Here is a 111,244-nt window from a genome sequence, read left to right as displayed (position 1 = left end):
AAGGCAAGAAGCGCCGCATCGCCCTCTTTATGCAGTTCGTAATAGATTTCAGATTCGCCGCCGATCCAGTAAAAACTGCAAACGTCTTTGACCTCATAGTGCCACGGCTGTCCCCTGTCCGCACCGTCAAAGAGCCTGTCGGTGTAGAGGTAGACTTTTCTGCCGTGGGCATAATAGATGGGGAAGCCGCAGGTGATGGAAGCTTTGAGAGATTCCGTAGGCCGTGACGATAGTGTAAGGGCGTATTTTACCGCTCCCGTTTCGGGCAGTTCCAGCGGGAAGGCTATATCGCTTGAAATTTCTGTTCCGTAGACGATCATTGAGGCCCCCATGCAAAAGAGGAGAGGACGGTAAAGCCGTCAAACCCTTCTCCTGTGACGACGAGATCGCCGCAGAGCAGCCAGGCATGCGCCCGCATGTTTCCGTCCTTCGTATTGTCGCGATGGACGCCGAGGTAAAAAACGCCTGGAATACCTTGACGCTGAAGCATGCGCTGTGCCGTCAGTGACTGGACGAGGCAGGCACTCTCCCAGGGTGTATTGTTTGCGGCCGAGATGACCGCTTTTGAAACAGCCTTTGCCCCGGACACCTGCTCTGCCGACAGCGACGGCGGAACCCTCTCCCCCTTCGACTGTTCGAGTTTGTGCACGAGTCGCTTGAATGGCATCGCCGTGATGGCAAAACGCATCATGCCCAGTCCGGCAAAAGCCTCCAAAAAGAGCCGTTTTTCCGGCCCGGAGAGTGCCAGAAACTTTCTGATTTTATCAGACACCGAAATGCTCGCGTACCAGCCCGAGCCGGTTCAGTTCGTCATACGTTCCTTCGAACATAATTTCCTGTCTTGAGAGCAGGTAGATATAGTCGGCCTGCCTCATCGTTGTAATGCGGTGGGCGATAATGATCACGGTACGCCCTTCCAGGAACGGCGCCAGGCTATCGTAAAGACGCATTTCCGTCTCGTTGTCCAGCGCAGAGGTCGCTTCGTCGAAGATGACGACCTGCGGATCGCTGAGGATCATCCGGGCGATCGCCAGGCGCTGGCGCTGGCCGCCGGAGAGTTTGATGCCGTTCTTGCCGATCATGGTATCGAGACCGTCCTCAAGCGAATCGATAAACGCTTCGAGCTGGGCAGACCGCAGGGCGTCACGGATCTTCGATTCCTCCGTGGCGTCGCCCAGGGTCAGGTTCATCCTGATCGTGTCGTTGAAGAAGAGCGAATCCTGCAGCATCAGCGCAACATGCTCCCGCACCACCGACAGTCCGATATCTGTAATGGGGACACCGTCGTAAGTGACAGTACCGCTTGCCACCGGGTAAAAGCCGACAAGCAGCTGCGCAATGGTACTTTTGCCCGAGCCGCTGGGACCTATCAGGGCGATCTTCTGCCCTTTTTGCGCCTGGAGGGTGATCGTTTTGAGGACGGGTTTCGTCTCGTCATACCCGAAGGTGACATCTTCCAGCGCTGCCGATACGGTCGGTTTCCCGTCAAAGGGGTTCTTTTTAGTCGGATAGTGCGGTTCGCGCTGCATCGAAAACAGCTCGTTCAGCCGCTCCATGGAGGGCTTGATGGACTGAAACGAAATGACAAGGCTCATAAACTGCTGCACCGGGGCGGCGACCGGGGAGAGGTAAAAGAGAAAAGCGAGCATCATCCCGATGCTGAGATCGGAGTAGACGACGACTGCGACGCCGAGAATCTTGAAAAGATCAATCACAATACTTGTAAGCAGGGTCGAGGAACTGATGGCAACCGACGAACGGTACCCGTAATCCATCGAAGCATTTTTAATGGTATCCGCTTTTGTTTTCAGCAGCCCGAAGAAATTGTGTTCCTGGTTGCTGGCCCGCACCTGCATGAAGAGCTCCAGGACTTCGCCGAGCATCTCCTGGTAAGACTCATACGCCTCATGCTGGCGCCGCAGCAGTACCCCGGCCCGACGTCCCAGGATCTTTGAAACGCCCAGGAAAACAGGATTGAGTATGACCAGCAGCAGCGTGAGCGGCCAGCTGATATAAAACATAATGCCCAGGATGCCGATGAACATCAGCACCGACGTCAGCGCCGTACTGGCCAACTGCCCCAGAAACGAGCTTATCTGCTCCACGTCGCGTATGGTTTTCGTGACGATCGCCCCGGTTTTGACCGACTCATACTCGGCGAGGCTGATCCGCTCCAAGTGATGCAACAGTCGGTGACGGATCGTATAGGCGCTTTTCTGCGCGATTTTCATTGCATAACGGGTTTTGAGGTTGTTGAGCAGAAAGACGGCCGCGCGCAGCAGCAGTACGACGGTCAGTGTACCGGCGATCATCGCACCCGTTTTTTCAATACCGAGCACGGAGAAATATTCGGTCAGTTTCCCCGGGTGCTGCAGCAGCACTTCGTCGATCAGCAGCGGGATCAGGATGGGAATGGGCAGGAAAAGCAGCGTGGCAAGAATGCCCGAAGCGTTGGCGCGCTCAAAATCCCGCCGCTGGGCATGGAGTGACTGAAAAAGGGAACCGAAGGTGATCTTGGTATTCAAATGTCTGCTTTTTACTGTAATACTACCAGAAAATCCCAAGAAACCCATCTTCACCCTCTGCTTTAGCAATGCTGAATCCCCCTTGCGATATAATCGCGAAAATTTTTGCCGTAGGCATTAGACCTTCCGGCACAAGGACCCTACGTTTTGAGAAGCCATTACTGTACCGATTTAAACGAAAACAACGTCGGCGAGCGCGTCGAACTCGCCGGGTGGGCGAACAGTTACCGTGACCACGGCGGCATCATCTTTATCGACCTGCGCGACAAGAGCGGCCTGATCCAGCTCGTCTGCGACCCGGCGGACAACGCCGAAGCGCACAAGATCGCCAATGACGTCCGCGACGAATTTGTCCTCATCGCCAAAGGGACCATCCGTCTGCGCGGTGAAGGCCTGATCAACCCGCGCCTCAAAACCGGGGCCATTGAAGTCGTTGTCGACGAGCTCGTTATCGAGAACCGCTCCGCCCCGATGCCCTTCGTCATCGGCGACGAGTCCGTCGGTGAAGAGACGAAGCTCAAATACCGCTACCTCGACCTGCGCTCCACCGCCTCTTTCGATACGTTCAGACTGCGCTCCAAAGCGGCCATCGCGGCGCGCAACGTACTCGACGAACTCGGTTTTCTCGAAGTGGAAACACCTATCCTGACAAAATCCACGCCGGAGGGTGCGCGCGACTACCTCGTGCCCAGCCGTGTCCACGAAGGCGAATTCTACGCCCTGCCCCAGTCCCCGCAGCTCTTCAAGCAGCTGCTGATGGTCGGCGGGTTCGACCGCTACTTCCAGATCGCCAAGTGTTTCCGTGACGAGGACCTCCGTGCCGACCGCCAGCCCGAATTTACCCAGATCGATGTCGAGATGAGCTTCTGTGACCAGGAAGAGGTTATCGCCGTCGCCGAAAAACTGATCGTCGGGATGTTCAAAGCCGCCGGCCACGACGTCCAGGCGCCTTTCCCGCGTATGCCGCACAGCGAAGCGATGGAAAAGTACGGTTCCGACAAGCCGGACATGCGCTACGGCCTGGAGATGGTCGACGTCATCGACATTTTCGAGCGCTGTGACAACGAGGTCTTTACCGCCATCGCCAAAAACCCGAAGATGAACCGCATCAAAGCGCTGCGCGTCCCGGGGGCCGACCTCGTCTTCTCCAAGCGCGAAATGAAGAGCTTCGAAGACTTCGTCCGCAAATTCGGTGCGAAGGGGCTCGGCTACTTCCAGATGAAAGAGGACGGTCTCAAGGGACCGCTGACGAAGTTCTTCTCAGACGAAGATATCCAGGCGATCATCGATCGCACCGAGCTTGAAGTCGGCGACGTCGTCTTCTTCGGTGCCGGTGACAAGCACACCGTCTGGGACTACATGGGCCGTTTCCGTATCTTCATCGCCGAGCACGAAAAGATGAACCTCGTCGACAAAGACCGCTTCGAGTTCCTCTGGGTCGTCGACTTCCCGATGTTCGAGATCGACGAGGGGCGTGTCAAAGCGCTTCACCACCCCTTTACAATGCCCAAAGACCTCAACAAAGAGCATGTCGAAGATATCGAATCCATCGCCTACGACATCGTCCTCAACGGTGTCGAGCTCGGCGGCGGTTCCATCCGTATCCACAAGCAGGATGTCCAGGAGGAGATCTTCAAACTTCTCGGCATCGAAGAGGAGGAAGCACAGGAGAAATTCGGCTTCCTGCTCGATGCCCTCAAGTTCGGTGCACCGCCGCACGGCGGTTTCGCGATCGGCTTCGACCGCCTTATCATGCTGCTCGCCAAAAAAGACAGCATCCGCGACGTCATCGCCTTCCCGAAAACGCAGAAGGCTTCCTGTCTGCTCACCCAGGCCCCGAGCAGCGTCGACAACGCGCAGCTGCGTGAGCTGCATATCCGCACCAGAGAATCCAAAAGCCAGTCATGAGTCGTAAAAAACTCTTTCTTATCATCGGTGCGCCCGGTTCGGGCAAAACCACCGATTGCGAAGTGATCGCTTCGCGCCATGACGGCATCACCCACTACTCCGCCGGTGATATGTTCCGTGCGGAGGTCGCCACCGGCAGCGAACGCGGTCAGCTCATTAAGTCCATCATCGACCGTGGCGAGATCGTCCCCATCGCTATTGCGATCGAGACAATCGTCGGGGCGATCAAGCAGGCGCCGACCGCGGAGGTCATTATTGACGGCTACCCCCGCTCTATTGAGCAGATGGAAGCGCTCGATGCATACCTCGCCGGTGAACCCGAGGTAGCCCTGGCAAACGTCATCGAGGTCGTTGTGAGCGAAGAGATCGCCCGTGACCGCGTCCTCGGACGTGCGCGCGGCGCGGATGACAACGAGGCGGTTTTTGCTCGCCGGATGAACGTCTATGTTGAACCGCTGGCCGATATCCAGCGCTTCTACACTGAAAAAGGGCTGCTGCACAAGATCAACGGCGAGCGCGAGCTTGCCCAGGTCGCAGACGAGATGCAGGCCCACATCGAAAGTTTAATTTAACAAGGAAAAGCATGAAAATCATTCTACTCGGCGCTCCGGGCGCAGGCAAAGGCACCCAGGCACAGTTTCTGACGAAGGCGTTCGACATCCCGCAGATCTCCACGGGCGACATGCTCCGCGCGGCGATCAAAGCGGGAACGGAACTGGGCAAGCTTGCGAAATCCTTCATGGATGCAGGCAAGCTCGTCACCGACGAGATCATCATCGGCCTTGTCAAAGAGCGCATTGCGGAAGATGACTGCAAAAACGGTTTCCTGCTTGACGGTTTCCCGCGTACTATCGCTCAGGCGGATGCCCTCAAAGAAGCCGGCGTCGCCATCGATGCCGTGATCGAGATCGATGTCCCCGATTCAGAAATCGTCAGCCGCATGTCCGGCCGCCGCGCGCACCTGGCATCTGGCCGTACCTACCACGTCATCTTCAACCCGCCGAAAGTCGAAGGCAAAGATGACATTACCGGCGAAGACCTTGTACAGCGTGACGACGACAAAGAAGAGGTCGTGCTCGACCGCCTGCGCGTCTACCACGAGCAGACGGCACCGCTGATCGGTTACTACACGGCGGAAGCCGAAAACAACAGCGCCGTCAAATACATCCGTATCGACGGTACCCAGCCGATCGACACGGTACAAACAACCATTCTCTCCGCGCTGAAATAAGCGCCGGGCGGCAGCCCCGCCCTTCCCCACTTAGACGCTATAATATCCCTATGAATACGCCACATTTTTATGCCGTCATCATCGGCACCGAGATCCTCAACGGACGTCGGAACGACAAACACTTCACCTTCCTCAAAGAAGCGCTGGCAGCGTACGGTCACACCCTTTTCGCCTCGATGGTGATCAAGGACGATGCCGTACTCATCGAAGCGGCCTACCGGATGGTTCTCGCCGACCCCGATGCCGTGCTCTTCAGCTTCGGGGGGATCGGCTCCACCCCGGACGATCTCACCCGTCCCATCGCCGCCAAGGTCTTTACCGGCCAACCGCTGCGGCGCCATTTCCAGTTCGAACAGGACATCATCGAACGCTTCGGCGACGAGGCACGTCCGCACCGTATCCATATGGCGGACCTGCCCGTCGGCGTGACCCTGCTCAAAAACCCCGTCAACAACATGTCCGGGTTCGCCCTGGAACACCGGTACTTTTTCGTCCCGGGCTTCCCGGAGATGGCGCACCCGATGATCGAAGCTGCCATCAATGGGCACTATTCCCAGCAAAAACATGTTTTCCGAAAGACACTGATTGCAGAGACGAGCGAGAATACGCTTATCGACGTGATGAAAAAGGTGCCTGAGGCGATTGAGTTCTCTTCGCTTCCGATGTTGCGGGATGGTGTTCCCCGTGTCGAGATCTCCGTCGCCGGCAGCGAAAGCCCTGCCGTTGATAATGCTTTTGCGCTCTTCACCGACTTCCTGCACAACGCAGAGATCGCCTACCAGATCTCATGATACGCTTTTTGCTTTTCGGCTTTGTCTTCACCGCCGTCATGGGTGCGCTGAACCTCTACGTCTACCGCCGTTTCTTCCGGCGGCTTCATTTCGGCAGGGCCGCAGCGTGGAAATCGATCGCGCTCACTCTTTTCGTCGTCGAGGTCTTTTTCGTCTTTCAGACACTGACCCACCTCCTTCCCGATTCGCCGATACTCTACTACCTGCTCAGCAGCAGCGTCGGCATCACCTTTATCCTCTTTTTCGTCGCCCTCGTCTACGACCTGATGCATTCGGCGGCCGAGCGTATCCCTTTTCAGCCCGAACGCCGACGCTTCATCAAGATCGGCTTTGATCTCACCATGATCATCGCTGCGGTCAGTTACCTTTTCGGGGGCCTGATCGGCGGGCTTCGCCGGCCCATGCTGCGCTTTGAACGCATCTCGCTCGGGGAAGCGGATGCCGAACCTTTCCGCATCGTCCAGCTCAGTGACGTCCACGTCGGATTGGCGATCCGCAGGGAGTTCATGGCATCGTGCGTGGAGCGTATCAATGCATTGCGCCCGGACATGGTCGTCATTACGGGCGATCTTGTCGACCGCAAGATCGAACATGTCGCCGAGATGCTGCAGCCGCTCACATCCCTGCAGTCGCGATTCGGGACCTACTTTATTACCGGCAATCACGAGTATTTTCACGGCGTGGAGGAGATTGTCGCCCACCTCCGCGATGTCCTCGGCATCGCGGTGCTCGACAACCAAAGCGTCCGCATTGCCGACCGCTTCAACCTCGTGGGCATCAACGACCTGATCTCCAAGCGCATGGGCGTCATGCCCTACGATGTCGAAGCGGCCTTTTCGGAGTGCGACCCCGCCCTCAAAACGGTCGTCCTCGCCCATCAGCCCAAAAGCACGCGGATCATGCAGCACAAGGCGTATGACCTGATGCTCAGCGGCCATACCCACGGCGGGCAGATCTTTCCCTTCGGCCTGCTGGTCATGATCGACCAGCCCTACCTTGCAGGACTCTACCGCGTCGATGAGAAAAAACAGATCTACGTCAGCCGGGGGACGGGCTACTGGGGACCGCCGCTGCGGGTACTTGCCCCCAGCGAGATCGGCGTACTCGATATCGTCTGATCAGCGTCCCGTATGGAGTCGGCAGCTCACCGAGGTTGCGCAGCTTTTGCCTTCGAGGACGTATTCGAGTTCATAGAGGTTCTCCATACTGTAGGCGATATCCTCGAATGACTCCCGGTCCCCGGCAAAGAGCAGCTGGTCGCCGATCTGAAGCGGCATGTCCGGGTCCGGGAGCAGGAAATCCTCCTCGCCGCGCCGAAGGTAAAGCGCAACCGCCTGGTTGCAGTGACGGTGATCCTTTCGGCTCCGCAGCAATATTTCCAGTGGCGCCGTGCGGCCCTTTTCCAGATGGCGGCAGAGCGCGTAGGCGTGTTCCTCGTCCACGGCCGTCTCCAGCTTGTCCGGATTATCCCCGATGATCTGTTTGAGGGTCATGATGAGACCGTCGCCCCACTCCGCCCCCTTGTTTTTGATGAGCTGCAGAAAACGCTCGCTGAGCGGCCGCGCAATGGCGATGTAGGTCTGGTTGATCAGCAGGTTCTTGACGATGGTGACCCGGTCGATGTCCGCGGCCTTGAAAACGCTGTCGTCGTGGATGTTGTTCTGGCGGGCGATGGTGAAGATGCCCGGATTGAGTTTCTTCGCCGCCATGACGATGCTGAGGTTGATAAAGTCGTCGTTCATGCCCGCGATGATGCAGGAAGCCTCTTTGACGCCTGCTTCAAGCAGCAGCCTCTTGTCCTGGCCTTCGCCGACCATGATATGGACGTCGTCCTTGCGCAGCTGGCGCACTTTTTTCGGGTTCGTCTCGATAAAGACATACTCGATGCCGGCGCGCTTGAGCGCGATGCGAAGCGCCTTGCCCATCCGGCCGTATCCGCAGACGATATACTTGCCCTCGGTCGGGAGCATGTCGCGGGGGTGCAGCTGCAGCGGTTCGCCGTAGATCCACTGCTCCAGCATCAGCAGGGATGGCGCACGCAAACCCATATAGAGGCGTTTGGCGACGATCTTGAAGGGGTTTTCGACGATCTCGATACCGATCGTGTTGAGGTTGTCCGCGTACTCCTCGTAGGTCGCCTCGACGATCACCTTCACCTTGGGGTTGAGCAGTTTTGCCGCCATCGCCGTGTGGAGGTTCATCGCGTCGTCGCTGGAGAGCGAGACGACCGCCTGGCACTGCGGCTTGTTGATACCTGCCATGCGCAGCACGTCGGGATCGTTGATGTCGCCGTGCAGCGCAGGTATCTCCAGGGTGTAGTTGGCCAGAACCATCTCATCGATCCGCATCGCGTCGTTCTCGATGACGACGGACTGTATCCCCTCGTCGCTCAGCTTTCGGATAATGCTTTTGGCTAGCAGGTTGTAGCCGACGAAAATAATGAACGGTTCGCGGATATTGTGGATCTTTCCTCTGAACTTCGCCAGGTCGATCTGCGAGGCAAGGACCTTGTCCTGCATCAATGCGACAATGGCACCGATGGCATAAAACCAGCCGATGACGGAGAGGTAGATGGAAAAGGAGACCCAGAGCCGCTGCGGGTAGGTGAAAGTATAGGGCGTCTCTCCGAAACCGATCGTCGAAGCGGTGTAGGTGACAAAATAGAAGGCGTCAAAAAAGGTCAGGTGGTACGCCTTCCCCTGCTCGTCCACGCCGGGGATGAGCACCATCCCCAGGATGGAGACGGCGAAGGTCGTAATGAGGACGAACATCGGCACCCGGAGGCGCCGGATGATCAGGAACAGTGCAGTATTGTCCACGGCCTCAGCGCTTCGATTTGATGGTTTCCGCCGTAAAGAGGATGACGGAAACGATATTGGCGATCATGGCCCCGCCCGAAAGGGAGATAATGGCAACGACCACCTCCGTATTCATGCCGACGACGTACTCGCCGAAAGCCCAGACCGATGCGGAGCTGATCAGCTGAATATCGGCGACGAGGCTGGTGGCCAGCAGTACGGCCCCGATCTGCGTCTTGTCCCCCAGTTTGTAGACGGTCGCGATCAGGTTGAAGATGATCGCCGCAAAAAGTTCATACCGGCTGTGCTCGGCAATGACCGTCGGTTCCCCGTAAAAGAAACCGAAGTTCGTCGTCAGCGCAAGGATGATAAAGAAGCCGGAAATAACGTTGGACAGGTTCATAGACACTCCTTGGCAACCATTCTATTCTCCCCTCTTTTAAAAAGGCTTTAACCGTCAGCCCCTGTTTGACGCATCTTTAAAATTACTATATAATTTTGTATATAATTAATATTGGATGATATCATGAAGCCGAAAAACGAGATAACCCGTTCGCTTATTGTCGATAAAGAGGTGTGGAACGAAAGCATGAAATATGCGCGTCAGCGCTATAAAATGAGCCTGAGCAAGGTCGTCGAGCACCTGCTCGAAGAGTGGCTGAGCAAGGAGAAGCGCAAGCCGCTCGAGAACGAACGCCAGGAGAAGCTTTTTTAGCGGTAGTGGCGTTCGAAATGCCGGGTCGTGCCCTCTGTTTTGAGCAGCTCCAGGCGGGCGATGCGCTGCTCCGTCGTCGGGTGGGTGCGGAACAGATCCCCGAAGGAGACCTGTTTCCCGCTGAAGGGGGAAACGATAAAAAGGTGTGCGTTTTCCGGGGTCGCGCCCTGGACGCTGCCGCGGGCATTGGAGGTTTCGAGTTTGCGCAGAGCGCGCTGCAGCCATTCGGGGTGCCCGGTGATCCGTGCGGCACCGGCATCCGCCATAAACTCGCGGGAACGGCTTATTGTCATCTGGATGACGCTGGCAGCCACCGGCAGCAGCAGTGAGAGCACGATCATAATGATGGGGTTGCGGTCACGGTTGTTGCCGAACATGGCGCCGAACTGCATCATGTTGGCGATCATCGCGATGGCCCCGGCGATGGAGGCCGCCACCGTGGCAATAAGCATATCACGGTGCTTGACATGGGAGAGTTCGTGGGCCATAACGGCCTCGACCTCTTCGTCGTCAAGCATCCGCAGCAGCCCCTCGGTGATAGCGACGGCCGCGTGCTCGGGGTCACGTCCCGTCGCAAAGGCGTTCGGGGTTGCCTCGTGAATGATGTAGATGGCCGGTACCGGAAGCCCGGCTTTATGCGCAAGAGAGCTGATGATCCGGTAGAGCCGCGGGTTCTGTTTCGGCGTGACCGGTTCGGCATGGTAGTGCCGCAGGAGCATCTTGTCCGAGTAGAAATAGGCATAAAAGTTCATGCCGCCGGCCAGGAGCAGCCCGATCAGTGCGCCGGTCACCCCGCCGAAATAGCCGCCGAGCATGACAAAGAGCACGGCCAGGAACGAAAGCAGTAAAACGGTCTTGGCCTGTTCCATTACGCGCCCTCCTCTTCTCCCAGGAGCCCTAGCATCTGCTTGCGGTGGGTTTTGCGGGCGTAATCGGCGCCGGTGAGTCCCAGCTTGTCTTTGATGGCGGTGTTCGCACCGTTCGACATCAGCATCTCGACGATCGCCTTACGGTTATAGCAGACCGCGGCCATCAGCGGGGTAAACCCGCTCGTACGCCGGGTTTCATTGACGTCGATCCCCTCGTCGATCATCTTCTGAACCATCATCGGGTTGTTGTAGGTGATGGCGACATCAAACACGCTCACCCCCTCGTCGTCGGCATCGAAGAGGTCCGCGCCTGATGCGACGAGCAGCTCGAGCAGTTCATCGCTGCAGCGCAGCCGAAGGGCCTGCGAGACGACGGATTCACCGTGCTCGCTCTTTTCGTTGACGTCGGCACCCTCTTTCAGATACTTTTTGACTCCCAGGTAATCATCCGACTGTAATAGCGTCGACCAGTTGCTCATTGCTTCAATCCTTTGCGAAAGTATAACACCGCAACTTCTAACCCACAGCTTCGGTTTTGCATCAACAATACGGCTTAATACGCGCCTTAGAAAATCCTCCCAACGGCACAGATGCAGGGTTATCAGAGCTGGTCTGTGTTAAAATTCCGAAAAAATTCAAGGAACCTGCTCTATGGAAATGATTGAAACTGCAGACGCATTCAAGGCCAAAGTGGCTGACATTCAAAACGGCGAAGGGTACAAGGCGCCGGTCGCCTTCGGTATCTGCCGGGTCGACTTCGGCCAGCTGAACACCGACAAGATCCTGCAGGCGACCTACCCGGTCGTCAACTGGAATGAAAACTTCGGCAGTGCAGCCATCTTCATGGAGGCGCTCGGCGAGAGCGGCTGCCCGGTAGATATCAACGGCGACGAGGCGATCTGTAAAGTGACCCTGCCGTTCCTCGAGAGCTGTCTGAACGCTTTCACGCCCTACGCGGATGAGGCTTACGGTGATGCACACAAGAACATCCAGGTGATCTCGGCGCTGTACAACCAGATCAAAGAGAGCGGCATGCGCGACGGCGAGTTCCGCGTCGTCTTCATCTTCAACGATGCGCCGTGCCAGAGCGTCGAGGCCACCTACCTGAAGCTCTACGCGATGTCCCTGGGCAAAGTCGCCCTGCGCAGCATCAACCTGGGCGGTGCCTTCGGTGCCCTGCCGAACGTCGCCTGGAGCGATGGTCAGCCGATCGAACTCGACTGGCTCCGTGAAAACGAGATCGAGCTGAAATTCTCCGGCCAGTACCCGCATATCGATTTCGTTGACAAGTTTCCGCGCTTCCTGCAGCACATTATCCCGGCGGACAACACCCGTATCCTTGAAACGTCCAAGGTCCGCTTCGGTGCCCAGCTGCATGCCGGTACGACCGTTATGCCGGGGGCAAGTTACATCAACTTCAATGCCGGTACGACGGGTGTCAGCATGGTCGAGGGGCGTATCTCCAGCTCCGCGGTCGTCGGTGACGGTTCCGACGTGGGCGGCGGGGCATCCATCCTCGGCGTCCTCAGCGGTACCGACGGCAACCCTATTTCCATTGGGAAAAACTGCCTCCTCGGCGCTAACTCCGTCTGCGGCATCCCGCTGGGTGACGCCTGTATCATCGATGCGGGCATCGCCATCCTCGAAGGGACGAAGTTCCTGATCGAATACGAAGAGCTCGAAAAGATCAAAGCCGCCAACCCGGGTGTCGAACTCGAAGGCGACTGGTTCAAAGGGAAGGATCTCGCAGGCCTCAACGGCATCCACTACCGCCAGGACTCTTTTACCGGCGAGATGGTCGCCCTGCGCTCCCGCCGCGAAGTCAAGCTCAACGCCGACCTTCACTAAGTACCGCCTCCGCGGTACCTACTCCTCCTCCTGTTCGAAAACGAAATTCATACTTTCCACTTTATGCAGCAGTGAATACTCGTCGCTGTACCCTTCCAGCTCGTGCCCGAGACGCAGGGATGAGATGACGGTTTTCCCGATGATGTGCCGGCCGAAATTCCCCTCGTCGTCAACGGTTTTGACACCCCAGACCGTATGCAGGACCGCCGGCTCGCCGTCGTAGATCCCCAGGTAGAGCAGGATATGCCCCTTGAGGTAGATCAGTGTTTCAAAGGGCTTGCCCTCGGCGGCGATCCTGGACAGTTTTGCAGCGTCGTCAAGGCCTTCGAAGGAGACGACCGTCCCCACCCGGGACTGCTTGTAGGAGTTGCGCGGCAGCCAGAGGCCGAAGGGTGCGAAGATGTCCCGCAGTGTCGAGGAGCAGTCCCGCTCGCCGTAGAGGCCGCCCCAACCGTAGGTTGTCTGCATCACCGGTGTGATAACCCGCCGCATATTTTCACGCGTAAACGTCATGGGGAGTGCGGCCGCCGCATGATGCGGGATCTCCGCCGTACCGGCATGGCCTGCCGGGTCGACACGCCACTGTGCCGCGCTTTTTTGCTGCAGCGGCAGGACCATGCCCACATACCCTTCGAACATATACTGTCCCCGGAGGGAGTGGATCGGCATCCGGTCTTCAAGCAGACCTACCAGCGGCTGTGCCTGCAGAACGTCCCGTTCTGCCCTGCCGACCGGGGCAATACGCTCGGAGGGGACCCAGCCCGTCGCGTAGGAGGTCAGGACGTAGGCCCACGCCCCGCTTTTGGAATAGTGCGAAAGGTAGAGCGGTTCGCCGGCAAAAACGGTGCTGTTCTGCAGGTAATCAAACGGGAACCCCTCACCCGCTACCGAGGGGTCGTGAAACAGCGGCTTGTGCGTCGGGAAGTTTCGCAGATCCAGGCGGTGCAGTGCCACGGCGCGTCCGGCAGTGCTGCCGTACGCCTGCCAGTCCGCTTCGCGCAGCATTGCATAGAACCACGCCTGCGAGAGGGGCTGGAGGTTCTGCCCGTAGGCGTTTTCCGGGCGGTAGACGTCAAAAGGCCACTTGGCGTCTTCCAGCGCTTCGGGGACATAATCGTCCTGCCACACCTTGTAGTATTCGGTTTTGTACATGTTTTGCAGCGGCAGGGTGGCGTTGCGTTCGTTGAGCCGGATAAGATAGGGATCGATCTGCTGGGGAAAGCGCTGAAGGTCCTCCACCCCCGCCGGAGGGGGCAACAGCGGGACGGAGGCCGTGTCTTGGAGCATTTTGGGGGTACAGCCGCCCAGGGAGAGCAGCAAAAGCGCTGCCGCAACGGCGGTCAAAGGGCGTTGGTGGGAAAACATTATGACTCCGGCTCCCGCCGCGGGGACGGTTAATCGACCTGACCGAACCGTCCGACAACACGCCCGATGATCTCGATGGCATCGGGTGAGGCGGTCTGGACGGGATACTCTTTGTTGTCAGAAATAATGTCGATTTTACCATCTATTCGCTTGTGGAGGCGTTTGATGAAGAGGCCGCCTTCGGTATTGATGGTAAAAATCCCGCCCCGGCCGATATCTTTTTTGCTCCGGTTGACGAAGATGATGTCGCCGTAGCTGAAGGTCGGTTCCATCGAATCGCCGCTGACATTGATCGCCTCGATGTAGCGCAACTCCTGCTCCCCGCCGAGCGTCTGCACGAAGTTCGCACTCAGCATCATCGGTTCGGACCCCTCGTCAAACACGTCCGCCCCGCCGCCGGCGGAAGCACTGATCTCGCTGAAATAACGGACCATATAGAACTTGTTGGTCGGTTCGATGAGGCTTTCTGGCGACTGCCCAAAGAGCAGCCAGTTAATCGCGATGGAACGCTTGGCGCAGAAATTGAGCAGCTCCTCATAGGGGATCTTGTTGCGTTTTTTCAGGGTGGCAAAGTTCATCTGAGAGATCCCGAGCAGTGACGCGACATCCTTGTCGAACACCTTTTTCCCCGGAAGCTCGCCGGAAACGATATCCTTGATCTCCTCAACGATGTCGGCAAACTCTTTCATTTTCGGCTCCTTGTTTCACGCGTTGTTTTCTACAGCATAATCGTATAACGATGAGAGATCGTAGCAAAATTATATGTCAAATTGCAATATTTTAAAAGAAAGATGTCGCCTGGACCTACAATGGGTCAAATCGAATGACAAAGGGAGCACCCATGGCACAGATGATCAGAAAAGCGGAATCATGGTTTGAGAAGTTCGAACATTCTCTGGAGAGACTGGCGGACAGGCTGCTCTGAGCCTAGGCCTTTGTATCGGAGGATGTGTCCGTATCCTCCGCCTCTTTGCGTTTCTCTTCCGCTTCGCGCTCTTCGAATTTCTGGCGATGGTAGCCGCTGAAAATCACAAACATGAAAAGCACGAAGAGGATCAGCATGATCGTATCGATTACTCCGTTCACATCATCTCCTTGTAGGTCTCAAAGTTCTGCTCAATCGCTTTGTAAAGGATAATCCCGCAGCTGATCGCCAGATTGAGGCTGCGCCCCTCCCGCGTCATGGGGATCGTCATGCAGGCTTCCGGGTGCGTACTGAGAACATCGGCCGGGATCCCGGCGGTCTCGCTGCCGAAAAAGAGGTAGTCCCCCGCCTTGAAGGTATGTTCAAAGTAGGGCTGCTCCGTTTTGGTCGTCGCCAGGTGGTAGCGCGTGGCATCGGGATGCGCTGCGCTGAAAGCCTCCAGGCTCTCCCAGACGTGCAAGTCGATCTTGTGCCAGTAATCCAGTCCCGCCCTTCTGACCGCCTTTTCGCTGATATCAAATCCCAGCGGTTCGATCAGGTGCAGCGTGGCGCCCGTGTTGACGCAGAGGCGCCCGATGGCGCCGGTATTATTGGGGATCTGAGGATGGACGAGAACGATGTTAAACATGAGTGCCTTTAAAAGCGCAAAGCGCGTGGGCCTACTGACGATGCAGCAAAGCGGAATTCCGCAGCAAAGCGAGGACAACGTGCCTTAGCGGCAGCGTAGACAAATGGACTTTCGAGGAAACATCGCTGCGCGAGCGGTATCCTTGTTTTGTTCATTTGGCGTTTAGTTAAAAAATAACGGTCCGGTTCCCGTAGACGAAGATGCGGTCCTCGAGGGCCAGGCGCAGGGCCCGGGAGAGGACGATCTTCTCGATATCGCGCCCGAGGCGCTGCATCTCCTGCCAGTTGTGGGCGTGGTCGACGTGCTTGACGTCCTGGGAGATGATCGGCCCCTCGTCGAGGTCGTTGTTGACGAAGTGTGCCGTCGCCCCGATGATCTTCACGCCGCGCTCATAGGCCTGCTTGTAGGGGTTCGCCCCGATAAATGCCGGCAGGAAGGAGTGGTGGATGTTCAGGATCTTGTTCGCGTACGCCTCGACGAAATTCGGGGTCAGGATACGCATATACTTCGCCAGGACGATATAGTCGATCTCGCCGAAACCGGCCAGGCATTCGAGTACCTTCTGCTCGTGCGCGTCGCGGCTGAGCCCCTCGTGCGACACCGTGTAAAAAGGGATGCCGAACTTCTCGATCAGCGGTTGGAGCAGATCGTAGTTGGAAACGACCCCGAGGATGTTGGCGTCGAGTTCACCGGCTTCGTAGCGAATCAGCAGGTCCCCCAGCGCGTGGGACTCCTTCGTGACCATCAGGACGATGTTCTTCTTCTCCGGGGCGATGATACGCAGGTTCGCCTTTTCGGGCAGCACGGCGCGCAGCTCCTTCTCCAAGTCGTTGCCGTCAATAAAACCGCTGACGACGCTGCGCATAAAGAAGAGGTTCGTTTCGCTGTCGACGAACTCGCTGTTGGAGAGGATGTTCAGGTCGTACTTGAAAAAGATGCTCGAGACTTTGTAGACGAGCCCTTTTTCGTCACGACAATCGATCAGTACCCGGTACTCTTTCATTCTTTGGCCGCGTAGTTGGCGATGATGTCGCCCATTTCACTGGTGGAACAGAGCTCTTTGGCGTCGTAGTTGGCGAGGTCGCGCGTACGGTAACCGTCTTTGAGGGCGTGCTTGATGGCCGCGTCGATACGGTCTGCCGCCTCGTTTTCGCCCAGGGCGAAGCGGAGCATCATGGATGCGCTGGCGATCGTCGCGATCGGGTTGGCGATCCCCTGCCCCGCGATGTCCGGTGCGGAGCCATGGATCGGCTCGTAAACGCCGATCTTCGCCCCGACGGATGCGGAGGGGAGCAGCCCGATGGAACCGGAAAGCATGCTCGCTTCGTCACTGAGGATGTCGCCGAAAATGTTGCCGGTCAGGATGACGTCGAACTGTTTCGGGTCACGGATGAGCTGCATCGCGGCATTGTCGACGTACATGTGCGACAGGGAGACTTCCGGATACTCCTTGGCAACCTCTTCGACGGTTTCGCGCCACATCTGGGAGACATCAAGCACGTTTGCCTTGTCGACGGAACAGACCTTCTTGTTACGCTCCATCGCGATCTTGAAGGCCGTATGGGCGATACGCACGACTTCGGGCTTGGTGTAGACCATCGTGTTGTAGGCCTTGTCCCCTTCCCAGCCCTTCGGTTCGCCGAAGTAGATCCCGCCGATCAGTTCGCGCACGACCATCAGGTCGACGCCTTTGACGATTTCAGGCTTGAGGGAGCTGGCGTTGACCAGTTCGTCGTAAACGACGGCCGGGCGCAGGTTGGCGAAGACGCCGAGCTCTTTGCGGAAACGGAGCAGACCGCTCTCCGGGCGCTTTTCGCGCGGCAGGTTGTCCCATTTTTCGCCGCCGATGGCGCCAAAAAGGACCGCGTCGGAGTTCAGGGAGACATTGATGGTCTCCTGCGGGAGCGGATCGCCGGTGACGTCGTAGGCGCTGCCGCCCATCAGGACCTCTTCATAACGCAGGGAAAAATCGAACCGCGCGGCGACGGCATCAAGGACTTTAACCGCCTCATCAACGATCTCCGGGCCGATCCCGTCCCCCTTGATCAGGGCAATGTTATAGGTTTTCATGCTTTACCTCCTGCTTTGACTTCTTCTTCGGCATAATTCATCAGGCCGCCGGCGGAGAGCAGCTCCTGCATAAACGGCGGGATCGGCGTAAAGGCGTAGCTTTTCCCGGTCGTTTTGTCCGTGACCGTCCCCTTGTCCATGTCGACGGAGACGATATCGCCTTCGGCAATCTCGGCGCTCTCTTCCAGTTCGAAGATCGGCAGGCCCATGTTAAAGGCGTTGCGGTAGAAGATACGTGCAAACGTCGGGGCGATCACGGCGGCGACGCCGGCAGCTTTCAGGGCGATCGGTGCATGCTCGCGGGAAGAACCGCAGCCGAAGTTGTTGCCGGCGACGATAATGTCGCCCGGGACCATTTTCGAAACGAAATCCGGATCGGCGTCCTCCATTACATGCTTCGCGAGTTCCTTGGGATCGGACGTATTAAGATAGCGTGCGGCAATAATCAGGTCCGTGTCGATATCCTGGCCGAACCGCCAGACTTTTCCTTCGAGTGTGCTCATAGAAGATCCTGCAATTTTTTGGTGCGATTATATCCAAAAACCCTCAAAGGGGGTTGAATGACAGGTAATATTAATTAATATACTCCCTTTGGGCGTCACTTCAATTTTGTAAGAAAGCAAAGACTAAGCCTCTATAAAGTATAATCCCCACTTAACTCAAAACCCACAGGCCCGGCCCTCCCGGAAGCGGGAGAGGCCGAAACGCCCTAATACACTATTCCAGGAGCTTTTCACCCGATGACCGCAAAAGAACTCAATAAAGCCCTCGAAACCCTTTTTGTCGATCACTCCTCCGAAAACTGTATCACCTACGAGGCAGTTTCGGAACTTTTTGAGAAAAACCCGACAGCGGCCCAGGCCAAAAGCGTCCTGAAGCTTGCCGAGAAAAACAAGCGCTGCCTCTACACGGCTTCGGAGCATGCCAAGCTCATGAACGAGCAGGAAGCAGAAGCACGCCGTGACGCGCAGCGCAAACTCATTGAGAACGCCAGCGGCGAAGAGTTCGACATCCTCAAACAGCACGAGCTGATGGAGTGGTCCCGCTCCGACTCCCCGGTACGGATGTACCTGCGCGAAATGGGACAGATCCCGCTTCTGACCAAGGAAGAGGAGATCGAGATCTCCAAAAAGATCGAGTTCGGTGAAAGCATCATTATCGATGCGATCTGTTCCGTTCCCTACCTGATCGATTTCATCCTCGACTACAAAGAACCGCTTATCAACCGCGAACGCCGTGTCAAAGAGCTCTTCAAAAGCTTTGAAGACGAAAAAGACGACAGTGACGATGATAACGACAACGACGATGACGAGGGTGCAGAGAAAAAAGTCAGCGCCAAGGACAAAAAGCGCGTCGAGCTTGTTGTCAGCAGCTTCAAAGCCCTCGAAAAAGCGAAAAAAGAGTGGCAGAAAGCCTCTGAGAAACTCCCCGAAGGCGCTGAAGACGGCGAACTCAACGAAGAGATTGTCCTCTTCTTCCTGACGGCCAGCTTCAAAAAGAAGATCCTGAAAGAGAAACTGCTCGATCTCGGACCGACCTCCAAGCTCATCAACGAACTCGTCAAATCGATGGAGACCTCCCTCAAAAGCGACGAAGGGTTTGAAAAAGAGCTCAAGCGCCTCGAGTACAAGCTCCCGCTCTTCAACGACCTGCTGCGCAAGAACCACAGAGAGATCCTCGACAACATCACCGATCTCACCAAAGAGGATATCGCCGCACGGGTCCCCGAAGCGACCATGGTCGGTACCTATATGGAGATCAAAAAACTGATCCAGACCAAAGAGGCCTCCAAAGGCGGCTTCAATATGGAACCCGAAAAGCTCTCGGACATCCTCGAGCAGATCAAACGCGGTAAAGCGATCTCCGAGACGGCAAAGACACGGATGGCGAAGTCCAACCTCCGTCTCGTCGTCTCCATTGCCAAGCGCTATACCAACCGCGGCCTCCCCTTCCTCGACCTGATCCAGGAAGGCAATATCGGTCTGATGAAAGCCGTCGACAAGTTCGAGTACCAGAAAGGGTACAAGTTCTCCACCTACGCCACCTGGTGGATCCGCCAGGCTATCAGCCGTGCTATCGCGGACCAGGCGCGGACGATCCGTATCCCGATCCACATGATCGAAACGATCAACCGTATCAACAAGATCATGCGCAAATACCTGCAGGAGAACGGGAAAGAGCCCGATGTCGAGACGATCGCCGAAGAGGTCGGCCTCTCCGTCGAGAAGGTCAAGAACGTCATCAAGATCACCAAAGAGCCGATCTCCCTCGAGGCACCGATCGGCAGCGAAGAGGACGGCCGTTTCGGCGACTTCATCGAAGACCGCACCTCGCTCTCCCCTTCCGATGCCATTCTCAAAGACGACCTCAAGGTGCAGATCGAGGGCGTCCTCGAACAGCTTAACGAGCGCGAAAAAGCCGTTATCAAGATGCGCTTCGGGATCATGGACGACGAAAGCGACCGTACCCTTGAAGAGATCGGCAAAGAGCTCAACGTCACCCGCGAACGCGTCCGCCAGATCGAGAGCAGTGCGATCAAAAAGCTCAAGCATCCCAAAGTCGGCCGTAAACTCAAGAACTATATCGAGGAATAATGACCTTCGAACAGCAGTGGATCGAATACGATTTCAACCCCTATATCCTCTTCAGCGCCGCGGGGAAGGTCCTCTCCGTCAACGCGGAGGGGCAGTACCTGCTCGGCGCCGTCGACCGCCACACCCTCTTTGAACTGGCCACCACCTACGCCAGCCCCTCCTTCGGTTTCAAAACGACCTTTATGGAGCTGGAGTACGGCCGCTTCAAGATCTTCGGGATCATGGTCGGGTACGTCAACGAAGAGGAGATCGGAATCCGCTTTTTCCAGACCCCCTCTTTCCAGTTCTCACGCCCGGAGATCGAAGGCGAGCTCGTCAACATCTACTCGCTCATCGACCTCTGTATCGCGACGAACTCCATCGGGAACAAATCGTCCTTCCAGAAAGACCTGGACCCGACGATGCCCGAAACGCGTCTCAACACCGACCAGTTCATCCGCCTGCTCAACAAAATGTACGAATCCTTCGGCGGCAGTGAAATGATCACGACGAAACTCGCTTTCCGTATCGGGGAGTACATCCTCTATGAAGAGAAAAAGTACACCTTCTTCTCCCTCAAGGTAAGCGGAAACGTTTTTGACGAAGTCTACAAGTCGGCGATTGAGCAGATGTGTAAGAAGAATCACCTCTTCTGCGAGGTGGGCAAGAAATCCGTCACGGTCAACATCCCCATCATCAACCAGTAAACGGCCGGATCAGCGGGAGGCGAACAGCGCCTTTCCGCTCAGGAACCCTGCCACGATCCCCGCTGCCAGTCCCGGCAGAAAATACCAGAGTAAAAGCATATTGTTGTTTTTAAGGGCGATAAACCCGAGGATCAGGATGCCGTACGGTACCAGGCGGTAGACGGAGAGCAGCGCCGGCGTCGACTTGGAAACGTTGCGCACGGTGGCCTTGTTCGCCTTTAGGCGCGCCTTCTCCTCCTTGATGACATCCTTGAGCGGCTTCTCCTCGTCGATACCCTCATCGCTCTCGCTATAAAGATCGTAAGGGTCGTCGATCTTCTCGACGAGATCGTCCTGGTGGATCGCTGTTTCGTTTTCGAGGTTGCGCTGCACGAGTTTGCGGTAGCTGTAAAGCGAACCCAGCAGGATCAAAAACGCGGAAACGAATGCGATCTGGGCATTGAGAAAGGCCGCTTTGGAGACGGCGAGCAGGCCGTACAACAGGATATGAACGGCGAGGAAGGGACTAATAGTGCTTCGCAGCGTCGTCATCGTCATCGTCGTCGTCACCTTCCAGGGTCTTGGGGTTGTAGCGCGGGTTTTTGGAGAGTTCCTCGAACTCTTTGTACTGTTTCGAATAGGCCTTGAAAACGTTCAGGAACGCCGCGGCGATCCCGATGACCACGCCGACCCAGAGCAGCCACGTGATGCCCGTCAGTTTCTTGAGACCGATCCCGAGCGCCACCCCGATCAGCACGGCCACGACCATCGAGATACCGAGTGAGAGCGTTTCCGCCCCCTCGACAATCGGCTTGAGGCGCGGCTTGCGCTCTTCGGGTTCTCCGTTCTCCGGGGTCAGGCCCGTCAGGTGCTTGTCCGCCATCAGAGCGCCCCCATCACTTCATCCGCCGCGCTGATCGTCGCTTCGATCATCGCGTCGGTGATCTGCGTACAGATAAAGCCCGTCTCGAACTGCGAGCAGGCAAAGTAGAAACCGCGCGACAGCATGCCGGCGTGGAAAGCGGCAAAACGCTCCAGGTCCGATGCCGCCGCATCGTCAAAGTTCTTGACCGGTTTGTCGTTAAAGAAGAAGCCGAACATCGAACCGCGCACATCCGTCTTCAGGGCAATGCCGTGCTTGTCCGCCGCTTCTGCAAACCCCTCCATGAGCCGCTTCGCCCGTGCTTCGAGCACGCTGTAGAGCTTGGCGTTGCTGCGGAGTTTGCGCACGGCGGTGATCCCCGCCGCCATCGCGACCGGGTTGCCGCTCAGCGTCCCCGCCTGGTACACCGGTCCTTCCGGGGAGAGCTTCGCCATAATCTCGGCTTTGCCGCCGAAGGCGCCGACCGGCATCCCGCCCCCGATAACCTTGCCCAGCGTCACCATATCCGGCGTCGTCCCGGTGATGGACTCGGCGCCGTGCAGGGTAGCGCGGAATCCGCTCATAACCTCGTCGAAGATCAGCAGTGCGCCGTGGGCGTCGCAGAGCAGGCGCAGTTCCGCCAGGAACTCCTTGTCCGCCGGGACGAGCCCCATGTTGCCGGCGATCGGCTCGATGATGATACAGGCGATATTATCGGAGTCTTCGAAACATTTGCGTACGCTCTCGATGTCGTTGTATTTGGCCAGGAGGGTATGCTTGGTGAAGTCCGCCGGGACCCCCGGGGAGCTCGGGTTGCCGAAGGTCGCAAGACCGGAACCGGCCTGCACCAGCAGGGAATCGCTGTGGCCGTGGTAGCACCCCTCGAATTTGACGATGTCGTCCTTGCCCGTATAGCCCCGCGCCAGGCGGATGGCGCTCATGACCGCTTCGGTACCGCTGGAGACGAAACGGACCTTGTCGATGCTGTCGAAGATCCCGATAACTTCCTTGGCCAGCTCGCTCTCGGAGAGGGTCGGCGCCCCGAAACTGAGCCCGTGGCGGACCGCGTCGCAGACCGCATTCTCGATCGCTTCGTCGCGGTGGCCGAAGATCAGCGGCCCCCAGCTCTGGACATAATCGACATAAGCGTTGCCGTCGATATCGTAAAGGTGCGCGCCTTCGCCCTTTTCAATAAAAAGCGGGGTCCCGCCGACGCTTTTAAAGGCGCGTACCGGCGAATCCACACCGCCGGGAATCAATGTCTGTGCTTCTTCAAATGCCTGAATCGAGGATGTAATATTCATTGACCGTCCGTAAGAAGGGGCATGCGGCACGGCGACGGCGCGCAAACTCCCCTGAATTTTCCCGCCATTATAGCAAATGGGTTATAATTCCCCCACTTTAAGTAACGGCCGGCAAAAGCGCATTTCGGCTGGAAGGAAACACCGACCCGATGAGCCGAAGTACCGCCGCCCTGATCATTGCCGTACTCTTCCACCTGCTCATCCTGATGCTTTTCCTCCTGCTGGGCTTCATTTTCGTCACCGAACCGGTCGAGCCGAAACTCCAGGAGCACCGGATCAAGGTCGCGCTCAAAGAGCGCCCGAAAGCCAAAGAGAACGCCGCGCTCCCGAACAAGCGCCCCCCGACGGAAAAAGTCCCGCCGATGCCGAAGGGCAAGCAGCTTGAAAAGCTTCCCAACTCCCAGCCGTTACCGCAGCCCCAGCAGCAGCTCCCCGTTGCCCAGCCGACGCCGGTCAAACCGCAGCAGAAGATCCCGACGCCGACAAAGATCGCCGAGCCGCAGGAACGGGTTGCCAAAACCGAACCACTCCCGCCGGAAAAGCCCTACATCCCTTTTATGAAAGCACCTGAGCCGAAAACGGTCGAGGACAATGCGACCACGGTGCCGACAAAGCATAAGAACCTCTTTGCCAAACTGTCGCAGAAACAGAAGAACGTCGAAAGCAAAGCCTCTGCCGCGTCCGCTTCCGCCAAACGCGAAAGCCGCATCCCGGACGATATCCGCGAGGCGTACGGCGATGCGTTCGGGAAACTGAGTGCAGGGGAACAGAAGTACCTGCTCGACAACCAGGAGATCATGCGCCGCCTCACCCAGACCCAGCTCAACGCTACCGGCAGCACGATGATCCCCAACAACATGCGCGTCAACGACTACAACATCGTCGAGTTCTATCTCCACCCTGACGGCCGTATGACCGATTTCCGCACCGTACGCAACAGCGGTTTCTTCCTGCTCGACGAAGTGACGAAGGAGACAATCGAATCGGTCTATTGGAAATACCCGCGCCCGGAGCAGAAGACCCTGGTACGCTATAAATTCGGCTACTACCTGCGCGGCTATTAAGCGTACACGCCTTCAGGCCGACGCTTCCAGTGCCGCTTTGCGCGTTGTGACATCGACGATCTTCGTCACCATCAGGTCCGAGGTGACATTGAGGGCAGTGCGGAACATGTCGAGCACCCGGTCGACGGCGACGATAAGGCCGATATAGTCCGCCGGAAGCCCGATCTGGTTTAATATGACGACCATCATCACCAGCGAGGCGCTCGGCAGCGCCGCGACGCCGACGGAGAGGGCCACGACGGTCACCCCTAGCAGCACCTGGTCGCCCAAAGAGAGCTCCACACCGGCCAGGGTCGCGATATAGAGCACGGCCACGACCAGGTAGGCCGCCGTCCCGTCCATAGAGACTGTCGCGCCCAGCGGCAGCACGAAACCGGCGCTTTCCCGCCGCACCCCGCCTTTATGCTCGCTCACCTCGATGGAGACCGGCAGCGTCGCCGCACTGGAGGCTGTGGAAAAGGCGAGCAGAATCGCCTCTTTCACCCTTCCCATATAATGGTAGGGGTTGATACGTGCAAAGAAAGCGACGAGGAACGGCAGGGTCAGCAGCCCGTGTAGCAGGATCACGCCGATTACGACAAGCATATATTTCCAAAGCCCGAGAATGACGTCCACCCCCTCGTCTGCGATCACGTAGGCGATGAGGCTGAAGACGCCGATGGGCGTCAACTTGATGACCCATTCGGCCATCTTGAGCATGGCATTGTTGACCCCGGTAAAGAAGTCGAGCATCAGTCCCTGGTGGTGGTCGCTGAGGTAGAGGCTGGCGATCGCGAAGAGGATGGAGAAGACGATCACCTGCATCATCGCCCCGTTCGTGAGCGATGCGAAGACGTTCGTCGGGATGAAGCCAAGCAGCATCGCCTCGAAAGAGAAAGGTTTGATCTCGTGCGCCTGCGCGAACGCGACCCCTTCTGCGGAGACCGCTTCCCCGATACCGACAATGTTCATGACGACGATCGCCAGCAGGACGGAAAGTGCTGTCGTAAGCAGGTAGAGCCCGATCGTGCGAAGCCCCATATGCTTAAGGTGATGCAGCGTCCCCAATCCGGCAATGGCGACGAAGATACTCGCAAAGACCAGGGGGACGACGAGCATCTTCAGCAGCGCGACGAACATCTGGCCGATCACCCGCTGTGCCAGGGCAAGTTCGGGTAAGAAAGCGCCGAAGAGCGCTCCGAGCACGATACCGGCCAGTATCTGTCCGTTCGTCGACGCAAACGCCGCACGAAGGCGGTTCACTCCGCGCCCCTCAGCAGGGCCAGCGCGCCTTTGTAGATCGGCTCATCAACAAAACCGTACACCTCGTGCGTGAAACCCGTCACCCCGTTGGCGCGCTCGGCCTCGAAGAGGGCCACGATCTCCCGCGCCCTCGCCAGTGCCGCCTCGTCCTGCCCGAAGGCCGCCATCACCTGCTCCGCCTGTTTTGGAGACAAACACCCTTTGGCATCAAAGCCCATCTCGCTTTCCAGAGCAAGCCAGGCGGCAAAACCCGCCTCGTTGCGGTAATCCTGGTAGACGAAAGAGACGGGTTTGACGCCGAGGGCGCGGCAGGTGACAAAAAAGTGCGACAGCAGATAGCGCATGGTCGGGTTCTCCGGGGCGATCAGCGCCTGGTCCAGCCCCAGGTCGGCGAAGAGGTCAAGGATGCCGAGGTAGAAGGTGCTTACCCGCGGATCGGCACGCAGCGTGCTCAACGCCAGCCACGCCTCTTTTGTCTCGATGGAGAGGTGGATCTCAATGGGCGCCGGTACCATCGCCGCAATGCGTTCGACCTCCTCCGCCGTGCGGACCTTCGGAACGCGGATGGCGTCGGGCATGAAGGGGGCAAGAAATGCGATTTCCTCCGCCCCGCCCTCGTCAAGGGAGTTCACCCGTACGATCAGCTTCTTGTCGGACTGCGGCAGCCGGGAGAGCGCAATGGCGCAGAGGCGCAGTGCCACGGGTTTTTGCGCTTCGGAGACCCCGTCTTCGAGGTTGAACATCACCGCGTCGGCAGCCAGCTGCGGGATCTTGGCGAGGTGCCTGACGCGGTGGGCGGAGAGCATCAGCGGCGCATGGAAAGTCGCCGAGGTGTTCAGGGAGCGGTGCTGAGACGAAAGAAACGCGTCCAGGGCACCGATATCAAGCGTCTCCGCGGCCCGCTCCAGCGCGGGAAGATCATTGTGAAACATTGGCATCCTTTGGGTGCAGGTAACTGTAAAGGGTGTGCCGCTCCTCCTCGGTCAGAAAGTAACGCGGCATCCCCTTGACCCGTCCGTTCAGGGCCCTGTCAAAGTCTTCGAAGGCGATGACGTTGATCGCCGGGGCGGTAAACGATTTGCGAACGCCCTTGTCGGTATAATTGGCGATCACCTTCCCCTCGCCGTGTTCGCCGTGGCAGAGATTGCAGCCGATCCCCCTCGGATTGTGGTAGAGCTGCGCGGCGTACTCCTGCGGGGTGATGAAGGACTCCTCCGCCGCAAGAAAGGTCGCCAAAAACAGGAGCCAACGGGCCATTAAAAGCACCTTTTTATTGAAGTAGGGGTATATTATCAAAAAAATAATTAGGTCAGTTGAAATGCAGATACTCGACGGAAAAGCGCTCTCCAAGAAGATAGAAGAAGGCGTCGCCACCGCAGCCTCCGAACTCAAGGAAAGGACCGGACGCGTCCCGGGTCTCGCCGTCATTCTTGTCGGAAACGACCCCGCTTCGCATGCCTACGTCGGTATGAAAAAAAAGGCCTGCGACCGTGCCGGTTTCTACTCGGTCACCCACGAGATGCCCGAAACGATCTCCCAGGAGGCGATCGAGCAGACGATCGAGATGATGAACGGCAACCCGAACATCGACGGTATCCTCGTCCAGCTTCCCCTCCCCGCGCACATCGACACGACACGCCTGCTCGAACTCGTCGCCCCGAGCAAGGATGTCGACGGCTTTCACCCCTACAACGCCGGGCGCCTGATGACGGGCCTGGACGGCTTTGTCCCCTGCACCCCGCTGGGCGTCATGGAGCTCTTCGCCGAATACGAGATCGACCTGACGGGCAAAGACGCCGTCGTCGTCGGTGCCTCCAACATCGTCGGCAAGCCGATGGCCGCCCTGCTGCTCAACGCCAATGCGACGGTCACCGTCACCCACATCCATACCAAGGACCTCAAAGCGCACACCCAAAACGCCGACATCGTCCTGGTCGGTGCCGGGGTCATCAACCTGATCAAAGAGGATATGGTCAAAGAGGGAGCCATTGTCATCGATATCGGTATCAACCGCGCCCCGGACGGCCGCCTCGTCGGCGACGTCGACTATGAGAACGTTGCGCCGAAATGCTCCTACATCACCCCGGTTCCCGGCGGCGTCGGTCCGATGACCATTGCCATGCTGCTGAAAAACACCCTCAAAGCGGCCGAAATGCACGCACAAGAGCGCCAATGAAGACGAAGGTCAAACACGCCGCCAAAGCGGCCTACCGTTTCTCCAACAGCTGGACGGGGACGGTCATCATCGTCCTCTTCGTCATCTTTTTCGTCGCGCAGGCCTTCCGCATCCCCAGCGGCTCCATGAAGGACTCTCTGCTCATCGGTGACCACCTCTTCGCCAAGAAGTTCGCCTACGGCATCTCGACCCCGCATGTCCCCTTCCTGGAGATCCCGCTTGTTCCCGGTACCGACGGGCATATCATCGACGGTGATACGCCGCAGCGCGGCGACATCGTCATCTTCCGCTACCCCAACAACACCTCGCTGCACTACGTCAAGCGCTGTGTCGCCACGCCGGGGGACGAACTTTTCGTCTACAACAAGGATCTCTTCCTTCACCCGGCAGAGGGGGACGACTATATCCGTCAGCACTACACCTTCACCCATGAGATCGAGGAGTTCGACGGGCGTCTGTGGATCAAGAACCCCTATATGAAAGAGCACCCGGGTATTCACCACGACCCGCATATCATCGATGACGGCCAGTTCCCGCAGCCCATCTTCAACTTCGGCCCTATCCAGGTGCCCGAAGGACGCTACTTCATGATGGGTGATAACCGCGACCACTCCAACGACAGCCGCTTCTGGGGTGCCGTCCCGTACGGCCTCGTCGAAGGGACGCCGTGGTTTATCTACTTCAGCATGGACGACAACTACGAGATCCGCTGGGACCGTATGTTCAAAACCCCTACCGATCTCGAGCAGTCCCCCTACCTGGACCGCGCGGTCGCCGAACGCCAGCGTGAAGAGGGCACGGACCGTGGACTCTATTGATCTGCTGAAAATCGCCGCGGCCGTCCTCGCACTGGCCATCGCCATCATCGGCCACGAAATCATGCACGGCTGGGTCGCCTACCGCTACGGCGACACGACGGCAAAGCATGCCGGGCGCCTCTCGATCAACCCGCTCATCCATATCGACCCCGTCGGGACGGTCCTTGTGCCGCTGATGATGTACTTCATCCCCGTGCTGCTCGGCATGGGCGGCGGCTTCCTCTTTGGCTGGGCCAAACCGGTCCCGGTCAATATGCGCACCGTTATCGCCAACGGCGGCTACAACGCCGCCATGCAGGTCAGCCTCGCCGGTATCGCCTACAACTTTGCCCTGGCATCCCTCTTCGCCGTCTTGCTGACGGGGATGCAGCAGCCGGTGCAGAGCGACGGGCTGGGCTATATTTTCCTCTACCTCGTCGTCTTGCAACTCGTCCTGATCAACGTCTTGCTCGCCGTCTTCAACCTGCTGCCGATTCCGCAGTTCGACGGCGCACATTTTTTGATGTTCCTCTCGCTCAAGTTCGGCCTGAACAACATCGCCATGTGGTTCCAGCGCCTGGAACCCTACGGCATCTTCATCGTCATCATCCTGCTGATCACGCCGCTGAGAGAGTATGTACTGTTCATGCCCGTCCAGTACGTGCTGCAACTGCTGTTATCTTAAAAACCGAAGGAGTACTCCATGAAATTCTACATTGCCACCGACCACGCCGGACTCGACCTCAAAGACTACACCGTCGAACTGCTCAAAGCCAAAGGCCACGAGGTCGTTGACCTGGGCCCTTTCTGCAAAGACCGCGTCGACTACCCCGACTTCGCCGTGAAGGTCTGCAACGCCGTGCTCACCGACGAAGAGGATGCCGACGGTATCCTGATCTGCGGTTCGGGCCTCGGGATGAGCATGACCGCCAACCGTTTCGCCGGTATCCGCGCGGCGCTGTGCCACGACGCCTACACGGCAACGATGGCCCGCGCGCACAATGATGCCAACGTGCTCTGCTTCGGCGAGCGCGTCGTCGGATGCGGCGTGGCCGAGTCCATCATCGACGCCTGGGTCGCCGGTGCCTTCGAAGGCGGACGCCACGCAGGACGCGTTGAAAAGATCGAAGCCGTCGGCGGCTGCTCTGCAGCGCTGTAAGGCCCCTCATGTCACTGTCCGTTGATCAAAAGGCCCTCGTAGAAGGTGCAATCCGTGACATCCCCGACTTTCCGAAGCCGGGGATCATCTTCAAAGATATCACGACCCTGCTCAATGATGCAGAGGCGTTCGGTACGCTGATGGCGCACCTCAAAGCGCGTTACGAGGGTTACGGACTCGACTACGTCGCGGGCATTGATGCCCGCGGCTTTATTTTCGGTGCGGCCCTGGCGCAGATGCTGGGCGTCGGTTTCGTCCCTATCCGCAAAAAAGGGAAACTGCCTTCGACGACCGTCTCGGAGAAATACTCCCTGGAGTACGGCTTTGACGAGGTCGAGGTCCATATCGATGCCTTCGGTCCCGAAAAGGGCGCCAAAGTGCTTCTGATCGACGACCTTATTGCGACGGGCGGGACGGCCAAAGCCGCCGCATCCCTGATCGAAAAGCTCGGCGCACACTGTGTCGAAGCCTGCTTTATCCTCGGGCTGGAGTTCCTGCCGGGCATTAACAGCCTGACCGAACTCACCCCCGTTTATACCGTTATAGGAGTGGATTGATGTACATCCCCGAACCCTCGACGTTCGATCCCGACAGCAACGGCCATTTCGGCATCTTCGGCGGCCGTTATGTCCCTGAAACCCTGATGCCGGCCCTGCTGGAGCTTGAAAAAGCCTACGCGCAGTACCGCTTTGACGAAACCTTCTGGAGCGAGGTGGACGGCTACCTCAAAGATTACGTCGGCCGCCCTTCCCCGCTCTATTATGCAGCGAACGTCTCCGAAGAGCTCGGCGCGAAGGTCTATATCAAACGCGAGGACCTGAACCACACCGGGGCGCACAAGGTCAACAACGTTATCGCCCAGGGCCTGCTGGCGAAAAAGCTCGGCAAGCAGAAGGTCATCGCCGAAACGGGCGCCGGCCAACACGGGGTCGCCACAGCGACCATCGCCGCCCTGCTGGGGCTGGAGTGCGAGATCTTCATGGGGGCCAAGGACGTTGCCCGCCAGGAGCTCAACGTCTTCCGGATGAAGCTGCTGGGCGCCAAGGTCCATGCCGTCGAAAGTGGGTCGCGCACCCTCAAAGACGCTATGAACGACGCCATCCGTCACTGGGTGACCCATGCCCGTGACACCTTTTACATCATCGGCACCGTTGCCGGGCCGCACCCCTACCCGATGATGGTCCGTGACTTCCAGGCGATCATTGGCTGGGAAGCACGAGCGCAGATCCTGGAAAAAGAGGGGCGCCTCCCCGATACCGTCGTTGCCTGTATCGGCGGCGGTTCCAACGCCATCGGCATGTTCCAGCACTTCCTTGAAGACAAAGCGGTACAGTGCGTCGGCATCGAGGCGGGCGGTCTGGGGACCGACACGGACAAGCACGGAGCCTCCCTGCTCAAAGGGCGCCCCGGGGTCCTGCACGGCCAGATGAGCTACCTCCTCCAGGACGACGACGGCCAGATCCTTGAAGCCCACTCCATCTCCGCCGGGCTCGACTACCCCGGCATCGGACCGGAACACGCGTTTCACAAGGAGAACGGGACGGTAACGTATGACAGCATCACCGATGCCGAAGCCCTCGACGCCTTTGTCTGGCTCAGCCGCAAAGAGGGGATCATCCCCGCGTTCGAGAGCTCTCACGCCGTCGCCTATCTGAGGAAAATGCCCGACATCGCCGGCAAACTGGTCATCGTCAACCTCTCCGGCCGCGGGGACAAAGACATGATCCAGGCCAAAGACATGCTACACTTCGACTAAGGAGCGCGCGTGGAAGAGTATTTACTGGAACTGCTGCAAGAGTACGGTTACATCATCCTGTTCGTCTGGAGCATCCTCGAAGGGGAGATGGGCCTGCTCATGGCCGGCATCATGGGCCACACAGGTCACATGAACGTTCCGGTAGCCGTCTTCGTCGCCGGCCTGGGCGGTTTTGCCGGCGACCAGATCTACTTCTACATCGGCCGTTTCAACAAGGGATTCATCCAGCGGAAACTGCACAGTCAGCGCCGGAAGTTTGCCATTGCCCACCTTCTGCTCAGAAAGTACGGCTGGCCCATTATCTTCGTACAACGTTACCTCTACGGGTTGAGGACCGTCATCCCGATGAGTATCGGCATCACGAAGTACTCCTCGCGAAAATTCGCCCTTATCAACCTGCTCAGTGCCTGGGTATGGGCGGCGCTCACCATCATCCCCGCCTACCTGCTGGGAGAACAGATCTTGCAGGTGCTCGAGTGGGCCAAAGCGCACTGGTACTATGCCCTGCCGATAGCCGCCCTCTTTTTGATCGGCATCACCACCCTGTTCAAAAAAATCGAAAACCAAATGCTGGAGAAACAACATGCTCGTCAAGCTCGAAACGCAAACTGTTGAGTCCATCGATGCGGCCCTGACCGTCACCCTTCTGACGCCGGAGACGCTGGCGTCACACCCGAAAAAATCTGTCCTCGAACAGGCCGGATTCGAGGCCAAAGAGGGGCAGACCTGTATGCTGCACGAAGGCGCCGAATACGTCGCCGCCGTCACCGCCTTTGAACCCGACGCCATCCGGGACGCGATGGCCGCCGCCGCAAAAAGCCTCAGCGGGTTTGCCTATGAGAGCGCCAAAATCGCGCAGTACGGCCTTGAAAATGCCGCCGCCCTTGTCGAGGGCATCGTGCTGGGAAGCTACAAATACACGCGCTACAAATCCGACGCCAAACCGTCGAAACTCAAAACGTTCTATGTCGCCGGCGCGAATTATGACGGGAGTGCTGTCGATGCCGATGCCCTCAAAGCCGCTGTTGACGGTGCCGTCATCCTTGCCACCGCTACCAACTTTGCCCGCGACCTTGTCAACACGACCCCCGACGACATGACACCGGGCCAGCTGGCCGTCGTGTCCCAGACGCTCGCAGATGACAACGGCCTGGGCTGCGATATCTTCGACGAGCATGCCCTTGAAGAGGAGCACATGCAGGCCATGCTGATGGTTGCCCGCGCTTCCGCGCACAAACCGCGCATGATCCACCTCTCCTATATGCCGGAAAACCCCGTCGCCACGGTCTCCCTTGTCGGCAAGGGCCTCACCTACGACAGCGGCGGGCTGAGTCTCAAGCCCGCGACCTCTATGGTCACGATGAAGATGGACAAAGCCGGTGCCTGTGCGGTCCTGGGGATCATGAAGGCCGTCAGCGAGCTGAAACTGCCCGTGGCCGTCCACGGCTTCGTCGGGGCGGTCGAAAATATGATCGGCGGCAACGCCTATAAGCCCGACGACGTCCTTTTCGCCCGTAACGGCAAGACGATCGAGGTGCGTAATACCGATGCCGAAGGGCGTCTCGTGCTCGCGGACGTCCTCTCCTATGCGCAGGACAAGGTGAAGGCGGACTACCTCTTCGACTATGCAACGCTCACCGGCGCCTGTGTCGTCGCACTCGGCCCTTACACCACGGGTATCATGGGACACAGCAGTACGCTGAAGCACTCCCTGTACAGCGCCGCAGACGCGGCAGGGGAGCTCGTCGGTGCACTGCCTTTCAACCCGCACCTGAAAAAAGCGCTCAAAAGCGAGATCGCCGATGTTTCCAACATCAGCAACATTCCTTACGGCGGCGCCATCACCGCGGCGATGTTCCTTGACCACTTCATCACCGACGAGATGAAAGAGAAGTGGATGCACTTCGACATCGCCGGTCCGGCCTATACGGAGTCCGGCTGGGGCGTCAACCCCCACGGCGGTACGGGTGCCGGCGTACGGACCACCGTCGCCTTCCTGCGGGCTATCTCAAAAAAGTAGTCCGCTACTCCTCGTAGGGTTCAAAGTCCGCTTTGCCGACACCGCATTGCGGACACTCCCACTCTTCCGGGATATCTTCGAACGCCGTTCCCGGCGCGATGCCGCCATCCTCATCTCCCACTTCGGGATCATAGATATAACCGCAGACGGTACAGACATACTTTTGCATCTTCGCTCCTTTTGATAGTACAAATTTGCGGATGTGCTCCGTTAAAAAATCATACCACCGTTTTGTCAACCGTACAGTATCCCGTCCCCTAACCCGCCCCTAACCCCTTAAAGAGTACAATGTCGGACTTATTTCTTATAGACAGGAAACCATTATGGGATTAGCCATCGGACTCGTCGGGCTGCCGAACGTCGGAAAATCAACTACTTTTAACGCGCTTACGAAGGCGCAGAACGCGGAAGCGGCCAACTACCCTTTCTGTACCATCGAACCGAACAAGGCGGTCGTTCCCGTCCCGGACCCGCGCCTGGATGCCCTGGCAAAGATCGTCAACCCCGAGCGTATTCAGCACTCCACCCTCGACTTCGTCGACATCGCCGGCCTCGTCAAGGGGGCAAGCAAGGGTGAAGGGCTTGGGAACAAGTTCCTCGCCAATATCCGCGAAACGGAAGTGATCCTGCAGATCGTGCGCTGTTTCGCCGACGATAACGTCGTGCACACCGAAGGGAGCATCGACCCGCTCCGTGACGTCGAGATCATCGAAACCGAACTGATCCTCGCGGACGTCGAAATGCTGCAAAACCGTATCGACCGCCTCAAGAAACAGGCCAAAGCCGACAAGAAAGCGCAGACAATGGTCGACTTCGCCCAGACCCTGCTCGACCACCTCGACCAGGGCAACCTTGCCCGCAGCTTCCCCGACATCGATGACGACCGCTTCGCCGAACTCAACAAAGACCTCCGCCTGCTGACAGCCAAGGAGATCATGTACGGCGCCAACACGGATGAAGACGGCCTGCTTGAAGACAATGAGTATGTCCAGCGTCTCACGGCCCATGCCGAAGCACAGAACTGCGAAGTTATCAAGCTCTGTGCAAAGATCGAGGAGGAGCTCGTCGGCCTGGAGGACGAAGAGCGCGACGAATTCCTGCGCGACCTTGGCGTCGAGGAGTCCGGTCTCGAGCAGATCATCCGCAAGGGCTTCGACAAACTGGGCCTGATGAGCTACTTTACGGCCGGTGTCAAGGAAGTACGCGCCTGGACGATTAGAAAGAACACGACGGCACCGAAAGCCGCTGCCGTCATCCACAACGACTTCGAAAAGGGCTTCATCCGCGCCGAGGTCATCGGTTACGAGGACTTCGTCGCCTGCAACGGCGAAGCCGGCGCCAAAGAGGCCGGCAAAATGCGCCTGGAAGGTAAAGAGTACATCGTCCAGGACGGCGATGTCATGCACTTCAGGTTTAACGTCTAACGCACCATTCAATCCCTATGGCATATTCCGCCCGCCATCCCGTTCCGGGTGGCTTCCCTTCCCTGCAAATCCGCTAACACAATATAATATTTCACAATCTTTACATCTCGAAATTTATAATGCTATAATCAACGCCGACAATGAAAGTGTAAAACTGTTTTCACCAGCGAAAGGCAATTATAATGGGGCCATCGACGACAGAACAGATTCAACGTGCACTGAACGAATGGCTGTCCGCGTTGGACGTCCTGAAAGAACCCATCTTCTTGCATGACAGCGATTTCCGTGTCATCCGCTGCAATAAAGCCTACAGCGTCCTGGCCAACCTCCCCTACGAAAAAATAATCGGGAGTTACTATTATGATGTCTTCCCGAAACTGGATGGTCCCTTGCCAAACTGCAAAGGGGCGATTGAGGAGCATGTCACCTATTCCGTCCATGATGAGATCACTATTGACGGCAGGATATACTATTCACGATCCTCAGTCGTCAATGACGCTAACGGTAATTACCGATACTCCATCCATATCCTTGAGGATATTACCGAACGCCGAAGTGCAGAGATAAAGCTTTGTAGTGAAAAACATTTTTCCGATAAACTGGTCGAGAGCCTGCCAGGCATCTTTTTCCTCCTTGACGCCAAAGGCTGCCTGCTGCGATGGAACGGCAGACTCGAAGAGATATTCGGCCTCGATCATGAGACATTGAAAGGTTACGACGCCCTCACCTTGGTCCATCCCGACGATCAAGCGTATATCAATCAGCGGATCGGTGAGACTTTTACAAAAGGTGCAACAACGTCTGAAGCGCGCCTGCTGACACAGAATGGTGCCAAATATTATGCGCTTACGGGACAGCGTATCGCCTCGCCTGAAGGCGATGTGCTTATCGGTGTGGGAATAGACATGACGGAGCACAGGCGCATCGAGCAGGAGGTGCGCCGCGAGCGTGATTTTAACCGGAAGCTCGTCGATACGGCACAAGTCATCATCCTCGTCCTGGATACCCGTGGGTGTATTCTCCGTTTCAACCGCTATATGGAGCTGTTGTCGGGCTATTCCCTCGACGAAGTAAAGGGAAAGGACTGGTTTGAGACGTTCCTGCCGGCACCTAGCAGGGAGGTGACCAAAGAGCGGTTTCTTGAAGCCATCAACGACCTAGATAGCAACGGTCAGCTTGACAGCATCGTCACCCGCCAGGGCAGAACCCTGCAGATAGAGTGGTACAGTAAAACCCTGCGCGACGGCGAAGGGAATGCTGAAGGACTCTTAGCCATAGGAATGGACGTCACCAAAAAAAGGGAGACCGAAAAGCGCCTCGAACTGTTCCACAGTCTCTTCGACCAGTCCATGGACGCTGTGCATATCGTGGACCCCGTCACGATGTGCTTTATCGATGTCAACGAAACGGCGTGCCGTGACCTTGGCTACACGCGCGAAGAGATGCTGCAGATGTCCGTTTACGATATCGACCCTACGGTCACAGATGAGAAGATCAAAATGGTAAACGCCAATATGAACCAGGAAGACAATATCCGTTTCGAGAGCCTCAACCGGCGCAAAGACGGTACGACCTTTCCCGTTGAGATCAGTGCATCGCTCATCACCGTCGATAAACCCTACTTTCTCTCCATCGTCCGGAATACCAGCGAGCGTGTGGCGTCAAGGGAAGCACTCAACCGGGCAAACCGTGCCCTCAGAACACTCTCAGAGGGGAACCTGGTCCTCATCCATGCACCGGATGAAGAGACGCTGCTGCACAATGCGACGAATGTCATCGTCGAGCATGGCGGCTACAGCCTTGCCGTCGTCGATTTTGTCGGTGAAAGCGGAACCAAAAGCCTTAATCCAATCGCCTGGGCAGGCTTAAATGTACCTGTTTACTGGATCGGGGAGCTTTCATGGGACAACTCCACCCACGGCGACTTTCCCGCCGGGCACGCCGTCAAGCAGAAAACCACGCAGATCTGCCGCGATATCGCTTCCGAATACGCAGACACGCCCTGGGGAGAAGCCGCCGTTAGCCATGGCTACAACGCGAACATCTCCATGCCATTGCTACAGAACGGAAACGTATTCGGTGTGCTCAGCATCTATTCGAATGTGCCGGAGCCCTTCGACAAAGATGAAGTCGAACTGCTCGAAGAGCTGGCCGAGGATCTTGCCTACGGCATCCTTAACCTGCGTACGCGTGCGTCGCACGAGCGGCACGAAACCCTCCTGCGTGAAAGCCTGGAGCAGTCCATCCAGGCGATCGCCGCGACGGTCGAATCGCGCGACCCCTATACCGCCGGCCACCAGAAGCGCGTCGCAGAGCTTGCGACGGCAATTGGCCGGGAGATGGGTCTGGATGACGATCGGGTTCAGGGGATCGGTTTTGCCGGCATCATTCATGACCTCGGCAAGGTCCACATCCCGGCGGAAATCCTCTCGAAACCGGGCAGACTGAGCGCCATCGAATACCAGCTGATCCAGACCCACCCGGAAGCCGGATACGACATCGTCAAAGACGTCCGCTTTCCCTGGCCCATTGCGCAGATCATCCTTCAGCACCACGAACGCGTTGACGGCAGCGGCTACCCGCATGGGCTTAAGGGTGAAGCCATTTTGCTTGAAGCGAAGATCATCGCCATCGCGGATACGGTCGATGCCATCTCGTCGCACCGCCCCTACCGCTCGGCACGGGGTATCGACACGGCGTTACGGGAAATCCAGAATGGAAAGGGAAGCGCTTTCGACCCTGATGCGGTCGATGCCTGTGTTCGCCTCTTTACGGAAAAGGGGTTCGAGTTCTCAACGGAATCGCCGCTGATTACTTTAAACTAACACTATCTTACGAAAGTTTCGCGATCGTATCGCCGAAGCGGACCTTCTGCCCCGCTTCCACACCCAGTTCCACCCCCGCTTTTTCCGTAATCATGACGATGGTTGAACCCATCTCAAAGCAGCCGAAGTCATCCCCCTTTTGCAGGTAGAGATCCTCAAAGCTGTACGCCGTCGGCTGCTGCGCGTTCGCATTGGTCTGGATGCGCGGTTCGAAACTGACCTGCATCTTGCCGACATTGAGCGCCCCGACAAGGACGAGGTAGATGAGTCTTCCCTGCTGGCTCTCGCACTCCAGGACCACCCGCTCGTTCTCGATAAAAAGGTCGGCCCGCTTGTTGAGCGAAGGCATGTTGACCGGGTAGAGCTTGCCGGGGATATGCACCGCCTTGCGCACTTTCATGTTCGTCGGCACGTGGTAGCGGTGGTAGTCGCGCGGAGAGAGGTAAAAATTCATAAACTGCCCGTGCTCGATGCGGTCCTTGTTCCCGTCATCGATCTCTGACCCCAGCAGCTCACGGACGCAGTAGGACATCCCCTTGATCTGCAGTGCCCGCGTCGCATCGAGATCGCCGCACTCGGTGATGAGGCTGTCGCACGGCGAGATGAGGTCGTCGGCGTCGTTGGAGAAGTGACGCGACGCTTTCAGGCTGCGGGTGAAGAGTGCATTGAGCGAACGGTAGGTGGAAGGCGCGTAGAACTCGCCCATGTCCAGCCCCATGATGCTGACGTACCCCTGGTTGACGATTTTTTGGAACCAGCGGGGGAACTCCTTGGACGCGAACCGTCCGAACTGCTGCGAAATAGTGTTGGTGATATGGCGTGTCATGCTTCCTCGTCGTTGTCGATTTTTCGTTTGGCGATCTCTTCGATCAGTACCGTAGCATAGGAGCCTTTCGGCAGCGAAAAGTGCAGCTCGTACCAGGCTTCTTCCTCCCGGTATTTGCCTTCCACATCTTCGGGAAAGATCCAGGCATAGCGGCGCTGTCCATCGATCTCGTGGACGGCGTCATACTCTTTTTCGATGACCCTGGAGAGGCCGGTGGAACGCATGGCCCGCTTACCGACAAGCAGGCCTGTCGGGACGATATCACGCTCCATATAGCGCTCAATCTCCTCGTCGCCGCCGTCGAACTCGAAGGGGCGCCCGTGCGGGTAGTGCATCATCACGTCGCCCTCGATGAGCTTGTAGGGGTGCGGCTGGGATTTCAGCTTCAGGAGCTGCTCTTCGGTCATGTTGAGCAGCGGGGCGATCTCTTTGGCATCGAAGGTACCGATCAAAGTACTGATCTCGATACGGCGGCTCAGCCAGAGGTTAAAGAGATGACTTTGATATGCATTAATATAAAGCCGCTTGAGCTTGACGTTGCGTTCCTTGATCTTACCGCGCAGCAGGGCTTCGCCCTTCTTCCAGTTCTCTCCGCCGATCCCGAAACGCTGGTAGCCGAAAAAGTTCGGCATGCCGTAGGCCGCGATCTGCTTGAGGGCCTCGTCGATCTTCTTGGCCGCCGTCGGCGTCACCTTTTTCAGACGGATAAAGAAGCGGTTGCCCTTGAGGTGCCCCATGTGGATCTTGTTTTTATGGTAGGTCTTCTCAAGAATCTTGACGTTTTCATGGCTGAAGCTCTCGAGCTGCCGCTCGAACTTCTTCGGCAGGGAGATGTACTGCGTCGTCATCGCGTTTTTATCTTTGAGGCCGGCATAGCCGATCTCCTTGCCTTTGATGCCGAGGTGCTTCGCCAGCAGGGAGATGAGGTCCCAGGTGGCCAGGTTCTTCTTGCGGACGTGCAGTACAAGGTGCTCGCCGTTGCCCGTAAACGGGTACAGGGGTATCTCATTGACGACGAAGTCGCGCACGCTCTGTTTGAAGACGAAGGGGATCGGTGCATGCTGCAGATAATAAAAACGGTCCATAGTACTCTTTAAAAGTGGTGTGATTTGCACGGATTCTTGTAACGGGTCCGTGCCGCCCGTGCGAAAACGGTCAGCGGCGTGCGGTGCTTGCGCGCCAGGTATTCGACGCGCTTGCGCATCCGAGGTGCAAAGGCGATAAGCATCTCGTACTCCTCCCCGCTGCACCCGGCTGCCCTGCTCATGGGGCGCAAAAACGCAAAACCGACCCGGTTCAGGTCCGAAAGCCGCTGCAGGTCGGTATAAATCCCGTCGGAAATGTCCATTCCGGCCCGCAGGTGTGACGCTGCATCGGCGATGAATGCACGGCGCAACAGCGGCCGCACATAATGCGACCGTGCGTGTGCCCTGCGGCCCGCCAGCAGATATTGTAGCTCTTTTTTCGCTTTCCCGACGCTGCCGGTGTAGGCCAGAAGGTCCCCCGGCTTGATCCCGCTGCGGCGCAGCGGACGCTGCGTTTCGGACACAATGGTCAGCGAGATGATCAGCCGGTCGCTCTTGACGGTATCCCCGCCGATGAGTTCGCAGTCAAAGGCTGCCGCCGCCTCAACAAACCCCGCCGCCAGTGCATCCACCTCGTCGGCATGCATCGACGACGGAATGCCGATCGCCAGCAGCGCGTAGCGCGGGACGGCGTTCATCGCCACAGCGTCGGAGATGTTGACCGCGAAGGCCTTGTGAGCGATCTGCCGCGGGCTCATCCAGGCGCGCTTGAAATGCGTCCCTTCGATAAAGGCGTCGTTCGAATAGACAAAAGAGCCGATCACGGCCCCGTCATCCCCGATCCGTTTGGATGCGGCGGCGACGGAAGCGATAAAACGTTTTTCCAGGTCCATAATAAGAGAAGAATTCTACTCCACTCTCGCTTGCGGCGCCTTTACACAGGGACCGTCATAAGTGGCACTTAATGAAACACCAATTAAAATTAGTGAAAAACCACAAACGGGACATTATGAAGACATCGATCAAGAAACTGTTGAGTTCGGTGCAGTTCAATGCGACACTGCTGATGCTGTTCACCCTTCTGAGCGGGCTGCTTCTCGCCAGCTCCCTTGCGACCTATAAACGGATCGACAATATTGCTGAACAGGAGAAACTTGCACGCTCCCTCGGCGAGATGCAGCGTGAAGACCCTGCACTTGCACGCATTAACTCCAGCGGCGTCCTCAGCCGCCTGCCGATCCTGATCGATGCACTCGATACCGAAGCACCTTACGAGATCGCCAACAGCCTGATCATCCGGGAAGCCGCACTGCGCAGCAAATACACCAAGATGCTCCGCGAACGTGCCAGGATTTTGAACGCAGCGACATCCGCCTATTTCAAGGCCACCGCTGCGTCCCCCTCCAAACATGCGCAAATGCTTGATGCGATCGATGATTACATCGCCGTCTTCTATCCGCTGACAAAACTGCAGAACCGCGTCCTCTATTACTACAGTCTGCTCGTCGCGGCCAGCATCGCGCTTGTTTTCCTCTGGAGCTTCGTCGTCATGGTCGCCAGCCGCAGTGCCGCCAGAACGATCCTGGCCGACATCCATGCGCTTCAACCGCAGGAGGGCGCGACCCGCACGACGGTCAAGTACAAAACGACCGAGATCAACAGTATCGCCCTGAAACTGCGCCAGGAGGGCGGTGAAGCCGCCGCGTCGGGCAACAAAAAGGACGAGGTGACGCAGCTGCCGAACTATGAAGGGGTCAAAATCGGGTTTGAACGCCGCCCGTCCGGATCGAAGGAGATGCAGGCCTATGTCTGTATCTTCGAGATCGACAACTACTCCAAGCTCATCAACCACTTCCCGCAGAGCGTCATCGATCCGATTTTGATCAAGATCACCTCCATTATGAAGCTGCACAAGATGCAAAATGACCAGATCGGCCGGATTCACGGCGGACAGTTCATTACCGTGTTTTTGCGCAGCGACAAGCAAAAAGCGATGGACGAGTGTAACCACATCCGCCAGATGATCGAGGAGAACCGTTTCAAAATGCCACACGACTCGTTCCCGATCACGCTGAGCGGCGGCTTTGCCTCAAAAACCGCTTCCCAAACCCTCGACGATGCCGTCAAAAACGCCAAAGAGCGCCTGAAAATCGCACAGGAGAAGGGCGGCAACTGCGTCTCCGATATGAGCAACAATACGAAAATATTATAGATTTTCCGTCAGAAGCCCCGTTTTAAGGGGCTTTCTGGTTCATTTTGTAACACCTTTCTCTTCTGCTCTCTGCCACAAATGGTTTAACCGAAACCTACCCTTTCAATCGCTATAATCTGACGCATATTTACGTTTACGAAGGAAGGTTATGAGTATTCCTATTTATACTTATGATGCGGTAATTGTCGGTTCCGGCCTGGCAGGTTCTGCGGCTGCCAGAGAACTGAAACTCGCCGGCAAGAACGTCGCCGTCATTACCAAACTCCACCCGCTGCGTTCGCACTCCGGTGCGGCGCAGGGCGGTATCAACGCTGCGCTCAGCGATGTCGACAGCATCGAGCTGCACGAATTCGACACCGTCAAGGGTGCGGACTACCTCGCCGACCAGGACGCGGTTGAGCTGATGTGTCAGAAAGCCCCGGAAACCATCCGCTGGGCTGAGCGCATGGGAGCGGCTTTCAGCCGTACGGATGACGGTAAGATCGCCCAGCGCCCCTTCGGAGGCCAGTCCTCCCCGCGCGCCTGTTTCGCGAAAGACCGTACGGGTCTGACCCTTCTCCAGACGATCTACGAGCAGGCGCTGCGCGTCGGCGTCGATTTCATCGACGAGTGGTACGCCGCCGATATCATCTATGAAGATGGTAAAGTAAGCGGCATCGTCGCCTTCAATATTCGTAACCAGGAAAAAGCGATCTTCAACGCCAAAGCCGTCATGTTCGCCACCGGCGGATACGCCCGCGCATTCAAGATCAGCTCAAACGCCCACGCCAACACCGGCGACGGCCTCTCCATCGTCGCACGCCACGGCCTGCCGCTCGAGGATATGGAATTCGTCCAGTTCCACCCGTCAGGGCTTTCAGGAAGCGGTATCCTTATCTCTGAAGCGGCCCGCGGCGAAGGCGGGAAACTGCTCAACTCCGAAGGCGAACGCTTCATGGAGCGCTACGCGCCGAACAAGCTTGAACTGGCTTCCCGCGACGTCGTTGCCCGCGCCATCATCAACGAAATCCGCGAAGGACGCGGGGTCGGACCGCGCAAAGACGCCGTCTACATTGACCTGACGCACCTGGGCAAAGAGAAGATCATGGAGCGCCTGCCGGAACTGCGCGACCTGGCCATCACCTTCCTCGGCCTCGACATGATCAAAGAACCTATCCTGATCTCCGCCACGGCGCACTACTCCATGGGCGGTATCCCGGTCGACATCGACGGGCACGTCCGCAAAAACAACGACGAGCTCGTCGAAGGCTTCTACGCGGCGGGCGAATGCGCCTGTGTCAGCGTTCACGGTGCCAACCGCCTGGGAGCCAACTCCGTCCTCGAAGCCCTGCTCTTCGGCCGCCACGTCGGTCAGAGCATGGTGGCCGATATCGAGAAGCTCTACCTGCGCGAGGCAGAGCAGTCCGATGCAGATACGATGATCGAAGAGATGGAGCGTATCCTTACTTCCAACGGCAAAGAGACGGTTCCGGGCCTGCGCAACGAACTGCAGCAGAGCATGACGGACAACGCCGGCGTTTTCCGTACCGAAGAGACCCTCTCCAAGCAGGTCGAGATCGTCAAGGAACTGCGCAAGCGCTTTGCGAATATCCGCATCGACGACAAGTCAAAGATCTTCAACACGGATCTCCAGGAAGCAATCGAGCTTGGCCACATGCTCGACTACTCCCTCTTTATCGTCGAAAGCGCCCTGGCGCGCAAAGAGAGCCGCGGTGCACACTACCGCGAGGACTTTACGACCCGCGATGACGAAGGTTTCATGAAACACACGATGGCCTACATGGATGCCGAGGGCAACATCAGCCTCGACTACATGGCCGTAACGCCGGGTAAATTCGAGCCGCAAGAGCGTACATACTAAGGGGACGATGATGACGACGATTACAACACAAACCATTACATTCAACGTATTCCGCTTCAACTCGGAAACGGACTACCTCCCCTACTATAAGACGATCGAGATGGAGGTTACCTCCGAAGAGGTCGTCCTCGACATCCTCAACCGTATCAAGTGGGACGTCGACGGCAGCTTCAGTTACCGCCGCAGCTGCCGCCACGGGATCTGCGGCGCCTGTGCCATCAAAGTCAACGGCAAAGGCGTCCTGGCGTGTAAAGAGCGTATGAACGACCTGATCGAGCTCTTCGGTACCGAGCTGACGCTCGAGCCGCTCAGCATCAAGCGCGCGGTCAAAGACATGATCATCGATAAAGAGGACTTCTGGAAGAAGCACGAGCAGGTCAAGCCCTACCTCATTGACGAGATTGACGAACATCCGGAGAGCGAAAACCTCGTAACGCCGAAAGAGGAAGCGCAGCTGCTCGAGGCCGACTACTGTATCCAGTGCGGCCTGTGTCACTACTCCTGTCCGTCGCTTGAAAACAACGACTCCTATATCGGGCCTGCCGCGTTTGCCGCTGCTTACCGTTTCAACGCCGACGTCCGCGACAAAGCAACGCTGGATCGCCTCGACATCGTCAACGCGCCGGACCAGGGTGTCTGGGACTGTGTCAAATGCTACGAGTGCCAGGAGGTCTGCCCCAAAGAGGTCAACCCGATCGAAAAGATCACGAAGCTGCACAACCAGGTATTCGAGCACGGTGTCGCCATCAACAACGTCGCGACACGCCACGCCGTCGGCTTCGCGCACTCCATCAAGAAGCACGGCCTGCTGGATGAAGCGGAACTCGTCCGCTACTCCGAGGGGACGCTCCCGATGCTGATGAAACACGGCAAGGTCGGATTCAAGATGTTCAAGGTCGGCAAAGTTGTCATGCCGTGGAACATGCCGAAATCGGACAAACTCGACGAGGTCAAGGCCCTGATCAAATCGTCGTCAACGGTCAAATTCTAAGGATAAGTCATGGAAAAGAAACTCAAATACGCCCTCTTCACAGGATGTACCGCCAAGGAGAGTACGCCGGAGCAGCTGATGTCGACGTACGCCGTCGCCGAAAAGCTCGGGATCGAACTCGTTGAGCTTTCCGAAGCGACCTGCTGCGGCGCATCCCACCTGCAGGACTATGACGATTTCCTGTCGCTTGTCCTCAACGCGCGCAACATCTGCTACGCCGAGTCCCGCGGCATGACGATGGTCACCATCTGTAATACCTGCCAGCTCAACACGGCGATGACGAAACACCGTCTCGACAACGACCCGGAGCTCAAAGCCCGCGTCAACGAAAAACTCGCCGAAGTCGGCCTGGAGTACAAGGGTACCTCCGAGATCACCCACTTCCTCTACGCGATCATCGACGACTTCGGTCTCGAGACGCTGGGGGAGAAGGTCGTTACACCGCTCTCTCAGTTCAACATCGCGCCGTTCTACGGTTGTCACAACATCCGCCCGTCCGAGCTGCAGAACGAAACGCACGGCAAAGCGGAAAACCCGTACAACCCGAACTCCCTGGACGACCTCATTGTCACCCTGGGCGGCGTCAACGTCGACTATGAAGAGAAGAACAAGTGCTGCGGTTTCCACGCAGAGCTCCAGGCACCGAAAACGGCTGCCCTGCTCACCGGTAAAGCCCTGATGGGTGCGATGGATGCCAACGCGGACTGGATGGTCACGCCCTGCCCGCTGTGTCACCTGAAACTCGACACCCAGTACGAGCACGCCGGCCATGCCGTCGGCCGCGACGTCAAGATGCCGGTCCTGCACATGCAGCAGATGGTTGGTCTGGCCCTGGGCTGTACCCCGGCCGAACTCGGCCTCAAGCACCACGTTTCCAAGGTCAACTTCGTCTAACGACTACACGGGGCGCGTCATGCGCCTCTCCCCTGCTCTCACAAGGTACATTTTATGTCCGATACAATCGAAATACTTTCATGGAACGTCAACGGAATCCGCGCCGTCGCCAACAAGCAGGCACTCAAATGGGTCGATGAACGCCGTCCGGATATCCTCTGTCTCCAAGAGATCAAAGCCACTGCATCCCAGTTCCCCGACGACCTCTTCGACACCAGCTACGCGACACTGACCATCAACAGCGGCGAGCGAAAAGGCTACTCCGGCACGGCAACCTTCTCACACCTCGTTCCCGACTCCTCCGAGTTCTGCCTCGACATCGACAGCGAGCACGAAGGGCGCATCATCCAGCATGACTACGATGATTTCACCCTCTTCAACGTCTACTTCCCCAACGGGCAGAAAGACGAGGAACGCCTCGCGTACAAGATGGCCTTTTACGAGAAGTTTCTCACCTACTGCGACGCGCTGCGCGACGAAGGGAAAAGCATCGTCATCTGCGGAGACGTCAATACGGCCCACCGGGAAATTGACCTCAAGAACCCCAAGTCCAATGCCAAGACCTCCGGCTTCCTCCCCGAGGAGCGCGCCTGGATCGACAAACTCATCGAACACGGCTACATCGACACCTTCCGCTACGTGCACGGCGATATCGAAGAGGAGTACAGCTGGTGGTCCTACCGCTTCAGCGCACGCACAAAGAACGTGGGGTGGCGCATCGACTACTTCTTCATCTCCGACGACCTTACGGAGGTGCTCGAAGACGCCTTCATCCTCCAGGACATCGAAGGCTCGGACCACTGTCCCGTCGGCATACGCCTCGCGCTCTAGCGCTTCAACGGTTATATATTTCGATAAATAGTTTGATGGAACAGCCCCCGCAAGGGAGCCTGTTTCGTATGAAAGTACGGGTTAGAGTCTTGTCAGAAGGACGATAACGAACGGTACGGGCGCCTTGGGCGCTTTCGCCGCGTCAAAGACGCCGCAGAAAGCCTTGGCAACCTCATAGATCTGCGGTATGGTATATTCATGATCGTAGGCTTCATCCAGCACTTCCTTCGTCTTGTCGACGATGATCCCGATCTCATCACAGTCGATGTCGTGGGAGTGGATCTCTTTGTCCCATTTGCAGGCATGGTGAAAGGTGTGGAAGTAGGTTTCGATATCTTCATCACTCAGGTCGTCGAGCAGATGGTACTGGCGGACAAAATCGATTACCTCGTGGAGTTTGCAGGTCATTATTTTCCTTTTTACTTTCGTTGCACTAAAATATGCATAACATATTCGCGTGCACAATATTTAACATATACAACTGCGATCATAAGGTAAATAATGAACATTCAAATCGAAAAAGCAGACTATTGGAATGAAAAGCACAGGGCCGACATTCCGATGCTGCTCGACGCCTATGCGCATGACCCTATGGGCGGCGGAAACCCGCTCAAAGAGACGGTTAAAGCCAACCTGGTGTCAGAACTCGCCAAACGCCCCTACGCCTTCTCCGTCATTGCCTACGTCGACGGAGAAGCGGCGGGTCTGGCCAACTGTTTCGAGGGTTTCTCTACGTTCGCCTGCAAACCCCTCGTCAATATCCACGACATCGCCGTTCTACCAGAGTACAGGGGACTTGGCATCAGCCAGAAACTGCTGGAAAAGGTTGAGGAGATCGCAACTGAAAAAGGGTGCTGCAAAATCACCCTCGAGGTTCTTGGCAATAACGCGGTCGCACAGGGTGCCTACAGGAAATTCGGCTTCGCCGCCTACGAGCTCGACCCCGAGGCGGGCAGCGCGCAGTTTTGGGAGAAGAAGCTTGGTACAGCGCATATATAGAGACTTTCTTTGTTCTCTACATGGTGCTTTCCTCATAAAGTTTTCTGTCATCCAACTTATCTGTAGATCCATTAGAAGGTACATTGCCAGGCAAGTGAAGATACTATCATGTACCGAAATCTATAGTTCATCTTGCAGTATTATCCTCGCTCAAGCATCACATTAAAGATAATTAATTTTATTTTGTTTTATTTACTACAGTAATCTCTAAATAAAAATGCTCTATAGTACACAAACATGTCTGCTGATAAACAGTCACTGCATCAGACTTACAGTGCAGGAGAAAAAATGAAAAAAATAGCAATGACGGTTTTAGCCGTAGTCCTTTCAGGGTGTTTTTCTACCTATCAACCAATTCCTGAAAACTATAATGGCAATACATCGACTATCAATGACTCTTTTACGAATAAAGAGGACACCAGTGCACATTTCTTCTTACTCTATAAAATTGATGACAATCATGTTCAGCAAAGCTGGGGAAAAACACGTATGGATAACTATGGCCAGGGAATGCGCTTTACCCCCAGCATAGTTTCTAGAGAAGTAGTGCCCAAAAAGCAAAAATTGACTTTGAAGGGATTGGTGTTTTTCCCGACAGATGCACAACTTCTTTTCGGAGACGATATGAGTGTAATCAAAGAGTTTATTTTTACGCCGGAAGCCGGTGAAACCTATACTGTCAGAGGAAAACTGTCCGAATCCGGTTCCAGTGTTTGGCTCGAAAACTCAGCAGGTGAAATTGTTGAGGGGAGTCTGGGCAAAATAGTTAACAAGTAAAAATACTAAACTACCCCCTATTTACACCATTCCAACTGATGAATTACGTAAAAATGAACAAGCTTGTCATACATAGACCAACTTATCAGAGGAGACCAATCAAAAACCCGCGGGTAGCTTTTTGATTGCTCATTTTCAACGTTATACAAAAGGAAAGATATGAACATCAAATTAATAATGAGCGGTATAGTGATCTTGTCTGTATATGCACTGATAGGCTGGCTATCGACCAGGGTCAAGAAAGAACCGTCAGACGTGCCCATCAATCTTGGGCTGGTGATTCTCGGCGGTGCAATTGGCTGGGTGGTCGGGATTTTTCTCACCCCTTATAGCGCAGGACAAAAAGCCGAGTTTGCAGAGTACGCATCCGTCATTGCACTATTCTCATCCGGTTATCTGGTCGGTAAAGTTGATGCCGCAATTTCGCATATGCTCAGACCGGAGAACCTGTTTACACCAATGGTGGGTTTTAGGCTCATAATAACCTTTTCATCATTCCTATTGGGTATGCTGGTGACGGTAGTCATTAGATACTATGCCTAACTAATTCCTTCCAAGGTACTACCGTTCTCCAAATGCCAGGAATGTACCGGAGGCTCTCCGCGTCTATTTCGCCTTAGGGCGGAAGGCCTTGATGACGCTCTCGTCCGTGACGAGGTAAGGGCCGCCGATCAGGTCGATGCAGTACGGCACGGCCGGGAAGACGGCATCGAGGCACTCGCGGATGGACTTCGGTTTGCCCGGGAGGTTGATGATGAGCGACTTGCCGCGGATGCCCGCCGTCTGGCGCGACAGGATCGCCGTCGGGACGTACTGCAGGCTCACCTGGCGCATCAGCTCGCCGAAGCCCGGCATCATCTTGTCGCAGACGTTTTCGGTCGCTTCCGGCGTGACGTCACGCGGTGCAGGGCCCGTGCCGCCCGTCGTGACGACGAGGCAGCAGCCCGCTTCGTCGCAGAGCTCTTTCATCGTCGCTTCGATCGTCTCCTGCTCGTCGGGGATACAGCGGTACTCGATCTCGAAACTGCTTGTAAGGTATGCCGTCATCGTCTCCTGGATCGCCATGCCGGAGATATCTTCGTAGATACCCGCGCTGGCGCGGTCGGAGGCGGTGATGACACCGATTTTGATATTGCTCATATTATGCTCCTTGCAAAAAGTGGTTGTACTCTTTAAAATAGTATATAGTGGCATAGGGTTTGAAAAACGCCCGCGCCGCTTCGGCATCGATAACGGCATCTTTGCCGCCGAGGTAGACTTCGATCCTGACGCCCCGTTCGTTCAGCTCCCGCAGCAGCTTTTCGGGCCAGGGGTAACCCAGCAGCTCTTCGAGCGCCTCTTCGCCCTCGTCGTAGACCGTGACGTCCCTGACAGGATACGGTGCGAAACAGCTCTCGATAAAACGCGCGCGGTACGCCGCGCTGTCGCGTTTGTACCCTTTCATCTGCAGCCGCTTGAAGCTGTCGGGCTTGTTGCAGAAGTACGCCGGCGAAAAGAGCTGCAGCGTGTCGATGCGCCGGTCGCTCTGCAGCACATCATAGAGCGCCTTGATGGCCCCGTAGCTGAACCCCGCAACCGTGAAGTCGTTTTGCAGCAGCCACGGCGTGAAGAAGGCCGATTCGTCTTTGAGACAGAAACCGCTATAAAACCGCATCGATCCGGGCTTTGATCTCCTCTTTGGAGATGCTTTCGCGCTCTAACAGCACATCGACGATCCCGTCCACCAGGGCCGTTTTCCCCTCCAGCAGTGCCCGCGTCTCCGTCTCGAGGCGTTCAAGCATCTGCGGCAGCGCCTCCTGCGGCGGCAGGAGCGAATCGCCCATGCCGTACTCGAAGAGCATCGCTTTGGCCAGCGTCAGTGCGGCGTTGATGTCGTCCTTTGCACTGGAGGTGTGTTCGCGGTAGCGGATGTCGCACATGATCTTGCCGGCGAGCAGCATACGGACGTGCGACTCGATCTCGTGGCGCATCAGCGGTTCGGAGAGCGCCGGACGGATGCTCTCGCTCCCCAGCATGACTTTCTCGAAAGGAAGGTCGAACCAGGTGGCGGCGACGGCTTTGGCGGCAAGGTAGGTCGCCCGGCACTCTTTCTGCTCATCGTTGAGAATCGGCAGGCGCTTCTTGCCGTAGGCGACCTTGTCCTTGACGGCCAGGATATCCTCCATGCGGACGTGGATCTGGCGGTGGCGCAGGGAGTGCAATGCCGCTTCGTTCACCAGTGCCGCCAGTGCCGCGCCGTTGAAACCGACGGTGATCTCCGCGATCGCTTTTGCATCGACGCTGTGGGGGATCTTCTCGAGGTATTTGGCGATGATCGCCTCGCGCTCGGCCGGTGTCGGAAGATCGACGAAGATACGGCGGTCGAAGCGGCCCGCGCGCAAGAGTGCCGGGTCGAGCACCTCGATCTTGTTCGTTGCGGCGATAACGATGATGCCGCTGGAATCCGTAAAACCGTCCATCTCGGTGAGCAGCTGGTTCAGGGTCGCTTCGCGCTCCTCGTTGCTGCCGCCGTCGCGCACCTTGCCGACGGCATCGATTTCGTCGATAAAGATGATGGCCGGGGCGTTGGACGCGGCGGCACGGAAGAGCTCACTGACCCGTTTGGCCCCCATCCCGACATAGATGTGTACGAAGGAGGAGGCACTCTGGTAGTAAAAGGGCGCATTCGCCTCGGCGGCAACCGCCTTGGCGATCATCGTCTTACCGACACCCGGAGGGCCGACCAGCAGGACGCCCTTGGGCAGACGCGCCCCGAAACTGCGGTAGCGCTGGGGATTCTTGAGGAAGTCGATGATCTCCTCAAGCTCCTCCTTGACGTCGCTGATGCCGCCGATGTCGCTGAACGTCACGTCGGAGACGACCGGCTGGACGCGGTAAGTCTGTTCCGGCGCCCCCTGTGCCGACTTGACCGGTGCACCCGGCAGTCGGCGGTGCTTCATCCAGTAGCGCAATAGCAGCGACGCCGCCCCCAAAATAATGATGAGGCTCAGAATGGCGATGACAACGGCACCGCCCTCCTCCGTTTTGACGACGTAGGCATCGAAAGTTCCGGCAGGCACCTGGGACTTGATGATGCTGAAGCGCCCCTCGGCGCTGCGCAGCAGGTAGGAACTTTCCCGCTCAACGACCTGCTTCAGATCGCCCGAGGCGATCAGCGTGTTGAGCTGGTCACGGCTGATCGGTTTGGTGGTATCGCGCAAAAACGCAAAAAGGGTCAGCGCGATAAGCAGCACCGCCGAGGCGGCGATGATCCACTTTGCTTTGTCAGACGACTGCATGATTGTACTCCTCTTCGGCCGTGGCGGATTCGATCCGGATCCAGTTACCCACGAGATCGGCCTCACTGTCGATGAGAATCTTGTTGTAATACTGGTCGTATCCCTGGTAGCGCCCCTCTTCCGTCACGGACTCGACGAGCACGTCCAGGTCCGTGCAGTGATTGCGCCGGAACGCAAGGTTGTTGGCGTCCACCAGGGCCGTCAGTTGTGCGAGCCGCTCTTTGGCGACGGCCCCGCTGATCTCGGGTTTCATCGTCGCCGAGGGCGTGCCGTCGCGCTTGGAGTAGGTAAAGGCGTGCACGTGCGTCAGCGGCAGCTGCTGCAGGTGTCTCCACGCCTCGTCCCAACGTTCCTGCGTCTCGCCGGGGTGCCCGACGATAAAGTCCGTGCCCAGCGCGAAGCCCTTCGCGGCCAGCTCGGAAAAGAGCTTCAGGTCCTCGTCGAACTTGTTGCGGCGGTTCATCAGTTTGAGCATCTCTTTCGAAGTGTGCTGCAGGGCGATGTGGAGGTGGCGTTCCAGCCACGGCTCGTCCAGGAGCTCCTTGAACGCGTCGGTGATCTGCACCGGTTCGAGCGACCCCAGGCGGATACGGCGTACGCCGCGGATGAGGCTCATCTTCTGCAGCAGGGTCGCGATGGAGCGGTTCTCACCCTGACCGTAGCTGCCGATGTTCGTCCCCGTCAGGATGAACTCGCCGAAACCGTTCGCGGCCAGCTTGGCAACCTGTTCCAGAATTACCTGCTCGTCGACGCTGCGCGCATCGCCGCGTACAAAGGGGATGATGCAGTAGCTGCAGCGGAAGCTGCACCCCTCCTGGATCTTGATGAAGGCGCGGCTTTTGCCGACGAACTGCTCGACGACGTTGTTGTCGATAAACTCCAGGTCGCCCAGTTCGTAGAAGCGGGTCTTGCGCTGCAGCAGTTCGTTGATCTTCGCCTTCTCGGACTGCCCGAAGACGCCCTGGACCTTCCCTTTTTCGAAGAGGGATTCACCCTTGGTATGCGCCCCGCACCCCGTCAGCATGACGGTCCGCCCCGCACGCTCCTGGGCGTTGATGTAGCCCCGCACGCCCGTATCGGCCCCGTTGGTGACCGTACAGGAGTTGACGACGACGATATCCGCCGCCGATTCATCCTCCGTCACTTCGAAGTCACGCAGCCGTCCCATCATCACCTGCGTATCGAAGACGTTGGTACGGCAGCCGAAGGTTTTGAAGTAGACTTTGGGCTTCATACCGGCTCGCCCTCTTCCGGCAGGGATCTCGGCTGCGGCAGCGGTTCGTTCTGCAGACGCAGACGCTGTGTCGGGTAGGCGATGGTAATGTCCTCTTCTTTGCCGTAGGCATCGAGGATCTCCATGGAGATCGTACTGCGCAGCGTCAGGGTCGCGTAGGCGTTGGTGAGGTACCAGGCGCTGATGCGTATGCCGTTCTCCTCCGCGAAAGCGTAGATACGCGGCTCGACGTTCGTATTTTTCAGGTTGTAGCGGCTGCGCAGCTTGTTGAGCTGGTTGCGGGTGATGTCCGTATACCCTTTGGCGAATTTACGCGTAATCTCTTTGGCGATAAGCTGCGCCTTCTTGTGGTTCGAGTCGAAAGTGACGGTGATGTCGATACCGTCCCAGACCGTCTTGAGCGAGACGTGGGTGTAGTTTGCGATCATCTCCGTGAAGATGTAGTTGTTCGGGATAAAAATGACCCGGCCCGCGCGGCGGTTGTGCATATAGGTTGTGAGCGTAATGTCCTCGAGGATCGTGATCCGCAGGAGCGAAATATCCAGGACGTCTCCGACATACTGCTTGCCGTCTTTGTCGACACGGACCCGGTCACCGACGTGAATGGAGCCGCCGAAGACGATGACGAGCCATCCGAGCATACTCATGAACCAGTCCTTCATCGCAATGGCGATACCGGCGGAAGCAAACCCGAGTACGGTGACGACGTAGCTGACGTTCTCGATATAGTTGAAAAGCAGGACCAGCAGGATCAGCGAGACATTGGCGAAGGTGATGACCTTGTTCGCCATATAGAAACGTTCGTTGTCGCTGATGTACTTCTTCGCGATCTGCTTCATGATGAAGAAGATGATGAGCAGGAAGAGGATGATCCCGCCGATATTGGCCAGCTTGAAGAGCTGCTCCTCGATCGCCTTGTTGATCTTGAGCTCGATCTCCTCGACGCGCTTGGCGTAAACGTCCGCCGTATCCTGCAGCGTCGAGTAGGCGGTCTGGTATTTGTCCGTCATGGAGTCAAGGCTGGCGATCTTCTTGACGTAGTCCTCTTCGCTGTCGACGTCGGCCAGGCTCATCAGAAGCTGGCGTTCGTCCAGCAGAAGCCGCAGGTAGCGCTTGAGCTCGTCGCCGCGCTTGATGTACTCATTGAGCTGTTCGCGCACCTTCTTGTTGTAGGAGACCCCGGCAAAAATATCGATGGGGTTGCTGATCTCAGGTGCGGCCTCGATCTCTTCGGGTTTGAGCAGGTCTGCAAACGGGGAGGCGGAGTGCGACTGCAGCAGGGAGAGCTGGTCGCTCATGATCTTCTGTTTCGCCAGCAGGGCGTCGCGCTGCTCCATCTTGGCATCGGCATCGTCGGAACGGTCGATGGCATCGATCTGCTCCTGCAGCGCCGCCAGATCTTTCTTGACGTCCTGGTAGGTCAGGTAGGCCGTATAGCTTTTCTGCCAGATATTGCTTTTGTCCAGTTCGTCTTTTAACTCGGACTCCTGCTTCCGCAGGTCGTTGACGCGGGTCAGGCGTGCATCGGAAAGGTGGGCAATGCGCTGCTGGATGCGACTGAGCGTCTCCAGGGCGAAGGTGGTCACCTTGAGGGACTGCTGCACCTCGGCGGTGTCCCGTGCCGTACCCAGGAGGGCGTTGAGGCTTTTCTGCTTTATCTGAAGGTCGGATTTGAGCGTTTCCAGTTCGGCAGCTTTCGATTCATACCGTCGGTACATGTCGGTATGGATGGAGAGCTGTTCGCCCGTGGGCTGGACATAGTATTCGACGACAGCCACCGCGGCGGCATTGATACGCCCCAGTTCCGTCTTCAGGCGTTCGCGTTCGCGCTCCAGGCGGCGGAGGGCATCGGCCTTGCCCGCAGCCTCGGGGTTCTGCAGCGCTACATCGATCTGCGCCAGACGCTCCTGCAGGACATGGCGGAGCGCATACGCGTCAACGGCGCTGTTCCAGGATACGGCCGTCTGATGTTTCGAAGCTTTCTGCACCGGTGCATCTGCCGCCGACGCAGCCGGTGCACCGAGCAGCAGTGTTGCCGTAAATAAAAGCGTTCCGGCGATGCGTTTGATCATTGGGCATCCCCCGCAAAGCCGCGCAGGATTTTCAGCACCGTGTCGCGGTCAATATCGTTGGGCATCACGACGCCGCCGAGGTGGTGCGGGAGAATGAAAGTGATACTGTTGTCACCGCTTTTTTTGTCGAGGAAGAACGCTTCGTAGAACGCCTCGACGTCGGCGATGGCATACCGGACCGGCAGATCATAGCGCTGCAGCAGCCGCTCGACCCGTTCCGCTTCAACGGCGTCCATCAGTTCCAGTTCAACCGCCAGACGGTTGGCCATCACCATGCCGATGGCGACCGTCTCGCCGTGCAGGTAGGTCGTATAGTTCGTTTCGTTCTCGATCACGTGGCCGAAGGTGTGCCCGTAGTTCAGCGCCGCGCGCAGCCCACGCTCTTTTTCGTCCTGGGCGACCACGGACGCCTTCGTCTGGACCGAACGTGCCACCGCCTCGGCGAGTTGATCGGGCTGGGAGAGATCTGCACTCTCCAGCCATGCGAAAAACTCCGCATCGAAGGTGACCGCCATCTTGACGATCTCCGCGACGCCCGCGGCGAATTCACGCGGCGGGAGGGTTTTCAGGAAATGCGGGTCCGCGTAGACGGCGATGGGCTGGTGGAAGGCGCCGACGAGGTTCTTGCCATAACGGTTGTTGATCCCGGTCTTGCCGCCGACGCTGGCATCGACCTGTGAGAGCAGCGTCGTCGGGATCTGGATAAAATCGATGCCGCGCTGGAAGATGCTGGCCGCGAACCCGGTCATATCGCCGATGACGCCGCCGCCGAAGGCGATGAGGACGGAACTGCGGTTGAAGCGCGCCTCGAAAAGGGCGCCGAGCACCGTCTCGATGCTCTCCCAGTTCTTGTACTGCTCCCCGTCGGGAAGCGTGATCACTTCCACCGCCGGTGCGACGAGGCGTTCGAGCAGGTACTCCAGGTGCAGCCCGGAGACCGTCGGGTTCGTGACGACGGCGACTTTTTTGTCAAAGGTGAGCGCCGGGAGCGCGTCGATGAAGATCTTGTAGGAGGTGTCAATAGTCTTTTTGAGATCGATATCTACGGTCATTCTCTATCCGAAAAAAAATTAGTGACTTATAATACTTAAATGAGGCTTATACCCATCTTGAAGCGGCGCGCTTCCTAGAGGACCGGGATGAAAAGCTGGTGGAAATGGTCCAGGTGAAACGAGAGTCCTTGCAAATCCGTGGAGAAAAGAGAGAGGACCGGCCGCTGCATGACGGTCTCGGAAAAGGGGATACACTGCACGAAGCGGTCCTCTTTTTTGAGGATGCGCAAGGGGTTGTCCGTGCTTTTTCGGATGGAGACAGACTGCGAGAAGATCGCCGAGAGGTTCTGGTAGTACTGCTCCACCTGCTCCTTGAAGTCATTCTCGTCCTGCTGGTACTCCAGCAGCTCGATCATCCACTCCATTTGCGACGCCATATCGAACATCGTCGTCGTGATCTTCTCGACATCCTCGGATTCGGAGAGGAGCATAACGGCTCGCTTGACGTTGTGCATCTGCCCCGATGCCATCTTCAGCACCGGGACCTTGAGGTCGTAGAGCACTTTGCGCACGGCATCGATGCCGAAGAGCTTGCGCGAAACGACAATGAACCCGGCATGGATATGGCGTTTGTCGTTGCTGAGAAGGTAGGCTTCTCCCCGGCGGTCGTAATCGATCATCACCTCTACCTCGGGCGAGCGCAGCTGCTTGATCTCGCGCAGCACATCCAGGTCGCCGGGGTTGGTGACACGGATGTAGAGCTTGCGGCGGAGACGCTCCTGGACATAGATCGTTTTGCGCAGCATCGGGATAATATCCTCGGCCCGGTCGACATCCATGTCAATATAGAGGTAGATGGTGCTGCCGTAGGGTGCCGGGAAGTGTCCGAGTTCCCGTTTGAACGACCGGTAGATGGAGATGAGGACGTCCGGTTCGCCGACAAGCAGCAGCAGGTCGTTAGGGTGGATCAGCGTCCGTTCCGTGGGCAGGATGAGACGCTGGTCACGGTAGATGCCGGCGATGCGCCATTGCGACTGCTCGATCGCCCCGACATGGCGGTAGACGTAGGCGCTGCCGAAGGGGACCAGCACTTCCATCACCTCGCCCTCCCCCATGCCGACATTCTGCGCGATCACGGGGACGTTGGGGAGGTAGTCGATGAGGCGGGCGGAGAGCTGGTCGTTGACGTCGATGGTCAGGGTATTCGGGTCGTCGATCTTGAGGTCCCACTGGTCCAGCATAATGACGCGCACCGACGGTTTCTCCGACCGGATGTTCTCCAGGGTGTTGACGGCGTCCAGGCGGCTGCTCATCACCAGCATGATCTGCACGAAGTCCATCTTCAGCACGTTGCTGAGCTTGTAGCGGCTTGTCGGGTCGAAGGTGAAGAACTTGAAGCGGTCCGGACCGGCCTTCTCGTACTTGCGATCCTTCATCTGGATGACGTAGTAGAGGTTGTCTTTGGAGTACGCTTCGATGGCCCGCTCGACGAGATGCTCGCCGATCGTGCAATCCGTGATGATGAGAATTTTTTTCATGGTCCTGTGTCACGGCGCGGGGCGGATGCCCGGGCCGTGCGAATACCTTCTTTCTTCAGCGGTGGAAGGGCGTCGCCCGGATGGAGCGCGGCGTGCCCTTTAAATTATCGGCAGACATTGTAGCATAACTGCGTGTTTAGGGGCGTTGCGTTACAATTCCGCACCTAATTTCCACAGAGAAGCCCATGACATTTACCCTCGAAGCGACCAGCGGCAACGCGCGCGCCGCCACCATTGAAACGGCCCACTCCACCATCCAGACCCCGGTCTTCATGCCCGTAGGGACGGTCGGCAGCGTCAAAGCGCTCGACATGCAGGATATGGCCGAACTATTAGGCGCCAAGATCATCCTCGCCAACACCTACCACATGTACCTGCGCCCGGGAGACGAAAGCGTCGCCAAACTCGGCGGGCTGCACAAGTTCACGACCTACCCGAACAGCTTTCTGACCGACAGCGGCGGTTTCCAGGCCTTCAGTCTCAGTGACATCTCCAAGGCCGATGAAAACGGCATCGAGTTCCGCAGCCACATCGACGGCTCCAAGCACTACTTCACCCCCGAAAAGGTGCTGGACATCCAGTACAACCTCGGCAGCGACATCATGATGATCCTCGATGACCTCGTCGCCCTGCCCGCCACGCGCGAACGCATCGCCCTCTCCATCGACCGTACGACCCAGTGGGCGCAGCAGTCCATCGACTACCACCGCCGAAAACAGAAAGAAGGCATCGGCGTCGATCAGAACATCTTCGCCATCATCCAGGGCGGGATCGACAAGGAGTTCCGCGCCAAATCCGCGACCGAACTCTGCGCCCTCGACTACGACGGCTTCGCCATCGGCGGACTCTCCGTCGGGGAAGCGAACGAGGATATGTACGACACCGTCGCCCATACCGTCCAGTATATGCCGACAGACAAGCCCCGCTACCTCATGGGCGTCGGCACCCCCGAGGACCTGATCGAAAACATCGACCGCGGCGTCGACATGTTCGACTGCGTCATGCCGACGCGCAATGCCCGCAACGCGACGCTCTTCACCAGCTTCGGGAAGATCAACATCAAGGCGGCACGCTACAAGCTTGACGAGGCACCTGTGGATCCCGAATGCGACTGCTACACCTGCCGCCGCTACAGCCGCGCCTACCTGAACCACCTCTACCGTGCGAAGGAACTCACCTACTTCCGGCTCGCCTCCATCCACAATCTCCACTACTACCTCAACCTGATGCGCGAGGCGCGCGAAGCGATTCTGGAAGAGCGCTGGAGCGACTTCAAAGCCAAGTTCTACCGCAAACGCGAGGGCTGAACTCACTCCTCCCCGCCTGACGGTTTATGATGCGTCAGGTAATCGAACCACCCCAACCCCACGATCATCAGCGTGACGCCGAGCAGGAGCATGAAGCCGTACCCCATCCCCGTATAATCCCCCAGCGTGATCTTGAATACGACCATCAGCGACTCGATCGAAAGCGCGATAATAATGGAGACGAGGAACTTCCCCAGCAGCGTATACTGCCCCTCGCGCTGCCGCCCGGCATTCTTGTACATCACTTCGTTCTCCAGGATCGTTTTGGCCAGGTCGAAGATGGCCATCCCCAGTGTAATGGCGATAATGGCCTTGAAGACTTCGTGCAGCATGGCGTCGGCGGTGTGGAAGAAGACATACGCGAACGTATACGCACCATAGAGAATCAGGAAAAGCGAGACGGCAACCAGGGTGGTGCCCCCCAAGGCATACACGATCAGTTTGAAACGTTCGAACCGGGAGTTGTGCTCGATCAGACGCAGCGCTTCGAGCAGCTTGAGCAGGTTGAAGTCGAAGACGACGAATCCGCCCTCCCCGTCGGAGGTCACGAGCGTCACGCTGGAATCGCCCGTGAGATGGTGAATATAGGGGTTGGTCATATAGCAGCTGAAGTTCTCCAGGCTGAAATTGGTGAAATAGTGGCTCTTGTCCGTCCCGACCCGCGATGTGTCCATCCCCCTTCTGTAGTAGTTCGGGCTTGTCTGCTTCAGATCGGGCCCGATGAGGTAGATCATCTGCAGGAAAGGAAGGTGGCTGAAGACCTGGTGTATCCCCGCTTCGTCTTCAAAATTGAAACGGTCATCCTCAACCCTGTTGCGCAAAAACATCTCGATCGCATGGCGATTCTGACGGAACTGGTTCACAATGCGTTTCATGCGACCTCCTTGCGGCTGCCTGTCTCTGCTGCGTCTTCCGGCACGCGGCCGGGCGGCGTTGTTCCCCTTTTCACACGATAATGTTTCATTATGCATCTTCGCGGTTAAACAGCGACTGAACAGCCGATGCTAGTCTCTGCAGTTAAACAACGGCAGTTACAGCCGCGCTATAATGAAATCACACAGTTCCAAGGCAAGGAGCGTCCTATGGCACCGAAAGACCCAGGCAAATTGCGTGTCCTTTACCTCTCGCACGGCGGCGGTCCGCTGCCGCTGCTGGGAGACAAAAGTCATGATGAAATGGTCGTTGCCCTGAAACGGGTCGCGGCATCGATCCCGAAGCCCTCGGCCATCATCGTCGTCAGTGCCCACTGGGAGACGGTAACGCCGACAATCACGCACGGAAGCACCCCCGACCTCATCTATGACTATTACGGCTTCCCCGACGAATCCTACGAGATCACCTACCCCGCCCCCGGGATGCCGGCCCTGGCGGATGAGGTGCACTGGTGCCTCCAGCAGCAGGGGATCGCGTCGATACTGGATGACGACCGCGGTTTCGACCACGGTCTCTTTGTGCCCCTAAAGATCATGTACCCCGATGCGGATATCCCCTGCATACAGATCTCGCTCGTCAAAGGGCTGGACCCGGCCGCGCATCTGCACATGGGCAAGGCGCTGGCATCGCTGTCACGGGACAATATCCTGGTAGTCGGCTCCGGCTTCTCGTTCCACAACATGAAGGCGTTCTTTACGCCGTCGCAGGAGCGTACCGAAAAGAACGACGCCTTCAAGCACTGGCTCATCAAAACCTGTTCGGACCCTGAACTCATTGAGAGCGAACGCACAGAACGTCTCATCAACTGGGAGCATGCCCCCTACGCCCGCTATTGCCACCCGCGTGCAGAGCACCTGCTGCCGCTGCATGTCTGTTACGGGGCGACTGGGCGTGCCTGCGATACCGTTTACGAAGCGGAAATCCTCGGGGTCGATTCGGCGATGTTTCTATGGTCTTGAAAAAAAGTGTGCGAGGACGCCCGGAGGAGGAGAATGAAGGCCCCCGGGCGTAAAGGAGATGTGCCGCGCGCTGCGCGCGTCTGTCACTTCAATTAGAAGTTGTAGACGAGGTAGAGCTGCAGCGTGTTGTAGGCGTCGCCGTCGTTGATAGCATCATCGTCCGCATAGATATAGGCGAAGAGTGCATCAAGCTTGCCGAACGATTTGGCAGCAGTGAAAGTCACTTCGCTTACCGTGTTTTTGAAATAGGTCAGACCCGCACCGCCATCAGTGTCGATGTTCGTGTAGAAGAGTCCGAGATCAGCCATTTCAGGAATGCTGTAAGTCGCCGTCACGTTGTAGGCGTCCGTACCCGGCAGACCGACGTAACCGAAGTTCCACCATGCTTCCGTGTAGAGCTTGGACTGCATACCCCAGCCTTCGCCAGGCATGGTTGCGATGTTGCCGATATACATATCGCCGTCTTTATCCGTTGTGGAGTAAGAAGCATAAAGACCGAGGTTCTCGACACCTTCGTAACCCAGTTTCGCAGCAAACGCCGTAGAGTCATCAGCCGTAGAGATCAGTTCGTTCGGATTGATCGCCGTATACTGCAGACCTGCAACGACACCGGCCATGGAGAGGTCAGCTTCGAGCCAGTATGCTGTTGCCGTATCAGGCAGTTCGTAGTACCACGCCTGTGCCGTCAGCGGCTCGAAGGAGTTGTTGATCGCACCGACTGCGATTGCACCCTGGTCGCCGATGGTTGAGAATTTACCTTTTGTATCCGTCAGCAGGAACTGGGAGTAGCCGTTTCCGGTTGCAACCCATGCACCGACAAGTGTCGTACCCGGGATATCCGTATTGGTGATCGTTGCCGCTTCAAAGTTGTTCGCTGTAATGCCCCACGTTTCGGTAAAGAGCAGCGGCGTATCGAGTTCCATGCGTCCCGCTTTCGCAACGGTGTTACCCAGTTTGGCGGAGAGCCACGCCTCGCCGATCCAGCCGGTCGTCGTGTAGAAATCACCCGTCGCATTATCAACATGTGCACCGGACCATACGTTGTTGGCGATCTCTTTATCAAGGCCAAGCGTACTGACGGCATAACCTGTGACGCCTGCGGAGAGGATCTCATCGATATCTGTTGTAATGCTCAGGCGTGCACCGAAATCGGCTGTGCTGGTTTCTTTGCCGAAAAGGTCGGCACCGTGACCGTCAAATGTAGAGTAGAAGAAACGGGCATCACCGCCGACTTCCGTGTTGTCAAATGCGAAAGCGCTGCTTCCCAGGAGCAGTGCTGCCATCAAACTCATTTTTGTCATTTTCATTATGTTTCCTTATCGATAGATAGACTTGCTTTATGTCTTTAGTACTTTACCAACGGTTTAACATTTTTAAACCGACTAATTGTTTATTTTTTAATCATATATAGGATAAATTCTGTTCATCTCATTTTTTCCACCTCCAAAAAGTTGGTTTTCTTTTCTGCCGGGAAGGTGCTTCAGCCCTGCTTCGAAGCGAGGTACTCCCGCCAGCCGCCGAAAGAGGTGATCTCCTCGGCTCCCTTGAGCGCATCGGCCTCGCACAGAAACCCGTACACGGTGCTGCCGTCTTCGAGCTGTACGGTGCCGATACAGAGCGGCGAAGCGATCTGGATCATAAAAGCGCCGAAGTGTTCCAGCGGCATCGACCAGACTTCCAGTGTCACGGCACTCTGCACAGTGCTGTCGCGCACCATTCCCGGACGCGGCGGCACCTTTTCGGGCACGTCGTAGAGGCGGTACCCCGGAGCCGTTTTCGTTGCACTTACAAAGGTCGCGTCCAGCTCCGTCAGCTGGTGGTTGAGCGGCAGCCCGCGCATGTGCGCACCGCAGACGGCGATCTTGATCGTCTCAGCCACGGGACACCTCCACGTACGCTTTACCGATCTCCATCAGACGGCGGTCTTCAAAGGCATCGCCGAAGAGCGTCACGCCGAAGGGGAGCCCGTTGGGGCGGAACCCGGCCGGTACCGCGTAGGCGGCAAAATCGAGCAGGTTCATGAAGTTGGTGTAGTAGCCGAGGTTCGTGTTCAGCTGTACCGGGTCGGCATTGAGCGCTTCAACGGTGTAGATGGTTCCCGTGGTCGGTGTCAGCGCAAAATCTGCCCCCTCGAGTGCCAGTTCGGACTGCCGTTTATACTCTTTGAGACGGTACTCCGCGGCAAAGTACTCCACCGCGCTCTTGTCCCTGCCCTGCTCGATGATCGAACGGGTCACATCGAGCACCTCTTCGGGCTGCTCGTCCATGATCTGCTTTGCCGCGATATAGCGTTCGGCGACCCAGGGGCCCGAATAGAGCAGGTTCGCCGCATCGAGCATCGGCGAGAAATCGGTTTCTATCGCCGTATACCCCATCGATTCAAAACGTGTCACCGCGGCGTTGAAGAGTGCTTCGGCCTCGGTGTCCCCGAAGAATTTCAGCTGGGACGGCAGCGGCACGGCAAAACGCATCGTTTTTTCCGCTGCATCCGCTGTCGCCGGCATCTTGCGGCTGTAGGGGTCTTCGGCGTCAAAGGCACATGCGATGTCAAAAACAACTTTGGCGTCATCGGTGTTGAGGGCGAAGATGGAGACGCAGTCGAGGCTGCGGCACGCCGGCACGACACCGGAGGTGCTCAGAACCCCCTTGGAAGGCTTGACCCCCACGAGGTTGTTAAAGGCTGCCGGCACGCGTCCCGATCCCGCCGTATCCGTTCCCAGTGAGAAGGCCGCCATCTCCAGGGCGACGCTGATCGCGCTCCCCGAACTGGAGCCGCCGGAGATGTAGGCGGGATCTATGCTGTTGCGGCAGGCTCCGTAGGGTGAACGGGTCCCGACCAGCCCCGTCGCGAACTGGTCAAGGTTCGTCTTTCCGACGGGGATCGCCCCTGCTTCGATCAGCCGTTCGACAACGAAAGCCGATGCTTCCGGAACGTAGCTGTAGGCCGGACAGGCGGCCGTCGTCGGGATACCGGCGAGGTCGATATTGTCCTTGATCGCGAAAGGGATGCCGTAGAGCGGCAGTGATGCCGGGCTGACCCCTTCAAGCCGTTCGAGGTAGGGTTCGGTCTCCGCCTCGCTCAGCGCATGGATAAAAATAGGGTTTTCCGCGTGCGCCTCGATCCGCGCACGGATCTGCGCCATCACGTCGCGCGGGGTCGTTATACCGTTTTTATAGTCGTTGAAAAGTTGTGAGATCGTCATAATGTATTCCTTTTTATATCGTCGTCTCGGGGAGATCGTCCTCTTTCGTACGCAGCGCCTCGATCAGCGCCGCCGTAAGGATCAGCACGCCGCCGATCATCTCCATGGCATCCATCCGTTCGCCCGCAATGAGCGTCGCGGAGATAACGGCGGTAATCAGCTCCATGATAATGATGATGGAGGAGCGTCCCGCTTCCATATGCGAAACGCCCCACTGCGACCCGATATTGGCCAGCAGCAGCCACAGGACGGCGTAGGCCGCGAGGGCAAGCCATGCGTCGGAGTCCGCGTCGTAGGGAAGCTCTTCAACGCCCAGGGCGAGCAGTGCACCGGCCAGGATCAGGCAGCCGTAGAACATCACCGTAATCTTCGATGCGACCGGGACTTCTGCCGCGGCACGGAAGACGAGGTTGTTCATCGCGAAGAGCAGGCCCGAGAGCAGTGCGATCAGGTCGATCCATGACGGGGCACCGCCGAGGGCATCAAACCCGCCGAGAATGACGAAGGCACCCGTCACCGCCAGCGCGGCACCGAGCCAGCGCCAGAGGTCGACGCCTTCGCGCAGGAAGAACTTCCCGCCGAGCACGCCCCAGACGGGGAGCAGGTAGAAAAGCACCATCACGCGGATCACCTCGCCGTTGATCAGGGCATAAGTAAACGCGAGGTTCGCACCCCCGCCGAAAAGCAGGATCATTCCCATGGCCCGCTTGTGTTCGCGCCACTGCGCAAACTGCGCCATGAGCACCGGGGTCAGCAGGAGCGCCAGGATGCCGTAGGCACCCATCGTCAGGGCGATTCCGTCGATGCCCATGCCGTTGATCTGTTTGAGCGGAAGCCAGGTAAGCCCCCAAAGGACCGACGCGCCGAGCAGTACGACGACGGGAAGATGTGAACTCATGCCACGGCCTTTATTTTATGACGCTGAAAGTAGAAGCGTTCCGTTTCGCCCATCCACTGGTTGATCTCCCAGAGGTCGGCAACCGGTGCCTTGGTAAAGGGGAGCATATGGAGGTAACCGTCGGGGCCGAACTCCGGCGTCATCGTTGTGAATCCGAAACCGCGGCGGCGCTGGCTCTCCCAGGCCTGTTCCCAGACCCCCTGGTGCGCTTTGAGCGCATAGGCGTACTCGGGCGCCGCAGGATGCGGTACCTGCGGCCCCTGGTCGTAGCCGACACGGGCATGGATATGCATCACGTTCGGCACGATCGCGTTGATCACTTCGGGTTCGCTGTCCATCTGCCGTTCGCAGACGACGCACCAGTGGCTGATATCGAGCGTGAGTGCGATCTCCGGGAGCGCTTCGACGATACGCCGCGTTACCCAGGGGTTGAAAAGACTCCGGCTGCGGTGGGTCTCGAAACTGATCTGCACTCCGTACCGCTCCGCCAGTTTCATCCCCTCGCTGAAAAAGCGCAGGCTTTCCGCTTCGCTCCAGGCGTCCAGCCCGCCGATGCAGGTGACGAAACGCGGGGAGAGTTCTGCACTGCGGGAGAGGATCGCGTTCAGGTCGTCCAGGTGCCCTTCGACACCGAGATCGCGCTGCGGTACATAACCGCCGCCGGTCACCGCCTCGGCGATATAGTGCAGGTTATACTGCTCCAGGCACGTCTTCCAGTAGGCACGCTGCTCCGCCGATTCGGGGGCGGGACCTTCGATCCCGGCAAAGCCGGCCGCGGAGGCCTCGGCGCAGGCGGTCTCGAAGTCCCCTTCGAACCCCCACATGGTTTTATAAAGCTGTAGTTTCATAGCCCTTCCTACGCCTGCGGTTCGATGACGAAGAGCATCTTGCCCGCGTGGACGCTCTCGCCCTCATGGCAGAGCACCTTGACGATCTTGCCCGCTTCGGGGGCCTCGATGTCGACTTCCATCTTCATCGATTCGGCGATGGCGAGCACTTCGCCCTCCTCGACCGTGTCGCCGAGCTTCGCCATCACCTTCCAGAGGCTACCCTGTACCGGGGACTCGACCGCTTCGTCGTGTTCGCCCAGCTCGATGACTTCCATCGTCTCCGCTTTCACTTCGCCGCTCTCAGAGGTGAAGTTTGCCAGACCCGTGCGTTCCCACATGGCGCGCTCTTCGTCGAAGGCGGCCTGCTGCGTCGTTTTAAAGGCTTTGATGCTCGCCTCGTTCTCGCTCAGGAATGTTTTGTATGCCTTGAGGCTGAAGGTCGTCTCTTCGACTTCGAGCTTCATGCGGCCGCGGGGGAAATCCTCGCGCATCTTGTGCAGCGCTTCGGCGCTCACTTCGTAGAACTTGATCTGGTCAAAGAAGCGCAGCAACCACGGTTTGCCCTCTTTGAAATCTGCCGTCTGGCGGTGGCGGTTCCACATCTGTACCGTACGGCCGACGAACTGGTAGCCGCCTGGGCCTTCCATCCCGTAGACACACATGTACGCACCGCCGATGCCGACGGCGTTCTCCGGGGTCCAGGTACGCGCCGGGTTGTACTTGGTCGTGACCAGGCGGTGACGCGGGTCGAGCGGTGTGGCGACGGGGGCACCGAGGTAGACGTCGCCAAGCCCCATGACGAGGTAGTTGGCGCCGAAGACGATCTTCTTGACCTCGTCGATGGAGTCCAGGCCATTGATACGGCGGATGAACTCGATGTTCGAAGGACACCACGGCGCGTCGGGACGGACCGTCTTCATGTACTTGTCGATGGCGACGCGGGTCGACTCGTCGTCCCAGGAGAGCGGCAGGTGTACGACACGCGCCGGCACCTCGATGTCGTCGATGGACGGCAGGGTCAGCTCGATCTCCTTGAGGCGTTCAATGAGCGCCGCGCGGTCGCAGACCTTCGGGTCAAAATGCACCTGCAGCGAGCGGATACCCGGGGTGATATCGGTGACCCCCTCGAAGGCCTCCTCTTTCATCGCCTCCATCAGCACGTGGGCGCGGAAACGCAGCTCGATGTCCAGCTGCATCTCGCCGTACTCGACGAGGAGGTTCGCGTCGCCGGACTGGCGGATAACCATCGCCGGCAGGTCGCCCTTCGCTTCGTCGGCGAAGAGGATCGGCGAACCGATCGGTTTCGGTGCAAGGAAAGCGCGCTCGTCGTAGGTGGAGAGCGTTGCAATCGCTTCCTCCTGCGCTTTGAGCATCGCCATCGCCGTGTCGTGTTCGACCGGAACGAACTTCACCTTGTCGCCCGCACGCAGCTGCCCCATCTTCCAGAGTTCGGCGCTGACGATCGTCACCGGGCAGACGAAACCGCCGAGGCTCGGACCGTCGGGGCCGAGGATGACCGGCATGTCACCGGTAAAGTCGACGGCGCCGATGGCGTAGGCGTTGTCATGGATGTTGGAGGGGTGCAGTCCCGCTTCGCCGCCGTCCGTACGCGCCCACTGCGGTTTGGGACCGATCAGGCGCACGCCGGTGCGGTTGGAGTTGTAGTGGATCTCCCACTCCGTTGCAAAGAAGGTCTCGATATCGTCGTCGGTGAAGAAATCCGGGGCACCGTGCGGCCCGTAGAGGACGCCGATCTCCCAGCGGTTCTCATAACCGTGGCGCGGCTCGGCCGGGACTACGGCCGCGTCGCCTTCGGTCATCGTGTCGATGTGCAGGACGTCACCGGGCACGAGGGTACGTCCGGCATGACCGCCGAACTGCCCGAGGGTAAAGGTCGAGCGGCTGCCGAGGTACTCGGGCACGTCGAATCCGCCGCGCACGGCCAGGTAGGTTCTGAAGCCCTCGTTCTGGACTTTTTTCAGTTTGAGGACGCTGCCGGCCTTGACCGTCAGCGCTTCGTTCATGCCTACCGGTTCGTTGTCCAGGTAGGCGTCGATCTGCGCACCGCAGAGCGCGACGACGCTGTCGGTGTTGAAACGCAGGGTCGGCCCGGCAATGGCGATCTCCAGGCCCGCCGCCGCTTCGCTGTTGCCGACCAGGCGGTTGGCGTAGCGGAAACTGAATCCGTCAAAGGGGCCGGAAGGCGGAACGCCGATATCCCAGTAACCGCTGCGGCCCGGATAGTCCTGGATCGCCGTCTGGGTTCCCGGGCGCAAAACGTCGATACTTTTCGGTGTGAAAGTGAAGCCGTCAAGGTACTTCGTCGTCTGTTTGCCCTGTTCAAAGACCTCGGAGGCGACGATGGCCCCGAGGTAGCGCAGGTTCGTCTCAATCCCGTCGATGCGGGTCTGCGCGATGGCGCTGGCGATCTTGGCAAGCGCATCGCTGCGGTCGTTGCCCTTGACGATGAGCTTGGCGATCATCGGGTCGTAGAAGGAGGAGACTTCGAGCCCTGTTTCAATGAAGGTGTCGCAGCGGATCCCTTCGGCGAAGGCGACGTTCGTCAGCACGCCGGAGCTGGGCTGGAAGTTCTTCATCGGGTCTTCGGCGTAGACGCGAACCTGGATGGAGTGGCCCTGCGGGTTATGGGCGTAGTCGTAGAGCGCCGGGTTCTCGCCTGCAGCCGTGCGGATCATCCACTCGACGAGGTCGACGCCGGTCACCTCTTCGGTAATACCGTGCTCGACCTGCAGGCGGGTGTTGACCTCGAGGAAGTAGAACTCGCCGCTGTCGGTGTCGTAGACGAACTCGACCGTCCCGGCGGAACGGTAGGATACGGAGGCCGTCAGCTCTTGCGCTGCCTTGTAGAGGGCCTGGCGCGTTTCGTCGGAAATCCCGGGGGCCGGGGTCTCCTCGATCACCTTCTGGTTGCGGCGCTGGACGGAACAGTCACGGTCGCCCAGCGTCGCGACGAAGCCCTCGCCGTCCCCGAAGACCTGTACTTCGATGTGGCGCGCATGTGCGACGTATTTTTCCAGGAACATCCCGCCGTCGGAGAAGTTGTTTTCGCTGAGGCGCTTGACGGAGTCGTAAGCACTCAGCAGCTGCGCTTCGTCAAAACAGAGCTGCATCCCGATCCCGCCGCCGCCGGCGGTACTTTTAAGCATGACCGGGTAACCGATGCGCACTGCTTCGCTTTTCGCTTCGTCCAGGTCGGCCAGCAGCGAGGAGCCCGGCAGGAGGGGGACGTTGTTCGCCTCGGCCAGGGCACGGGCCGTATGCTTGAGACCGAACTTCTCCATATGCTCCGTGCGCGGACCGATGAAGGCGATCCCTGCCGCCTCGCAGGCGCTGGCAAACGCCGCGTTTTCGCTCAGGAAGCCGTAACCGGGGTGGACCGCTTCGGCGCCGCTCTGCTTCGCAATGTCAAGGATCTTGGCAGCGTCGAGGTAGCTCTCGCTGGCAACGCCGTGACCGATGTAGTAGGCTTCGTCGGCAAGGCTGACGTGGAGGGAGTCGGTATCGGCACCGGTATAGACGGCGACGGAGCCGATTCCCATCTGTTTGAGAGTACGGATAACGCGGCAGGCGATCTCACCACGATTGGCAATCAAAACTTTTTTAAACATAGCTCTTCCTCAGGTTCAGGTTTCGGGCCGTCCCGTTCGGATACCTGTGCAGGTCGTCCAGCACAGATGAGGTTGCGCACCCCAGGGCGTCAGTTAAAAAAGTTCGGAAAGCGGTTCTTGCTTTCGAAGAACTTGATATCGTGGTTGGGCCACAGTTCGGCCCCCGTCTCCTTTGCGAGGTGTTTGAGTTTCTTGATACTGTCAAGCGCCATGTCTTCACGATCCTGCCAACAAAGCCCCGGGACGATCTCCTGTTCGAGATTCTCCTGCAGGTCGGCTGCATCGCCGCAAAGCAGGATCGGGGGCCCTTTGGGCAGTTCGATCATCATCGACATGTGCCCAGCCGTATGGCCGGGGGTCTCGATGGCGCGCACACCGGGGACGAGATCATACTCTCCCTTGTAGACGCGCCAGTTGACCGGGCAGTCGAAATCCTCTTTGAAGTAGGCTTCGTCCGCCAGCGCGTTAGCCGCTTCGAGCTCTTTCTCGTGTACGTGCACCTCGGCACCACAGAACTCACACACCCCGCCCGCATGGTCAAAGTGAAGGTGGCCGCAGAAGACGACGTCGATATCCTCCGCTTGCAATCCCAGTTCGGCCAGGCGGTTGGGAAGACGCTGCTCCTCCTCCATCGTCGGCGGCCCGAAAGGGAAGCCTTCGTGCTCGTAAAACTTTTTGCGTTTTACGTCGTCAACGATCTTGGAGTAGTCACAGCCGACATCATACAGTATCCGACCGTGGGCTGTTTCGATCAAATAGCTTAAAATTGGAGCAGTGATGATGATTCCCTGCCCATGTCCCCGTGTCGAAAGGGTTTTTTCGTAGCGGTGGGTGCCGGTGAGAATGGGCCAGAACTTCTTTACCTGGGTCATGTTGACTCCTTCAGTGTGCCGTCAGGAACGAGACGCCGTCCACCCCGATAAAGGAGCGCCCCCCGTCATGCTTGACATCAAGGTCGGCCGGGTCCCCGTTGAGGACCCGCGCGACACGGTAGCGGTGGTAGCTGCGCGCCAGGTCGGAGAACATCAGGACCTGCGTCCTGTCGTCGCCGTAGAGCTTCGCATGCAGTTTCGGCAGCCGGTACCACGGCTGGATCTGCTGATCGTGGTGGACGTTGTGGTACGCGAAATTGAGGACCAGCAGGTTCAGCCACGGGTACTTCTCTGAAAACAGGTTCGAATAGGTGTTGCGCGATTCGAAGGCGCGGTCATACTGTTTCACTTGCGCTTCGCGCGAAAAGTCCAGTGTTTCATGCACATCGTAGGTATGCTGGTGCACGTCCATGAAACGCATGACCGTCAGGAAGATCATGTACGCCAGCGGGTAGAGCAGCAGCACTTTCGGCGAAATCGACGCCAGTGCGGCAAAGAAAGCGATGCGCAGCACGAGTACCGTGACGACGCGGCGGCGCAGGTGGCGGCGGCTCTCCTTGACAAACGGCAGAATGATAACCAGGGCGTGCATCATGATCTCGAGGGCGGGAATGTAGAACCACTCCAGCACCTGGATCGTCTTGAGCAGTTTCGGGTAGTGCGGCAGGCGGGTGCGGAAATCGAACGAGACGACATCGGCACGGTCCAGGTGATGGCGGACATGCTTCATCCGTATCGCCTCGTAATCACTGTACGACGCGCCGCAGATCCAGAGCAATACCTCTCCGAAACGGTGGTTGTTGATCGGCAGCCTGAAGAGCGAATCGTGGGCGCATTCGTGGATGAAATAGGCAGCGATGACCATACCGTGTGCCAGCAGGAGCACCCCGGCGGCGTTGAGCCACAGCGCGTCGGCCATGATGGCGGCGAAACCGCCCACGTAGGCGCCGAGCATATAGGCCCATGCCGCCAGGTTCGGCAGCCATGCATCTTCGAAGCGCAGAAGCCGTGTCGTCTTTTTCATCGTCTTAGTCGTCCCAGACGATCAGCTGAATCGGCGTCGGGTTGAAGGCGTTGCACGGGTTGTTGAGCTGCGGGCAGTTGGAGATCAGCACCAGCGTGTCCATCTCCGCTTTCATATCGACATAGTCACCGGGCTTGGAGATCCCGTCGACGATGATCAGGAACCCGTTCTCCTCGATCGGCACGTTCATGAAGAAGTTGATGTTGTTCGTGAGGTCGCGCGGGTCCATCTCGCGCTCGCCGATCTCGAACAGGTAGTTGTCGCGGCAGCTGTGCATGTACTTCGTATTGTGGCCGTAGCGCACGGTATTGCTCTCCGCGCTGCAGTGGCCGCCCAGGGTGTCGTGGTTGCCGCAGGTGTCGTCGGTGATCGTCATCATGACGTTGTCGTCGGTGGAGATCAACTGGGTACCCGTCGTGACGAAGATGCTCCCCTGCTCGCGGATCGTATCGTTGGCCGAGTAGCGCTCTTCATGGTCATTGGCATTGTAGAAAAGCGTGTCGACGGCCTGGCACCCCTCGAGGTCGACGATACGCAGCGTCTGGCCTTTTTTCACGACGTAGCTCCACGGCACGCCCGCCGGCAGTTTATGGTTGTAAACGGCAGTTTCGATATCTCTTTTCATCACGCGCTCCTCAGGCAAAATAGCGTGCGTTGTTCTGGAACGCACGTTTGGACTGGATACTGAAATTCATGCAGTAATCATCTTCGGTGACCGGGGCCGCTTTGAACAGCGTCAGCTGGACGTCGCTGGGGTTGTATGTTCCTGTTTCCATAACATGCGGCGTGTTGGAGAGCACAAGCAGGACGTTCATCTCCGCACGCAGCTCGATGTAACTCAAAGGCTGCGGCCGTTTTTCGGAAAGTGCCAGCTTGTTGCCCTCTTTGACGTCGACCCTTCTGAAGAAGTTGATCGCCTGGATCATGTCGCGTTTGCCCATGCCGTATTTGCCCAGTTCGACCAGGAAATTTTCACGGTCGCTTTTGTAGTAGCGGTTGCGGATATGTTCGAAGTCACCCTCACCGAAGTTTTTCGCGACGATACGCGGGTTGCTGATGCCGCCGATAGCATCGAAGAGACCGTCAGTCGTATCTTCCGTAATGGAGAGCAGTACACGCCCCTGCTCGGAATAGAAGACCCGCCCTTTGCAGAAGTAGGCATTGTGCTGAAGTTTGACCGTGTCGGCGGAGTTGAAACGCTCCGCGGTGTTGTCGGCATTGTAGAACATCGCGCTGAGCGTGCCCAGCCCGTCCTTGGTCGTGATACGCAGCTTGTCACCGTGTTTGATGATTTTCGACCAGCGCGCACCGCCCGGGAGCACCTCGTCGAGGATGATGGATTCTGGTTTCAGGTTTTCGTGTTCAGTTATCACTGTATCTCCTTCAGAGTTTTTCGGGCCGTCCCGGACGTCGCGATGCCGCAGGTCGTCCTGCGGCACGGGAAGAGATGCTCTTCCGAAAGTGGTTCAGACCTTGAAGGTCTGGTCGATCTCTTTGAGCACGGAGTCGCGCGTATCCCCGACAGGGATGTCGTAGGTGATTCGCGCGCCGTAGGCGTTGGGGGCCTGCGGGTCGTGGCGGACTTTGTCGAAGACCAGCAGCCGCGTGCCGAGGTAGAACCCCTCGTGCAGGTCATGGGTGACCATGACGACGGTGAGGTTGTTCTTCTTCCACAGGTCGAGGATCAGCGCGTGCATATCAGCACGGATCCCCGGGTCGAGGGCGCCGAACGGTTCGTCCAGCAGCAGGATCTTCGGTTTTTTGACCAAAGACTGCGCGATGGAGAGGCGCTGCTGCATCCCTCCGGAGAGTTCGCTGGGGTACTTGTGCGCCGCGTCGCCGAGGCCGACGGCTTCGAGCATCGCCATCGCTTCGGCTTCCGCCTCCTTGCGTGCCTGACCGAAAAGGCGGCCCATCAGCGGGGCTTTTTCAAACTCGATCCCCAGCATGACGTTTTTGAGCACGCTCAGGTGCGAAAACACGGAGTAGCGCTGGAAGACGATCCCGCGGTCGACACCCGGCTCTTCCGGGAAGGGTTTCCCTTCGAGCAAGAAGGTGCCGCGCGTCGGGTTTTCCTGCCCCAGCAGCATCTTCAGAAAAGTTGTTTTCCCGCAGCCCGACGGTCCGACGAGCGTACAGAATTCGCCCGCTTCGATGTTCAGGCTCATGTTCTCCAGCACGACGTTGTCGCCGTACTCTTTCCAGAGGTTCTTGACGGTGACGAGGCTCATGACTGCTCCTTCCCTGCGTCGTACCACGGGAACACCTTGTAGGTGAACCGCTTGAGCAGGTAATCAAATAAGAAGGCGAGGAAGGTGATCCAGGCGACATACGGCAGGATCACATCCATCGACAGGTAGCGGCGTACCAGGAAGATCCGGTACCCCAGCCCTTCCGTGGCCGAAATCGCCTCGGCAGAGATCAGGAAGATCCACGCCGTCCCCATAGTGAGACGCACCGCATCCAGCAGCCGCGGGAAGATCTGCGGCAGCACGACGCGCAGCACGATGCTCCACGACGTTCCGCCCAGGGTCTGCGCCTTGATGAGCTGCTCGACCGGGATCTCCATAACCCGCTGCTGCAGGTCGCGGACGATCAGCGGGGTCACCCCGATGACGATCAGTGCTACTTTAGCCAGCTCACCCATGCCGAATATGATGAATAAGATGGGCAAAATAGCCATTGGCGGCACCATGGAAAAGGCCGCGACGAAGGGCGAAAGTCCTGCACGAACGAAGGGAATGAACCCCAGCGGGATCCCCATCAGCAGTGCGAGCACGGCACTGATGAGTACCCCGAGACCAAGGCGCTCGAGCGAAGAGACCGTATCCTCGACGAAGAGGTATTCGCCGGTCCGTTTGCTCGGTGTGAGTGCCATGCGGTCGATCGCCTCGGCAAAGCTGCTCATGGAGGGCAGCAGTTTGTCGTCCGGATTGGCCGCCAGGCGGACTTCCGACGCCCCAAGGTAGAGGAGCGCGACCAGGACGAACGGCAGCAGTCCCAGGAAAAAGAGGGACTGCTTCGACGGTCTGAGGTTCATTAATCGTTTCATAAGAGGACCTTACAGTTTCCCTTCGGCGGCCATTTTGACAAAGGTGTCGTCGAAGCGGAGCTTGATGTTTTTCGGATCACCGAACGTTTTACCGCCCGGGAACGCCATACCGATAAACTCGGCGTCAGGGGCACCTTCACCGAGGATACCGTGTTCAAAGGAGAATTCGCTGACTTTTTTCATTGTCGCCGGGATTTCCGCGCTGGTCGTAAAGGCAAGCAGGTCGGAAGGCGTATAGAACATCATCGTGGAGTCAAGTTGGCTTTTGTAGCCTGCGAGGTCCGTACCGGAAGCCTGTGCCATGAACGTCAGTGCCGCTTCATCGCCCTTCTTCATCAGTGCCATGACTTCGAACCATGCACCCGTCAGCGCTTTGGCGAGTTTCGGGTTGTCTTTAAGGGTCTCGGTGTTGATGACGAGCATGTCGATGATCTCGCCCGGCGTCTTGCTGGAGTCGAAAACGAGGTTCGCGTCTTTGTTGCCGGCCATGATCTCGCTGAGCTGCGGGTTCCAAGTCGTCATCGCAGTCACGTCTTTCGTCCCCCATGCCGCGACCATGTCGGCGTCGGAAGTGTTGAGGACCTTGACGTCTTTTTCGCTCATGCCGACCGTTTCAAGCGCACGTGCCAGCAGGTAGTGCGAGACAGAGAGTTCGACAAGGTTGACCGTCTGGCCTTTGATGTCGGTCAGGTTTTTCTTGTTTTTGAGGAGGATACCGTCGTTCCCGTTGGAGTAGTCACCCATGATGACCGCTGTAGAGTCGACGCCGCCCGCAGCCGGGATGGTAAGGGCGTCCATGTTTGTCATCAGACAGCCGTCAAATTTTCCTGCAGTATATTGGTTGATTGATTCGATGTAGTCGTTGACCTGGACCATTTCGATCTCGATGCCGTATTTCTTGGCCCATTTGTCGATGATCCCTTTTTGCTGGGCATAATCCCACGGCATCCATCCGACATAGATCGTCCAGGAGACCTGAAACTTATCTTTGACTTCCGCCATCAGCGAAGAGGCTCCGAAGCCCATGACCAGTGTAGCGGCAACTAAGAGTTTTGAGGTAGATTTGAAAATAGATTTCATAATAATCTCCTGAGTAGGTTATGGAATAAACACGCCAAGAGGTTGAAACCTCCCGGGCTTTTATCCCTCCGTGTAACCCCTACTCAAGAGGTCGACAGCTCTCGGACCAGACACGGTAACCCGCCGGAACCCTAGCCGTCTATTATGACAGTGGTGAGGTTTGACAACCTCGTGACATGCTTTCTGGGTGTCAGTATAACATTTCTATCAAACCCGTCAAGCAACTTAATGGTTAAAAAATGATCACCATTAAAAACAGCAACAACTTTTGTGCCCAATTGCGGCACATACCGCGCCCTTTCTCCTCTAAATGATTTTATTCGTATTTCAGGTACAATTTGATGAATGTATGAAGAGCAGAGAAGGAGTTTCATGCCCCAGGAGCACCGGCCGATTCAGCTCGGCGTCAATATCGACCACATCGCCGTCCTGCGCGAGGCGCGCCGTATCAACGACCCCGATCCGCTGATGGCACTGGCCCTCTGTGCGCAGAACGGTGCAGACCAGATCACCATCCACCTTCGCGAAGACCGCCGCCATATCAACGACGAGGATGCCCAGAAGATCATCGTATCCTCCCCGCTCCCGGTCAACCTGGAGTGTTCCATCAACCAGTCCATCATCGACATCGTCTGCGAGCTGCGCCCCCACCGCGCCACCCTCGTCCCGGAAAACCGCGAGGAGGTGACAACAGAGGGCGGCCTGGATGTCATCGGGCAGAGCACCGCCGTCTCCGACGCGATCGACCAGCTGCATGACGCCGGCATCGCCGTTTCGCTCTTCGTCGACCCCTCCGCGCATATCATGGAGCAGTCCAAGGCACTCGAAGCGGAGATGGTGGAGCTGCACACCGGCACCTATGCCAACCTCTTTGCAATGCTGAACACCGCCCTGCCCTATACGCGCCACAGCATCCCCGAGCTTGAACTGCCGCGCGATGAACTGCAGCAGCGGCTTGAAGCCGCCGTCGATGCGCTCCGCCAGAGCGCGGAACATGCCCATGCCATCGGCCTGGAAGTCGCGGCAGGCCACGGCCTGAACTACCACAACCTGCATGCCATTACCGCCATCGCGGAGATCGTCGAGCTCAACATCGGCCAGAGCATCGTCGCGCGCTCCGTCTTCACGGGCCTCGGTGCCGCCGTCCGCGACATGAAAGCGCTGCTTGTCCGATGAGCCTGCCGCGCCTCGCCATCAGCATCGGTGACCCCAACGGCGTCGGTCCCGAGATCGCCCTGCGGGCCCACCCGCAGATCACCGACTACTGCCTGCCGCTGTACTGTGTCGACCCCGAGGTGATGGAACAGGCCGCATCGCTGCTGGGCATGCACATCCCAGACGATTTCGACATGATCGCACTGGAGCAGCCGATTGCCGTCCAGCCCGGCTGCGTCACCCCGGAGGCAGGCCGCTACAGCCACGCCTCCTTTATGAAGGCGATCGCCCTCACCGAAGCCGGCGAAACCGATGCCCTTGTCACCCTCCCCATCCATAAGGAAGCGTGGATGCAGGCGGGCATCGCCTACAAGGGGCATACCGAACTGCTCCGTGACTATTTCGGCAAAGAGGCGATCATGATGCTGGGATGCCACCAGCTCTACGTGGCGCTTTATACCGAGCACATTCCGCTCAAAGAGGTCCCTGCAAAGATCGAACGCAACGCCCTCGCCCGTTTCCTCCTCGACCTCTACCGTGCGACCGGTTTTGATGATATCGCCGTGCTGGGCCTCAACCCCCATGCCGGCGACAACGGGGTACTCGGAGACGAGGAGCGGGAGATCGAAGCGGCCATTATTCTCGCCAACGATACCCTGGAGGCCGAGGGGTTCAAATGCGACGGACGCCCTTTCTTCGGTCCGGTCGTGCCCGATGCGGCATTTACACCGACCTTCCGCACCGCGCACCGCCATATCGTGGCGATGTACCACGACCAGGGGCTGGCGCCTCTCAAAGCGCTCTATTTCGACGAGAGCGTCAACATCTCTCTCAACCTCCCCATCGTCCGCACCTCCGTCGACCACGGAACCGCTTTTGACATCGCCTACCGCGGAAAAGCGCGCCTGAACAGCTACCGCAATGCCGTCGACACTGCCCTTCAGCTCTCGGAAAACACCGTCTCCAATTCATAACAATTTGTGATATATTATTGACACTTTCTTAATAGAATTTAATCATATAAAAACTATCAGGGTCGACCGATGGGAAAAGACAACCCCCCGCAACATATCTATATTATCAAGCAGCGCAAAAAAGTCACGCTTTCGAGCGGACCAGTCGAGTATGAGGAGCTTCTGGGAAAATGTACGTGTCCCCAGGAAGCGAAAAAGATACTCAATGACCACCCCGGGGCCTACATCTCCGAAGACTCCACCTACAGCGAGTCCGACCTTTTCCGTTACGAATAGGCTGACGTTTACACGCGATTAAACCGCACGTTTTATACTGGGATAATTCTATATTCAAAGGATGATAGATGCCCAGAAGATTTATGCTTGTCAGTTCGATTCTTTCGGCCTTCCTGTCCCTGCAGGCGGCGGCCGTCACCTTTGACGAAATGCCCCCGCTGAGCGAACGGGTCATGCCCAATGCCCCCAATGCGGTCCTCTCTTTCAGTACGGCCATCGACAAGGCGAAAAACTCCATCGTCTACATCTCCTCCAAACAGATACGGTCGCAAAAATACATGGAGCAGATGCACCCCTTCTTTGAACAGTTTTTCGGCCGGAAATTCAACCCCAATCCCCACCGCCAGAGCCTCGGTTCGGGCGTCATCGTCACCAGTGACGGATACATCGTCACGAACAACCACGTCGTCGAAGACGCCGACAGCATTATGGTCAAACTGCCGGATTCCCAAAAGGAGTACCGCGCCAAGCTCGTCGGGAGCGACCCCAAATCCGACATTGCCGTGATCCGGATCGAGGCCGAGGGGCTCACGCCGATCCGGATGGGCAGCTCCGCCGAACTTAAAATCGGCGATATCGTCTTTGCCATCGGCAACCCCTTCGGTGTCGGCCTGAGCGTCTCGCAGGGGATCGTCTCCGCCCAGCACAAAAACGGCATCGGGATCAACGAGTACGAGAACTTCATCCAGACGGATGCCTCCATCAACCCCGGTAACTCGGGCGGCGCCCTGATTGACAGCCGCGGAGCGCTGATCGGGATCAACTCCGCCATCATTACCCGAAGCGGCGGCAACAACGGGATCGGGTTCGCCATCGAGGTCGATATGGTCAAGAGCATCGCCAAGAAACTGATCGAGGACGGCAGCGTGACGCGGGGCTATCTCGGCGTCAGTATCGGCGACCTCACGAAGGAGCTCCAGTCTCTTTACACGCACGAGAACGGTGCCCTGCTCAACGATATCGTTGCCGGCTCCCCGGCAGAGAAAGCGGGCCTCAAACGCGGTGACCTTATTGTCGCTATCGACGGCCGCAGCATCAACAGTGCCGCCGACCTCAAAAATACGGTCGGGATGTACCGCCCCGGCAGCCGCATCAACGTCACCTATGAGCGCGACGGCAAGACCGAAACGGTCTCCGTCAACCTGACCGACCTGGGAGAGCAGGCCGCGAACGACTCCGATGCCATTTTAGAAGGGGTCAGTCTGCAGAATCTCGACCCCCAGCAGCGTTACCGCCTGCGGATCCCCGACAACGTCGAGGGGGTTTTGGTCACCGAAGTGGATGCCCAAAGCGATGCGGCCATGCAGGGGGTCCGTCCCGGCGACATCATCGTCCAGCTCGAGAACACCCCTGTCACCGATCTGACCTCCCTGCAAAAAGCGCGCAGCAGCGCCGAGGGCAAGCTCAAGCGCATCTATCTCTACCGCAAAGGCCAGATCTACGTCGTCGCCCTTCCCTAGGGAGCCCTCCGGGTTCCTTATGCCGAATTGGTTACAATAGACGGTAGAAACCCTTCCGGGAGGTAACCATGCTCCTCTCATTCGCCCTGCGTATCGCTGTCGCCTATCTGATCGTGATCGCTTTGATGCTCGCCGCCGTGTATCGGCAACACCATTCGCGCCTCGAAGATTATGTCAATCAGCGCTTTGCAGACGTCATGACGCAGGTACGTGTACACCTGTCGACGGAGGAGTCCGAAACGGTCAGTGAAGAGATGGGCGAAGTGCTGCAACAGATGCAGATCCCCTACCTCGAGGCCTATGACGGGAAGGGCCGTCTGCTCCACGCTTTTGGGTCCGAAAGTTGGACTGCGCTGAAAGATGATACCCCGCTGCCGCTCCTGCCGAGGAGAGGGAAGAAGGATCTGTCGCTGGTCGAACACGGAGGCACCCCCTATCTTCGCTTCGCCACGGGTCCGGCCGAGATCAAAAATCCTTTCGGCAACCCTGTCACCAGAGCGTTCCGCGGCCTCTTCCCTGTCGACGTCAATAGTATCCGGCGGATGCGGGAGCACTATACAAATGCCCTTTGGCTCGTCCTTGTAACCGGCGCGGTTTTCGCCCTCGCACTTTTCCCGATGATTCTTCTCTACTACCGGCAGCTACGCCTGAAAAACCGTGAATTGATCCGCAGCTATTTCGGTACCGTCTCCGCCCTCGGCAGTGCCGTGGCCCAACGCGACAGCGGGACCTCAAGCCACAGTTACCGTGTCACGTACTATACCCTGAGGCTCGCGGAGGCCCTGAAATGCTGCAGTGAAAAGCATATTGCCAATATTATCCTCGGCGCCTATCTGCATGATATCGGCAAAATCGGCATCCCGGACCATATTCTTTTAAAACCGGGCCGGTTGAGCGAGGAGGAGTTTGAGCTCATGAAGAGCCATGTGGAGCGAGGGCTGGAGATTGTCCGTCATGTCACCTGGCTTTCCAAAGCCGGGAGAGTCATTGCCGGCCACCACGAAAAGTATGACGGCAGCGGTTACCCCAAGGGGCTGCGCGGCAGTGCGATCCCTTTGGAAGCACGCATCTTCAGCGTGGCAGACGTCTTTGACGCCCTGGGCTCACGGCGCCCCTATAAAGAGCCCATGACGCTCGACGCGTCCCTGGCCTACCTCAAAAGCAATGCCGGCACCCACTTCGACCCGGAGATCGTCGCGGCGTTCATACGGATCGCCCCCGAGATCTACCGCGAGACACTGAACCGGAGCGAAGAGGAGCTTGAGCGCATGTTGCAAAAAGAGGCCGAGCCCTATATCAGCAGGCTCTAGGCACCCTGCATCACCCGCTTAGGAGAGGCGGTCGCGGTAGGTCTCGTACCCGAACCGCTTGACGATCTCCATCTCGCCGTTTCGACGCAGGATCGCCAGTGAGGGGAGCTGCACGCCGTTGAAGGTCGTATTTTTGACGAAGGTGTAGTGGATCTGGTCTTCGAAGACGATCTGATCCCCGACCTGCAGCGGTGCGTCAAAGGCGTAGTCCCCCATGATGTCCCCCGCCAGGCAGGTATTGCCGCCGAGACGGTAGGTATGGGGTTTTTCCCCGGTCTCGGCGGCGCCGCGCACCTCGGCGCGGTACGGCATGGCGAGCGTATCGGGCATATGCGCTTCGGCCGAGACGTCGAGGATGGCGATATCCATCCCGTTATGCACGATGTCGAGCACGGTCGCTACCAGCGGCCCGGTCTGCCAGCCGACCGCTTCGCCGGGTTCCAGGTAGACCGTAATGCCGTTATGGCGCTCGCGGAAGGCCCGGATCACCTCGATAAGGCGGTCCACGTCGTAATCGGCGCGGGTAATGTGGTGCCCCCCGCCGAAATTGACGTACTCGAGCCCGTCGATGTAGGCGCCGAACTTCGCTTCGAAAGCTTCGAGGACCCCTTCGAGCGCATCGACGTTCTGCTCGCACAGCGCATGGAAATTGAGGCCGTCGAGTTTTGCGAGCTGCGCCGCGTCAAAGCTCGCCGCCGTCGTTCCCAGACGGCTGAAAAGCCCGCAGGGGTTGTAGAGGTCGACCGGCGAAGAGGAGTACTCCGGGTTGACGCGCAGGGAGACGGAGATGCCGGGGTTGACGCTTTTGACCCGGTCGTAGAAGCGCTCGATCTGGGCCGGGGAGTTGAAAACGATATGGTCAGAGATCGCCGCGATCTCGTCGATGTCGCGTTCGATGTACGCCGGCGAGTAGGTATGGACCTCCTTGTTCATCTTCTCCCGCGCCAGTTTCGCCTCATGCAGCCCGCTGGCCGTACACCCCTGCAGGTAGCGCCCGACAAGGTCAAAGGTCGACCACATGGCAAAGCCCTTGAGCGCCAGGATGATCTTCGCGCCGCTTTCGCGCTGCACGCGTTCGAGCAGTTTCAGGTTCGCTTCGAGACGCGCCTCCTCACAAATATAAACCGGTGTTTCAACGTCATAATATTTTTTCATCGTGTTACTTTTCGGTATAATTTCACCCATGCAAAAATTCATTCTGGGTGTCCTGACCATCGCGCTAGCCTTCACCCTCTATTCACTCTACGACATTATAACCTCTTCCCCTGACGAAAATGAATCCGTAGAGGCTCCGCTGGCGACCAAACCGGTCACGGCGAAACCCAGACCCAAAACGGTGCCCAAAGTGAGCGCACGTGCGAACAAAGCCCGTTTTATCAAGCAGATCCTTCCCGCGGTCCAGGCCGTCAAGGCCGAACTGGACGGCGAATACACCCGCGCCAAAGCATTGATCGGCAAACGGTCGCGCACGGCCGACGAGGAGGCATGGCTTCAGCGCCAGATGAAACGCTATAACGTCGCCGGCTACCCTTGTCTGCTGCGCAGTATGCATACGCATCCCGTGAGCCTCGTCATTGCCCAGGCTGCCCTGGAGACCGGATGGGGCAGCTCGCGCTTTTACAAAGAGGCGAACAACGTCTTCGGCATCTGGTCATACAACCCGAACGAACCGCGGATCCCCGCCTCCGAACAGCGCGGCACCAAGACGATCTATGTCAAAAAATTCGCCTCCCTCGACGATGCGATCCGAGGCTATTTCAGAATGATCGCCAAAGGGTATGCCTACAGCGGCCTGCGCCGCGCCCGCACGCAGACTGACAACCCCTTTGAGCTCCTGCGCCACCTCCGCCGCTACTCGGAGCTGCGCGACGAATATGTCGCCCGTCTCTACTACGTCATGAAAGCCAACAAGCTCTACACGTACGACACGCCCTCCTATGCGCCGATCGCGCTGGTCGACATTATTCCGGAGTACGTGGCAATGAAAATGGAAGAAGCGGCGAAGAAAAAAGCGGCCGAGCAGCAGATGTTCGCGCTCAATGAGGTCAAAGTGGAAACCGACGAAGAGGAAGAGCCGGTTCCCTGCGAAGAGGAGATGGAGGCGAACCTTACGCGTCCAGCTCCTGGACTTTCCACGGTAAGCCCTGCGCGTTCATTTCGTCCATAAACGGATCCGGGTCGAACTGTTCCATGTTCCAGACCCCCTGCGCATACCACTTTTTCTCCAGCATCAGTTTTGCGCCGATCATCGCCGGCACGCCCGTCGTGTAGGAGACGCCCTGTGATTTCACCTCGGCGTAACACGCCTCGTGGTCTTTCACCTGGTAGATATATATCTTGCGTTTTTTGCCGTCTTTGAGGCCTTCGGCAACGATACCGATGTTCGTCTTGCCCTTGGTGCGCGGCCCCAGGCTTGCCGGGTCCGGCAGCAGAGTACGGAGAAACTCGATCGGTACGATCTTCTGCCCCTGGTGCTCCACCGGTTCAATGCCCAGCATCCCAACGTTCTCCAGACACTTCATATGCGTCAGGTAGCTCTCGCCGAAGGTCATGAAGAAGCGGATACGCTTGAGCCCTTTGATATGCTTTACAAGTGACTCCATCTCTTCGTGGTAAAGCAGGTAGCTCTCCTTGGGGCCGACTTCGGGGTAGTCCCAGGTAAAGTGGATCTGCATCGGGTCCGTCTCGATCCACTCGCCGGCTTCCCAGTAGCGTCCTTTCGCACTTACCTCGCGGAGGTTGATCTCCGGGTTGAAGTTCGTCGCAAAAGGGTAGCCGTGGTCGCCGGCATTACAGTCGAGGATATCGATGGTATGGATCTCGTCGAAATAGTGCTTCTGGGCGTAGGCGCAGAAGACGTTGGTCGCACCCGGGTCGAACCCGCTGCCCAGGAGCCCCATGATGCCCGCCTGCTTGAATGCCGCGTCGCGCGCCCACTGCTCTTTATACTCGAATTTCGCCTCGTCCGGGTGTTCGTAGTTCGCCGTATCCAGGTAGTCCACGCCCGTTTCGATACAGGCGTCCATAATGGCCAGATCCTGGTAGGGAAGCGCCACGTTGATGACGATATCCGCCTTGACCTTTTTGATCAGTGCCGCCGTCTCTTCGACGCTGTCGGCATTAACCTGCGCAATCTCGACGGCGCCGGCAGGCAGCTCGTCCGCTATCGTTTTGCAGCTCTCCAGTCTGCGGCTCGCCAGTACGATCTTCGTAAACGTTTCACTGTTCATTACACACTTATGCGTCACTACGCGGCCGACTCCGCCCGCCCCGATAATCAATACAGTAGCCATACTTCTACCTCGTCATTAAATTCACGTCAAATAGTAACCTAATTCCGTTTAAGCAGCCCCGGCAAATGGCCCGATTGTCGCCGAACGGTAATCTTGCTATACTGTCTTGAAAGAGCAGGAAAGGAGCGGTATGCCGTCATTCGTTCTGTGGGTGGAAGCGTTCTCGGGGCTGGGGCTTTTCCTCTTCGGCATGCTTTTTCTCGAGAGCCAGATCCGCCAGTCCGCCGGGCATGCCTTCAAAAGCATTGTCCAGCGCGCGACCGGTACACCGTTTCGAAGCCTGATGACGGGCCTCGGTGCGACGGCTGTCTTCCAGAGCTCCTCCGTCGTCACGCTGATGGCCCTCTCGCTCGTCGGGGCGCAATTGATGAGCCTTGGAGGTGCGATCGCCGTCGTTTTCGGGGCAAACCTGGGCACCACCGTCACAGCCTGGATCGTTGCGCTCGTGGGTTTCAAACTCGACATCCGCCTGCTCTCGTACCTGATGATCGGCATCGGGGGTCTTGGCGGCGTGCTCGCCAGCAGTGACAGCCGCTGGAAAAAACATTTCGGCGTCATGGTCGGTTTCGGGCTGATTTTCCTGGGACTGGAGGGGATGAAAGGGAGTTTCGGAGGTATTGCGGACACCTTCGACCTTACGGCCTTCAATACCTGGCACCCCTACTGGTTCGTGCTGATCGGTTTTGCCCTCACTGGGCTGATCCAGTCCAGTTCCGCCGCCATTGCGATTGTACAGAGTGCCCTTTATTCCGGTATTATCGCCTTTCCTACCGCTGCGGCTTTCGTTATCGGCGCCAATCTCGGGACCACGGTCACCGCCATGCTCGGGGCGCTCGGCGGCACCTCTGACAAGAAACGCACCGCACTGGCGCATGTCCTTTTCAATATTTCGACGGCGGCAGCCGCACTGATGCTCATGGACGCGATGATATGGGGCATTGACCGCTTTGCCGCCGGTGCGGACGGGGTCGTCAAGATCGCCCTCTTCCACACCCTCTTCAATCTGCTCGGGGTCGTGCTTTGGTACCCTTTCATCCCGCTGCTTGAACGTCTGCTGTTACGTACTTTCAAAAAAACACCGCTGCAGGTAACCAAGTGGATCCATAATGCCCCCGTCACCGTCCCGGACATGGCGATCGATGCACTCAAAAACGAGGTAAACGCCCTCTCAATACGCGTCGAAGAGTTTGCCCTGCTTGCCATCGACATCTCACCGCCCAAGGCGTTTGAGGCAGGCCTCTCCGTCGATAAGCTTCTCGAAGCACCGCAGAAACATTTCGATATCGCCTTTGACCGTCTCTATGCCAATATCCGCCGCCATGAGGGGGAGATTTACCGTTACATCATCCTGCTTTCCCCCTACTGTCCGGAGGAGGAGAAGCAGGTACAGCTGCTGACCCTGCAGCACACGATCGCCTACCTCGCAACGGCAGCCAAGGCAATCAAGGACATGCTCTACGACATCGAACGCCTCTATGACGCCGCGTCCGCCGAAGAGCAGTCCTTCTACAAGGACCTCCGCTACCAGATCCTCAAAAGCGTTCTGACCTATCACGCCGTCGCCCAGGGTGCTGAAGCGGAGCGGGAGGTACTTGACGAGACCTACAAGCGTGTCGCGAACTCCTACAAGAACAGCATGAACGTCATCGAATCCATCGCCAAGAACCCCGCGATCCCTTCGGAGATGACGACGATCACCATCAATGCGCTGCACCTGGCGAAGAGCTTTACGAAGTCCCTGCGCAATGCCCTGCCCCCCGGGCCTCTTCTTAATCAACCATAACCTATAATGGTAGGATTGATCTTTAAAAAAGAGTACAACAGATGAAGCAGGATAAACAGGTTATCGGGTGGCGCGAAAAGGTCGCGCTGCCGGCATTGGGCGTCGACGCCATCAAATGCAAAGTCGACACCGGGGCCAAGACATCCGCCCTGCACGCCTTTTACGTCGAAGCCTTTGAAGCGGACGGCAGGCAGATGGTGCGTTTCGGGCTCCACCCGAACCAAAACGACACGGAGACCGTCATCGATTGCGAAGCCGAGATCTTCGACGTGCGCACCGTCACCGATTCGGGAGGACACCGCGAAGAGCGTTACGTCATCCAGACCCCGGTGCGCATCGGCCGCGAGACCTTCGCCGCCGAAATCACCCTGACCAACCGCGACACGATGGCTTTCCGTATGCTTTTGGGACGCCGCGCCATGTCGCACCGTTTTATCGTCGATCCCGACGCCTCTTATCTTGCCGGGGAGCCCACCGTATGAAAATCGCCATCCTTTCACGTAACAAGAACCTCTACTCTACGCGACGTCTCGCCGAAGCGGCCCTGGAGCGCGGGCACGAAGTCGAAGTCATCGATACGCTGCGCTGCTACATGAACATCACCTCCGACCGCCCGTCGATGCACTACAAAGGCGAGGATCTGCTCGGGTTCGATGCCGTTATTCCCCGGATCGGAGCCTCGATCACCTTCTACGGTACGGCAGTGCTGCGCCAGTTCGAGGTAATGGGGCTCACATCGCTCAACGACTCCATCGCCATCAGCCGCGCCCGGGACAAACTCCGCTCGATGCAGCTGCTCGCCCGCAAAGGGGTCGGCATGCCCGTGACCGGGTTTGCCCGCAACCCCGACGATATCGAGGACGTTCTCGACATGGTCGGGGGTGCCCCGGTCGTCATCAAGCTGCTCGAAGGCACCCAGGGGATCGGCGTCGTCCTGGCTGAAACGAAAAAAGCCGCCGAGAGCGTCATCCAGGCGTTTATGGGCCTCAATGCCAATATCATGGTCCAGGAGTTCATCAAAGAAGCCGGCGGCGCGGATATCCGCTGCCTCGTCATCGGCGACAAGGTCGTTGCCGCGATGAAGCGCCAGGGACCCGAGGGCGAGTTCCGCTCCAACCTCCACCGCGGCGGCAGCGCCAGGGTGGTCAAGATCACACCGGACGAACGCGCCACCGCCGTCGCCGCCGCCAAGGCGATGGGCCTGCAGGTGTGCGGGGTGGACATGCTCCGCTCCAAGCGCGGCCCGCTGATCATGGAGGTCAACTCCTCTCCGGGCCTCAAAGGCATCGAATCCGCGTCCGGGAAAGATATCGCCGGTCTTATCATCCAGCACCTTGAAAAGGCCAGCAGCAAGCCCCGGGCCAAGAAGCCGAGGCTTTCGCCGATGTAAAGGGGCGCGCCATGTTCGAGATCGCAGGCACGCCGGTTGCCAAAGGGGAGCGCAAAGTCATCCCGATCCCCCTGCCTTCCCTCTACTCCGAGAAACGGATCGACATGCCCGTCAAGGTCGTCCGGGGCAAACGCAAAGGGCCGACTCTCTTTGTCAGTGCGACCGTCCACGGGGACGAACTCAACGGTATCGAGATCATCCGCCGCCTGCTGCAGCTGCCCCAGCTTGCCAAGCTCCGCGGTACCCTCATTGCCGTCCCCGTCGTCAACCCCTACGGCCTGATCCAGCACTCGCGCTACCTTCCCGACCGGCGCGATCTCAACCGCTCTTTCCCCGGCATGCAGAAGGGGAGCCTCGCCTCCAGGGTTGCCAAGATCTTCATGGACGAGATCGTCGAAAAGGCCGACGCGGGCATCGACCTGCACACCGGTGCCGTCCACCGCTCGAACTTTCCGCAGGTCCGGGCCAATCTCGACGACGAAAAGACCCTCGCGATGGCCGAAGCATTCCGGGCACCGGTCCTGATGCACTCGGCACTGCGCGACGGTTCCCTGCGCGAAGCCGCCGTGGAAAAAGGGGTGCCTATCCTGCTCTACGAAGGGGGTGAAGCGCTGCGCTACGACGAGTTCTCCATCCGTACGGGTCTCAAGGGGATCGTCCACGTTATGCGTCATCTGGGGATGCTGCCAAAATCCACCTATACGCCGAAAACACTGCCCACCGTCACGGTCAGCAGCAGCAAATGGCTCCGCTCACCCCAAAGCGGGCTGATGCGGAGTTTCAAGGGGCCGGGGAGTTTTGTGCAGGCGGGTGATCTGCTGGCCCAGATCGATGTACCGCTGCAGCAGGAGGTGATCGAGGTCCATGCCGAATTCGACGGGATTGTCATCGGCCGTCTGGAGACGCCGCTGGTCTACGAAGGGGATGCGATTTTCCATATCGCCACGAAAGAGAAAGAGCACACCATCTCCCACCTGGAGGCCCTCGAAGCCCTGGATGAAAGCAGCGTCGGGGAGGCGATGCCCTCCCTGCTTCAGGACCCGCCGCTTATCTAGTCCGTTGTCCGGTCGGCAGGTGCATCCCAGTGCCCCTTGCACCTGACACCGTAACAGGTTTTTACAGATAGAGGTCCGCGAGCAGCTGCAGCATCTTTTTGACCGACTCCGTCCGTACCGTTTCGGAGACGGTATGGTAGCCCGTCGTCGGCAGCTGCAGCGTCGTGCCCTGGAGGGTTCCCTCTGCGGCGAGACGCCCCATCTCCGTACTTCCCAGCGACGCTGCCGACCCTCCCGTGGCAAGATGGGCGTTCTGCGCCGCGATATAGCGGTCTTTGAAGCCGTATCGGATCCCGAGCCGGTCGCAGCGTCCGGCTATCTCCTCCGTAAAGGTTTGGTTGAAAGCGGCGTTCGCATCCCGGTAGCGCAGGACGAGGTCCTGTGCATCGGCTGCCGCACGGTCGGGGAAAGGGCTCGTATCGAGCACCAGGAGCCTGTCCGTCGCCCCGTCGAAACGGCGGTACCACTCCAGCACGAAACGCCAGCTTTTCCCCGCCTCCTCCTGCGCGGTAAAAAAGGCCGTTCCCTCGTACCCGCTGCGGTAGAGATGCAGGATCAGTGCCGCGCTGATGACGTTGTCGAGCTGGGCGGAGAGCATCCCTTCATTGATCCGCAGCGAATCGACGTACGCGACCGGCGTTCCCGGCATGAGGTACTCCAGCCCCTTCACTTCAAAGATCAGGTTGTTGCGCCGCGGGCAGATATAGGCCTTCTCGATATTGCCCAGCCCGATGTAGGTGCCGGACCAGGGTTCATACGCCTGGACTGCCTGCCCGGCGAAACGTTCCGAGATCGTGTTCATCGTCTGCTCGGCCACGGAGTTGCCGCTCAGGTCGGCACGGTTCTGGGTCAGAAACGCCGCGTACTGGAACTCGTTCGGGCCCGTGCAGATAAGGCCGTGGCGGTCGATATGCGCCGACAGCGCTCCCGATTCGGGCCGCCGGCCGCGGGCAAAAAGCACCCCTTCATACAGCGTCGTTTCGATTCCCAGTTCATCAAGTTCGCGTTTGAGGGTCAGGAAAAACGGGTGTTCCGCACCGACGACGGAGGGGCGGCGGACAAGGTACTTGAGCGTGTCGAGAAACTCGCCGAAACCAGCCCCGGTCATGAGCTGTGTCCCTTGCCGTGCTGTTCCATGAGCATCAGCTCCTGCCGCCCGGAGAAGCAGACTTTCGGATCCGGCGCGAACACAAGGCTGTCGTCGCGCCCTTCATACTCGACCTGACGCAGCAGCAGCTTCATCGTCTCGATCCTCGCCTTGTGCTTGTCGCTGGAGCGGATAACGTACCAGGGCGCTGCCGCGTGGTCCGTGACCGTCAGCATCTGGTATTTCATCTGCGTAAACTGGTCCCACATGCTCTGCGCCTGCATATCGATCTCGCTGAGTTTCCAGCGGCGCAGCGGGTCGCTCCGGCGCTGTTCGAAACGCATGGCCTGCTTCTGCTTGCTCACGCTGAAATAGAGTTTGACGAGAAGCATCCCCTCTTCCGTCAGCGCCTGTTCAAACGGGACGACGTGTTTGAGAAAAAGCGCGTGTTCGCGCGGCGTGCAGAAGCCGAAGACCGGTTCGACCATCGCCCGGTTGTACCAGCTGCGGTCAAAAAGCACCAGTTCGCCGAAATGGGGGAAGTGTTTGATGTAGCGCTGGAAATACCACTGGGAGCGCTCCTCCTCCGTCGGCTTTCCGAGTGCGACGATGCGGTAGTGCTTCGGGTTCATAAACCGGCTCACACTTCCGATCGTCGTCCCCTTGCCCGCAGCATCGCGCCCTTCGAAAAGAACCATCATTTTCAGACGGTTGCGCTCGATATGCTGCTGCAGCTTGATCAGCTCCGCCTGGTAGGGTGCAAGCGCCAGGTTCTCCGCGTGGATGCGCAGCGCTTCGTCCTGCTGCTCCAGTGTCAGGCCGTATGTCTTCATCGTACCGTCCGTCCCGTTATTCGATATAGTTCATGCTGTAGAGCACGCGTTCGGCGGCCGAACGCGGCTGTTTCTGCCGGTCGACCGTCTCCAGGCGCTCGCGCAGCCCCCGCCCGTTGGCGATCTGGATCGCCAGCCCCGGGCGGGCATTGAGCTCGAGCATCAGCGCCCCGTCATTCTTGTCGAACACGATATCGGCCCCCAGGTATCCCAGGCCCGTCATCTCGTAACAAGACGCCGCCATCGTCAGAACCGCTTCCCACTGCGGGACCTTCAGTTTGGCGAAATCGTGGTGGGTGTCGGGGTGGTGCGTGACGGGGCGGTCATGAATGACCGCCGAGAGGGCCGAGCCATCTTTCAGGCTAAGCCCGACGCCGACCGCCCCCTGGTGCAGGTTCGCCTTGCCGTCGCTCTCCCGGGTCGGGCAGCGCATCATCGCCATGACGGGGTACCCGCGGTAAACGATGATACGGATATCCGGTACCCCTTCGAAACTGTAATCGGCGAACATCGGGTCGAACGCGACGACCTTTTCGATGATGGCCGTGTCGTACCGGCCGCCCAGCGAGTAAAGTCCGCTGAGGATATTGGAGATGTGCTTGCGCAGGTCGTTCAGTGAGAGCGCATCGCCGCTCGCCTTGATGAAGGTGTCGCCTTCGCGGTGCGTGATGACGACGATCCCCTTCCCGCCGCTGCCGTAATCGGGCTTGACGACGAAGCTCTCAAAGGGGGCAAGGATGTCATGGAGGTTGCGCAGCTGGGACTGGCGTTCGATCGTTGCGTAGAGTTCGGTGACCGGTACGCCGGACGCGGTCGCCAGCTCCTTCGTCATCAGTTTGTTATCGACCAGCGGATAGTGGCTGCGCGGGTTGTAGCGGCCGATGAGCTCGACGTTGCGGTAGTTCATCCCGACGATTCCTTTGCGCCGCAGCGCACCGAAGGTCACGAATTTCATCGTCCGGCCAGTGGTGCAAAGCGCACCAGTTCGGTGATGCGGTAGCCGGTGTAACGGCCGACCAGGATGACCATGGCCAGGACCAGCAGCTGCAGTTCCGGGAAGGTGAAGGTCAGGTGGCGTACGAAGTCGTTATCCATCGCGAAAAAGGCGGCGATCGCAACGACGAGGGAACCGCCGACCTGGGTCAGCGCCTCGCGCGCCCCGCTCTCTTCCCACAGGATCGACATCCGTTCGATTGTCCAGGAAAGGATGATCATCGGGAAGAAGGTGATTTTGAGCACCTCGTCGATGCCGAGCTTGAAACTGACGATACTCATCACCGACATGATACTGATGACGACGATGATCACGGCGGAGATCCTCGCCACCAGCAGCAGCTGCAGCCGCGAAAGGTAGCTGCGGACGATGAGACCGCTCGAAACGATGACGAAGAACATCGCCAGGCCGCTGATCAGCGTCGTCTGGATGAAGGCCAGGGCAAAAAGCACCGGCATAAAGGTCCCCATCGTCCGGATACCGATAAGGATACGGAAAATGACGACTACCAGCGCGCCGATCGGGATCAGCAGTAGCTGTTTGAAGGCATTCTGCTGGGAGCTCGGCAGGGCGTAAAGCGAAAAATTGAGGAAATCGTTCCCCTGCTTGAGCATTTCGCGCTTGCTGAGCATCGAGGCCGCTACTTTGGCCTCGCTGACGGAGAAACGGAGGCGTGCCTTGGCGATCCCCTTGGTCGTCATCATCGCCCGGTTCCCGAGCGACCAGACAAAGAAGTTCTCCGGCAGCGTGATCTGTCCCGTTTTGAAACTGAAGTAACCCGACTCGTCTGCCCCTTTGACCTCGAGCAGCGTCACGGCGCGGCGTTTCTTCTGGCCGTCTTCAAGCATGATCCCGCGTACCTTGCGGAACGTGATCTTTTCGCGGGCCAGCAGCGCCATGACTAGCGAGGCGGTCGTTTCGTTTTTCTTTGCCTGAAGCTCTTTGACGGCATCGGTCGGCATTTCGGTATTGAACATGTCGATCAGCTGCGCCGCCAAGGAGATCGCGTCGGCCGAATGCTCCCGGGCATAGTTCAGAATACCCGCCGCGGCGGCCTGTTCGGAAGCGTCCCAGAACTGGGTGTCGTCATATGCCGGGGTCGTATCCCAGAGCGCCTGACTGTCCTGCGGTTCATAGAGGGGTTCGGGCGTCACCCGGATCTTGTAAAAGAGTTTGCTTTTCGCGTCGAAACTGCGCTTTGTCCAGTGCAGCAGTTCGCCGTCGTCCATTAGGGCCGTCGTCATACCGAACTCGCCGGCCTCACCCTCACGTTCGAGGATCTTCATTCCCGGCTGTGTCGAGGGCAGGCGCAGCGAGACCGATGCGGGTGCCCCCGTCCCTTCGAGGTCGACTTCCGCCGTAACGGTAAAGACGGAACGCTTGTCATGCGGTGTGACCGGGACCCCGAGGTAGACAACCTTGTACCAGGCGACAAAAAGCCCCGTCATCGCCAGCAGCATGGCGATCATCATTACCTGAAAACGTGAAGAGATCACGGCATTTCCACCAGTTCTTTGACAAATTTCCGGCTGACGTCGACAATAAAGTGGTCACGCAGGAAATTGACGCCGATCAGGATTTTGTATTTGAAGTTGCTCCGGTCGGTCAGGGTCACCTCGACCGCCTGCGTCACGTCGCTGATCGTGACTTTGAGCATAACGACGGCACGGCGCTGCGAAGGGGCGCCATGCTGTTTGATTTTGACATAACGGACGACCTTCGCGCGGATCGGGGTCCCCTTGACGCTGAAGAGCGCCCAGTCCTGGCCGTCTTCGTTGACGATCTGCAGGTTCTCCGCACCGATCGACGTCGTGTTGGCCCCGGTATCGATCCGTCCTTCAAGGAGCATCGCGCCCGGTTCGACGAAGACCTTTTCGACGATACCGATGACCTGTTTCGTGCCGATCTCGCCCGCATCCGCCTCCTCGTCACTCCAGCTCATTTCGGCCGGTTCTATGACAGGGGGCTGCTGCCCGGCCGTTTCCGCACCGTACAGCGCGGTAAAGGCTACAAAACAAAGGATCGCCAGGAAGGTCCGTTTCTTCAAAATACGTTACTCACTTTCAGAAGACTGAATTTGTCTTTTTAACTTAATTGTAACAGAGAAAAGTGTCTAAGACAACTGCGACAGCAGTGTATTCAGGTCCCCGAGCACGTTGATGGAGGCGATTCTGCCGTTACGGAAATGGAAAAAGGAGGCTCCGGAGAAGCTGACCCTGTTGCCCGAAGCGGGATGGCCGAAAAGCTCGCCCTCATGCTTGCCCGTGTAAGAGACATAGGCAGCGGCTTTATCGTTCTCCACGACCGTGATCTCGACGGCATGATAAAGCGACGGGAAGGCCGTACTGAACAGATCGGCATAGTCTTTGAATCCGACAAGGCCGTTGGCTTCTATTCCCAGCGATCCGCGGAAACGGACATCCGGGTCAAGGAGCGCATCGGCTTTGGAAAAATCCTTGTCGTTCCACATCTCATAGTATTGCTGCAGTAGCTGTCGCGGTTCCATGGGGCTCACTCGTCGTCAAAACGATGCTTGTGGGGGAAACGTTCGATCGGTGCAAACTCATCGTCGTCATCGTCCTCCCAGGAAGCTTCGTCTTCAAAATCATAAGTAAAGATACGCTCGTAGCCCCGTTTTTCCAGCTCTTCGTCAAGCGTTTCGGGGGCATATCCCTTTGTTTTACAAACCGCAAGAATCGAAGCGATATCCGCTTCCTCTACGCCGTTCAACTTCATTTCCATTTCAATATCAGAAATCGTCATTTCGACCTCAAATAGTACAGCGCCCATCGGCGCCGAGCATGGGCAATGCCCGCCATGACCGCCCGGCGGCGGCCAAAACTAAAACAAGTGCAAACCTGAAATTATACTCCTTTTTTTGCAAAAACAGCGCTATAATTTAGCCGGTTATTCCATTGCCCTATATCAAAGAAACGCCCGCCACGCCGGGAGGAGAATACGCATCATGAAACAGTTAGTCTGGGGAACGTGTCTGCTGCTTGCGGCACTTGCAGTCCATGCCGAAGAGAAGGATCCGATGGAGGTGTGCGACGACAGGAACAGCGCCTGTATCGCGAAATGTGACGGCATGGAGAATGCATCCTCAGCCTGTTACGAGTCCTGTGATACCGCCTACCGGCGCTGCCTCGACATCGCCAACGGGTACACCCCGGAGCTTCCGAGCAAGTACGCGTCAGATGCCAATACGAGTTCGGAAAAGGCTCAGAAGTAAAAAGCGATCAGCAGCGTACTGATCCAGATCGCGCCGGTCATCACGAGCGAAACGAAGACCAGCGCCGCCCCGGCGTCTTTGGCCCGTTTGGCCAGTTCGTGGTATTCGAGTGTCACGAGGTCTACGACGCGCTCGACCGCGCTGTTGGCCAGCTCGGCCAGGAGCGGGATGAAAAGGGAGATGCTCAGCACCGCGCTGTAAAGCGGCGAGATCGGCAGCAGCCATGCAAAAGTGCCCATGCCGAAAAAGAGCAGCAGCTGCAGTTTGAAAGAGCTCTCGTTGCGGATCACCTCGATGAGGCCGCTCAGGGCATAGCGCGTGTTTTTGAAGAGGGTGTATTCCGGTTTATTGAGCAATAGTATCCTTTAACTGCATAACGGCGCCGCGCACCGTATCCGCGCTGCTGCCAAGGGGCATCGGGGCCCCGAAAACGACCGTGACCGGACGCCGAAGCGACCAGCGCCGGCCGGCGTGGGTTTTCCGGGTGTAGGAGAGTCGGCTGCCGCACATCCCCTCGATGTAGAACGGCACGATCTCTCCCTGGTGACTTTGTGACGCTATTATCTCAAATCCACGGTAAAACTTTTCTATTTCGCAGCGGCGGCTGATGCCCCCTTCGGGGAAGATGCCGACCGCCTCCCCCGCGTTCAGTGCCGCCGCCGCCTCCTCAAATGCCTGCTTCGAGGCTTTCGAAGAGACGGGAATCGTCCGCCCGAGCCGGAACATCCAGCGCAGCACCGGCGATTCGTAGATGGAACGCTCCATCATGTAGCGCAGCAGACGGCGGCGCAGTGCTATCTGCACGAGGAGCCAGTCCAGCCAGCTGACGTGGTTTCCCAGCAGCAGGACCGCCCCGGCGGCGGGGACGCGTTCGCGTCCGACGGCCCTGACACGGTAGCGCAGGGAGATCAGCAGCGCGGCGGCAACCCAGAGCAGCCGCAGCAGCCACTTCCGCATGCTCACCCCTCGCTTCCGGCCAGCGATGTGCTCCATCCCAGGTAGATACCGTGGGCCTCGAGCACGGTTTCGAGCAGCGGCAGCGTCACCTCTTCCAGGGCCTCCGGAGTGCAGGCGTGCGTCCGCTCGTAAAGCATTCCGTAGGGGTAATGCCCCTCCTCTTCCAGGTCCGTTTCAATCCGCACGCCCTCTTCGGCCAGGGCCGCGGCGGCACGCTGCATGGCACTGTGCGTCTGGAAAAAGAGGTAGTGTTCCACCGGACGTGCCACGTTCAGGTCATCGCCGGCGGCCGCAAGCTCGGCGATGATCTCGGCGCTTTTCGCCTGCTGCAGCTCAAACGGGTCGGGCGCAAGCGTGTCGTGGTAAAAGGCATGATGGGTATCACGCGTGGCCCCGTACTCGATCTGGCCGTAGCCATGCTGCTTGAAAAGGTCGCGGAACTGCTGCTCGGCCCCCTTGCTCCAGGCGGCATAGAAATAGAGTTCCGCCCACCCCTCCTGCAGGCGCATCCCGGCATACAGCGCCCCGTTGCGCAGCTCAAGCCGTTCGCCAAGGGTCTCCCTGATCGTATCGAGCACCGCGCGTTCCGCTTCGCCGCAGCCGCCCTCCGCGTCCGGCGTCTTCAGCGGTACGAAGCACCAGAGCATCCAGACCGTATCGTCGCTTTGGGGTTCAAAATCGAGGTTGGCCTCAATGGTCACCGGGGTATTCTCTTCATTTTTCGTCGTGTAGGTAACGTTCATGCACTGCCCTTGGTATAATGGCGGTATTTTAACAAAGATTGGGAACGAACAGATGGAGATCATGTTGGCAGTGACAGTTTTTTACCTGTTCCTCGAAGGTTTCGAGGTCGCCTGGCAGAAGGCGCCCACGATGCTGGAGATGCTCATCCGCATCCGGCGGCGCTACGACAAGAGCATCTTTTACTTCCTGCTGCTGCACCCGACCTACTACTTCGCGATCTGGCTCATCCTGGAAACACAGATGACGCTGCCGGCGGTGCTGCTGCTCTTTATCAAAACGATCGATATCGCCACGAAGATCGTCCTGATGCAGCAGATCTTCGACAAACAGGAGGCCTCGGCCCAGCTGCAGGAGATGCTGATCATGCCGCTGGCCAAGTGGATGCCCTACGCCGGCTTCGTCGTCTACCCGCCGCTGGTGCTCTGGGCGATCCTCTGAGCGCTTAACGCCCCCTGATCTCTTTGAGCGCCTCGGCGATCTTCGCCTTCTGCTCCTCGGAGAGCGATTGCGACTCCAGCTTCTCCATCAGCGATTCGCCCAGCTTCTCCATCCGTGCATTGTCATCGCGCTCGGCACTGCGGATCCGGCGTACGATCAGATAGAAGAGTCCCACCGCCATTACCAGCAGCAACGCGGCAGCACTCAGCATCAACCCTTCAATGGACATCGGCCCTCCGTTTTTTCTAACAGTATAGCGCAATGGCGGGGCCGAATCAATCGTTACAGCAGGGATTCGTACCGGGCGTCCGTCAGGGTTTTGAGGAAGGCGACGATGGCGTCTTCCTCCTCTTCGCTCAGCCCCAGGTTGCCCAGTTCGTCCACATTGATCGTCTCGGGGACTTCGGGCGTCCGCCACGGCGCTCCCGTCTCCGGGTTCAGGGCATCCGTCACGTCACGGGTGTTGTAGAAGTGGACCACCGCCTTGAGGGTCTTGAACACCCCGTTGTGCATATACGGTCCCGTGACCGCGATATTGCGCAGCGTCGCCACCTTGAACGCACCGTTCAGCGAACTGTCGCCCGTCGTCTGGCCCAGGCCGAGGTCACGGTAACCCGCCACGCCGCTCAACGGGTTGTTCGGGTCGGTGCGGACCGCTTCATTGACGGGCACGCCGAGGTTATCGAAGGTACCGTCCGTAAAGAGCGCCGGGGCGCCGTCCGAGCCGAAATTGGGGTGGCAGGCAGCACAGTTGCCCTTGTCCTCGCGGACGAACAGCTCCAGCCCTCTGCGCTCCAGCTCCGTCAGCTCCGCTTCGCCTTTGAGCCAGCGGTCGTACTTCGAATCGAACGGAGCAAAAACATCGCTCTTCTCAAAAGCCGCGATGGCATCCGCAACCGCCTCATAGGCGACGGTATCGTCATCAAAAACATCCGCCCCGTACAGCGCGGTCATTTCCGTCACGTACGCCGGATTGACCTTGACACGTGCCACGACACTGTTAAGGTCGGGCATCTGCATCTCCACCGGGTTCAGGAAGGGGCCCTTCGCCTGGGCCGTAAGATCCGCAGCCCGGCCGTCATGGAACTGGCCGCCGAGCCAGAGCCCGCCGCCGCCTTCGCCCTCGCCCGCTTCGTCATCGAAATGGAACGCGGCGAAATACGCGGCATACATGGCCGTCGGGGCGTTACGGTCCCCGAGTGAAACGTTGTCATCCCCGATGGAGACGGCACCGAAATCATTTTGGGCCGTCTGCGTCCGCGCCTCGCTGAAGGCGTGTGCCGCATCGTGGCAGGAGGCACAGGACTGATTGCCCATATTGGACAGGTTCGTGTCATTGAAAAACGCTTCCCCGAGCGTCACCTTCTGCGGATCGAGCCCGCTTTCGTTCGTATCGTTACAGCCGCCGAGCAGCATCATGAGGATTCCAAGTCCTGCAACACACTCTTTTTTCATCTTTTCTCCATTATTGATAATCATAATCGTTTTGAAAGTATGCAAAAAATATTCTTCGAGAAAGCTTTAATTTGATAGTGATTATCGATAGTATTATTATAAACAGGACAATTTGGTAGGGTTTTGCAGTAAGCGGAAAAGATCAACGGGGCGCCCCGGGGCGCGAAAAGGGCTACTCGTTGCGCAGCACGGTCAGGACGTCGACTTCGCTCGCCTTCTTGGCCGGGTACCACGAGGAGAGCACGACGATGGCGAAGGCCCCGCCGAGGATGGAAACGAAATCCTGCCAGGAGAGGTCCAGTGCCAGGCGTGCCGTCGGGTAGACGTGTTTCGGCAGCGAGATGATGTCGAAGGTCTGCAGCACCCAGACGCCCGAAAGGCCCAGGATGGCGCCGGTGACGATCCCCCCGATCCCGATGACCACGCCGAGCTTCAAAAAGAGCTTTTTGATCTGCGCAGGCGATGCGCCGAGCGAGATCAGCAGCGCGATCTCGCTGCGGCGGTTCATGACCGTCATCAGCAGCGACGAGATGATATTGACGGCCGCGATGAGGATAATGAGCATCAAGACGATAAAGAGCGAACGTTTTTCCAGCTCCAGCGCGGCAAAGAAGTTGACGTTGTCTTCCCACCACCCTTTGATGCGTGCCCCGGCGGGGAGAACCTTGCGGACCTCCTCTATTACCGCCTGCGGGTCGTCGGTCATGATATGGATGCCGTCGTAGACGTTGTCGGGCAGGTGCATGATCGTCTGCAGGGAATGCAGATCCGTATAGCTGTAGGCTTTGTCATACGCACTCAGGCCCGAATCGAAGGCCCCGGCGATGACGAAGCGTTTGAGCTTCGGCGTCACCGCAAGTCCCCCCGGCTCGATCTGGGTGAAGATGTACATCAGCCGGTCCCCTTCGGTCAGCGCAAACGATTCCAGCAGCGCTTCACCGACGACGACTTTGAAACCCCCTTCCGGCAAGGTCTCGAGCGCCTTCGCCACGACAGGGTTCACCTCCCTTTCGGCCTGGTAATCGACGCCGAAAAGGTAGCCCCCCTCGAGCTGAGAACCGCTGCGGGCGATGACGGAAGCGGCGACATAGGGGCTGAATTTCAGTTGGGGGAAATCATGTTCCAGGTCCAGCAGCAGCGACGTGTTCACGCTTCCGTAAAAGCGCGGCACGATGGTGAGCGGATAGTTCATGATGGTGAGTTTCTTCTTGAACTCGTTGTCGAAACCGTTCATCAGCGCCATGGCGATGATGAGAACCATGACACCGAGCATGATGCCGAGGAAGGCGAGCATTGCGGAGAGGAAGATAAAGGGCTGCTCCCGGTCAAACCGCAGAAAGCGGCGCAGCAGGTAGTTCGTCAGGCTGCGCTGTGTTTTCAAGAGGCGAACGCCCCTTTCTTCGGTCCGCTCTGCCCGCAGCAGTTCTTGTATTTTTTACCGCTGCCGCAGGGGCACGGGTCGTTGCGGGCCGGCTTCTTTGCTGCAGGGATATCGGCTGCGGCGTCGCTTTCGCGGTTGAGCTGCATCTGCATCTCTTTTTGCTTGCGTTCGATCTCCTGCGCCCGGGCGAAGGCCTCGGCCTCCTCCTCCGGCGAACGGAGCTGGAAGCGGATGATCTGCAGCGTCTTGATCGTGTCGTACTTGATCGTCTCGATCAGCTCCGTAAAGAGGTTGAAGCTCTCTTTTTTGTACTCGACGAGCGGGTCTTTCTGGTTGTATGCACGCAGGCGGATACCCGTCTTCATCGTATCCATGCGGTAGAGGTGCTCGCGCCACGCCGTATCGAGGGTCTTGAGGTAGATCTCGCGTTCGATGTCGCGGCGGACGGATGCATCCACGACGGCCATCTTCGTATCGTATTCGGCTTTGATGTCGGCCGTGAGCTTCTCGGAGAGCGCTTCGAAATCCAGCCCTGCCAGCGCGTCGGCCGCCGGGGTGAAGTGGAGCTCCTCCTGCAGCAGTTTCGTCAGCCGCTCGAGGGCGAAGTCCTCACGGGCACCCCCTTCGTAGATCTCGCACTCGCCGAGCGCGCGCGCCACGTAGGCCTCGCGGATATCGTTGACCTTGACGCCGATATCGAACTCAGGGTCAAGCAGCTGGTTGCGGAAACGGTAGACGATCTTGCGCTGTTCGTTGGCGACGTCATCGTACTCGACGATCTGCTTCCGCCCTTCGAAGTGGAGGTTCTCGACCTTCTTCTGCGCCTTCTCGACGGCGCGGGTGACCATTTTCGACTCGATGTACTCCCCGTCCTCGACGCCGAGGCGCTCCATGATCGTCTTGATCTTATCGGAGCCGAAGATGCGCAGCAGGTTATCCTCGAGGCTGAGGTAGAACTGGCTGACCCCCGGGTCGCCCTGGCGGCCGGAACGGCCGCGCAGCTGGTTGTCGATACGGCGGTTCTCGTGGCGCTCGGTCCCGATGATGTAGAGACCTCCCATTGCCTTGATCTCGTCGCTGACCTTGATGTCGACCCCGCGCCCGGCCATGTTGGTCGCGATCGTGACCGCGCCCTTTTCACCGGCGCTCTTGATGATCTCGCCCTCCTGGGCGTGGTTCTTCGCGTTGAGGACGGTATGGGCGATCTTCTCGCGCTTGAGCAGCTCATGCAGAAGTTCGGACTTCTCGATGGACGCCGTCCCGACCAGGACCGGCTGCCCTTTAGCGTTGAGCTCCTTGATCTTTTCGATGGCCGCCTGGAACTTCTCGAGCTCGGTCTTGTAGATCAGGTCGTTGAGGTCTTCGCGGACGACCGGAACGTTCGTCGGGATGGAGACGACGTCGAGGCGGTAGATCTGGGCGAACTCCGTCGCCTCGGTCTGCGCCGTACCGGTCATCCCCGCCAGCTTGTCGTACATGCGGAAATAGTTTTGGAAGGTGATGTCCGCGAGGGTCTGCGACTCCTCCTTGATCTGCACACGCTCTTTCGCTTCGAGCGCCTGGTGCAGCCCCTCGGAGTAGCGGCGTCCCTCGGAGAGGCGGCCCGTGAACTCGTCGACGATGACGACTTCGCCGTCCTTGACGACGTAGTCGACATCGATTTCGAAGATGTAATTGGCTTTAAGGGCCTGGTCGAGGTGATGCGACAGGGCGGAGTTTTCCAGGCTGTAGAGGTTATCGACGTCGAAGAGCTCTTCGGCCTTGGCAATCCCCTCTTCGGTGATCAGGACGAGACGGTCCTTTTCGTCGACGGTAAAGTGCGTCTCTTTACGCAGCTGCTTGGCGATCTCGTCGGCGCGGACGTAGTTGTCGAGGGTGCGGTTCGTCGGGCCCGAGATGATCAGCGGGGTCCGCGCCTCGTCAATGAGGATGGAGTCCACTTCGTCGACAATGACGAAGTGGTGACCGCGCTGTACCATCTGGTCGCGGGAAAAGCTCATGTTGTCGCGCAGGTAGTCGAACCCGTACTCGTTGTTCGTTCCGTAGGTGATATCGGCGGCGTAATGGGCACGCTTGACCTGCGGATCGTACTCGCCCTCGAGGACCGTACCGACGGTGTAGCCCAGGAACTCGTAGAGCGGGGAGAGTTCCGTGGCGTCGCGCTGGGCCAGGTAGTCATTGACGGTGACGACATGCACACCCTTGCCCGTCATTGCGTTAAGCACGACCGGCAGCGAGGCCACGAGGGTTTTACCCTCCCCCGTCTTCATCTCGGCGATACGCCCTTCGTGCAGGACCATCCCCCCGATCATCTGCACGTCGAAGTGACGCATTCCCAGGGTACGTTTGGCCGCTTCGCGGGTCATGGCAAAGGAGTCGGGAAGAACCTCTTCCAGGCTCTTCTCTTCGGCGCGCACGGCCGTTTTCAGTTCTTCGAAAGCGGCCTGCAGTGCCGCATCGTCCATCGCTTCGTACGTCGCTTCGAGCGCATTGATCTTTTTCAGTGCCCGTTTATAGCGTTTCAGCTCCCGGTCGTTCTTGGTGCCGAACACCTTGCCCATCATCGTCTGCAGCATCTTTTCCCTAGTTCCGGGCACCGGCAGTGCCCCTTTTTTTGCGCTGATTATAACTAAGCGAAGGTATCGTTTTTATAAAGGGCACATCTCAAAACCCTATGCGGTCCCGGCATGGGGTGTCCGGTCACCATTTTTGGTTACAATTGCGCAAAAAAAGGTTCCCATATGAAAGCGATTTTTCTGCTGCTCGCCGCGCTCACGACCCTCTTCGGGTTCACCGACTCCATCCGTACGTTCAGTGCGGATTTCACCCAGCAGATCGTCGACGACACCAATAAGACCATCACCTACGAAGGGCATGTCGACGCGACCCGCCCCGACAAGGCCCACTGGCACTACTTCAAGCCCGTCGAAAAGAGCGTCTTCGTCATCGGCCACAAAGTCACCATCATCGAACCGGAACTCGAACAGGCCATCGTCAAGACCTTCCGCGACGAGATCGACCTTTTCAAGATCCTTGCCGATGCCGTCAAGCTTGACGACGAAACCTACCTGGCGACCCACAAATCCCAGGAGTTCTTCATCCGCATCCGCAACGACATCCCGCTGGCGATCTCCTACCACGACGCTTTCGAGAACAACGTGCATATCCGCTTTTCGGCCCAGAAGGTCAACCGCAGCCTCGACGACGCCCTCTTTCTCCCGGTGATCCCCACCGGGTACGACATCCTCAGCGAATAGCCCCTACTTCCCCTCCCCGGCTTCGGCCTGCCGTACCGGCGGGATCGGCGCAAAGTAGCCCACCAGAAGCAGCAGCACACCAACGGAGATGAAAGAGACGATTCGCTCGACCGTCCCGCTGCCGGCGAGATCGACGACAAAGAGCTTCAGGACGACCACGCCCAGCACGCCCGCCCCCGCGATCCAAACCGTCCGCTCCGCCCGCAGCTTCCCGGCGAGCATGGCGGCGATCCCCATACTGCTCCACAAAATGGAGAGCGACGCCTGGAAAACAAGGCTGGCGGAGAGGGCGTAGGCCGTGTAAGCGACCTCCCCGTAGAAATGGACCACCCGTCCCAGCAGGACCGTGGCATAAAGGAACGCCGCGATGCCGGCCGCTTTGTAGGCGATCTTCTCCGGTACATTCATCAATCTTTCGACACGGTTCAGCCAGTAGACAAAGGCCGCCAGCCCCGCCGCCTGGAGCAAATCAAGCGGGCTCAGCAGCGGCAGGTAAGGCATAAACGGTACGGCACCGTCCAGGGCGCATCCCTTGAGTTCCCAGATGCCGAGGATGGTCGCGAGCGTAATCCCGCCCACCAGACGGTAATGTTCCAGCTGACCGCGGACCAGGCGCGGGAAAAGGGTCTCTTTCTGTACCACGAGCAGCAGCGCAGCGATCGGGAGGATGCCGAATGCGCCGAAGGCCAGACTCTCTACCGCCGTCCACTGCATGACAGCGTACTGCAGCTCGCGCGACAGGATCAGCACGAGCATGATGAAGCCCGTAACATGCAATAGCGCCCGCAGTCTCCAGCCTGACCCGAAGCGCCACAACAGCCCGTAGTGCACGGTAAAGAAAAGGACGACGGCGATGCTTCCGATCCCCGCGAAAGGGTGCGAATCGATGTAATGGTAGAACAGCGATGCGAAGGTGGCCGCCCCCAGCAGCAGGTAGTATTGCAGGACCTGCTCCAGTGCGCCCCACGACAGACGGCGCGCCGCCACGGCGAGTACCGCAGCGCTGAGCGCGGTATAGATCAACATGACATTGCCCAGCTCGAAACTGCTGCGCTCCGATTCCTGGAGCCCCGCAAGCAGCCACACCGCCAAACCGGTACCGAGGAAGAGGAAGGAGAGCGTCTGCAGGGACGTTTTACGGCCGTCGTCGCTATGCCGCCAGAGCCTGAAAGCGGTAAAGAAAGCCGCCAGGACAATGACCGCATCCCCGGCAAAAAGCCCGTTCGCAAAGGCGTACTCCGCCGGACGGCCGAGGGTCGCCAGAAGGTAGAGCAGCGTCGCCGCCAGTTCCAGTACGACCCCGAAAATAACGCCGTAGGGCTTGGTATATTTCAAGGAGATCCAGACGACGGCCGCACCTTCAAGCGCCCAGAGTGCCCCGGTCATCCGGTCGTCGAGCGCGTAGGGAACGGCGACGGTATAAAAGACGACGGCGATCGCGCGGAACGCCTCGGCCAGCATCTGCATTTTTGTATGGCGCGAGAGCTGCCAGAAGAGCGCCAGGTAGAGCGTGCCTACGGCCACGGCGCTGCAAAAAACGCCGTACTCGTATTGATCGATCATCGACGCCTGCAGGGCAAACGCGACGAGCGGCAGCCCGAAGACCAGCGTCGCGTCAATAAACGCGCGGACGTCAAAAGGCTGCTTGGAGGTAAACAGGATACTGACGCCCAGGTAAAGCAGAAAGAAGAAGATCAGAAACGGTTCCGTCGATGCGAAGAGCGCAGGATCGTACCGGAGCACGCCCCAGGCCGTCGCGATGACAAAGGTGAAAAAGAAACCGGCGATATTGAGCAGCCGCCAGGAGCGGTACCAGGCAATCAGCAGGATGCCGATGTTGAGCATCGCGTAGTAGCTGAACAGCACGATATGCGAACCGCTGCCGTCGGAAGTAAGGATCGGCACCAGGAAACCGCCGGCAACCGAGAAGAGTGCCAAAATGAGCGCATCCTGGGCCACGGCCAGCAGGGAGCCGCAGATAACGACGATCAGCATGATGACGAACGCCTGCGGCATGCTCAGCAGGCCGTACATCTTCGCCGACGCGTAGACGACGAGGTAGAACGAGGCGACACCAAGTGCCTGCAGAACAAGGCCGTAGTAGCCTTCACGCTCGCGCAGCCGCCAGCCCAGCCCCGTAATGGCCAGTGCCCCGAGCGCAATGCCGATGAGGCGCATCTCGATGCTGATCATGTTGTGATCGGCCGCGTATTTGACGAGGAAAACGAGCCCCAGGAAAAAGATGATGCCGCCGACCTTCACCAGCATGTTGCCGCCGGTGATGAAACGGTTGAGCGCTTCGGCGAAGGGCGACGGTTCCGCAGCCTCCTCCCGCGGGGCATGCGGCCTTGCCTCTTCCGGCGGTTCCGGGACGACATGGGCCGGTTTTTCCGGCCGGGTTCGCGTTTCGGCAGTGTGATCCGTGGCCACCACCGGTTTCTGCGCAGGCGAGAGCAGTTTTTCCTTGACCGCTTCCATCGGCGTAACCGGTTTCTCGCGTTTTTCGTGTTTCTCCTCTTTTACCAGCGCATCCAGCCGCTCGCGCAGCTCCCCATTCTTCTTGTAGAGGTCGAGGATGAGGAAAAAGATGATCAGAACGGCAAGCAGTGTCAACATCAGATATTCCTATTTATTATTTTCTGATGCTATGCTAACACAAATATGCCCACTTCTTCCCGCCGCTTCTGGTCAGCCCCGGGCCATCCCCTTTTTTGTCTTTGCAGTCGCGACCGCCTCGTAGGGGTCTTCGGGCCAGTAGTGTTTTTTATATTTGCCCCGCAGCTCCTTGCGCACCTCCGCATACCCCTCCCGCCAGAACGACGCCAGGTCCTTTGTCACCTGTACCGGCCGCTGCGCCGGGCTGAGCAGGTGCAGCATCAGCGCTACCCTCCCCTCCAGCACCGCCGGTGTCTGCTCCCAGCCGAACACCTCCTGCAGGCGTACGGCGAGCACGGGTTGGCCGGGGTCGGTATAATCGATGCGGATGGTCGAACCGCTGGGCACCGTCACCGCTTCGGGTGCCAGGGCATCGAGCCGCTGGAGCGCGTCCCAGTCCAGCAGGCCGGAGAGTATCGCATAGAGATCGAGCTTCTGCAGCCCCTTGAGGTCGCGGATTCCCTCCAGGTAGGGGAGCAGCCACGTTTCCAGCGTCTTTAGCAGAGCAGCCTCGTCCATCGGGCCGAACGTCTCCGGCAGATGGCGGTTGACGAAATTGACCCGTTCGCACAGAGACCTGCTCTTTGGCGTCCACGGCAGCAGATCGAGACCGCCCCTGCGGATGCCGTCGAGTACGCCCAGCGCCACCAGCTCCGGCGAAGGGTTGGCGATGCGCGACTGGGCAATGACGACGGCCCCGATGCGCTCCGTGCGCAGGGCTTCTACCCGACCCGCTTCATCGTTCCATGAAACGTCTTCATCCGTCCGGATCAACTCACTGAACCACGCCTCCAGGTCTGCCGCGCTCAGCCCTGCGGCGTGGAAGATGCGCAGCACCTCCCCCTGCCCGCCGGCCTCGGCGACGGCAAGATAGTCGTCGTGCAGGAAAGCAGTGGCGTCGCCCAGTTCCGCCCCCTTGCCGTTGGCCATCACGAAGCGTTCCGAACCCCGGCTCCGGCGTTTGGCGATGCGGTCGGGATAGGCCAGCGCCGTCAGCACTCCCGCCGCATCATGCTGGACCTTACTTCCCCGCTCGCATCCCGTGCGCTTTTTGAGGACGTTGACGGCGTGGTGCAATACGCTGCCGCACGATCCCGACTGCAGGGAGCGGTCCAGCCACCCCATCCCCTCGCCCAGGTCCGTGCCGCTGAAACCCGTACGCTCCTGCAGCAGCGTGGCAATCAGTACCGCTTCGTACCCCAGCCCCTGCGCTTTTGCGCGCAGCAGCATATGGGCCATGCGCGGGTGCGCGCCGAGTGAGAGCGCCGCTTCGCCGTGGGGCGTAATGCGGCCGGACGAATCTGCCATATTAAGTGATATCAAAAGAGACGACGCCTCGTCTACTGCGTGTTTCGGGGGTGCATCGACCCATTCAAGCTCATCGACGGATGCGCCCCAGTTGGCCAGCTCGAGCATCAGGGGGGCCAGGTCAGACTGCAGGATTTCAGGACGTGCATGCGGCACCAGCGGCTTGTTCTCATGCCAGAGCCGGTAGCAGACGCCCTCCTGTGTCCGCCCTGCCCGCCCGGCACGCTGCACGGCGGAGTCCTGCGTGATCATGCGCGTGCGCATCCGGTTCATCCCCGAGGCCGCGTCGTACTCCACATAGCGCTCCAGCCCGCTGTCGATGACGATCCGTACCCCGTCGATGGTCAGCGACGTTTCGGCGATGTTCGTCGCGAGGACGACCTTGCGTTTGCCCGCAGGTGCAGGGGCAATGGCGTGCTGCTGCGCCGCCCTGGCGAGGTCGCCGTACAGCGGCGCCAGCAGCGTGTCGCTTCCGAGGTTCCCCTGCAAGGCACGTTCGACGGCGTTGATCTCTCTGACGCCGGGCAGGAAGACGAGCATGCTGCCCGTTTCTGCCTTGAGCGCGGCCGTGATCGTCTCCGCCGTCAGGGCGGCGACCGTTTTCGCCTCGGGAGGTTTGCGGCGTATGTCGAGGTAACTGTACGCCACCAGGTAGCAGCGCCCCTCGCTCGTGACGACGGCGGCATCGGGCATCACCCCCGTCAGCGCCTCCGCGTTGAGCGTCGCCGACATAACGACAAGCTTCAGGTCGTCGCGCAGCAGCGACTGTGACTGCAAGGAGAGCGCCAGCCCCAGGTCGGCATGGATAGAGCGTTCGTGGAACTCGTCGAAGATGAGCACCCCGACATCCTCCAGCGCCGGGTCGCTTTGGAGCATCCTCGTCAGGATCCCCTCGGTCACGACCTCGATGCGCGTCGCCGCCGAGACCTTCGTCTCCTGCCGGATGCGGTACCCTACCCGCTGCCCGACCGCCTCGCCCAAGAGCTCCGCCATCCGCAGCGCCGCGTTGCGCGCCGCGAGCCGCCGCGGCTCCAGCATGACGATCTTTTTGCCCTCCAACCACTGCGCCTCCAGCAGTTCCAGCGGTACGACAGTCGTCTTTCCCGCACCCGGCGGAGCCTGCAGTATGAGCTGGTTAGAAGCGGAAAACGCCTGCCCTATTTCGGGAAGGACAGCGTGAATGGGAAGTTCGGATAACATAGATGGGATTATAACGGTTCCGAAGAAGCAAAAAGTGAAAAAAGTCTAATCGGGGCAGTATGCATAGGTTCATGCGTGTCAAAACAGTCATATGCATCTGTGCCTGTATTCATATCACTCTACTCCGTTTCATCCTGGAGGCTTCTCAACCCCTCCGGATCAATGATGACGATCTTCCGCGCGCGCACCTCGACCCATCCCCGCGCTTTGAAGCGCCGTACAATGCGTGAGACCGTTTCGGGCGTCAGGCCGATCTGCGACGCGATCTGCTTCTGGGTCGTCACAGGCAGCGCGTCGGCATGCTCCAGCAGAAAACGCGCCAGCCGGGTCTGTGCATCATCGACCGAAGTACGCCGGATCACCGCTTCGAGCTGCCTGATCTTGTATGTCAGAGAGCGGATGATCCCCAGCGCCACCTCCGGGCGGTTCAGAAAGCGGCTTTTGAAAGCCTCGAAATCGATCTCGTAGAGCGTCACGTCCGTGACGCAGCGCGCCGTGGCCGGATAGGGGATGTTTTCAAAATGGGCCGCCTCGGCGACGAGGTCGTCGGCACGGAAATGGGCCAGGACGATCTCGTTGCCGGCCGTGTCGTGCTTGACGACCTGCACGACGCCCGACGCAATCAGGCGGAGTTTCCCGGGACGCTCCCCGGCATAAAAGAGCGTGCTCCCCTCGCTGTACGATTTAACCTGCGTGATTTCCCGCAGCAGCGCAAGATCATCCGCTTCCAGCCGGTTGAACAGATAGCAGTGTTCCAGTCCCATCACTCCTCCAAATTGATCAAGATCAATATCACAAGCCCCTATCATAACCTATACTGGCGATAAAAAAGGAATCATCATATGATCGCCATTGCCGAACTCCCCAGCGTCGCCTTTGAGGAGATGAACACCGTCCATGCCGAGGAGGTCGAACAGCTCAACCGTATCGAGACGCTGCTCGACACCGGCGCCCCGGAGACGGCCCTCTCCGCCGCACTCGAGGCGCTTTTCTTCCATACGCGTGAACACTTTGCCAACGAAGAGCAGCTGATGCGTGAAGTGGGCTTCCCCGCCTATGAGATGCACAAAGCCGAGCACGACCGCGCGCTGAACGAATTCCAGCTGGTAATGATGGAGTGGCGTAACCGGAAAGACGATGAGATCATCCGCAACTACATCTGCGTCGACACCCCGCTATGGCTTCACCAGCACATCGCGACCATGGACACGGTGACGGCGAATTTCATCGCTATGATCAAAGCGAGCTGAGATGCGCACGTTCGCATTTCTCGAAGCGCCGCGCTTCGGAGAAGGGGTCGTCGCCGAAAAGATACTGGAGAGCCCTTTCTCCAAGGAGATCCGCATCTGTATGGACAAGGGGAACATCATGCGGGAACACGCTGCACCCGGTCCTATCACCGTCATGGTGCTCGAAGGATGCGTCACCGTCACGTCCGGCAGCGATACAGCCGACCTGCTTCGAGGACAGATCGTCTGTTTTGACGCCCATGTCCCCCACTCCCTTGAGGCCCGCACGGATAGTGTCGTCCGGCTGACGCTCTCGAAAAACGATGCCCTTGCACGCGTCATCGACCTGACGAAGGCGTGATCCCGCTTTTGGTATACCTGTAGTATAGTGGGGCATTCTTCCCCGTTCAGCGTACGGGAACAAGGAAAAAGAGAGCAATGAGACTCTGGTCACTCCACCCAAAATACCTCGACGCCAAAGGGCTGGTAGCGCTGTGGCGCGAAGCGCTGCTGGCGCAGAACGTGCTGCTCGGCAGAACAAAGGGGTACAGGAACCATCCTCAGCTGCTCCGCTTTAAACAGACGGATGATCCGACGGCGGCCATCGCCTGTTATCTTGGGTTCGTGGCGGACGAGGCGGAGCGCAGAGGTTACAACTTTAACCGGCAAAAAATAGTGCAACAGGGCGAATGCACCGTGATGCCCGTACACGAAGGCCAGATCGCCTACGAAACATCGCATCTGCTGCACAAACTGGAACGCCGCGATCCGGAACGGTACAACACACTCGTTTCACTGCGGGATATAGAGACGCATCCGCTCTTTACCGCAGTTGAGGGGGAGGTGGAAACGTGGGAGGTCGTTCGCTGACGCCCTTCTACACCGCTCCGAGCCCCAAAAGGGCCACGCCCCCGAAATAGAGCAGCAGCAGCATCGTGCTTTCAAGCCCGATGTTTCCCGGCCCGTGGCGCTGGCGGTAGAGCAGCCCCATCATAACCACCCCCGTCATGATAAGGGCGTCCGCGAGCCAGAACACTTCCGCCCCGGAGACGGCGGCGTAGATCGGCCCCTCCCGGTAAGCGACATCCGACGCCGCGATAAAGAGCGTATCAAACGCATTACCGCCGATAATATCCCCGACGGCGAGGTTGAGCGCCCCCATACGCACAGCAGTAACGGCAACGACAAGTTCGGGGATGGAGGTCGAGACGGCCGTGAAAATCCCGCCGACGATGCCGTAGGAGAGTCCCGAATTTTGCACGATCGGCACGGCTAGCTGTGCCAGGAACCAGCCCGCTGCGGCAACGACGGATGAGTAGATGAGGAAACGGACCCAGAGACCGGGCATGCCCTCGGGCCTGCGTCTGGCGGGTCGCTGTTTCTCCGCCGGGGTATCGCGTGTTTTTCGCGGCAGCCACATCGGCATCGTATGCGTGCGCGCCAACAGCTGGATACCCAGCAGGTACGCTGCAAGCAGCAGCAGCGTGACGGGGTGCACCGACCAGAAACTGATATCGGGAACGGCGATCCCCACCATGTGGATACTCAGGAGTGTCATCAGCAGGGCCGTCATGAAAAGATTCTCTGCCGAAGCGGCAGCGTGTTCGAGGTTCGCCCGCCGGTAGGCGATATCGGCAAAGGCAAGAAAAACGGTCTGGGCTGCGATGCCGCCCAGGCTGTTGCTGACGGCCAGCTCCGCAAAACCGGATACGGCGGCGCTTACGGAGGTCGTCAACCCCGAAAGCGAGGTGGAGGCTCCGATGAAAAGTGCCCCCATCAGCGCTTCACCCATCCCCGTTTCATGGGCGAGGTCGCGTGCCGTCGTGGTCATCTTGATGCCGAACCATCCGACGACAAGCGCCGCCAGGACAAAAGCGGTATAGAGGTATATCGGCGGCCACGTATCCGGATGCATCACAGGGAACTCCCGTTATGAGATCATATCCTCCATTGTGCCTTTTTCCATCCAAAAAGCCCCTTCGGGGTGCGGCACCGCCTGCAGAGGGTTGGGTGCTACAACTCGTCGCGGACGAGGTTATGGCAGTGGAAACAGGCCAGCTCGATAGAAGTGTAGGCCCGCTGGGCTTTGATCTGCTGTTTGCGCGGTGTCAGGTCACGCGTATTGGGTCCGTAGGCATCCTCGATCAGCTCGATATTTTCCGCGATCATCTTGGCCGATTCCAGGGCGATGTTTGATTTCTGCTTCTTCTCCGGCGGCAGCATGGATTCGATCTTCTCCTTGTTGCTCAGGAGGTCATGCACCTCGGTTTTAAGCCGTGCGAACACTTTCAGCGCCTCTTTCCGGTCGTTGCGGATCATATACTCCCGCGCTTCGCCCATCTCCGCATTGAGTTTGAGCATGTTGAACTTCAGATTGAATTTCTGATCCGCCGCCATCAGCTGGATACCCATTGCCACCAGTGCAATCATCACTACTTTCAGCATTCGCCTCTCCTGTTTTTCAATTCGAAAAAAATTATATCTAAATTATTTAATCCCATAAAACCACAAGGAGCGGAAGGAAAAAAATAGCACTCTTATTCGTCCTGTACAACGTTGGAACAAAAGGGTTCTGAATCGTGTGAAAATGGAGGGGGATGCGGTGCCGATGGCACCGCGGGGAAGTGTCAGGCCGTCAGCGGAGCGTTCTACTCGGCATCCAGCGGCGCGAGCTTGCGGTGGCGGGCCGCCAGGGCGATGACCGCAAAGACGATCGCGTAGGTCACCGGCACGAAATCCGGGATCGGCACCGGGTCGCCTTTGGCGTAGGAGTGCATCCCCGCCAGGTAGTAGTTGACGCCGAAATAGGTCATCAGGACCGACGTAAACGCCAGCAGCGAAATAACGCTGAAGAGATACGGCGTATAGATCTTCTTGATGAAGCGCAGGTGGATGACGAC

At 58.3% G+C, this 111,244-nt stretch carries 114 protein-coding genes and 1 riboswitch (2 of these 115 running past the window's edge); of the genes, 46 read left to right on the top strand and 68 right to left on the bottom strand.

Going from position 1 to position 111,244, the window contains the following annotated elements; translation table 11 throughout:
• The 3 genes in view from WCX49_RS06420 to WCX49_RS06410 are tightly spaced (each overlapping or abutting the next) and all read right to left on the bottom strand, a layout consistent with a single transcriptional unit that may run on beyond the window.
• A protein-coding gene (locus WCX49_RS06420; RefSeq protein ID WP_345986756.1) for a hypothetical protein crosses the window boundary here: on the bottom strand, positions 1 to 320 show its beginning. The gene continues 565 nt to the left of window position 1, outside the view; 320 of the gene's 885 nt are visible here — the first part of the coding sequence; its start codon is at positions 318 to 320; the stop codon falls past the left edge of the window.
• Positions 317 to 772 carry a lasso peptide biosynthesis B2 protein gene (locus WCX49_RS06415; RefSeq protein ID WP_345986755.1) on the bottom strand — a complete coding sequence of 152 codons (456 nt, stop codon included), beginning with the start codon at positions 770 to 772 and terminating at the stop codon, positions 317 to 319. The genes WCX49_RS06420 and WCX49_RS06415 overlap by 4 nt, the downstream gene beginning before the upstream one ends.
• On the bottom strand, positions 765 to 2,525 hold the full coding sequence (locus tag WCX49_RS06410; RefSeq protein ID WP_345986754.1) for an ABC transporter ATP-binding protein: 1,761 nt from the start codon (positions 2,523 to 2,525) through the stop codon (positions 765 to 767). The genes WCX49_RS06415 and WCX49_RS06410 overlap by 8 nt, the downstream gene beginning before the upstream one ends.
• Before the next feature lie 147 nt (positions 2,526 to 2,672).
• Between WCX49_RS06410 and aspS the strand changes: the two genes are divergently transcribed.
• Genes aspS through WCX49_RS06385 form a run of 5 tightly spaced genes read left to right on the top strand, consistent with a single transcriptional unit; the run spans position 2,673 to position 7,573 of the window.
• Positions 2,673 to 4,433: an aspartate--tRNA ligase gene (gene aspS, locus WCX49_RS06405; RefSeq protein WP_345986753.1), complete on the top strand. Its 1,761-nt coding sequence runs from the start codon at positions 2,673 to 2,675 to the stop codon at positions 4,431 to 4,433.
• The gene (locus WCX49_RS06400) at positions 4,430 to 5,005 is read left to right on the top strand and encodes an adenylate kinase (protein WP_345986752.1); all 576 of its coding nucleotides are present in this window, start codon (positions 4,430 to 4,432) and stop codon (positions 5,003 to 5,005) included. Before aspS ends, WCX49_RS06400 begins: the two co-directional genes overlap by 4 nt.
• Before the next feature lie 11 nt (positions 5,006 to 5,016).
• On the top strand, positions 5,017 to 5,664 hold the full coding sequence (gene adk, locus WCX49_RS06395) for an adenylate kinase (protein ID WP_345986751.1): 648 nt from the start codon (positions 5,017 to 5,019) through the stop codon (positions 5,662 to 5,664).
• A gap of 50 nt (positions 5,665 to 5,714) precedes the next feature.
• Positions 5,715 to 6,455 (top strand): molybdopterin-binding protein, encoded by a 741-nt coding sequence (locus WCX49_RS06390; RefSeq protein WP_345986750.1) that lies wholly within the window; start codon positions 5,715 to 5,717, stop codon positions 6,453 to 6,455.
• Positions 6,452 to 7,573 (top strand): metallophosphoesterase, encoded by a 1,122-nt coding sequence (locus WCX49_RS06385; RefSeq protein WP_345986749.1) that lies wholly within the window; start codon positions 6,452 to 6,454, stop codon positions 7,571 to 7,573. The genes WCX49_RS06390 and WCX49_RS06385 overlap by 4 nt, the downstream gene beginning before the upstream one ends.
• Here the strand turns inward: WCX49_RS06385 and WCX49_RS06380 are convergent, their stop codons facing one another.
• The gene (locus WCX49_RS06380; protein ID WP_345986748.1) at positions 7,574 to 9,274 is read right to left on the bottom strand and encodes an NAD-binding protein; all 1,701 of its coding nucleotides are present in this window, start codon (positions 9,272 to 9,274) and stop codon (positions 7,574 to 7,576) included.
• Between the two features lie 4 nt (positions 9,275 to 9,278).
• Positions 9,279 to 9,656, bottom strand: coding sequence for a DUF6394 family protein (locus WCX49_RS06375; protein WP_345986747.1), 378 nt, complete (start codon positions 9,654 to 9,656; stop codon positions 9,279 to 9,281).
• A gap of 111 nt (positions 9,657 to 9,767) precedes the next feature.
• Between WCX49_RS06375 and WCX49_RS06370 the strand changes: the two genes are divergently transcribed.
• Positions 9,768 to 9,968, top strand: a complete 201-nt coding sequence (locus WCX49_RS06370; protein ID WP_345971446.1) for a hypothetical protein — start codon at positions 9,768 to 9,770, stop codon at positions 9,966 to 9,968.
• Here the strand turns inward: WCX49_RS06370 and htpX are convergent.
• Together htpX and WCX49_RS06360 are read right to left on the bottom strand one after the other, a co-directional pair.
• Complete coding sequence (htpX, locus tag WCX49_RS06365; RefSeq protein ID WP_345986746.1) at positions 9,965 to 10,837, bottom strand: zinc metalloprotease HtpX; 873 nt, start codon at positions 10,835 to 10,837, stop codon at positions 9,965 to 9,967. The two genes, WCX49_RS06370 and htpX, sit on opposite strands and share 4 nt — an antisense overlap.
• Positions 10,837 to 11,316 (bottom strand): ankyrin repeat domain-containing protein, encoded by a 480-nt coding sequence (locus WCX49_RS06360; protein ID WP_345986745.1) that lies wholly within the window; start codon positions 11,314 to 11,316, stop codon positions 10,837 to 10,839. Before WCX49_RS06360 ends, htpX begins: the two co-directional genes overlap by 1 nt.
• A 172-nt stretch (positions 11,317 to 11,488) precedes the next feature.
• Here WCX49_RS06360 and WCX49_RS06355 point away from each other — a divergent pair, with 172 nt between their 5' ends.
• Positions 11,489 to 12,685 carry a tetrahydrodipicolinate N-succinyltransferase N-terminal domain-containing protein gene (locus WCX49_RS06355; RefSeq protein WP_345986744.1) on the top strand — a complete coding sequence of 399 codons (1,197 nt, stop codon included), beginning with the start codon at positions 11,489 to 11,491 and terminating at the stop codon, positions 12,683 to 12,685.
• An 18-nt stretch (positions 12,686 to 12,703) separates the two neighbouring features.
• Here the strand turns inward: WCX49_RS06355 and WCX49_RS06350 are convergent, their stop codons facing one another.
• The 7 genes from WCX49_RS06350 to WCX49_RS06320 all read right to left on the bottom strand — a co-directional run bounded on the left by WCX49_RS06350 (position 12,704) and on the right by WCX49_RS06320 (position 18,176).
• On the bottom strand, positions 12,704 to 14,050 hold the full coding sequence (locus WCX49_RS06350) for an SH3 domain-containing protein (RefSeq protein WP_345986743.1): 1,347 nt from the start codon (positions 14,048 to 14,050) through the stop codon (positions 12,704 to 12,706).
• A gap of 29 nt (positions 14,051 to 14,079) precedes the next feature.
• The gene (locus WCX49_RS06345) at positions 14,080 to 14,739 is read right to left on the bottom strand and encodes a LexA family transcriptional regulator (RefSeq protein WP_345986742.1); all 660 of its coding nucleotides are present in this window, start codon (positions 14,737 to 14,739) and stop codon (positions 14,080 to 14,082) included.
• A 238-nt stretch (positions 14,740 to 14,977) separates the two neighbouring features.
• Positions 14,978 to 15,136: a hypothetical protein gene (locus WCX49_RS06340; protein ID WP_345986741.1), complete on the bottom strand. Its 159-nt coding sequence runs from the start codon at positions 15,134 to 15,136 to the stop codon at positions 14,978 to 14,980.
• A complete protein-coding gene (locus tag WCX49_RS06335; protein WP_345986740.1) occupies positions 15,133 to 15,603 on the bottom strand; it encodes a tRNA (cytidine(34)-2'-O)-methyltransferase in 471 nt (156 codons plus the stop codon). Before WCX49_RS06335 ends, WCX49_RS06340 begins: the two co-directional genes overlap by 4 nt.
• 166 nt (positions 15,604 to 15,769) lie before the next feature.
• Positions 15,770 to 16,606 (bottom strand): formyltetrahydrofolate deformylase, encoded by an 837-nt coding sequence (purU, locus tag WCX49_RS06330; RefSeq protein WP_345986739.1) that lies wholly within the window; start codon positions 16,604 to 16,606, stop codon positions 15,770 to 15,772.
• A complete protein-coding gene (gene leuB, locus WCX49_RS06325) occupies positions 16,603 to 17,673 on the bottom strand; it encodes a 3-isopropylmalate dehydrogenase (RefSeq protein ID WP_345986738.1) in 1,071 nt (356 codons plus the stop codon). The genes purU and leuB overlap by 4 nt, the downstream gene beginning before the upstream one ends.
• Entirely contained in the window at positions 17,670 to 18,176 is a 507-nt protein-coding gene (locus tag WCX49_RS06320) for a 3-isopropylmalate dehydratase small subunit (RefSeq protein ID WP_345986737.1), read from the bottom strand. Before WCX49_RS06320 ends, leuB begins: the two co-directional genes overlap by 4 nt.
• A gap of 237 nt (positions 18,177 to 18,413) precedes the next feature.
• On the opposite strand from WCX49_RS06320, the gene rpoD reads away from it, so the two are divergent.
• Together rpoD and WCX49_RS06310 are read left to right on the top strand one after the other, a co-directional pair.
• Positions 18,414 to 20,267, top strand: a complete 1,854-nt coding sequence (gene rpoD, locus WCX49_RS06315; RefSeq protein WP_345986736.1) for an RNA polymerase sigma factor RpoD — start codon at positions 18,414 to 18,416, stop codon at positions 20,265 to 20,267.
• Positions 20,267 to 20,953 (top strand): hypothetical protein, encoded by a 687-nt coding sequence (locus WCX49_RS06310; protein ID WP_345986735.1) that lies wholly within the window; start codon positions 20,267 to 20,269, stop codon positions 20,951 to 20,953. Before rpoD ends, WCX49_RS06310 begins: the two co-directional genes overlap by 1 nt.
• Positions 20,954 to 20,962: 9 nt before the next feature.
• On the opposite strand, the gene WCX49_RS06305 is transcribed toward WCX49_RS06310, so the two are convergent.
• From WCX49_RS06305 to hemL, 3 genes are read right to left on the bottom strand one after another with little or no spacing between them, the layout of a single operon-like run.
• Positions 20,963 to 21,490, bottom strand: coding sequence for a hypothetical protein (locus tag WCX49_RS06305; protein WP_345986734.1), 528 nt, complete (start codon positions 21,488 to 21,490; stop codon positions 20,963 to 20,965).
• Complete coding sequence (locus WCX49_RS06300) at positions 21,459 to 21,815, bottom strand: AtpZ/AtpI family protein (RefSeq protein ID WP_231021205.1); 357 nt, start codon at positions 21,813 to 21,815, stop codon at positions 21,459 to 21,461. Before WCX49_RS06300 ends, WCX49_RS06305 begins: the two co-directional genes overlap by 32 nt.
• The gene (gene hemL / locus WCX49_RS06295) at positions 21,815 to 23,098 is read right to left on the bottom strand and encodes a glutamate-1-semialdehyde 2,1-aminomutase (RefSeq protein WP_345986733.1); all 1,284 of its coding nucleotides are present in this window, start codon (positions 23,096 to 23,098) and stop codon (positions 21,815 to 21,817) included. Before hemL ends, WCX49_RS06300 begins: the two co-directional genes overlap by 1 nt.
• Positions 23,099 to 23,247: 149 nt before the next feature.
• Here hemL and WCX49_RS06290 point away from each other — a divergent pair, with 149 nt between their 5' ends.
• The gene (locus tag WCX49_RS06290) at positions 23,248 to 24,162 is read left to right on the top strand and encodes an energy transducer TonB (RefSeq protein ID WP_345986732.1); all 915 of its coding nucleotides are present in this window, start codon (positions 23,248 to 23,250) and stop codon (positions 24,160 to 24,162) included.
• Positions 24,163 to 24,174: 12 nt separating this feature from the next.
• Here the strand turns inward: WCX49_RS06290 and WCX49_RS06285 are convergent, their stop codons facing one another.
• The 3 genes from WCX49_RS06285 to WCX49_RS06275 are packed head-to-tail and all read right to left on the bottom strand — an operon-like array spanning position 24,175 to position 26,661.
• Positions 24,175 to 25,404 (bottom strand): dicarboxylate/amino acid:cation symporter, encoded by a 1,230-nt coding sequence (locus WCX49_RS06285; RefSeq protein WP_345986731.1) that lies wholly within the window; start codon positions 25,402 to 25,404, stop codon positions 24,175 to 24,177.
• Entirely contained in the window at positions 25,401 to 26,336 is a 936-nt protein-coding gene (locus tag WCX49_RS06280) for an aldolase/citrate lyase family protein (protein ID WP_345986730.1), read from the bottom strand. Before WCX49_RS06280 ends, WCX49_RS06285 begins: the two co-directional genes overlap by 4 nt.
• A complete protein-coding gene (locus WCX49_RS06275) occupies positions 26,323 to 26,661 on the bottom strand; it encodes a cytochrome c (protein ID WP_345986729.1) in 339 nt (112 codons plus the stop codon). Before WCX49_RS06275 ends, WCX49_RS06280 begins: the two co-directional genes overlap by 14 nt.
• 61 nt (positions 26,662 to 26,722) lie before the next feature.
• On the opposite strand from WCX49_RS06275, the gene folD reads away from it, so the two are divergent.
• From folD to WCX49_RS06235, 8 genes are read left to right on the top strand one after another with little or no spacing between them, the layout of a single operon-like run.
• Positions 26,723 to 27,580, top strand: coding sequence for a bifunctional methylenetetrahydrofolate dehydrogenase/methenyltetrahydrofolate cyclohydrolase FolD (gene folD / locus WCX49_RS06270; protein WP_345986728.1), 858 nt, complete (start codon positions 26,723 to 26,725; stop codon positions 27,578 to 27,580).
• Entirely contained in the window at positions 27,577 to 28,398 is an 822-nt protein-coding gene (gene lepB / locus WCX49_RS06265; RefSeq protein WP_345986727.1) for a signal peptidase I, read from the top strand. The genes folD and lepB overlap by 4 nt, the downstream gene beginning before the upstream one ends.
• Positions 28,385 to 29,062 carry a site-2 protease family protein gene (locus tag WCX49_RS06260; RefSeq protein WP_345986726.1) on the top strand — a complete coding sequence of 226 codons (678 nt, stop codon included), beginning with the start codon at positions 28,385 to 28,387 and terminating at the stop codon, positions 29,060 to 29,062. The genes lepB and WCX49_RS06260 overlap by 14 nt, the downstream gene beginning before the upstream one ends.
• Positions 29,063 to 29,080: 18 nt before the next feature.
• Positions 29,081 to 29,536 (top strand): ribose 5-phosphate isomerase B, encoded by a 456-nt coding sequence (gene rpiB / locus WCX49_RS06255; protein ID WP_345986725.1) that lies wholly within the window; start codon positions 29,081 to 29,083, stop codon positions 29,534 to 29,536.
• A gap of 8 nt (positions 29,537 to 29,544) precedes the next feature.
• The gene (locus WCX49_RS06250) at positions 29,545 to 30,093 is read left to right on the top strand and encodes an adenine phosphoribosyltransferase (RefSeq protein WP_345986724.1); all 549 of its coding nucleotides are present in this window, start codon (positions 29,545 to 29,547) and stop codon (positions 30,091 to 30,093) included.
• Complete coding sequence (trpB, locus tag WCX49_RS06245; RefSeq protein ID WP_345986723.1) at positions 30,093 to 31,292, top strand: tryptophan synthase subunit beta; 1,200 nt, start codon at positions 30,093 to 30,095, stop codon at positions 31,290 to 31,292. Before WCX49_RS06250 ends, trpB begins: the two co-directional genes overlap by 1 nt.
• Before the next feature lie 9 nt (positions 31,293 to 31,301).
• Complete coding sequence (locus WCX49_RS06240) at positions 31,302 to 31,907, top strand: DedA family protein (RefSeq protein ID WP_345986722.1); 606 nt, start codon at positions 31,302 to 31,304, stop codon at positions 31,905 to 31,907.
• Positions 31,876 to 33,312: a leucyl aminopeptidase gene (locus WCX49_RS06235; RefSeq protein WP_345986721.1), complete on the top strand. Its 1,437-nt coding sequence runs from the start codon at positions 31,876 to 31,878 to the stop codon at positions 33,310 to 33,312. The genes WCX49_RS06240 and WCX49_RS06235 overlap by 32 nt, the downstream gene beginning before the upstream one ends.
• Before the next feature lie 4 nt (positions 33,313 to 33,316).
• Here the strand turns inward: WCX49_RS06235 and rd are convergent, their stop codons facing one another.
• Entirely contained in the window at positions 33,317 to 33,481 is a 165-nt protein-coding gene (gene rd / locus WCX49_RS06230; RefSeq protein ID WP_345986720.1) for a rubredoxin, read from the bottom strand.
• A 154-nt stretch (positions 33,482 to 33,635) separates the two neighbouring features.
• Between rd and ychF the strand changes: the two genes are divergently transcribed.
• Together ychF and WCX49_RS06220 are read left to right on the top strand one after the other, a co-directional pair.
• Positions 33,636 to 34,736, top strand: a complete 1,101-nt coding sequence (gene ychF, locus WCX49_RS06225) for a redox-regulated ATPase YchF (protein WP_345986719.1) — start codon at positions 33,636 to 33,638, stop codon at positions 34,734 to 34,736.
• 182 nt (positions 34,737 to 34,918) lie between these two features.
• Positions 34,919 to 37,561 (top strand): PAS domain S-box protein, encoded by a 2,643-nt coding sequence (locus WCX49_RS06220; protein ID WP_345986718.1) that lies wholly within the window; start codon positions 34,919 to 34,921, stop codon positions 37,559 to 37,561.
• Positions 37,562 to 37,568: 7 nt separating this feature from the next.
• On the opposite strand, the gene WCX49_RS06215 is transcribed toward WCX49_RS06220, so the two are convergent.
• The 3 genes from WCX49_RS06215 to WCX49_RS06205 are packed head-to-tail and all read right to left on the bottom strand — an operon-like array spanning position 37,569 to position 40,305.
• Positions 37,569 to 38,387 carry a phosphatidylserine decarboxylase gene (locus tag WCX49_RS06215; RefSeq protein WP_345986717.1) on the bottom strand — a complete coding sequence of 273 codons (819 nt, stop codon included), beginning with the start codon at positions 38,385 to 38,387 and terminating at the stop codon, positions 37,569 to 37,571.
• Positions 38,384 to 39,472 carry a tRNA pseudouridine(13) synthase TruD gene (gene truD, locus WCX49_RS06210; protein WP_345986716.1) on the bottom strand — a complete coding sequence of 363 codons (1,089 nt, stop codon included), beginning with the start codon at positions 39,470 to 39,472 and terminating at the stop codon, positions 38,384 to 38,386. Before truD ends, WCX49_RS06215 begins: the two co-directional genes overlap by 4 nt.
• A gap of 8 nt (positions 39,473 to 39,480) precedes the next feature.
• Positions 39,481 to 40,305: a thiamine-phosphate kinase gene (locus WCX49_RS06205; RefSeq protein WP_345986715.1), complete on the bottom strand. Its 825-nt coding sequence runs from the start codon at positions 40,303 to 40,305 to the stop codon at positions 39,481 to 39,483.
• A gap of 116 nt (positions 40,306 to 40,421) precedes the next feature.
• On the opposite strand from WCX49_RS06205, the gene WCX49_RS06200 reads away from it, so the two are divergent.
• The 5 genes from WCX49_RS06200 (at position 40,422) to WCX49_RS06180 (ending at position 46,201) form a co-directional block, all read left to right on the top strand.
• The gene (locus WCX49_RS06200; protein ID WP_345986714.1) at positions 40,422 to 41,624 is read left to right on the top strand and encodes a diguanylate cyclase; all 1,203 of its coding nucleotides are present in this window, start codon (positions 40,422 to 40,424) and stop codon (positions 41,622 to 41,624) included.
• 148 nt (positions 41,625 to 41,772) lie between these two features.
• Entirely contained in the window at positions 41,773 to 43,485 is a 1,713-nt protein-coding gene (gene sdhA, locus WCX49_RS06195; protein ID WP_345986713.1) for a succinate dehydrogenase flavoprotein subunit, read from the top strand.
• 10 nt (positions 43,486 to 43,495) lie between these two features.
• Positions 43,496 to 44,476 carry a succinate dehydrogenase iron-sulfur subunit gene (gene sdhB, locus WCX49_RS06190; RefSeq protein ID WP_345986712.1) on the top strand — a complete coding sequence of 327 codons (981 nt, stop codon included), beginning with the start codon at positions 43,496 to 43,498 and terminating at the stop codon, positions 44,474 to 44,476.
• A gap of 9 nt (positions 44,477 to 44,485) precedes the next feature.
• A complete protein-coding gene (locus WCX49_RS06185) occupies positions 44,486 to 45,370 on the top strand; it encodes a CoB--CoM heterodisulfide reductase iron-sulfur subunit B family protein (protein WP_345986711.1) in 885 nt (294 codons plus the stop codon).
• 54 nt (positions 45,371 to 45,424) lie between these two features.
• Positions 45,425 to 46,201: an exodeoxyribonuclease III gene (locus WCX49_RS06180; RefSeq protein ID WP_345986710.1), complete on the top strand. Its 777-nt coding sequence runs from the start codon at positions 45,425 to 45,427 to the stop codon at positions 46,199 to 46,201.
• Between the two features lie 81 nt (positions 46,202 to 46,282).
• Here the strand turns inward: WCX49_RS06180 and WCX49_RS06175 are convergent, their stop codons facing one another.
• Positions 46,283 to 46,609, bottom strand: a complete 327-nt coding sequence (locus tag WCX49_RS06175) for a hypothetical protein (RefSeq protein WP_345986709.1) — start codon at positions 46,607 to 46,609, stop codon at positions 46,283 to 46,285.
• Between the two features lie 93 nt (positions 46,610 to 46,702).
• Between WCX49_RS06175 and WCX49_RS06170 the strand changes: the two genes are divergently transcribed.
• The 3 genes from WCX49_RS06170 (at position 46,703) to WCX49_RS06160 (ending at position 48,520) form a co-directional block, all read left to right on the top strand.
• Positions 46,703 to 47,200, top strand: coding sequence for a GNAT family N-acetyltransferase (locus tag WCX49_RS06170; RefSeq protein ID WP_345986708.1), 498 nt, complete (start codon positions 46,703 to 46,705; stop codon positions 47,198 to 47,200).
• Positions 47,201 to 47,437: 237 nt separating this feature from the next.
• On the top strand, positions 47,438 to 47,977 hold the full coding sequence (locus WCX49_RS06165) for a hypothetical protein (RefSeq protein ID WP_345986707.1): 540 nt from the start codon (positions 47,438 to 47,440) through the stop codon (positions 47,975 to 47,977).
• A 159-nt stretch (positions 47,978 to 48,136) separates the two neighbouring features.
• Positions 48,137 to 48,520 carry a hypothetical protein gene (locus WCX49_RS06160; protein WP_345986706.1) on the top strand — a complete coding sequence of 128 codons (384 nt, stop codon included), beginning with the start codon at positions 48,137 to 48,139 and terminating at the stop codon, positions 48,518 to 48,520.
• 63 nt (positions 48,521 to 48,583) lie between these two features.
• On the opposite strand, the gene mog is transcribed toward WCX49_RS06160, so the two are convergent.
• The 7 genes from mog to WCX49_RS06125 form a co-directional block, all read right to left on the bottom strand.
• Positions 48,584 to 49,117: a molybdopterin adenylyltransferase gene (gene mog / locus WCX49_RS06155; RefSeq protein ID WP_345986705.1), complete on the bottom strand. Its 534-nt coding sequence runs from the start codon at positions 49,115 to 49,117 to the stop codon at positions 48,584 to 48,586.
• Between the two features lies 1 nt (position 49,118).
• The gene (gene bioV / locus WCX49_RS06150) at positions 49,119 to 49,631 is read right to left on the bottom strand and encodes a pimelyl-ACP methyl ester esterase BioV (RefSeq protein ID WP_345986704.1); all 513 of its coding nucleotides are present in this window, start codon (positions 49,629 to 49,631) and stop codon (positions 49,119 to 49,121) included.
• Positions 49,618 to 51,255 (bottom strand): AAA family ATPase, encoded by a 1,638-nt coding sequence (locus WCX49_RS06145; protein ID WP_345986703.1) that lies wholly within the window; start codon positions 51,253 to 51,255, stop codon positions 49,618 to 49,620. Before WCX49_RS06145 ends, bioV begins: the two co-directional genes overlap by 14 nt.
• Entirely contained in the window at positions 51,242 to 52,489 is a 1,248-nt protein-coding gene (mtaB, locus tag WCX49_RS06140; RefSeq protein WP_345986702.1) for a tRNA (N(6)-L-threonylcarbamoyladenosine(37)-C(2))-methylthiotransferase MtaB, read from the bottom strand. Before mtaB ends, WCX49_RS06145 begins: the two co-directional genes overlap by 14 nt.
• Entirely contained in the window at positions 52,486 to 54,561 is a 2,076-nt protein-coding gene (locus tag WCX49_RS06135) for a mechanosensitive ion channel domain-containing protein (protein ID WP_345986701.1), read from the bottom strand. The genes mtaB and WCX49_RS06135 overlap by 4 nt, the downstream gene beginning before the upstream one ends.
• Entirely contained in the window at positions 54,558 to 55,613 is a 1,056-nt protein-coding gene (aroB, locus tag WCX49_RS06130) for a 3-dehydroquinate synthase (protein WP_345986700.1), read from the bottom strand. Before aroB ends, WCX49_RS06135 begins: the two co-directional genes overlap by 4 nt.
• Positions 55,614 to 55,687: 74 nt before the next feature.
• Positions 55,688 to 57,091: a TrkA C-terminal domain-containing protein gene (locus WCX49_RS06125; RefSeq protein WP_345986699.1), complete on the bottom strand. Its 1,404-nt coding sequence runs from the start codon at positions 57,089 to 57,091 to the stop codon at positions 55,688 to 55,690.
• Positions 57,092 to 57,276: 185 nt separating this feature from the next.
• On the opposite strand from WCX49_RS06125, the gene tgt reads away from it, so the two are divergent.
• Entirely contained in the window at positions 57,277 to 58,398 is a 1,122-nt protein-coding gene (gene tgt / locus WCX49_RS06120) for a tRNA guanosine(34) transglycosylase Tgt (RefSeq protein ID WP_345986698.1), read from the top strand.
• 2 nt (positions 58,399 to 58,400) lie between these two features.
• Here tgt and WCX49_RS06115 read toward each other — a convergent pair whose 3' ends face one another.
• Positions 58,401 to 59,273 carry a hypothetical protein gene (locus tag WCX49_RS06115; RefSeq protein WP_345986697.1) on the bottom strand — a complete coding sequence of 291 codons (873 nt, stop codon included), beginning with the start codon at positions 59,271 to 59,273 and terminating at the stop codon, positions 58,401 to 58,403.
• 207 nt (positions 59,274 to 59,480) lie between these two features.
• Here WCX49_RS06115 and WCX49_RS06110 point away from each other — a divergent pair, with 207 nt between their 5' ends.
• Complete coding sequence (locus WCX49_RS06110; protein ID WP_345986696.1) at positions 59,481 to 60,290, top strand: class III extradiol ring-cleavage dioxygenase; 810 nt, start codon at positions 59,481 to 59,483, stop codon at positions 60,288 to 60,290.
• 92 nt (positions 60,291 to 60,382) lie between these two features.
• Here WCX49_RS06110 and WCX49_RS06105 read toward each other — a convergent pair whose 3' ends face one another.
• The 13 genes from WCX49_RS06105 to WCX49_RS06045 all read right to left on the bottom strand — a co-directional run bounded on the left by WCX49_RS06105 (position 60,383) and on the right by WCX49_RS06045 (position 74,878).
• Positions 60,383 to 61,597 carry a hypothetical protein gene (locus tag WCX49_RS06105; protein ID WP_345986695.1) on the bottom strand — a complete coding sequence of 405 codons (1,215 nt, stop codon included), beginning with the start codon at positions 61,595 to 61,597 and terminating at the stop codon, positions 60,383 to 60,385.
• Between the two features lie 173 nt (positions 61,598 to 61,770).
• Positions 61,771 to 62,169: a hypothetical protein gene (locus WCX49_RS06100; protein WP_345986694.1), complete on the bottom strand. Its 399-nt coding sequence runs from the start codon at positions 62,167 to 62,169 to the stop codon at positions 61,771 to 61,773.
• Positions 62,162 to 63,493: an allophanate hydrolase gene (atzF, locus tag WCX49_RS06095; protein ID WP_345986693.1), complete on the bottom strand. Its 1,332-nt coding sequence runs from the start codon at positions 63,491 to 63,493 to the stop codon at positions 62,162 to 62,164. The genes WCX49_RS06100 and atzF overlap by 8 nt, the downstream gene beginning before the upstream one ends.
• A gap of 13 nt (positions 63,494 to 63,506) precedes the next feature.
• Positions 63,507 to 64,391: a DMT family transporter gene (locus tag WCX49_RS06090; protein WP_345986692.1), complete on the bottom strand. Its 885-nt coding sequence runs from the start codon at positions 64,389 to 64,391 to the stop codon at positions 63,507 to 63,509.
• Positions 64,388 to 65,239 carry a TIM barrel protein gene (locus WCX49_RS06085; protein ID WP_345986691.1) on the bottom strand — a complete coding sequence of 284 codons (852 nt, stop codon included), beginning with the start codon at positions 65,237 to 65,239 and terminating at the stop codon, positions 64,388 to 64,390. The genes WCX49_RS06090 and WCX49_RS06085 overlap by 4 nt, the downstream gene beginning before the upstream one ends.
• Positions 65,240 to 65,247: 8 nt before the next feature.
• Complete coding sequence (gene uca / locus WCX49_RS06080; protein ID WP_345986690.1) at positions 65,248 to 68,850, bottom strand: urea carboxylase; 3,603 nt, start codon at positions 68,848 to 68,850, stop codon at positions 65,248 to 65,250.
• 89 nt (positions 68,851 to 68,939) lie between these two features.
• Positions 68,940 to 69,722 (bottom strand): N-acyl homoserine lactonase family protein, encoded by a 783-nt coding sequence (locus WCX49_RS06075; protein WP_345986689.1) that lies wholly within the window; start codon positions 69,720 to 69,722, stop codon positions 68,940 to 68,942.
• Positions 69,723 to 69,732: 10 nt separating this feature from the next.
• The gene (locus tag WCX49_RS06070; RefSeq protein ID WP_345986688.1) at positions 69,733 to 70,746 is read right to left on the bottom strand and encodes a fatty acid desaturase; all 1,014 of its coding nucleotides are present in this window, start codon (positions 70,744 to 70,746) and stop codon (positions 69,733 to 69,735) included.
• 4 nt (positions 70,747 to 70,750) lie between these two features.
• The gene (locus WCX49_RS06065) at positions 70,751 to 71,371 is read right to left on the bottom strand and encodes an urea amidolyase associated protein UAAP2 (RefSeq protein WP_345986687.1); all 621 of its coding nucleotides are present in this window, start codon (positions 71,369 to 71,371) and stop codon (positions 70,751 to 70,753) included.
• A 10-nt stretch (positions 71,372 to 71,381) separates the two neighbouring features.
• A complete protein-coding gene (locus WCX49_RS06060; protein ID WP_345986686.1) occupies positions 71,382 to 72,119 on the bottom strand; it encodes an urea amidolyase associated protein UAAP1 in 738 nt (245 codons plus the stop codon).
• Between the two features lie 93 nt (positions 72,120 to 72,212).
• Positions 72,213 to 72,977 (bottom strand): ABC transporter ATP-binding protein, encoded by a 765-nt coding sequence (locus WCX49_RS06055; protein ID WP_345986685.1) that lies wholly within the window; start codon positions 72,975 to 72,977, stop codon positions 72,213 to 72,215.
• A complete protein-coding gene (locus WCX49_RS06050; protein WP_345986684.1) occupies positions 72,974 to 73,798 on the bottom strand; it encodes an ABC transporter permease subunit in 825 nt (274 codons plus the stop codon). The genes WCX49_RS06055 and WCX49_RS06050 overlap by 4 nt, the downstream gene beginning before the upstream one ends.
• Positions 73,799 to 73,807: 9 nt before the next feature.
• A complete protein-coding gene (locus WCX49_RS06045; RefSeq protein ID WP_345986683.1) occupies positions 73,808 to 74,878 on the bottom strand; it encodes a putative urea ABC transporter substrate-binding protein in 1,071 nt (356 codons plus the stop codon).
• Positions 74,879 to 74,925: 47 nt separating this feature from the next.
• A riboswitch (guanidine-I (ykkC/yxkD leader) is annotated at positions 74,926 to 75,024 on the bottom strand.
• A 247-nt stretch (positions 75,025 to 75,271) separates the two neighbouring features.
• Between WCX49_RS06045 and WCX49_RS06040 the strand changes: the two genes are divergently transcribed.
• The 5 genes from WCX49_RS06040 to WCX49_RS06020 all read left to right on the top strand — a co-directional run bounded on the left by WCX49_RS06040 (position 75,272) and on the right by WCX49_RS06020 (position 80,053).
• Positions 75,272 to 76,054 carry a pyridoxine 5'-phosphate synthase gene (locus WCX49_RS06040; protein ID WP_345986793.1) on the top strand — a complete coding sequence of 261 codons (783 nt, stop codon included), beginning with the start codon at positions 75,272 to 75,274 and terminating at the stop codon, positions 76,052 to 76,054.
• Entirely contained in the window at positions 76,051 to 77,007 is a 957-nt protein-coding gene (pdxA, locus tag WCX49_RS06035) for a 4-hydroxythreonine-4-phosphate dehydrogenase (protein WP_345986682.1), read from the top strand. The genes WCX49_RS06040 and pdxA overlap by 4 nt, the downstream gene beginning before the upstream one ends.
• Positions 77,008 to 77,076: 69 nt before the next feature.
• On the top strand, positions 77,077 to 77,283 hold the full coding sequence (locus WCX49_RS06030; protein ID WP_345986681.1) for a hypothetical protein: 207 nt from the start codon (positions 77,077 to 77,079) through the stop codon (positions 77,281 to 77,283).
• Positions 77,284 to 77,351: 68 nt separating this feature from the next.
• Positions 77,352 to 78,743, top strand: coding sequence for a Do family serine endopeptidase (locus WCX49_RS06025; RefSeq protein WP_345986680.1), 1,392 nt, complete (start codon positions 77,352 to 77,354; stop codon positions 78,741 to 78,743).
• 68 nt (positions 78,744 to 78,811) lie between these two features.
• A complete protein-coding gene (locus WCX49_RS06020) occupies positions 78,812 to 80,053 on the top strand; it encodes an HD domain-containing phosphohydrolase (RefSeq protein ID WP_345986679.1) in 1,242 nt (413 codons plus the stop codon).
• 18 nt (positions 80,054 to 80,071) lie between these two features.
• Here the strand turns inward: WCX49_RS06020 and nspC are convergent, their stop codons facing one another.
• A complete protein-coding gene (nspC, locus tag WCX49_RS06015) occupies positions 80,072 to 81,208 on the bottom strand; it encodes a carboxynorspermidine decarboxylase (protein ID WP_345986678.1) in 1,137 nt (378 codons plus the stop codon).
• Between the two features lie 28 nt (positions 81,209 to 81,236).
• Between nspC and WCX49_RS06010 the strand changes: the two genes are divergently transcribed.
• Positions 81,237 to 82,220, top strand: a complete 984-nt coding sequence (locus WCX49_RS06010) for a glucosaminidase domain-containing protein (protein ID WP_345986677.1) — start codon at positions 81,237 to 81,239, stop codon at positions 82,218 to 82,220.
• Here WCX49_RS06010 and WCX49_RS06005 read toward each other — a convergent pair.
• The gene (locus WCX49_RS06005) at positions 82,162 to 83,346 is read right to left on the bottom strand and encodes a saccharopine dehydrogenase family protein (protein ID WP_345986676.1); all 1,185 of its coding nucleotides are present in this window, start codon (positions 83,344 to 83,346) and stop codon (positions 82,162 to 82,164) included. The genes WCX49_RS06010 and WCX49_RS06005 overlap by 59 nt on opposite strands.
• Positions 83,347 to 83,476: 130 nt before the next feature.
• Between WCX49_RS06005 and WCX49_RS06000 the strand changes: the two genes are divergently transcribed.
• Genes WCX49_RS06000 through WCX49_RS05985 form a run of 4 tightly spaced genes read left to right on the top strand, consistent with a single transcriptional unit; the run spans position 83,477 to position 87,574 of the window.
• The gene (locus WCX49_RS06000; RefSeq protein WP_345986675.1) at positions 83,477 to 85,129 is read left to right on the top strand and encodes a Na/Pi symporter; all 1,653 of its coding nucleotides are present in this window, start codon (positions 83,477 to 83,479) and stop codon (positions 85,127 to 85,129) included.
• Positions 85,130 to 85,170: 41 nt separating this feature from the next.
• On the top strand, positions 85,171 to 85,611 hold the full coding sequence (locus WCX49_RS05995; protein WP_345986674.1) for a RimK/LysX family protein: 441 nt from the start codon (positions 85,171 to 85,173) through the stop codon (positions 85,609 to 85,611).
• Complete coding sequence (gene rimK / locus WCX49_RS05990; RefSeq protein WP_345986673.1) at positions 85,608 to 86,519, top strand: 30S ribosomal protein S6--L-glutamate ligase; 912 nt, start codon at positions 85,608 to 85,610, stop codon at positions 86,517 to 86,519. Before WCX49_RS05995 ends, rimK begins: the two co-directional genes overlap by 4 nt.
• 11 nt (positions 86,520 to 86,530) lie before the next feature.
• Complete coding sequence (locus tag WCX49_RS05985; protein ID WP_345986672.1) at positions 86,531 to 87,574, top strand: succinylglutamate desuccinylase/aspartoacylase family protein; 1,044 nt, start codon at positions 86,531 to 86,533, stop codon at positions 87,572 to 87,574.
• A gap of 61 nt (positions 87,575 to 87,635) precedes the next feature.
• Here WCX49_RS05985 and WCX49_RS05980 read toward each other — a convergent pair whose 3' ends face one another.
• The 7 genes from WCX49_RS05980 to WCX49_RS05950 form a co-directional block, all read right to left on the bottom strand.
• Positions 87,636 to 88,682 carry a peptidase M42 gene (locus WCX49_RS05980; RefSeq protein ID WP_345986671.1) on the bottom strand — a complete coding sequence of 349 codons (1,047 nt, stop codon included), beginning with the start codon at positions 88,680 to 88,682 and terminating at the stop codon, positions 87,636 to 87,638.
• Positions 88,679 to 89,494 carry a polyphosphate kinase 2 gene (gene ppk2, locus WCX49_RS05975; protein ID WP_345986670.1) on the bottom strand — a complete coding sequence of 272 codons (816 nt, stop codon included), beginning with the start codon at positions 89,492 to 89,494 and terminating at the stop codon, positions 88,679 to 88,681. Before ppk2 ends, WCX49_RS05980 begins: the two co-directional genes overlap by 4 nt.
• A 16-nt stretch (positions 89,495 to 89,510) precedes the next feature.
• Positions 89,511 to 90,449, bottom strand: a complete 939-nt coding sequence (locus WCX49_RS05970) for an alpha-L-glutamate ligase-like protein (protein WP_345986669.1) — start codon at positions 90,447 to 90,449, stop codon at positions 89,511 to 89,513.
• Complete coding sequence (locus WCX49_RS05965; RefSeq protein ID WP_345986668.1) at positions 90,446 to 91,984, bottom strand: UUP1 family membrane protein; 1,539 nt, start codon at positions 91,982 to 91,984, stop codon at positions 90,446 to 90,448. Before WCX49_RS05965 ends, WCX49_RS05970 begins: the two co-directional genes overlap by 4 nt.
• Entirely contained in the window at positions 91,981 to 92,535 is a 555-nt protein-coding gene (locus tag WCX49_RS05960) for a RimK/LysX family protein (RefSeq protein ID WP_345986667.1), read from the bottom strand. Before WCX49_RS05960 ends, WCX49_RS05965 begins: the two co-directional genes overlap by 4 nt.
• A 66-nt stretch (positions 92,536 to 92,601) precedes the next feature.
• A complete protein-coding gene (locus tag WCX49_RS05955; protein WP_345986666.1) occupies positions 92,602 to 92,994 on the bottom strand; it encodes an ester cyclase in 393 nt (130 codons plus the stop codon).
• Between the two features lie 5 nt (positions 92,995 to 92,999).
• Complete coding sequence (locus WCX49_RS05950; protein WP_345986665.1) at positions 93,000 to 93,230, bottom strand: hypothetical protein; 231 nt, start codon at positions 93,228 to 93,230, stop codon at positions 93,000 to 93,002.
• Between the two features lie 223 nt (positions 93,231 to 93,453).
• Here WCX49_RS05950 and WCX49_RS05945 point away from each other — a divergent pair, with 223 nt between their 5' ends.
• Positions 93,454 to 93,720, top strand: a complete 267-nt coding sequence (locus tag WCX49_RS05945) for a hypothetical protein (RefSeq protein WP_345986664.1) — start codon at positions 93,454 to 93,456, stop codon at positions 93,718 to 93,720.
• Here WCX49_RS05945 and WCX49_RS05940 read toward each other — a convergent pair.
• From WCX49_RS05940 to WCX49_RS05930, 3 genes are read right to left on the bottom strand one after another with little or no spacing between them, the layout of a single operon-like run.
• On the bottom strand, positions 93,711 to 94,076 hold the full coding sequence (locus tag WCX49_RS05940; protein WP_345986663.1) for a diacylglycerol kinase: 366 nt from the start codon (positions 94,074 to 94,076) through the stop codon (positions 93,711 to 93,713). The two genes, WCX49_RS05945 and WCX49_RS05940, sit on opposite strands and share 10 nt — an antisense overlap.
• Positions 94,066 to 94,677 (bottom strand): 1-acyl-sn-glycerol-3-phosphate acyltransferase, encoded by a 612-nt coding sequence (locus WCX49_RS05935; RefSeq protein ID WP_345986662.1) that lies wholly within the window; start codon positions 94,675 to 94,677, stop codon positions 94,066 to 94,068. The genes WCX49_RS05940 and WCX49_RS05935 overlap by 11 nt, the downstream gene beginning before the upstream one ends.
• Before the next feature lie 2 nt (positions 94,678 to 94,679).
• Positions 94,680 to 95,420, bottom strand: a complete 741-nt coding sequence (locus WCX49_RS05930) for a DUF695 domain-containing protein (protein ID WP_345986661.1) — start codon at positions 95,418 to 95,420, stop codon at positions 94,680 to 94,682.
• Positions 95,421 to 95,481: 61 nt separating this feature from the next.
• On the opposite strand from WCX49_RS05930, the gene WCX49_RS05925 reads away from it, so the two are divergent.
• Positions 95,482 to 95,859, top strand: a complete 378-nt coding sequence (locus WCX49_RS05925; RefSeq protein ID WP_345986660.1) for a hypothetical protein — start codon at positions 95,482 to 95,484, stop codon at positions 95,857 to 95,859.
• Between the two features lie 4 nt (positions 95,860 to 95,863).
• On the opposite strand, the gene WCX49_RS05920 is transcribed toward WCX49_RS05925, so the two are convergent.
• The 4 genes from WCX49_RS05920 to secA form a co-directional block, all read right to left on the bottom strand.
• Positions 95,864 to 96,088, bottom strand: a complete 225-nt coding sequence (locus tag WCX49_RS05920; RefSeq protein ID WP_345986659.1) for a hypothetical protein — start codon at positions 96,086 to 96,088, stop codon at positions 95,864 to 95,866.
• 53 nt (positions 96,089 to 96,141) lie between these two features.
• Positions 96,142 to 97,314, bottom strand: coding sequence for a cytochrome c peroxidase (locus tag WCX49_RS05915; protein WP_345986658.1), 1,173 nt, complete (start codon positions 97,312 to 97,314; stop codon positions 96,142 to 96,144).
• A gap of 172 nt (positions 97,315 to 97,486) precedes the next feature.
• Positions 97,487 to 98,695: an ABC transporter permease gene (locus tag WCX49_RS05910; RefSeq protein WP_345986657.1), complete on the bottom strand. Its 1,209-nt coding sequence runs from the start codon at positions 98,693 to 98,695 to the stop codon at positions 97,487 to 97,489.
• The gene (secA, locus tag WCX49_RS05905; RefSeq protein WP_345986792.1) at positions 98,692 to 101,271 is read right to left on the bottom strand and encodes a preprotein translocase subunit SecA; all 2,580 of its coding nucleotides are present in this window, start codon (positions 101,269 to 101,271) and stop codon (positions 98,692 to 98,694) included. Before secA ends, WCX49_RS05910 begins: the two co-directional genes overlap by 4 nt.
• 165 nt (positions 101,272 to 101,436) lie before the next feature.
• Between secA and lolA the strand changes: the two genes are divergently transcribed.
• Positions 101,437 to 101,952, top strand: coding sequence for a LolA-like outer membrane lipoprotein chaperone (gene lolA / locus WCX49_RS05900; protein WP_345986656.1), 516 nt, complete (start codon positions 101,437 to 101,439; stop codon positions 101,950 to 101,952).
• Positions 101,953 to 101,955: 3 nt separating this feature from the next.
• Here the strand turns inward: lolA and WCX49_RS05895 are convergent, their stop codons facing one another.
• From WCX49_RS05895 to WCX49_RS05885, 3 genes are all read right to left on the bottom strand, one after another.
• On the bottom strand, positions 101,956 to 104,568 hold the full coding sequence (locus tag WCX49_RS05895) for a DUF2339 domain-containing protein (protein ID WP_345986655.1): 2,613 nt from the start codon (positions 104,566 to 104,568) through the stop codon (positions 101,956 to 101,958).
• A 72-nt stretch (positions 104,569 to 104,640) separates the two neighbouring features.
• Positions 104,641 to 107,115 (bottom strand): ATP-dependent helicase HrpB, encoded by a 2,475-nt coding sequence (gene hrpB, locus WCX49_RS05890; protein WP_345986654.1) that lies wholly within the window; start codon positions 107,113 to 107,115, stop codon positions 104,641 to 104,643.
• Between the two features lie 119 nt (positions 107,116 to 107,234).
• Positions 107,235 to 107,879, bottom strand: a complete 645-nt coding sequence (locus WCX49_RS05885) for a Crp/Fnr family transcriptional regulator (protein WP_345986653.1) — start codon at positions 107,877 to 107,879, stop codon at positions 107,235 to 107,237.
• 78 nt (positions 107,880 to 107,957) lie between these two features.
• Between WCX49_RS05885 and WCX49_RS05880 the strand changes: the two genes are divergently transcribed.
• The 3 genes from WCX49_RS05880 to WCX49_RS05870 all read left to right on the top strand — a co-directional run bounded on the left by WCX49_RS05880 (position 107,958) and on the right by WCX49_RS05870 (position 109,214).
• Entirely contained in the window at positions 107,958 to 108,365 is a 408-nt protein-coding gene (locus WCX49_RS05880) for a hemerythrin family protein (RefSeq protein WP_345986652.1), read from the top strand.
• Position 108,366: 1 nt separating this feature from the next.
• On the top strand, positions 108,367 to 108,705 hold the full coding sequence (locus WCX49_RS05875) for a cupin domain-containing protein (RefSeq protein ID WP_345986651.1): 339 nt from the start codon (positions 108,367 to 108,369) through the stop codon (positions 108,703 to 108,705).
• Positions 108,706 to 108,782: 77 nt separating this feature from the next.
• Positions 108,783 to 109,214 (top strand): pyrimidine dimer DNA glycosylase/endonuclease V, encoded by a 432-nt coding sequence (locus WCX49_RS05870; RefSeq protein WP_345986650.1) that lies wholly within the window; start codon positions 108,783 to 108,785, stop codon positions 109,212 to 109,214.
• A gap of 7 nt (positions 109,215 to 109,221) precedes the next feature.
• Here WCX49_RS05870 and WCX49_RS05865 read toward each other — a convergent pair whose 3' ends face one another.
• The 3 genes from WCX49_RS05865 to ccsA form a co-directional block, all read right to left on the bottom strand.
• A complete protein-coding gene (locus tag WCX49_RS05865; protein WP_345986649.1) occupies positions 109,222 to 110,259 on the bottom strand; it encodes a sodium:calcium antiporter in 1,038 nt (345 codons plus the stop codon).
• Positions 110,260 to 110,357: 98 nt separating this feature from the next.
• Positions 110,358 to 110,789, bottom strand: coding sequence for a hypothetical protein (locus tag WCX49_RS05860; RefSeq protein WP_345986648.1), 432 nt, complete (start codon positions 110,787 to 110,789; stop codon positions 110,358 to 110,360).
• A 203-nt stretch (positions 110,790 to 110,992) separates the two neighbouring features.
• A protein-coding gene (gene ccsA / locus WCX49_RS05855; RefSeq protein WP_345986647.1) for a cytochrome c biogenesis protein CcsA crosses the window boundary here: on the bottom strand, positions 110,993 to 111,244 show its end. The gene runs 2,898 nt beyond the window's last position; only the last 252 of its 3,150 coding nucleotides appear in the window; its start codon lies off the right edge, out of view; the stop codon is at positions 110,993 to 110,995.

The sequence above is a fragment of the Sulfurimonas sp. HSL-1656 genome, from assembly GCF_039645585.1.
Lineage (GTDB): Bacteria > Campylobacterota > Campylobacteria > Campylobacterales > Sulfurimonadaceae > Thiomicrolovo > Thiomicrolovo subterrani.
The sequence above is the reverse complement of the archived record's forward strand: the minus strand, read 5'-3'. Positions and strand labels throughout refer to the sequence as shown.

Excerpts from the sequence above, each read along its gene's own strand:
- WCX49_RS06280 (WP_345986730.1), bottom strand. The coding sequence starts at position 26,336 with ATGTTTCACAATGATCTTCCCGCGCTGGAGCGGGCCGCGGAGACGCTT.
- WCX49_RS06310 (WP_345986735.1), top strand. The coding sequence starts at position 20,267 with ATGACCTTCGAACAGCAGTGGATCGAATACGATTTCAACCCCTATATC.
- WCX49_RS06135 (WP_345986701.1), bottom strand. The coding sequence starts at position 54,561 with ATGATCAAACGCATCGCCGGAACGCTTTTATTTACGGCAACACTGCTG.
- lepB (WP_345986727.1), top strand. The coding sequence starts at position 27,577 with ATGAAGACGAAGGTCAAACACGCCGCCAAAGCGGCCTACCGTTTCTCC.
- WCX49_RS05995 (WP_345986674.1), top strand. The coding sequence starts at position 85,171 with ATGAAGCAGGATAAACAGGTTATCGGGTGGCGCGAAAAGGTCGCGCTG.
- folD (WP_345986728.1), top strand. The coding sequence starts at position 26,723 with ATGCAGATACTCGACGGAAAAGCGCTCTCCAAGAAGATAGAAGAAGGC.
- truD (WP_345986716.1), bottom strand. The coding sequence starts at position 39,472 with ATGGACCGTTTTTATTATCTGCAGCATGCACCGATCCCCTTCGTCTTC.
- WCX49_RS06290 (WP_345986732.1), top strand. The coding sequence starts at position 23,248 with ATGAGCCGAAGTACCGCCGCCCTGATCATTGCCGTACTCTTCCACCTG.
- WCX49_RS05875 (WP_345986651.1), top strand. The coding sequence starts at position 108,367 with ATGCGCACGTTCGCATTTCTCGAAGCGCCGCGCTTCGGAGAAGGGGTC.
- WCX49_RS05935 (WP_345986662.1), bottom strand. The coding sequence starts at position 94,677 with ATGCGGAAGTGGCTGCTGCGGCTGCTCTGGGTTGCCGCCGCGCTGCTG.
- WCX49_RS06200 (WP_345986714.1), top strand. The coding sequence starts at position 40,422 with ATGAAGACATCGATCAAGAAACTGTTGAGTTCGGTGCAGTTCAATGCG.
- sdhB (WP_345986712.1), top strand. The coding sequence starts at position 43,496 with ATGACGACGATTACAACACAAACCATTACATTCAACGTATTCCGCTTC.
- WCX49_RS06105 (WP_345986695.1), bottom strand. The coding sequence starts at position 61,597 with ATGAAAATGACAAAAATGAGTTTGATGGCAGCACTGCTCCTGGGAAGC.
- WCX49_RS05930 (WP_345986661.1), bottom strand. The coding sequence starts at position 95,420 with ATGAACGTTACCTACACGACGAAAAATGAAGAGAATACCCCGGTGACC.
- WCX49_RS05920 (WP_345986659.1), bottom strand. The coding sequence starts at position 96,088 with ATGTCCATTGAAGGGTTGATGCTGAGTGCTGCCGCGTTGCTGCTGGTA.
- WCX49_RS06335 (WP_345986740.1), bottom strand. The coding sequence starts at position 15,603 with ATGTTTAACATCGTTCTCGTCCATCCTCAGATCCCCAATAATACCGGC.
- WCX49_RS06360 (WP_345986745.1), bottom strand. The coding sequence starts at position 11,316 with ATGAGCAACTGGTCGACGCTATTACAGTCGGATGATTACCTGGGAGTC.
- WCX49_RS06020 (WP_345986679.1), top strand. The coding sequence starts at position 78,812 with ATGCTCCTCTCATTCGCCCTGCGTATCGCTGTCGCCTATCTGATCGTG.
- WCX49_RS06115 (WP_345986697.1), bottom strand. The coding sequence starts at position 59,273 with ATGAAACGCATTGTGAACCAGTTCCGTCAGAATCGCCATGCGATCGAG.
- secA (WP_345986792.1), bottom strand. The coding sequence starts at position 101,271 with ATGCTGCAGACGATGATGGGCAAGGTGTTCGGCACCAAGAACGACCGG.
- WCX49_RS06215 (WP_345986717.1), bottom strand. The coding sequence starts at position 38,387 with ATGACACGCCATATCACCAACACTATTTCGCAGCAGTTCGGACGGTTC.
- ppk2 (WP_345986670.1), bottom strand. The coding sequence starts at position 89,494 with ATGAAGACATACGGCCTGACACTGGAGCAGCAGGACGAAGCGCTGCGC.
- WCX49_RS06205 (WP_345986715.1), bottom strand. The coding sequence starts at position 40,305 with ATGGACCTGGAAAAACGTTTTATCGCTTCCGTCGCCGCCGCATCCAAA.
- uca (WP_345986690.1), bottom strand. The coding sequence starts at position 68,850 with ATGTTTAAAAAAGTTTTGATTGCCAATCGTGGTGAGATCGCCTGCCGC.
- WCX49_RS06345 (WP_345986742.1), bottom strand. The coding sequence starts at position 14,739 with ATGAAAGAGTTTGCCGACATCGTTGAGGAGATCAAGGATATCGTTTCC.
- WCX49_RS06010 (WP_345986677.1), top strand. The coding sequence starts at position 81,237 with ATGCAAAAATTCATTCTGGGTGTCCTGACCATCGCGCTAGCCTTCACC.
- htpX (WP_345986746.1), bottom strand. The coding sequence starts at position 10,837 with ATGGAACAGGCCAAGACCGTTTTACTGCTTTCGTTCCTGGCCGTGCTC.
- WCX49_RS06175 (WP_345986709.1), bottom strand. The coding sequence starts at position 46,609 with ATGACCTGCAAACTCCACGAGGTAATCGATTTTGTCCGCCAGTACCAT.
- WCX49_RS06235 (WP_345986721.1), top strand. The coding sequence starts at position 31,876 with ATGCTCGTCAAGCTCGAAACGCAAACTGTTGAGTCCATCGATGCGGCC.
- WCX49_RS06145 (WP_345986703.1), bottom strand. The coding sequence starts at position 51,255 with ATGCAGTCGTCTGACAAAGCAAAGTGGATCATCGCCGCCTCGGCGGTG.
- WCX49_RS06110 (WP_345986696.1), top strand. The coding sequence starts at position 59,481 with ATGGCACCGAAAGACCCAGGCAAATTGCGTGTCCTTTACCTCTCGCAC.
- WCX49_RS06085 (WP_345986691.1), bottom strand. The coding sequence starts at position 65,239 with ATGAAACTACAGCTTTATAAAACCATGTGGGGGTTCGAAGGGGACTTC.
- sdhA (WP_345986713.1), top strand. The coding sequence starts at position 41,773 with ATGAGTATTCCTATTTATACTTATGATGCGGTAATTGTCGGTTCCGGC.
- WCX49_RS06390 (WP_345986750.1), top strand. The coding sequence starts at position 5,715 with ATGAATACGCCACATTTTTATGCCGTCATCATCGGCACCGAGATCCTC.
- WCX49_RS06005 (WP_345986676.1), bottom strand. The coding sequence starts at position 83,346 with ATGGCTACTGTATTGATTATCGGGGCGGGCGGAGTCGGCCGCGTAGTG.
- WCX49_RS05945 (WP_345986664.1), top strand. The coding sequence starts at position 93,454 with ATGAAACAGTTAGTCTGGGGAACGTGTCTGCTGCTTGCGGCACTTGCA.
- WCX49_RS06355 (WP_345986744.1), top strand. The coding sequence starts at position 11,489 with ATGGAAATGATTGAAACTGCAGACGCATTCAAGGCCAAAGTGGCTGAC.
- aroB (WP_345986700.1), bottom strand. The coding sequence starts at position 55,613 with ATGACCGTAGATATCGATCTCAAAAAGACTATTGACACCTCCTACAAG.
- WCX49_RS06400 (WP_345986752.1), top strand. The coding sequence starts at position 4,430 with ATGAGTCGTAAAAAACTCTTTCTTATCATCGGTGCGCCCGGTTCGGGC.
- leuB (WP_345986738.1), bottom strand. The coding sequence starts at position 17,673 with ATGAAAACCTATAACATTGCCCTGATCAAGGGGGACGGGATCGGCCCG.
- WCX49_RS06090 (WP_345986692.1), bottom strand. The coding sequence starts at position 64,391 with ATGAGTTCACATCTTCCCGTCGTCGTACTGCTCGGCGCGTCGGTCCTT.
- ychF (WP_345986719.1), top strand. The coding sequence starts at position 33,636 with ATGGGATTAGCCATCGGACTCGTCGGGCTGCCGAACGTCGGAAAATCA.
- WCX49_RS05985 (WP_345986672.1), top strand. The coding sequence starts at position 86,531 with ATGTTCGAGATCGCAGGCACGCCGGTTGCCAAAGGGGAGCGCAAAGTC.
- WCX49_RS06300 (WP_231021205.1), bottom strand. The coding sequence starts at position 21,815 with ATGGCGGACAAGCACCTGACGGGCCTGACCCCGGAGAACGGAGAACCC.
- lolA (WP_345986656.1), top strand. The coding sequence starts at position 101,437 with ATGAAAGCGATTTTTCTGCTGCTCGCCGCGCTCACGACCCTCTTCGGG.
- WCX49_RS06180 (WP_345986710.1), top strand. The coding sequence starts at position 45,425 with ATGTCCGATACAATCGAAATACTTTCATGGAACGTCAACGGAATCCGC.
- WCX49_RS06075 (WP_345986689.1), bottom strand. The coding sequence starts at position 69,722 with ATGACCCAGGTAAAGAAGTTCTGGCCCATTCTCACCGGCACCCACCGC.
- WCX49_RS06170 (WP_345986708.1), top strand. The coding sequence starts at position 46,703 with ATGAACATTCAAATCGAAAAAGCAGACTATTGGAATGAAAAGCACAGG.
- WCX49_RS06305 (WP_345986734.1), bottom strand. The coding sequence starts at position 21,490 with ATGACGATGACGACGCTGCGAAGCACTATTAGTCCCTTCCTCGCCGTT.
- WCX49_RS06045 (WP_345986683.1), bottom strand. The coding sequence starts at position 74,878 with ATGAAATCTATTTTCAAATCTACCTCAAAACTCTTAGTTGCCGCTACA.
- WCX49_RS06050 (WP_345986684.1), bottom strand. The coding sequence starts at position 73,798 with ATGAAACGATTAATGAACCTCAGACCGTCGAAGCAGTCCCTCTTTTTC.
- purU (WP_345986739.1), bottom strand. The coding sequence starts at position 16,606 with ATGAAAGAGTACCGGGTACTGATCGATTGTCGTGACGAAAAAGGGCTC.
- trpB (WP_345986723.1), top strand. The coding sequence starts at position 30,093 with ATGTACATCCCCGAACCCTCGACGTTCGATCCCGACAGCAACGGCCAT.
- WCX49_RS05915 (WP_345986658.1), bottom strand. The coding sequence starts at position 97,314 with ATGAAAAAAGAGTGTGTTGCAGGACTTGGAATCCTCATGATGCTGCTC.
- nspC (WP_345986678.1), bottom strand. The coding sequence starts at position 81,208 with ATGAAAAAATATTATGACGTTGAAACACCGGTTTATATTTGTGAGGAG.
- rpiB (WP_345986725.1), top strand. The coding sequence starts at position 29,081 with ATGAAATTCTACATTGCCACCGACCACGCCGGACTCGACCTCAAAGAC.
- WCX49_RS06250 (WP_345986724.1), top strand. The coding sequence starts at position 29,545 with ATGTCACTGTCCGTTGATCAAAAGGCCCTCGTAGAAGGTGCAATCCGT.
- pdxA (WP_345986682.1), top strand. The coding sequence starts at position 76,051 with ATGAGCCTGCCGCGCCTCGCCATCAGCATCGGTGACCCCAACGGCGTC.
- rimK (WP_345986673.1), top strand. The coding sequence starts at position 85,608 with ATGAAAATCGCCATCCTTTCACGTAACAAGAACCTCTACTCTACGCGA.
- bioV (WP_345986704.1), bottom strand. The coding sequence starts at position 49,631 with ATGCGGTTTTATAGCGGTTTCTGTCTCAAAGACGAATCGGCCTTCTTC.
- mtaB (WP_345986702.1), bottom strand. The coding sequence starts at position 52,489 with ATGAAGCCCAAAGTCTACTTCAAAACCTTCGGCTGCCGTACCAACGTC.
- WCX49_RS05895 (WP_345986655.1), bottom strand. The coding sequence starts at position 104,568 with ATGTTGACACTGCTTGCCGTTCTGATCATCTTTTTCCTCATCCTCGAC.
- WCX49_RS05950 (WP_345986665.1), bottom strand. The coding sequence starts at position 93,230 with ATGGAAATGAAGTTGAACGGCGTAGAGGAAGCGGATATCGCTTCGATT.
- WCX49_RS06320 (WP_345986737.1), bottom strand. The coding sequence starts at position 18,176 with ATGAGCACACTCGAAGGAAAAGTCTGGCGGTTCGGCCAGGATATCGAC.
- WCX49_RS05885 (WP_345986653.1), bottom strand. The coding sequence starts at position 107,879 with ATGGGACTGGAACACTGCTATCTGTTCAACCGGCTGGAAGCGGATGAT.
- WCX49_RS05880 (WP_345986652.1), top strand. The coding sequence starts at position 107,958 with ATGATCGCCATTGCCGAACTCCCCAGCGTCGCCTTTGAGGAGATGAAC.
- WCX49_RS05870 (WP_345986650.1), top strand. The coding sequence starts at position 108,783 with ATGAGACTCTGGTCACTCCACCCAAAATACCTCGACGCCAAAGGGCTG.
- WCX49_RS05865 (WP_345986649.1), bottom strand. The coding sequence starts at position 110,259 with ATGCATCCGGATACGTGGCCGCCGATATACCTCTATACCGCTTTTGTC.
- WCX49_RS06220 (WP_345986718.1), top strand. The coding sequence starts at position 34,919 with ATGGGGCCATCGACGACAGAACAGATTCAACGTGCACTGAACGAATGG.
- hrpB (WP_345986654.1), bottom strand. The coding sequence starts at position 107,115 with ATGTTATCCGAACTTCCCATTCACGCTGTCCTTCCCGAAATAGGGCAG.
- rpoD (WP_345986736.1), top strand. The coding sequence starts at position 18,414 with ATGACCGCAAAAGAACTCAATAAAGCCCTCGAAACCCTTTTTGTCGAT.
- adk (WP_345986751.1), top strand. The coding sequence starts at position 5,017 with ATGAAAATCATTCTACTCGGCGCTCCGGGCGCAGGCAAAGGCACCCAG.
- WCX49_RS05970 (WP_345986669.1), bottom strand. The coding sequence starts at position 90,449 with ATGAAATTCGTGACCTTCGGTGCGCTGCGGCGCAAAGGAATCGTCGGG.
- WCX49_RS06165 (WP_345986707.1), top strand. The coding sequence starts at position 47,438 with ATGTCTGCTGATAAACAGTCACTGCATCAGACTTACAGTGCAGGAGAA.
- WCX49_RS06185 (WP_345986711.1), top strand. The coding sequence starts at position 44,486 with ATGGAAAAGAAACTCAAATACGCCCTCTTCACAGGATGTACCGCCAAG.
- WCX49_RS06385 (WP_345986749.1), top strand. The coding sequence starts at position 6,452 with ATGATACGCTTTTTGCTTTTCGGCTTTGTCTTCACCGCCGTCATGGGT.
- WCX49_RS06065 (WP_345986687.1), bottom strand. The coding sequence starts at position 71,371 with ATGAAAAGAGATATCGAAACTGCCGTTTACAACCATAAACTGCCGGCG.
- WCX49_RS06055 (WP_345986685.1), bottom strand. The coding sequence starts at position 72,977 with ATGAGCCTCGTCACCGTCAAGAACCTCTGGAAAGAGTACGGCGACAAC.
- hemL (WP_345986733.1), bottom strand. The coding sequence starts at position 23,098 with ATGAATATTACATCCTCGATTCAGGCATTTGAAGAAGCACAGACATTG.
- WCX49_RS06070 (WP_345986688.1), bottom strand. The coding sequence starts at position 70,746 with ATGAAAAAGACGACACGGCTTCTGCGCTTCGAAGATGCATGGCTGCCG.
- WCX49_RS06030 (WP_345986681.1), top strand. The coding sequence starts at position 77,077 with ATGGGAAAAGACAACCCCCCGCAACATATCTATATTATCAAGCAGCGC.
- tgt (WP_345986698.1), top strand. The coding sequence starts at position 57,277 with ATGACATTTACCCTCGAAGCGACCAGCGGCAACGCGCGCGCCGCCACC.
- WCX49_RS06350 (WP_345986743.1), bottom strand. The coding sequence starts at position 14,050 with ATGTTTTCCCACCAACGCCCTTTGACCGCCGTTGCGGCAGCGCTTTTG.
- WCX49_RS05980 (WP_345986671.1), bottom strand. The coding sequence starts at position 88,682 with ATGACCGGGGCTGGTTTCGGCGAGTTTCTCGACACGCTCAAGTACCTT.
- WCX49_RS06125 (WP_345986699.1), bottom strand. The coding sequence starts at position 57,091 with ATGAAAAAAATTCTCATCATCACGGATTGCACGATCGGCGAGCATCTC.
- WCX49_RS06025 (WP_345986680.1), top strand. The coding sequence starts at position 77,352 with ATGCCCAGAAGATTTATGCTTGTCAGTTCGATTCTTTCGGCCTTCCTG.
- WCX49_RS06275 (WP_345986729.1), bottom strand. The coding sequence starts at position 26,661 with ATGGCCCGTTGGCTCCTGTTTTTGGCGACCTTTCTTGCGGCGGAGGAG.
- rd (WP_345986720.1), bottom strand. The coding sequence starts at position 33,481 with ATGCAAAAGTATGTCTGTACCGTCTGCGGTTATATCTATGATCCCGAA.
- mog (WP_345986705.1), bottom strand. The coding sequence starts at position 49,117 with ATGAGCAATATCAAAATCGGTGTCATCACCGCCTCCGACCGCGCCAGC.
- atzF (WP_345986693.1), bottom strand. The coding sequence starts at position 63,493 with ATGACGATCTCACAACTTTTCAACGACTATAAAAACGGTATAACGACC.
- WCX49_RS05860 (WP_345986648.1), bottom strand. The coding sequence starts at position 110,789 with ATGCTGAAAGTAGTGATGATTGCACTGGTGGCAATGGGTATCCAGCTG.
- WCX49_RS06160 (WP_345986706.1), top strand. The coding sequence starts at position 48,137 with ATGAACATCAAATTAATAATGAGCGGTATAGTGATCTTGTCTGTATAT.
- WCX49_RS05925 (WP_345986660.1), top strand. The coding sequence starts at position 95,482 with ATGTTGGCAGTGACAGTTTTTTACCTGTTCCTCGAAGGTTTCGAGGTC.
- WCX49_RS06375 (WP_345986747.1), bottom strand. The coding sequence starts at position 9,656 with ATGAACCTGTCCAACGTTATTTCCGGCTTCTTTATCATCCTTGCGCTG.
- WCX49_RS06000 (WP_345986675.1), top strand. The coding sequence starts at position 83,477 with ATGCCGTCATTCGTTCTGTGGGTGGAAGCGTTCTCGGGGCTGGGGCTT.
- WCX49_RS05955 (WP_345986666.1), bottom strand. The coding sequence starts at position 92,994 with ATGGAACCGCGACAGCTACTGCAGCAATACTATGAGATGTGGAACGAC.